The following is a 112061-nucleotide window of genomic DNA, read 5'->3' on the forward strand; positions in this document are numbered from 1 at the left end:
GAGCATCTGCTCCACCTCCTGGCTCAGCTCGAGCGTGGAGAGCTGGAGCAGCCTGATCGACTGCTGCAGCTGCGGCGTGAGCGCCAGATGCTGCGAAACGCGAAGGGACAGCCCTTGCTTCATGATGGAAACCGCCCCCGCGCCTTACATGCGGAAGTGCTCGCCCAAGTACACCCTGCGTACCTCGGCGTTGTCGACGATCTCCGAAGGCGTGCCTTGTGCCAGCACGTGCCCGTCGCTGATGATGAATGCGTGGTCGCAGATGCCCAGCGTCTCGCGCACGTTGTGATCGGTGATGAGCACGCCGATGCCGCGCTCCTTCAGGAAGCTGATGATCCGCTGGATCTCGATCACCGCGATCGGGTCGATGCCGGCGAAGGGCTCGTCCAGCAGGATGAAGCGCGGCTGCGTGGCCAGCGCGCGCGCGATCTCGACGCGGCGGCGCTCGCCGCCCGACAGCGCCAGCGCGGGCGAATCGCGCAGGTGGTCTACGCGCAGGTCGGCCAGCAGGTCGCTCAGGCGCTCCTCGATGTGCTCCTTCGACAGCGGCACCATCTTGCCCTTCGCGTCGGGCTCGCTCTGCAGCTCGAGCACGGCGCGCACGTTTTCCTCGACCGTGAGCTTGCGGAAGATGGAAGCTTCCTGCGGCAGGTAGCTCAGGCCCATGCGGGCGCGGCGGTGGATGGGCATGTGGGCGATCGGCTCGCCGTCGATGGTGATGTCGCCGGCATCGGCGCGCACCAGCCCCACGATCATGTAGAACGAGGTGGTCTTGCCGGCGCCGTTCGGCCCGAGCAGCCCGACGACTTCGCCCTTCTGCACGTCGAGCGAGACGTCCTTCACCACCGTGCGGCTGCCGTAGCTCTTCTTCAGGCCGCGCGCGACCAGGCGGCTGCCCGTTGCGCCGTTGGCGTCCTGCGTTCCTGCGGATTCGATCACTTGCGCGTGTCTCCCTGGTCACTTCCGAGCGTGGTGCTCGGGCGCAGGCCCTTGCCGGGTGCCGGGGTGACTGCCGGCGGCGGTGCCTTGGCACCACCGGCCGGGGCCGAGGCGCCCGCGGCCGGCGCGGTGGCGGCCTTCGGGGTGAGGATGGTCCTGACGCGTCCGCCCGGTGCCGAGGCGTTCACGGCGGTGTTCGGTGGCACGGTCGAGCCGTTGACGGTGTAGGTATCGTTGCTCTGGTCGTAGACGATCAGCGCGCCCTGGCTCTCGTCGTTCGGCGTGGCGCCCAGCAGGCGGCGCATGACGGCGTTGCGGATGAACTTGACGTTGTCGGCGCGGCTGTCGTACTCGATGACTTCCGACTCGCCCTCGATCCACTCGTCGGGCGCGTTGCGCTTCTGCTTGTAGTAGGCCCGCTTGCCCGGCGCCGCCGTGACCACGCCGTACTGGTAGCCCTCGGCGTCCTGGCGCACATCGAGGCGGGCGCCACGGATGATGATCGTGCCCTTTGTCACCAAAACGTTGCCGGTGAACACGCTGGTCTGCTTCAGGTCGTCGTAGCGCATCGAGTCGGATTCGATGTTCATCGGCTTGGAGCGGTCGGCGGTCTCCGCCACGGCTCCCGATGCGAGGCCTGCCAGCAACAGCGCGCCGGCGGCCAGGCGGCCGATGCGACGCAGGAAGGGGGTTGTGGGGTAAGAGTGCAATGTCATAGAGGCACGAAACTTGCTCGGCATTGTATGCGGCTGAGTGCTCCAGCCCCGCACGCACAGATGAAAAAGCCCGCCTAGGCGGGCTTGACTTTCTTTCTGGTTTTCTCCCAGAAACACGCGCAACCGCGCGGTACGGCTCGGCTTTTGGCGCTCAGCCCTTCTTTGCTTCACCGATGAGATAGTTCACGACCTGAAGCACCTTGGTCATGTTGCCGGCGGTTTCACCGTCGACATACCAGCGGCCGGCCACGGCCATCGCGGGCACGCCGGCCACCTTGTAGGCATCGGTCAGCTGCGAAGCGCGCTTGGCCTTGCTGGCCACGCCGAACGAGGTGAAGGTTTCCTTGAACTTGGTGGCGTCCAGGCCGTTGGCGGTGGCCCAGGCAATGATGTTGGCGTCGCCGTTCACGTTCTGGCGCTGGGCGTGGATCGCGTTGAACACCTTGGGCTGGAACTCGTCGACCTTGCCCATGGCTTCGAGCGCGTAGTAGAGGCGCTGCTTGGCCTCGACGTCGTTGCCCACGAAGGGAACGGGAATGCGGCGGAAGGAAACCTCCTTCGGGATGGTCTTGAGCCAGGCTTCCAGCGTCGGCTCGAAGTCGTTGCAGTGCGGGCAGTTGTACGAGAAGAACTCGACCACCTCGACCTTGCCCGCGGGGGCGTCGACCGGCACGCGCTTGTCGAGCACCAGGTACTCGGAACCGGCCTTGGGCGCACGCGCCTGGGCGTGGGCCGTGCTGACACCCAGGGACATCAGCCCGAGCGAAGTGGCGGCCAGCGAAAAGTCACGACGTTTCATTTGAAAGGGTTCTCCAGTTGGTACGGCAGACTGAGCCGGCGCGCGGCGGGGAGTTCCACTCCCCTGCTCGACGGCGCGCCCGAAGCTACGAAAGGCGATATGAAAGGCGACGAATGGTGGCGGCAAACGCCGCCCGGCGGGGCTTGAGGGCTATTCCGGCTGTTGTGTGCGGCGCTCAGCGCTGAACGCGGACCAGCGCGGAATCCATGCCGCCGCCGTCCAGACGTTCCTTCAGGCGGTCGGCGTCGTCCTTCTTGCTGAACGGACCGGCGCGCACGCGGTACACGGTACGGCCCGCCTGCTCGCGCTCGGTGACCTTGGCCTCGACGCCCATCAGCGACAGCTTGGCGCGCTGCGCCTCGGCGTCCTCGGTGGTGCGGAAGGCGCCGGCCTGCACGAAATACATGAAGGGATCGGGGCCCGAACTGCTGCCAGCATTGCTGTTGCTGCTGCTCGGCGCGGCCGACGCGGTGGTAGTGCTGCCAGAGCCGGAGACCTGGCCCGAACGCGCGCGGGCCAGATCGCCCAGCGGATCGTTCGATTGTTGCGGCAGGGCGTTGGCCTCGGCCGGCACCGGCGCGGTGCGCTGCGGCTTGGGCGCCACCACCACGGGCACCGGCGGCGCGGCGTTGGGCGAAGCGGTGGCCGGAGCGGCGGCGGTGTTGCCGGTGGCGGGCTCGCCGGTGATGGGGTTGACCGGGCCGGTCGCAGCCGCCGGCGTCGCCGGCTTGGGAGCGCCCGCCTTGCCGGCGAGCGGCGCGTTCGGGTCCCAGTCGCGGTTCTTGCGGGCCTCGGCCTCGTCCTGCTCGGCGCCGCCGCGCTGCGTCTTGGTCACGAACGGGATCGGCACCTTGGTCACGTAGACCGCGATGCCCAGCGCGACGCCCAGGCCGAGCACCAGCCCGATGATCAGGCCGATGACGATGTTGCCGCGTTGACTTCTTGTCTTCTTCATGGTGAGGGAGTTCACATCTTGCTCGGCGCACTGACGCCGAGAATCGCGAGGCCATTGTGCAGCACCTGCGCGGTGGCGGCGACCAGCGCCAGGCGGGCCAGCTTCACCTTCTCGTCGTCGACCAAGATGCGCTCGGCGTCGTAGTAGCTGTGGTAGCTGGCGGCCAGTTCGCGCAGGTAGAAGGTGACGTCGTGCGGGGCGAAATCCTTCGAGGCGGCCGTCAGCATGGCCGGGTACTTGGCCAGCAGCAGCATCAGCGCCTGGGCGGCCGGGCTTTCCAGCGGCGACAGGTCGACGTCCTTCAGCAAGGCGGCGTCGCCGCCCCAGCCAGCCAGCACCGAACAGATGCGTGCATGGGCGTACTGCACGTAGTAGACCGGGTTGTCGTTGTTCTTCGTCACCGCGAGGTCGACGTCGAAGGTGTACTCGGTGTCGGGCTTGCGGCTCAGCAGGAAGAAGCGCACAGCGTCGGTACTGGTCCACTCGATCAGGTCGCGCAGCGTGACGTAGCTGCCGGCGCGCTTGCTGATCTTGACCTCCTCGCCGCCCTTCATCACGCGCACCATGGTGTGCAGCACGTAGTCGGGGTAGCCCTCGGGAATGCCTTCGCCCGCCGCCTGCAGGCCGGCGCGCACGCGCGCGATGGTGCCGTGGTGGTCGGTGCCCTGGATGTTGATGACCTTGTGGAAGCCGCGCTCCCACTTGGCGATGTGGTAAGCGACGTCGGGCACGAAATAGGTGTACGTGCCGTCCTGCTTCTTCATCACGCGGTCCTTGTCGTCGCCGTAGTCCGTCGACTTCAGCCACAGCGCGCCGTCCTGCTCGTAGGTCTTGCCCGCGGCCACGAGCTTGCGCACCGCCGCCTCGACGCGGCCGCTGGTGTAGAGGCTGGACTCCAGGTAGTACTGGTCGAAGCGAACGCGGAAGGCCTGCAGGTCCAGGTCCTGCTCGCGGCGCAGGTAGGCCACGGCGAATTCGCGGATGGCGTCGATGTCCTCGATGTCGCCGCTGGCGGTGACTTCGCGGTCTTCCGACTTGACGGTCTTCTTCGCCTTGAAGTCGGCCGCGATGTCGGCGATGTAGTCGCCGTTGTATGCAGGCGCCTTCTCGCCGCTGGGCCATTCGGCGTCGCCGGGCTTGAAGCCGCGCGCGCGCAGCTGCGTGCTGTTGGCCAGCGTCTGGATCTGCACGCCAGCGTCGTTGTAGTAGTACTCGCGCCACACGCTCTCGCCCTGCGAGGCGCGCAGGTTGCAGATGGCGTCGCCGAGCGCCGCCTGGCGGCCGTGGCCGACGTGCAGCGGGCCGGTCGGGTTGGCCGAGACGAACTCGACCAGCACCTTCTCGCCGGTGGCCGGCTGCTGGCCGAAAGTATTCCCGGCCGACAGCACCTCGCGCACGATCTGCTGCTTGGCGGCCGTCTTCAGGCGGATGTTGAGGAAGCCGGGCCCGGCGATCTCGATGGCGTCGACCCACTGGGCGAACGCAGGGGTGGCGAGCAGCGCCGCGCTCAGTTCCTCGCCCAGTTCGCGAGGCTTGCGCCCCAGCGGCTTGGCGAGCTGCATCGCTGCCGTGCAGGCGAAATCGCCGTGCGCGGCCATCTTGGGCGACTCGAACGCGGCCTTGGAGCCGGCGCCGGGCGAGAGGGATTCGAGCGTGTTCGCGAGCGCCGCGAGCAGCTCCTGTTTGACCAATAGCATCCGGAAATTTTACCGGGGGCAAACCCGGGCGCAGTTGACGATCGTCATCCGATCGTTGACCTGGCCCGTTACGATGGTCGGCCCCGAGGCGGGGAACCTGTCACAAATCAACCTAGCGAGGACATATCACCATGAAGAAGCTCCTTTCCCTGGTCGCACTGGGCGCCTGCCTTTCCTTCGGCGCAGCACAGGCTCAAGACAAGGCTCCCGCTCCGGCCGCGGCACCCGCGGCTGCCGCCCCCGCAGCAGCCCCCGCCGCCGGCGCAAACTGCGAAGCCAAGGCCGTGGACAAGAACGGCAAGGCCCTCGCCGGTGCCGCCAAGGCCAGCTCCATCAAGAAGTGCGAGAAGGAAGCCAAGGCGGCCGCAGGTCCCGCATGCGCGGCCAAGGCCGTGGACAAGAACGGCAAGGCCCTCGCCGGTGCCGCCAAGAACAGCTTCATCAAGAAGTGCACCGCTGACGCGGCCAAGGCCTGAAACGGCACCGCGCTGAGCTCACAACTGTGAAGAAGGCCCGCATCCGCGGGCCTTTTCCTTTTACTTCAGCGCACCCAGCAGATTGTTGAAATCGTCGGTCCAGGGCCTCTGCCCCGGCTCCGTGGCGATCGGGGCCGCGCCCGCGCGTATGGGCTCGCGCGCCAGCGCCTGGGGGTCGCGCGAGACCAGCACCCAGTCGGTGCGATGCAGCCAGTCGGACTGCTCCGCCAGGTCGTGCACCAGCACCGCGTGCAGGCCGCGCGCGGCGGCCACCCTGGCGATCACGGGCGCCAGCGCCAGGAAGCGGTTGGTGACGTGGAAGGCGATCACGCCATCGGGCCGCATGTGGCGCAGGTAGACGTCCATCGCCTCCACGGTGAGCAGGTGCACCGGCACCGAATCCCCCGAGAAGGCATCGACCGCGAGCACGTCGAAGCCCTGCGCCGGTTCGCGCTCCAGCGCCAGCCGGGCGTCGCCCGAAACGCGCTCGATGCGCGCGGCGCTGTCGCGCAGGAAGCTGAATTCCTTGTCCGCCAGCGCGAACACCAGCGGATTGATCTCGTAGAAGCGGTAGACGTCGCCGCTGCGCCCGTAGACCGCGAGCGTGCCGGCGCCCAGCCCGATCAGGCCCACGCGGCGCGGACCGGCCGGCGCCGCGGCGATGGCGCGGCCGATGCCCGAGGTCTGGCCGTAGTAGGTGGTGAGCTCGCGCCGGCGTGCGGGGTCGGTGAACTGCGAGCCGTGCTTGACCGATCCGTGCGCCAGCTGGCGCGTGCTGTCCGAGGGCGGATCGCGCTTCATGTCGTACACCTGCAGCGCCCCGTAGAAATTGCGCTGCAGGCTGCGCGCGCCCAGGTTGTCGCTGGCGATCTGCCGCAGCAGGAAGAAAGTGCAGCCGGCGGCCAGCACCACGCAGCCCACCCGCAGCCATGCCCGCCGGCGCAGCACGGCCGCCGCCGCCAGCGCGGTCAGCATCAGGCCGAGCCCCAGCTCGTAGTACGCCGCCAGAACATGCGGCGCGACCAGCCCCACCATCACCCCGCCCAGCGCGCCGCCGAGTGAGAGCATCAGGTAGAAACGCGTGAGATAACGCGGCCCCGGCCGCAGCCGGGCGGTCTCGCTGTGCAGGAACATGCACAGCACGAAGAGCCCCGACACGTACAGCGGCAGCGCGATCCGCACGTTGGCGCCGATGGAGTGCTGCAGCCCGAAGGCGCACAACAGCAGCATGGCGGCCCCCAGCGGCAGGAACACGCCGCGCCGGTACCAGCGGTCGCTCTCGAAGCACAGCACGAAGGTCAGCAGGTACAGCGACAGCGGCAGCACCCACAGGAAGGGCACGGCCGCGACGTTCTGCGTGATGTGGTTGGTCACCGCCAGCAGCAGCCACGACGCCAGCGCCGGCAGCGCGAGCCACAGGAAGCAGTCGAGCGCGCGCGGCGGCCTTTCTTCCGCTGGCGCCGCGGCGGACTCCGGCGCGGCCTGCTGCCGGACGTCTTGCGGCCAGCGCCGCGCCATGTACAGCGTGGTGCCCGCGCACAGCAGCGCGAACGCGCCGTACCCCCACGACCATCCGTGCGCCTGCTGCAGCAGCGTGCTGCGCGGCTCGATCAGCACCGGGTAGCTCAGCAGCGACAGCAGCGAGGCCAGGTTCGACAGCGAGAAATACCGGTACACCTGCGCGCCCCACGGCGTGCGCGCCACCCACGACTGCACCAGCGGCCCGGTGGTCGAGAGCAGGAAGTAAGGCAGGCCGATGGTGCAGGCCAGCAGCCCGAGGATGCGCCAGGCCGGGTCCTCGGTGCCCACCGGCTTCCAGTGGGCGCTCACCACGATCGGCAGGAAGGCCAGGCTCGCGAGCAGCAGCCCGACATGCAGCACGGCCTGCGCGCGCATGCGCAGGTGGCGCGCGACCCAGTCGGAATACGCGTAGCCCGCGAGCAGCACGACCTGGAAGAACACCATGCAGATCGACCACACCGCGGCCGAGCCGCCGAACCACGGAAGGATCTGCTTCGCGATCAGCGGCTGGACCAGGAACAGCAGGAACGCGCTGCTGAAGATGGTTCCGGCAAACAGGAGCTGGATGCCGGCGCGCCCCATGCCACGCCTACTTGCCGAAGCCGCGTGCGAGGAACACCGCCACCAGCGGGATCAGCGCGATCAGGTGCGCCTGGATCATCACCAGCTTGCGGGTCTTGAGGATCTCGGCCTCGGCCGGCAGCTTGCCGGTGGCGCGCAGCGTCTTGCGCCAGCGGAAGTAGGTCAGCGTCGGGAAGATCGACACCACCCCCACGATGATGAACAGCCCCAGCTTCACGTGCAGCAGCGGGTTGGTCCAGTACCAGGCCGTGCCCTTCACGCCCCACCAGGTGCGCGCGATGCCGGTGGCGAGCACCGCGATGGCGGCGATGCCGTAGACCATGTCGACCTTGGCCAGCCGCTCGACCACCGCCGCGTTGAGCCACTGCACGCGGCACAGCGCGGCCTCGCTGGAAATGAAGACGACCATCGTGAGGATGGCGAGCAGGTGAAGGTACGCAAGGATGGCTTCTAGCGTCATCGGTGGAGCTTTCAGGATGGCTCGCCCCCAGGCTGCGCGCACTTCGTGTCGCTTCGCCAACCCCCTGCCGGGGGCAACACCTGAGGCCCGGCAAAGCCGGTTCCTCGGTGTTCGCGAAAGACCTCAGCGCTGTCGGCGTGGTGAGCGTATCAACGGAATTTCAAATGCAAACACATTGTGACGCCACCGGTGCGCCTCAGGCCCTCCCGCCCCAGAAATCCGGGTTGCCGTATTGCTCCTTGAGGAAATCAAGCCACAGTCGCACCCGCAGCGGCATGTGCTTGGCGCCGGCGAACACCGCGTAGATGCCGTTGGGCGGCGCGGCGAACTCCTCGAGCAGCGGCACCAGCAGGCCGGCGTCGATCTCGGCCTCGACCTCCCAGGTGCTGCGCCACGCGATGCCGTGGCCGGCGAGGCACCAGTCGTGCAGCACCTGGCCGTCGGAACAGTCGAGCGGGCCGCTCGGGCGCAGGTGGATCAGCTCCTGGTTGCCTTCTTCGTTGACGACGCGGAAGGCCCAGCCGCGCGTCTGCGAGGCGTCGCTCGACAGCGTGAGGCAGGCAAAGCGCGAGAGCTCGCTTGGGTGCCTGGGCTTGCCGTGGCGGCGCACGAACTCGGGCGTGGCGACGCAGCGGCGGCGGTTGTCGGCCAGCCGCACGCTCACCAGCGACGAATCGGGCAGGTCGCCCACGCGCACCGCGCAGTCGAAGCTCTCGCCGGTGACGTCGACCACGCGGTCGCTGAGGTTCAGCGAAATGGTCACTTCCGGGTGCAGCGCATGGAAGCGCGGCACCAGCGGCGCGACGTGGCGGCGGCCGAAGCCGGCCGGCGCCGTCACGCGCAGATGGCCGCTGGCCTTGAGGCCGCCGGCGCTCACGCTGGCCTCGGCGTTCGCGAACTCGGCCAGCAGGCGCTGGCAGTCTTCGAGGAAGGCGCTGCCTTCGTGGGTGAGGGTGATGCGCCGCGTGGTGCGCACCAGCAGCTTGACGCCCAGGCGCTCCTCCAGCGCGTCGAGCCGGCGCCCCATGATCGCGGGCGCCACGCCCTCGGCCTTGGCCGCGGCAGTCAGGCTGCCGCGGGTCGCGACCGAGACGAAGGATTCGAGTTGCTTCAGGCGGTCCATGGGGCGGGAACTATATCGCCCGCCAACCTGGGAGCGCCTGCCCTACTCGGGCCGCACGCCCGCGTCGCGCACCGCCGCGCCCCAGCGTGCGTGCTCGGCCTTGATGTACTGCGCCGCCTGCTCCGGCGTACCGCCCACGGGCGTGCTGCCTTCGGCCAGCAGCTGCGAGATGGTCGCGGGCTTGGCCAGCGCCTTGTCGACGGCGGCACTGAGCTTCTTCACGATCTCGGGGCTGGTGCCTGCCGGCGCGACCAGCGCCTTCCAGTCCACCGCCTCGAAGCCCTTGTAGCTCTCTGCCACGGTGGGCACGTCGGGCATCACCGGCAGGCGCTTGGCCGACGTGACGGCCAGCGCGCGCAGGCGGCCGCCCTTCACCATCGAGAGCGCGCCCTGCGGCGTGGCGAACATGTAGTCGGTCTGGCCGCCGAGCAGGTCGGTGATGGCCGGCGCGGCGCCCTTGTACGGCACGTTGAGCACCTTGAAGCCCGCGCGCTTGGCGAGCACCTCGCCGGCCATGTGGCCCAGCGTGCCGGTGCCCGCGAGCGCCTGGCGGATCTCGCCCGGCTTGGCCTTGGCGGCGGCGACCAGGTCGGCCAGCGACTTGAACGGTGCGTCGGCGCGCACAACCAGCACCACGGGTTGCGAGGCCACCACCGACACCGGCGCCAGGTCCTTCAATGCGTCGTAGGGCATCTTCGGGAAGAGCGTCGGGTTTATCGCGAGGTTCGCCGTCTGGCCCAGGCCGATGGTGTAGCCGTCGGGCTTGGCCTTGGCCACCACGTCCATGCCGATGTTGCCGTTGCCGCCAGCGCGGTTGTCGACGATGAAGGTCCACTTGGTGTCGTCGGCCAGCTTCTGCGCGACCAGCCGCGCCACGATGTCGGTGGCGCCCCCGGGCGTGTAGGGAACGATGAGCCGCACCGGCTTGTCGGGCCAGGCCGTATCGGCGAGGGCGGGGGCGGCGTTCAGCCATGCGGCGGCCGCGGCGCACGCCAGCAAGGCGCGCCGTGCATTGGAAAACATGAGTTCAGTCTCCGAGGGTGATGTGTTGTGTTTCGAGCGCGGCGATTTCCTCGTCGCTGTAGCCCACTTCTTTCAGCAGCTCGCGGCCGTGCTCGCCCGTGCGCGGCGGCTGCAGGCGGATGCCCGGGCGTTCGCCGTCGAGCGTGAACGGCATGAGCGGCACCTTCGCCATGCTGCCGTCGTTCATGCGCACCGGCGCGAGGCCGCCGGTGGCGTTGAGGTGCGGATCGTCGAACAGCGCCTGCGGCTTCGTGATGGGCGCGAAGGGCAGCTCGTTCTTCTCGAACACCGCGGCGAGCTCCGCGGCGCTGTGGTTCGCCAGGTGCGAGCGCAGGATGGGCATCATCCATTCGCGCGCCAGCACACGGTCGTTGTTGGTCTTCAGGCGCGGGTCGGCCAGCATCTCGTCGAGGCCGAAGGCCTTGCAGAAGATGGCCCACTGCTTGTCGCTCACGGCCGCCAGGAAGATCTGCTCGCCGTCCTTCACGGTGAACACGTCGTACACCGCCCAGGCCGAGATGCGGCTGGGCATCGGGTCGGCCGCCTTGCCGGTGGCGGCGAACTGCATCATGTGCTGCGCGACCAGGAACACGTTGTTCTCGAACAGCGCCGACTGCACCTCGCAGCCCTTGCCGGTCATGTCGCGCTGGCGCAGCGCGGCCATCGCGCCGATGGCGCCGAACATGCCGCCCATGATGTCGTTCACGCTGGTGCCCGCGCGCAGCGGGTCGCCCGAGCGGCCGGTCATGTAGGCGAGGCCGCCCATCATCTGCACCACCTCGTCGAGCGCGGTGCGGTGGTCGTAGGGGCCGGGCAGGAAGCCCTTGTGGCTCACGTAGATGAGGCGCGGGTTGAGCTTGGCCAACGTGTCGTAGTCGAGCCCCAGCTTCTTCATGGTGCCGGGCTTGAAGTTCTCGCTCACGATGTCGGCGGTGGCGATCAGCCGCAGCGCGGCCTCCACGCCCTCGGGCTTCTTGAGGTCGAGCGCGATGCTTTTCTTGTTGCGGTTGAAGGTCGGGAAGAAGCCCGAGCCCGAGCCCAGCAGGCGCCGCGTGCTGTCGCCCTCGATGGGCTCGACCTTGATGACCTCGGCGCCGAGGTCGGCCAGCAGCAGGCCACAGGTCGGGCCCATGACCATGTGGGTGAACTCGACGACGCGCACGCCCGCGTAGGGCAACGGATTCGACGGGGAATTGGCTTCAGACATGAGCGACGGGTTCCTGGACAAAGCCTTTCGGCAGACCGGCCTCGGGCGTCATGCCGTACACCGGTTCGCCGGGCAGGCCGGCCATGAGCGGCGCGCGCGCCGCGATGAGTTTCTGGATGTCGATGCCGGTGCGCACACCCATGGCCTCGAACATGAAGACCAGGTCTTCGGTGACTGCGTTGCCCGAGGCGCCCGGCGCATAGGGGCAGCCGCCCAGGCCGCCCAGTGACGCGTCGAAGGTGCGCACGCCCTCGTCCCACGCGGCGAGGCAGTTGGCCAGGCCGAGGCCGCGCGTGTTGTGCATGTGGGCCGCGCCGGCGTGCCTGCCGATCTCCGCGCGCAGGCGCCTGAAGAGGCGGCGCACCTGCGCGGGGTTGGCATAGCCCACGGTGTCGGACAGGCCCGATTCGTCGGCGCCGGCTTCGATGCACTGCGCGGCGAGGCGGATCACGTCGTCCTCGGGCACCAGACCCTGCAGCGTGCAGCCGAAGGCGGTGGAGATGCCGGCCTCCAGCTTCGCCTGTGGCGCGATCTCGCGGCGCAGGTCGGAGATGGCGCGCACCTCCTCGACCATCTCGGTGGGCGTCTTGCGCACGTTGGCCAGCGAATGCGCCACGCTGGCCGACACCGGCATGGTGAGCTTGTGCGCGCCGGCTTCGAGCGCGGCCTGCGCGCCCTTGCGGTTGGGCACCAGGGCCATCACCACGAGGCCCGGCAGCGTGACGGCGTGGCGCACCACCTCGGCGGCATCGGCCATCTGCGGCAGCAGCTTCGCGGGCACGAAGGAAGCGACCTCGATCTCGCGCACGCCAGCGGCGTAGAGCGCGTCGATCCAGCGCAGCTTGTCGGCGGTGGGCATGGTGGCCTTGACCGACTGCAGGCCGTCGCGCGGGCCGACCTCGCTGATGAGGACGTCGGGGGTTGTCATCGGATTCTGTCTCCTTGCGCTTGACTGTTCTGTCTTACAGAACTAAATTCCGTTAAACAGAATTAGACCGTCGATCCACCCCGACTGTCAAGCCGCGCCATTCCCTGCCCCTCCCCAGCCATGCCCCGAAAAGCCCAGACCGAATCCGTCTCCGATCTCAACGCCGCCCCCGGCGGCGCCGCCGCGGTCGACCGCGCGCTGAGCCTGCTCTCGGCTTTCCAGCCGGGCGACGAGGCGCTGTCGCTCGCGCAGTTCGCCGAGCGCACGCAGCTCTACAAGAGCACAGTGCTGCGGCTGCTGGCCTCGCTGGAACACGCGCGGCTGATCCGCCGGCAGGACGACGGCCGCTATGCGCTGGGCATGGAGATCGCGCGGCTGCACGGCCTCTACGCGGCCTCGCAGTCGCTCGACCGGATCGTGCTGCCGGTGCTGCGCGCGCTGGTCGCAACCACCGGCGAGAGCGCGGCGTACCACGTGCGGCAGCCCCAGGGCGACAGCTGGGTGCGGCTGTGCCAGTTCCGCATCGATTCGCCGCACGTGGTGCGCGACCACGTGCGCGCCGGCGACCTGCTGCCCAACGACCGCGGCGCGGGCGCGCGCGTGCTGATCGCCTTCGGCCCCGAAGCCGAACTGCCGAGCGGCGCGAAGGAACGCAAGCTCTACGACACCATCCGTGCGCAGGGCTGGTGCGCGCTGGTGGGCGACCGCACTGCCGAGCTGGCCGGCATCTCGGCGCCGGTGCTCCACGCCGACGGCAGCCTCGCGGCCGCGGTCACGCTGACGATGCCCACGCACCGCTATGACGAGCGCTACATCGAGCCGGTGCGCGCGGCGGCCAGGGAACTGAGCGGACAGGTCTGAGCCGGCGAGCCCGCTCGAGGCCCTTGGCGCTGGCCGCCAATTACCTTCATTTCTGTCACGGATAAATCCCGATTCAGTCTCTTACTCGCCAGCAAAGTATCGAATAAAGTTCGTCCCAGGATTGCATTTTTCTCAAGGAGAAACCCACATGACCGCCCGCACCACCGCCCACGGACTCCAGGTCGCGACCGAGCTGCATCGCTTCATCGAGGACAAGGTCCTTCCCGCCAGCGGCGTGGCCAGCGACGTCTTCTGGAAGGGCTTCGACGCCATCGTCAGCGACCTCGCGCCGAAGAACATCGCCCTGCTGGCCGAGCGCGACCGCCTGCAGAGCGAGCTCGACGCCTGGCACAGGAAGAACCCCGGCCCCATCGCCGACATGCCGGCGTACCGCGCCTTCCTCGAGAAGATCGGCTACCTGCTGCCCCAGCCCAAGGGCGTGAAGGCCACGACCGCCAACGTCGACTCCGAACTCGCGCTGCAGGCCGGTCCGCAGCTGGTGGTGCCCATCCTCAACGCGCGCTATGCGCTCAACGCCGCCAACGCGCGCTGGGGCTCGCTGTACGACGCGCTCTACGGCACCGACGCGATTCCCGAAACCGGCGGCGCCGAGAAGGGCAAGGGCTACAACCCGGTGCGCGGCGCCAAGGTCATCGAGTTCGCGCGCAACGTGCTCGACCAGGCCGCGCCGCTGATCAACGGCTCGCACAAGAACGCCACCGGCTACAGCGTGAAGGACGGCAAGCTCGTCGTCGCGCTGCAAAGCAGCAGCACCGGCCTGGCCGATGCATCGCAATTCGTCGGCTTCCAGGGCGACGCCGCCTCGCCGTCGTCGGTGCTGCTCAAGCACAACGGCATCCACCTGGACATCCGCATCGACCGCTCCACGCCCATCGGCAAGAGCGACGCCGCCGGCGTGAGCGACCTGGTGCTCGAAGCCGCGCTCTCCACCATCCTCGACCTGGAAGACTCGGTGGCCGTGGTCGACGCCGCCGACAAGGTGGTGGCGTACTCGAACTGGCTGGGCATCGTCGAAGGCACGCTCACGGAAGAAGTCACCAAGGGCGACAAGACCTTCACGCGCGGCCTGAACGCCGACCGCGAGTACACCGGCGCCGACGGCAAGCCCGTGAAGCTGCACGGCCGCTCGCTCATGTTCCTGCGCAACGTGGGCCACCTGATGACCAACCCGGCCGTGCTGTACGCAGATGGCAAGGAAATCCCCGAGGGCATCCTCGATGCCGTGGTGACCACCACCATCGCCACCATCGACCTCAAGCGCAAGGGCAACTCGCGCACCGGCAGCATCTACATCGTCAAGCCGAAGATGCACGGCCCGGCCGAAGTGGCCTTCGCCAGCGAACTTTTCGGCCGCGTCGAGCAGCTGCTGGGCCTGCCCGCCAACACCGTGAAGCTGGGCATCATGGACGAGGAGCGCCGCACCAGCGTCAACCTCAAGGCCTGCATCGCCGAGGCCGCCGCGCGCGTGGCCTTCATCAACACCGGCTTCCTCGACCGCACCGGCGACGAGATGCACACCGCCATGCAGGGTGGCCCGATGATCCGCAAGGGCGACATGAAGTCCAGCGCGTGGATCGGCGCCTACGAGAAGAACAACGTGCTCGTCGGCCTGTCCAGCGGCCTGCGCGGCAAGGCGCAGATCGGCAAGGGCATGTGGGCCATGCCCGACCTGATGGCCGCCATGCTCGAGCAGAAGATCGGCCACCCCAAGGCCGGCGCCAACACCGCCTGGGTGCCCTCGCCCACCGCCGCCACGCTGCACGCGCTGCACTACCACCAGGTCAGCGTGACCGCGGTGCAGCAGGAACTGGAGAAGATCGACGCCGACGCCGAGCGCGACAACATCCTCAACGCCCTGCTGCAGGTGCCGATCGCGGCGGAGGCCAAGTGGACCGCCGAAGAGCGCCAGCAGGAAATCGACAACAACGTGCAGGGCATCCTCGGCTACGTGGTGCGCTGGATCGACCAGGGCGTGGGCTGCTCGAAGGTGCCCGACATCCACAACGTCGGCCTGATGGAAGACCGCGCCACCCTGCGCATCTCCAGCCAGCACATCGCCAACTGGCTGCTGCACGGCGTGGTCACCAAGGCCCAGGTCGACGAGACCTTCCAGCGCATGGCCAAGGTGGTCGACGAGCAGAACGCAGGCGACCCGCTCTACAAGCCGATGGCCGGCAACTTCACCACCTCGGCGGCCTACAAGGCGGCGCAGGACCTGGTGTTCAAGGGCATCGAGCAGCCGAGTGGGTATACGGAGCCGCTGCTGCATGCGTGGCGCCTGAAGGTGAAGGGCGAGGCCTGATCGCCTTGCCCGGCCCGGCATTGCGCCGGGCCTGACGCACGCAACGAACGGCGCCCGAGGGCGCCGTTCTGCATGCTGGGCGGCCTGCCGTTAGCATCGACGGGCTCCCCTTCGCCTCCCGCCCCTCTTTCCCGATGAACACGAACGCGGCATCGCCGCCTCCGCCGCGCTGGACTTCCTCCGCGGCCGCCATGCTCGTGGCCCTGGCCACCGCCTTCGCCCTGAGCCAGGCCTTCCGCACCGTCGGCGCCATGATGGCCACGCCGCTCGGCAGCCACTTCGGGCTCACGCCGCAGCAGCTGGGCACCTGGGCGGGCACCTTCCATTTCATGTTCGGGATCATGCAGCTCGCGATGGGCGTATCGATCGACATCTTCGGCGTGCGGCGCACGGTGCTGGCGGCCTTTCCTCTGGCGATCGCGGGTGCGGTGCTGTGCGCGATGGCGCCGGACTTCCACGCGCTGCTGCTGGGGCAGGCGCTGATCGGCGTGGGCTGCGCGCCGGCCTTCCTGGCCTGCACGGTGTTCATCGCGCGGCACTTCGATGCCTCGCGCTTCACCGCGATGTCGGGGCTGGTGATGAGCCTGGCCGGCATGGGCATCCTGTTCACGGGCACGCCGCTGGCGCTGCTGATCGAGGCTTCGTCGTGGCGCGCGGGCTATGCGGTGCTGGGGGCGTTCGCTGTGCTGTCTTGGCTGATCATCTTCTGGCGCGTGCGCGAGCCTGCAGGTGCCGCCGATATCGCGCTGCCGGAACGGGCGGAGCGCCAGACGCTGCGCAAGGCCGTGCGCGAACTGCTGCCGCTGTTCGCGATGCCGCACACGCTGGGCCTGCTGTGCTTCGCCTGCGTGTCGTATGCCGCCTTCATCACGCTGCGCGGCCTGTGGCTCGGCCCGGTGCTGCACGAGCGGCACGGCCTCTCGCTGGTGGCCAGCGGCAACGTCGCGCTGGTGATGACTGTCGCCGGCATGATCAGCCCCACGCTCTTCGGCCGCATGGACCCGGGCGGCGCGCGGCGCACGCGCTGGATGATGGGCTGCGCGCTCGCGGGCTCGCTGATGTTCGGCGCGATGGCACTGACGCATTCGCGCGCGATCGACATCGGCCTGCCGATCGTCTACGGCCTTCTCTCGGGCTACAGCGTGCTGCAGTACGCGTACACCAAGAACGCCTACCCGGCAGCCATGACGGGGCGCGCGATGGCGCTGATGAACATGGCGATGTTCCTCGGCGTCTCGCTGATGCAGTGGACCACCGGCGTGGCCGCGTCGTGGGCCGTGGCGAACGGCGTCGAGCCATTCCGCGCGGTGTTCTTCACGGTGGCCGGCATGCTGGCTGCGGGCAACTTGGCGTTCTTCCTGCTGCCGCGCGCGGCAGCACGGCCGGCGGCGCAGCTCAGCGCTTGATCGCAAGCATCAGCACGCCGCCCGCGATCATCGCCACGCCCGCCCATTCGCGGCCCGAGGGCCGCTCGCCGAGGAATATCACGGCGAAGAGCACGACCAGCACCACGCTGAGCTTGTCGACCGGCGCGACGCGCGAGGCATCGCCCACCTTGAGCGCGCGGAAGTAGCAGACCCACGACGCGCCCGTCGCGAGCCCCGAGAGCACGAGAAAGAGCCAGGTGCGCGGCGACAGCTGCAGCGGGTTCGTCCACTTGCCGGTGGCGTTCACGAAGACCAGCAGCACCGCGAAGATGACCACGGTGCGCACCAGCGTCGCCATGTCCGAATCGACACCGGCCAGGCCCAGCTTGGCGAGGATGGCCGTCAGCGCGGCGAAGACGGCCGAGAGGGCGGCCCAGAGAAACCAGTTGGAGGCGGTGAGATTCATCGTGCTTTCTTTCATCGGGGATGGCGCGGCGCCTGCATCATGCGCGATGCGACTTTGCCTCTACCTGACGAACGGCTTAAGGCGTTCTCGCCCAGGCGCGCGCGGATCTCCTTGCGGCTGAGCTGGCGCTTTGTTGCGGCATAGACGTCGTCGCGCCCGTACATGGCCCGGTTGCTCGACTCGCCGAACTCCGGCCGTCCCCATGCACACGTGGTCCTGACGAAGCAGCGCCGCAGCACGTCAAAACGCTTGTCCCAGACACCCGGGGCCCTCATGGGCGGCGTGGTGGCCAGGGTGATCTCGAACCAGTCGCCGTTCACGCGGTGCCATTGCGTGAGTTCGTCGATCACGACGAACGACAGCTCTGCCTTCGTGCCGCCGCGCTCACGCCGTCGAGCCTGTGAAAACCGGCGGTTGGGCAAAAGGATGCCGGTGGCGGGGTGCACGAAAAGCTCCACCCGCGAAGCCTCCTCCAGCGGCACGCGCTCACCGCGGCCCCACCATCCTGCACGCACCAGCACTTGCCCGTCGTGCATCACCGCATCGCGTTCGACGAAGTCTTCGATGTGCTCGAAGATATGCGCCTGCACGACGCTGCGTCGATCGATGGTGCTGCAAAGCTCCGAGTACACCTTGTCCCAAGGCCGGTGCACCTGCTTGTGCAGCCAGCGCTTGAGCGGCGCGAGGTTCTCGTTGAGCCCCTTGGGGTATTCGTAGCCCTGCTTCATGCCCAGTCGCGAGCCGCGCTCCTTGCTGTTGCGCCACTTGCGTCCATCGCCCTGCACGCCGCCACCGCGGCGCGGCCGTTCGACGATGACCTTGTCCATGTCTTCACGCATGGTCAGTCCTCCTGCACGATGTTGCGCGCTGCCTTCTGCAGCGCCACCTTCTGCGCGCGCCGCTCGGCGCTGTGGGTGCGCAGGTGGCGGCCCGCCTTCTGGCTTGCTTCGCGGCGCACCAGCGCTGCCACGACGGGGTTGCGGGGTGCCGCGTTCGACACCGAGAAATAGAACCGGCCCAGACGCTTGTCGTCGTCGCGGGCCCTTCGTTGAGCACTCATGTGCACACACTCCGAAAAACAAAAAGGCCCCGGCGAATGGCTGCGCGGGGCCTTTGTCGATCGGCCTCGGCGGATGCGTGGATGCACGTCCGGCCGGGGCGGTCGGTGTGCGGGTCAGGTGTTCAGGTAACGGTTCATTGGAGGGGTGTGTCGCCAGGGAGGTCGATCGTCGCCGGGCGCGCGGGGAGCAAAAACTGTTGCTGAAAAACGAAGCGCGGATTCTGTAGCTCGCGCGTTCGATGCGCAAGCGTCGCGCATCGCCTGTGTGGCGCAAAGCCTACGTGGAGGGCCGATGAATCCAATCGCGCGCAGGCGACGTATCAGGTTCAAGCGCATTGCGCCTCCGAGCTGTTGGCGGTTTCCACAGAGAGCCTCGAGAACCATCCATCACCTTTCCAGGAGACTTCAATGAAGAAACTCGTGATCGCAGCCAGCGTCTCTGTCCTCCTCGCAGCCTGCGCGGGCGGCATGGGCATGAGCGGCAACGGCAACGGGGCATCGAACCCGATGGTCGGCGGCGCGCCGATGTACCCGACGAAGGACATCGTCGACAACGCGGTGAACTCGAAGGACCACACCACGCTTGTCGCCGCCGTGAAGGCCGCGGACCTCGTCGGCACGCTGAAGAGCCCCGGCCCGTTCACCGTGTTCGCGCCGACCAACGCCGCCTTCGCGGCACTTCCCGCCGGCACCGTCGACACACTGCTCAAGCCCGAGAACAAGCCCACGCTGACCAAGGTGCTGACCTATCACGTGGTGCCCGGCAAGCTCGATAGCGCGGCGCTCATGAGCGCCATCAACGCAGGCGGCGGCAAGGCCACGCTGAAGACCGCAAGCGGCGGCACGCTCACCGCGACGATGAGCGGCGGCAACGTGCTGGTGACCGACGCCAAGGGCGGCACAGCGACGGTGACGATCGCCAACGTCTACCAGTCCAACGGCGTGATCCACGTCGTGAACAAGGTACTGCTGCCGGGTTGATCGGCATCGCTGTGCGTCAGCTGCGCTGCGCGGCCTCGGCCTCGTCGCGCAGCCACTGCGCGAACTCCTGCGCGTCGCGGTTGCCTGCGGCGCGCCTGGACATCTCGATGAAGTAGCCGCGATGCGAGGCAGCGCCCTCGCCCAGCGGCGCCACGAGCCGGCCATCGCGCACCAGCTCGCTCAGCAGGGGCAGCCGGCCGATCACCACGCCCTGCCCCGCCACCGCGGCCGAGACCGCATCGGCGTACTGCGTGAAGCGCAGCGTGCTCTTCATGCGCAGGTCTTCCAGCCCCATGACCTTGAGCCAGGGTTCCCAATCGGCAGTGGGCGCCTCGCTGTGGTCGGGGTACTCGACGGTGAGCAGCGTGAGCTTGGAGAAATCGGAAAGTTCGCGCAGCGACGCAGCCACCTGCGGCGAGCACAGCGGGATCACCGACTCCTCGAACAGCGCCGGCCCCACGCCACGCCCGACGGGCACGAAGCGCACCGCCAGGTCGATGCGGCTGCTTTCCAGGTCGAGCACGTCGAGCGTGGCCGACACGCGCACGTCGACCTGCGGATGGCTGCCGGTGAAGCGCGCCAGCTTCGGTATGAGCCAGATCGACGCGAAGCCCGGCGTGGTGGTGATCGCCACCTGCCGGGGCGCGGAACTCGCGCGCACCCGCGCCGTAGCGTCGCGCAGGCGCTCCAGGCTGTCGGTGACGGCGCGCTGCAGCACGCCGCCGGCCTCGGTGAGCGACAGCGCGCGGTGGCGCCGCTCGAACAGCAGCACGCCCAGGCTGGCTTCCAACTGCTGGATCTGCCGGCTCACGGCCGACTGCGTGAGGTGAAGCTCCGAGGCCGCCAGCGTGAAGCTCAGCCGGCGCGCAGCCGCCTCGAAGCTGCGCAGCAGTTCGAGCGGGGGAAGCTCGACGCCGGTGGCATTGGCGGCTTTCGCATTCTCTGTACGCATGCAACGAGTTCCGAATGACCGTGTGTAAGAAGGGCTCCGGTTCACTATATTCATTCGCATAGTGAATGCAATGGAGCTTGCCATGAGCACCTCTTCTTCCTCTTCGATCACCTCCTCTTCTTCTCCCGCCGTGACCTTCTCGTCCAGCACTTCCCGCTTCCACGTGAGCCTGCCCAAGCGCTCGGTCTTCGCCGTGCCCGACGGCGCGGGCGTGGGCATCGAATGCCGCAGCGGCTCGGTGTGGGTCACGATCGACAGCGACACGCGCGACATCGTGCTGGAGCCCGGCGAGCGCTTCGAGAGCACCGACCACCGGCGCGTGCTGGTGTCGGCGCTGGAGTCGTCGTGCATCACCGTGTCCGACGCGCAGCCGGCCGCGATGCCGCTGCGTTCGCGGGATGCCAGCGCATGGTCGCCATGGCGACTTCGCTCCCACGGGTTGTCCCCGGCTTGACCGGTCTCCATGCGCGTCGAACCATCGATGCCATGAGTTCCGACACCGCTGCACAACCCTTCATCCTCCAGGAGCAGGCCGACGGCATTGCGACGCTGACGCTGAACCTGCCCGCCAAGTTGAACCCCATCGCGCGCGACCTGCAGATCGAGTTGCGCGACGCACTGGAGCGCATGCGCGACGACCGCTCGGTGCGCGCCGTGATCCTCACCGGCGCCGGCAAGGCCTTCTGCGTGGGCGCCGACCTGAGCGCGATGGCGCCGCCCGAAGAGGGCAAGTCGCTCGGCACGCAGACCGCCGAGTGGATGCAGAGCCTGAGCAACCCGCTGATCGAGACGCTGCGCACGCTGCCGGTGCCGGTGGTCGCGGCGGTGAACGGCCCGGCCGCCGGTGCGGGCGTGGGCCTGGCGCTCGCGGCCGACGTGACCATCGCGGCGCGCAGCGCCTATTTCTACCTGCCCTTCCTGCCGAAGCTCGGCATCGTTCCGGACCTGGGCTGCACCTGGGCCATTCCGCGCCGCGCGGGCCGTGCGCGCGCCATGGGCATGGCGCTGCTCGACGAGCGCGTGGGCGCCGGACGTGCGGTGCAGTGGGGCCTGATCTGGGCCTGCGTGGACGACGAGCAACTGCTCGAAGAGGCCAAGGGCATCGCCCAACGCCTGGCCCGCCTGCCCGCGCACGCGGTGCTGGAAGCGCGAGAAGCCTTCGAAGCCTCCGAGCACCACACGCTGAAGGAACAGTTGCACTACGAGAGCGAGCGCCAGCGCGAGCTGATCGACAAGCCCAGCTTCCGCGAGGGCGTGAGCGCCTTCCTGCAGAAGCGCGCGCCGGTGTTCGAGAGCCGCTGACATCCGGACACCGGCGTCCACTGGCGCCGCCCGGGGGGCTGCAGGACAATGCCGCGCATGTCCATCTCCAACGCCTTCTACGCCCAGTCGGGCGGCGTCACCTCGGTCATCAACGCCTCGGCCTGCGGCGTGATCGAGACGGCGCGCCGCCACCCCGACCGCATCGGCAAGCTGTACGCCGGGCGCAACGGCATCATCGGCGCGCTGGCCGAGGAGCTGATCGACACCGGCGCCGAATCGGCCGAAGCCATCGCGGCGCTGCGAACCACGCCATCGGGCGCCTTCGGTTCGTGCCGCTACAAGCTCAAGTCCCTGGAGAAGAACCGGCGCGAGTACGAGCGGCTGATCGAGGTGTTCAAGGCGCACGGCATCGGCTATTTCTTCTACAACGGCGGCGGCGATTCGGCCGACACCTGCTTCAAGGTGAGCCAGCTCTCGCAATCGATGGGCTATGCGCTGCAGGCCATCCACGTGCCCAAGACCATCGACAACGACCTGCCGCTGACCGACTGCTGCCCCGGCTTCGGCTCGGTCGCGAAGTACGTGGCGGTGTCGACCATCGAGGCTTCATTCGACGTGCGCTCGATGGCCGCCACCTCAACCAAGGTGTTCGTGCTCGAGGTGATGGGCCGGCATGCGGGGTGGATCGCGGCGGCCGGCGGGCTCGCGGCGGACCAGGGCATTCCGGTGGTGGTGCTGTTCCCCGAGATCGAGTTCGACAAGGCACGCTTCCTCGCGCGCGTGGACGAGCTGGTGAAGCAGCACGGCTACTGCTCGGTGGTGGTGTCCGAGGGCTGCCACCACCCCGACGGAACATTCCTTGCCGAACAGGGCACGCGCGACGCCTTCGGCCATGCGCAGCTCGGCGGCGCGGCGCCGGTGGTGGCGCAGATGGTCAAGGACGCGCTGGGCCACAAGTTCCACTGGGCCGTGGCCGACTACCTGCAGCGTGCCGCGCGGCACATCGCATCGGCCACGGACGTGCGGCAGGCCTACGAGTTGGGGCAGCGTGCGGTCGAGCTCGCGCTGGAAGGCCGCAACGCGGTGATGCCGACCATCGAACGCATCTCCGACGCGCCCTACGCCTACCGCCTGGGCAGCGCGCCGCTCGAATCGGTCGCCAACGTCGAAAAGCCGATGCCGCGCGACTTCATCTCCGACGATGGCTACGGCATCACCGAGAAGTGCCGCCGCTACCTGCTGCCGCTGATCGAGGGCGAGGACTACCCCGCCTACAGCGGCGGGCTGCCGGTGTACGCGACGCTGCGTAACGACGTCGTCGCGAAGAAGCTGCCGGCCTTCGAGATTTCATGATGTCCACCACTGCAGAGGCTCCGGCCGGCCTGATCGACGCCACGCGCTGCCCGCTGTGCGGCGAGGCGAACCGCTGCGCGATGGAAATCGAGCGCGAGACGGGCCAGGCGCAGCCGCCCTGCTGGTGCATGCAGGTCGACTTCAGCAAGGCGCCTCTCACCAACCTGCCGGAAGAAATGCGCGGGCTCGCGTGCGTCTGCATGCGCTGCGCGACAGGCCGGCAGGCCGATCCGGCTGCCAGGCCGTCTTCTCAGGACGACGCCTGAGGCTCGGGCTGGGCGGGACTCCCGCTGCCCGCTTCCGGCGCTGGTTCCGGCTCGATGTCGCCGGCCACCACCATCGAGGGCGCATCGCCCGGCCGCTGCTGCGTGACCACGCGGTGGATGAACTGCAGCTTGCCCACCGCCGCGCGCGGCAGCACGAAGGGGTAGTAGTCGGGCTGCCCCATGCTGCGCGACAGCTCGTTGAGCACGTTGGTGAGCAGCACCCAGCCGTTGATGAAGTCGAGGAACCTGCCGGCGTCGGGGTCGTCGGGCTGCCACAGGTCGGCAGGCGTGAAGAGGTCGCTCGCGAGCTCGACGTTGGTCGCGTCGACGCCGAAGCTCATCGCGGTGTCGGCCGTGTCGGCCATGTGCAGGTAGTGAGCCCAGGTCTCGGCCCAGTCCTCCCATGGGTGGGTGCTGGCGTAGCTGCTCACGAAGCGGTCGGCCCAGTCGGGCGGCGGGCCCTGCTCGTAGTGCGTCTGCAGCGCGGCGGCGTAGTCGGCGCGCTCGTCGCCGAAGAGGGCGCGGAAGTCGTCGATCCACTGCGTGGGCTGTACCAGCAGGTCCCAGTAGTAGTGGCCGATCTCGTGGCGGAAGTGGCCCAGCAGGGTGCGGTAGGGCTCGCGCATCTCGGCGCGGATGCGCTCGCGCACGGCGTCCTCGGCCTCCTCGGCGTTGAGGGTGATCACGCCGTGCTGGTGGCCGGTCATCACGTGCGGGCCGCCCGGCGTGTTGCTGAGGAAGTCGAAGGCCAGCCCGTGCTCGGGATCGGCGTGGCGGCTCACCACCGGCAGGCCCAGCGCGAGCAGTTGCGAGAGCAGCCGGCGCTTGGCGGTCTCGAGCTTGCGCCAGAGTTCGCCGTTGCCTTCCACCGAGAGATCGGGAATGGTGCGCGTGACGCTGCAGGCCAGGCAGTAGCCGGGCGCGAGGCCATGCGTGTCGGGCGGCGGCTGCTCGCCTTCACGCGCGGCGGGCACCATCCAGTTGCAGCCGGCCGGCGTCATGAAGTTCACGCAGCGGCTGTAGGTCTTGCCGTGCGGATCGCCGAACACGGTGAAGGTGTCGGGCTGCACGCCCGCGCCTTCCGCGGGCGCGAGCGGCATCACGCCGAGCCGCTCGATCACGTAGCCCAGCGGCGTGTGGCATGCCAGGCATTCGCTGTTGCGCAGGAACACGGGGCGCTCGCACTGGCAGCGGTAGGCGCGGCTGACGGTGGGCGCGGCCAACTCGGCGGCGAGGGTGGGCGCGCCTTCCCCTTGCGCTTCGCCGGAGGCAACCGGCTGGGCGTTGGCTTGATCGTCGGATGGAGCATTCATGCGGCAGTTGTCTTGATTGATCTTCCTGACGCGGAAGGGACAGCGGGTGCATTTTGCGGTCGCCCCTTTCATTTGCCGCCGCGCAAAGCCCGATATGCTTGTAGGACGACGGACCCGAGACATTCCGCCGCCCCATGACCTCCCCACCGCCCCAAGAAGCCGCGAGCACGCCGGCCCCGCCCTCCATCGGCACGATGCGCCAGCGCTACGGCGAACGCTACCGCTGGTACCTGCTGCTGTCGGTGATGGTGGGGACGATGGCGTCGATCATGTCCTCGACCATCGTGAACGTGGCCATCCCCGGCATGAGCCACCACTTCTCGCTCGGACAGGAGCGCGCGCAATGGGTGAGCTCGGGCTTCATGGTGGCGATGACGGTGTCGATGCTCACCACGCCGTGGCTGCTGTCGCGCTACGGCTACCGCCGCACCTACGTGGGCACGATGCTCCTGCTGCTGATCGGCGGCATCGTGGGCGGTGTGGCCAACGACTTCTCGCTGGTGCTGTTCGCGCGCGTGGCCGAGGGGCTGGCCGCGGGCGTGGTTCAGCCCATTCCGGCCATCATCATCCTGCGCGCCTTCGAGCCGCACGAGCAGGGGCGCGCCAGCGGCATCTTCGGCATGGGCGTGGTGCTGGCGCCGGCCATCGGGCCGAGCATCGGCGGCGTGCTGGTTGACCTGTTCGGCTGGCGCTCGATCTTCTTCATGGTGGTGCCGTTCTGCCTCGCGTCGCTGTGGCTGGCCTACAAGTTCGTGCCCAAGACCGCGCCCGGCGGCGTGGCGGCTGCGCGCGGCGACGGGCTGGACGCACGCGGACTGGCGCTGGGCACGGTCGGCACGCTGTGCCTGCTCAACGGCCTGGTGGCGCTGCGCGGCGATTCACCGCTGCAGGCGGCGCTGCTGCTGGCGGGCGCGCTGGCCTCGTTCGGCGTCTTCGTGTGGTGGCAGCGGCGCCTCGCGGCCTCGGGCGGCACGCCGCTGATGAACCTGGCGCTCTTCCGCTACCGGCAGTTCGCGATGGGCAGCGTGGTCGCATTCATCTACGGCACGGCGCTCTTCGGCTCGACCTACCTGCTGCCGGTGTACATGCAGGTGGGGCTGCATCTCTCCGCTTCCCACGTGGGCACCATCCTGCTGCCGGCGGGCATCGTGCTGGCGCTCACCATCGCGGGCGTGGGCCGGCTGGCCGACAAGCATCCGACCTGGGTGCTGGTGACCATCGGCCTCGCGCTGCTGGCAGCCTCGTTCGCGCTGATGATGGTGCTGCGGCTGGACAGCGCGCTGTGGCTGCTGGTGGCCTTCGCGATCATCGGGCGCATCGGGCTGGGCTTCATCCTGCCCTCGCTCAACCTCGGCTCGATGCGGCCGCTGGCCAAGCCGCTGATCCCGCAGGGCGCGAGCGCCATCAACTTCGTGCGCATGCTCGGCGGCGCGGCCGGCGTGAGCCTGTGCGCCATCGTGCTGGAGTGGCGGCTCGCGGCGCACGGCGATTCGCTGGCCAACCCGATGACCAGCCCGGCGCGGCTCGCCGCCTTCGACGAGGTGTTCGCGATGCTCGCCGGCCTTTGCGCGCTGGCCATCTGCGCGGCGTGGCAGTTGCGCCGTCCGCCACAGTCAGGGTAAGCACCGAGTAATACGAAAGGACCCATCGTCTCTAATTGTGAGAATTTGTTAAATCAGTTGGGATGGGTCTTACATGCAACGCAGAAGTTTTATCGCATCGACGGCCGTGGCCGCCGCCGGGCTCGCTCGGCTCTCCTGCGCGCAAGCCGCCGAAACGGGGGTGAGCGACAGCGAAGTCGTGCTCGGCAGTTCGGCTGTCCTGAGCGGTCCGCTCGGATCGCAGATCAAGGTCGTGCACAACGGTGCCGCGCTGGCGTTCGATGCCGTCAACGAACAGGGCGGCGTGAACGGGCGCAAGATCAAGATGGTGGCGCTGGACGACGAGCTGAAGCCCGAGAAGGCGCTGGAGAACTACACCAAGCTGCTGAACGACCATCGCGTGTTCGCCTTCTTCGGCTGCGTGGGCTCGGGCACCACGGCCGCCGCGGCGAAGCTGCTGCAGCAGAGCGGCGCGCCCAGCGTGGGCGGCTACGGGGTGGGCGACAGCGCGCGCGAACGCGTCGCGGGCTCGGCCTACTTCGTGCGCGCCAGCAACGCCCGTGAAGCGCAGGCCCTGGTCGAGCACCTGGCGACCATCGGCGTGAACAAGATCGCGATCGTCCACCTCGACAACCCCGGCGGCGCCGAGGCGGTCAAGCTGATCGAGGCGGCCATGGTCCCGCACAAGCTGGTGCCGACTGCCAAGGTGGTCGCCAAGGGCGACGGCTCCGACGCCGCCGCCGCCGGCAAGGCGCTGGCCGACAGCCAATCGCAGGCCATCCTGATGTACCTGGCCGGCACCGTGGCCGGCGAGGTGATCAAGGCCACCTACGCCGCCGGCAGCAAGCCGATGTTCTACGGCATGTCGATCGTGCCGGGCGAAGTCACGGCCAAGGTGGTGGCCCTGCAGGCAGGCGGCCTCGCGATCTCGCAAGTCATGCCCTATCCCTGGGGCGAAGTGGAGACCGTGACGCGCGACTATCGCCGGCTGGCGGAGCGGGCACAGGTGCCGGTGGGTTACGGCAGCTTCGAGGGCTACCTGAACGGGCTGGTGATGATCGAGGCGCTCAAGCGCACCGGCCGCGACCTGACGCGCGCGCGCCTGCATGCGACGCTGCGCGCGCTCAAGTTCCGCCTGGCCGGCATGGACATCGATTTCTCGACCGGCAACACCACCGGCTCGCGCTTCATCGAAATGGTGCGCGTCACGCCCGAGGGCCGCTTCGTGCGCTGAGCGGCGAGCGGATCCGCCGCACGGCCGGCCGGCACTCGCGTCTAATAGCGCCATGTGCCAATTGCTAGGAATGAACTGCAACACGCCGACCGACGTGACCTTCAGCTTCACGGGGTTCGCGCAGCGCGGCGGCCGCACCGACCACCATGCCGACGGCTGGGGCATCGCATTCTTCGAGGATCGCGGGCTGCGGCACTTCGTCGACCACCAGCCGGCCTGCGAATCGCCGGTGGCAGATTTGATCCGGCGCTACCCCATCCAGAGCCGCAACGTCATCGCGCACATCCGCAAGGCGACGCAGGGCGAGGTCAACCTGCAGAACTGCCACCCCTTCGTGCGCGAGCTGTGGGGGCGCTACTGGGTGTTCGCCCACAACGGCGACCTGAAGGAGTTCCGCCCGCGCCTGCACGGCAACTTCCACCCTGTGGGCAACACCGACAGCGAGCACGCCTTCTGCTGGATCATGCAGGAGCTGGCCAAGTCGCACGCGGGCGTGCCGAGCATCGAGGAGCTCACGCTCACGCTGCGCGAGTTGGCCCCGCAGCTGGCGAGCCACGGCACCTTCAACTTCATGCTGTCCAACGGGCAGGCGCTGTGGGCACACGCCTCGACCAACCTCTGGTACGTGGAGCGCCGCCATCCCTTCGTGACGGCGCAGTTGTCGGACGAAGACCTGGAGATCGACTTCGCACAACACACCACGCCCAACGACCGCGTGGCCGTGGTCGTGACCTCGCCGCTGACCACCAACGAGACATGGACACAGTTCGCGCCGGGCGAGCTGCAGGTGTTCGTGGACGGGCAGCGCGTCGGAAACTGAGGCGAGTCAGTCTTTCGACTGACACTTTTTCGCAACATTGCAAGAAAGTATCGACGGGTGGGCGCATACGAGTAAACAATAACGGTTCTCATTTGCAAATTGAACCGTTCATGCCCGCTTCCTTCTTCCATCTCCGGCCGACCGTGGTCGCAACGCTGCTTGCGCTGAATGCCGCGGTAGCTCTGGCCCAGACCACCGCAACGCAGCCGGCGGCTGCGGTGGTTTCGAGCGGCGGCACGCTGTCCACCGTGACCGTCGAAGCCAGCGCCGACGCCTCGGCCGAGGGCCTGACCAAACCCTACGCCGGCGGACAGGTGTCGCGCGGCGGCCGGGTCGGCATCCTGGGCAACCAGGACATGATGAGCACGCCGTTTTCCAGCACCAACTACACCAACGAGCTGATCCAGGACCAGCAGGCCAAGAGCGTGGCCGACGTGCTGCTCAACGATCCGTCGGTGCGCCAGGCTCGCGGCTTCGGCAACTTCCAGGAGCTGTACGTGGTGCGCGGCTTCCCCGTGTACTCCGACGACGTCGCCTACAACGGCCTGTACGGCATGCTGCCGCGCCAGTACATCGCTTCGGAATTCTTCGAGCGCGTGGAAGTCTTCCGCGGCGCCAACACCTTCCTGAACGGCGCAGCGCCCGGCGGCAGCGGCATCGGCGGTGCGATCAACCTGCTGCCCAAGCGCGCGCCCAACGAGCCGCTCACCCGCGTCGGCTTCGGCGTGCAGACCGGCGGCCAGGGCTACGTCAACCTCGACCTGGCGCGCCGCTTCGGCCCCGGCGACAGCCTGGGCGTGCGCGTGAACGCGGTGCGCCGCGAAGGCGGCACCGGCGTGAAGAACGAGAGCCAGCAGCTCAGCGCCTTCAACGTCGGCCTCGACTGGCACAACCGCAACGTGCGCCTGTCGGCCGACTTCGGCTATCAAGACTACGACCTGAAAGACGGACGCCCGAGCCTGACGCCCTCGTCGACGCTGCCGATCCCGCGCGCGCCCGACGCCCGCACCAACTTCGCCCAGCCCTGGACCTATTCGAAGGAAAAGGACAAGTTCGCCACCTTCCGCGGCGAGGTCGACATCACCGACAACATCACGGCCTGGGCCGCCGGCGGCGTGCGCCGCAGCGACGAGGACAACGTGCTGTCGAACCCCACGCTCGCCGACGCCTTCGGCAACACCAGCAACACCCGCTTCAGCAACACCCGCAAGGACCGCATCGGCACCGCCGAGATCGGCGTGCGCGGCAACTTCGCGACCGGCCCGGTGAAGCACGCCGTGGTGGTGTCGGCGGCCAAGTACAGCAACGACCGCGACAACGCCTACACGATCTCGCGCGGCACCATCCGCAACAACATCTACGCGCCGTACGCGTCGCCGTACCCCGTCGCCAATTCCTTCACCGGCAACACGCTGGAAGACCCGCGCCTGACCGACAAGATAGACACGTCGAGCGTGGCCATTGCCGACACCATGGCGTTCATGGACGACCGCCTGCTCGTCACGCTCGGCGCGCGCCGCCAGACCATCGAGCAGACCAGCTACGCCTACACCACGCTCAAGCAGTCGAGCACCTACGACAAGAGCAAGACCACGCCGGTAGCCGGCGTCGTGTTCAAGATCACGCCGACCGTCTCGGCCTACGCCAACTACATCGAAGGCCTCGTCAAGGGCAACGTGGCACCGGGTACGGTCAACGGCCTGCCCGTCACCAATGCGGGCGAGATCTTCGCGCCCTATCAGGCCAAGCAGAAGGAGATCGGCGTCAAGTACGACGGCGGCACGCTGGGCGCGAGCGCGGCGTTCTTCACCACCGACCAGCCCACCTACTATTACGCGGGCCAGACCTACGGCCTCTACGGCAAGCAGCGCAACCAAGGGCTGGAGTTGTCGGTGTTCGGCCAGCCCGCCAAGGGCCTGCGCCTGCTCGGCGGCCTGACGCTGCTCGACGCCAAGCAGAAGAACACGCAAGGCGGCGCCACCGATGGCCTCACCGCCATCGGCGTGGCGAAGCAGCAGGCCAACCTCGGCGCCGAATGGGACGTGCCCGGCGTGCGCAACCTGTCGCTGAACGCCCGCTTGCTCTACACCTCGAAGCAGTACGCCAACGCCGCCAACACGCAGTCGGTGCCGTCGTGGACGCGCTTCGACGTGGGCGCGCGCTACCTGGTCGACCTGGGCAACGGCCGCCTGCTCACGCTGCGCGCGCGCATCGACAACCTCTTCAACAAGTCGTACTGGGCCTCGGTGGGCGGCACGCAGGGCAGCAACTACCTGGTGCTGGGTGCGCCGCGCACCTTCGCGGTGAGCGGCACGATCGACTTCTGATTGACCGCCGCGGCGCGCTCAGCGGCCCTGCTCGCGCAGGTTCGCCTCGAGCGCGTCGATGAACATCGCCGGCACGTCGAAGCCGGTCTGCTCGGTGATCTCCTGGAAGCAGGTCGGGCTGGTCACGTTGATCTCGGTGACCGAGTCGCCGATCACGTCGAGCCCGATCAGCAGCAGCCCGCGCGGCGCCAGCGCGCGGCCCACGGTCTCGGCGATCTCGCGGTTGCGCGGCGTGAGCGGCTGGGCCACGCCCTTGCCGCCGGCCGCCAGGTTGCCGCGCACCTCTGTGCCCTGCGGAATGCGCGCCAGCACGAAGGGCGCCGGCTCGCCCGCGATGATGAGGATGCGCTTGTCGCCCTGCGAGATCTCGGGCACGAAGCGCTGCACCATGATGGTTTCGGCGCCGTCCTTGTTGAGCGTCTCGACGATGGAGCCGAGGTTCAGCGCGTCCTGCTTCACGCGAAAGATGCCCATGCCGCCCATGCCGTCGAGCGGCTTGAGGATGATGTCGCCGTGCTCGGCGTGGAAGTCGCGCACGGCTTGCGCGCTGCGCGTCACCAGCGTGGGCGTGGTGAACTGCGGAAACTCCATGATCGCGAGCTTCTCGGGGTGGTCGCGCAGCGCGCGCGGCTTGTTGATCACCTGGGCGCCCTCGCGTTCGGCCTGCTCCAGCAGGTGCGTGGCGTAGATGTACTCGGCGTCGAAGGGCGGGTCCTTGCGCATGAGCACGGCGTCGAAATCTTTCAGCGCCTTGGCCTCGGAGATGTCGACGCGGTACCAGTCCCTCGCGTCGCCGGTCAGCGTGATCTGCTGCACCGTGGCCGTGACCACGCCGCCCGACTTCCATTGGATGTCCTGCGGCAGGCAGGCCGCGATCCGGTAGCCGCGGCGCTGCGCCTCGCGCATCATCGAGAAGGTCGTGTCCTTGTAGATCTTGAAGTGATCGAGGGGATCGGCGACGAAGAGGATGTTTTTCATCAGGCGTTCTTTCTTGCGTTGCCGGGGCGCGGCGGCCATTGGCATGGGTGTCGGGGCGCGATGTTGCCGGAAGCGGCGATGTCCTTGCCGGCGGGGGCTTTTTTCTCTTCGGCCCACCGCGTCCGGCCTTGTCGCGCAGCGCGCATCCGGGCGATTGTGCCGGGCGCCCAAGGGCGCAGGATGGTCAACAATCTTCGCCCGATAAAGTCAACCATCCGGCACGGGAATTGCGTGTCTCCACCTCCGACAACTCTCGGAGAACCTCGTGGACACATCCATTTCGCAGGGCGGCCCTGCGCTCGATCCCGCCGCCGTGGTCGACGAATTCCTTCGTCTGGTGATGATCCCGGACCCGCAGTCGGCCTCGCGCTTCACCGCGCCCGACATCCGCATCCGCTTCACCGGCAACCGCCCGATGCACGCGCCAGCCGACACCTCGGCCTTCAACGCCCGGCGCTACGCCTGGGTCAAGAAGAAGATCGAGCGCACTGAAACGGTGGCCGGCGGCACGCCCGAGGAAACGGTGGTCTACAGCCTCGGCACGCTCTACGGTGCGTGGCCCGATGGCACAGCCTTCGAAGACAACCGGTACGTCGACCGCTACGTGGTGCGCCACGGCCTGATCGTGCAGATGGACGTCTGGAACGACAGCGCCGAATGGCTGCTGGTGCGCGCCGGGCTCGCCGTGCTGTGATGAGGCCGGCGGCATGACGACGCGCTGGCCCGACCGGCTCCCCACGCACGACCGCTTCGACTACCGGCCCATCACGCGGCGGCCCGACTACGCGTGGCCGAACGGCGCGCGGCTGGCGGTGTACATCGGCTTCAACGTCGAGCACTTCGCCTTCGGCGACGGACTGGGCGCATGCATCGGCCCGGCCTCGCCTCAGCCGGACGTGCTCAACCACGGCTGGCGCGAATATGGCAACCGCGTGGGTGCTTGGCGTTGTCTCGAACTGTTCGATTCGCTCGCGCTGCCGACCGGGGCGCTCGTCAACACCGCGCTGTATGACCACTGCCCGGAGCTGGTCCAGGCCCTGGTGGCGCGCGGCGACGAGCTCATCGGCCACGGCCACAGCAACGCCGAACGCCAGGGCGTGCTCGACGAGGAACACGAGCGCGCGCTGCTGCTGCGCTGCCGCGAACGCATGCTGCGTGAAAGCGGGCAAGCGCCCGCGGGTTGGCTCTCGCCGTGGATTTCCGAAAGCGCCCTCACGCCCGACCTGCTGGCCGAGACCGGCTACGGCTACACGCTCAACTGGTGCCACGACGACCAACCACTGCGCATGCGCACGCGCGGCGGCGGCTCGCTGTGGTCGGTGCCGTACCCGCAGGAGCTCAACGACATCCCGATGATCGTCGGCCGCCTAATGGACGCGAAGGACTTCAGCGCGATGGTGATCGACAACTTCGAGGAAATGCTCGATCAGTCGCGCGCGCAGCCGCTGGTGATGGGGCTGGCGCTGCATCCGTACATCGTGGGGCAGCCCTACCGGCTGAGGCACCTGCGCAGCGCGCTGGAGCGGCTGGCGCAGGCGCGCGACCGGGGCGATGTCTGGTTCACCACGCCCGGTGCGATCGCCGCGCACGTGGCCGGGCTCGAGAAGGAGCGGCCGGGAGAATTCGACTGAGCCGCGCCCGCCCTCGGATCAGATCTCGATCTTCGACCCCAGCTCCACCACCGCGTTGTTCGGCAGCCCCAGGAAGGCCGCCGCACCGCTCGCGTTGTGGTGCATCTGCGCGAACAGCTTCTCGCGCCACGGCGCCATGCCGCTGCCCAAGGTGGGAATCACCACGTCGCGCGACAGAAAGTAGCTCGTCGTCATCTGCTCCAGCTGGCAGCCGCGCATGCGCGCGTTCTCCAGCGCGCGCGGCAGGTCGATGTCGTTCTTGAAGCCGTAGTGGACGATGATCTGCCAGCAGTGGTGGCCCAGCGCCTCGATCTCGATGCGCTTGTCCATCGGGATCCACGGCACCTCGTGGTTGCGCACGGTGACGAACATGTTCTGCTCGTGCAGCACCTTGTTGTGCTTCAGGTTGTGCAGCAGCGCGTTGGGCACCACGCCCGGCTCGGCCGTGAGAAACACCGCCGTGCCGTCGACGCGCGCGGGCGGGCTCACGAACACGGAATCGAGGAAGGACTTCAGGTCGATGGCGTCGGCGTGCTGCGCCTCGCCCATCAGGCGGCGGCCTTCCTTCCAGGTGATCATCAGCGTGAAGACGAAGCCGCCGATCAAGAGCGGGAACCAGCCGCCCTCGAAGAGCTTGAGCAGGTTCGACGCGAAGAACAGGAAGTCGACCACGAAGAAGACCGCGGTGGAGGCGATGCACAGCGCCAGGGGAAGCTTCCACGCATAGCGGATCACGAAGAAAGTGAGCACCGTGGTGATCAGCATGTCGGTGGTCACGGCGATGCCGTAGGCCGCGGCCAGGCTGCTCGACGAGCGGAACATGACCACCGCCAGCACGATGGCCACGAACAGGCCCCAGTTGACCAGCGGAATGTAGATCTGGCCCGCCGTGCGCACGCTGGTGTGTTCGATGTTCAGGCGCGGCAGGTAGCCCAGCTGGATCACCTGGCGCGTCACGCTGAAGGCGCCGGTGATGAGGGCCTGCGACGCGATCACCGTGGCTGCGGTAGCAAGCAGCACCAGCGGAATGAGCGCCCACTCGGGCGCCATCATGAAGAACGGGTTCTTCACCGCCTCGGGGTTCTCCAGCAGCAGCGCGCCCTGGCCGAAGTAGTTGAGCGTGAGGGCGGGCATCACCACCGAGAACCACGCGATGCGGATCGGGCTCTTGCCGAAGTGGCCGAGGTCGGCGTACAGCGCCTCGGCGCCGGTCACGCACAGCACGGTCGCGCCCAGCAGGATGAAGCTGGTGCCGGGGTTGTCCCACATGAACTTCAGCGCGTAGAACGGGTTCAGCGCCTTCAGGATCTCGGGGTGGTGCAGGATCTGCGACACGCCGAGCACCGCGATCGCGATGAACCAGGTCAGCGTCACCGGCCCGAAGAACTTGCCGATGCCGGCGGTGCCGCGCTTCTGCACCACGAACAGGCAGAACAGCACGACCAGCGTGAGCGGAATGACGTAGTGCGTGAAGTGCGGCGACACCACCTCCAGGCCCTCGACCGCCGAGAGCACCGAGATGGCCGGGGTGATGACCCCGTCGCCATAGAAGAGCGAGGTGCCGAAGATGCCGACCACCAGCAGCAGGTGGCGCAGCCTGGGCTTGTCGGCCACCGCTCGGGAGGCCAGCGCCAGCATGGCGACCAGGCCGCCCTCGCCTTCGTTGTCGGCCCGCAGCACGAGCACGACGTACTTGATGGAGACGATGACGGTGAGCGTCCAGAAGAACATCGACAGGATGCCGTAGACGTTCTCGACGGTGAAAGGCACGTGGCCGTGGCCGAACACTTCCTTGACGGCGTACAGCACGCTGGTGCCGATGTCGCCATAGACGACGCCGATGGCGCCGACGATCAGGCCGGCTGAGAGATTTTTGGGGGCTGACACGAAGTCGATGGGAAAAGGGCAGGCTGCTGGAATCGACGCGTCAGGCACGCCGGGCGCGAACGGCGAACTTTAGTTCACCCGGATCGCCCTCCCGCCCTTTTGTTTCCGTTGCTGTGGGGCCGCTATTTTGCCGCCGCCTGCGCCCGGTGCAAGCCGAGGCAGGGAGCCCCCGGCCAATCACTCGTAGATTTCGGCGTCCGGATCGGTCGCTTCCATCTCGTAGCTGGCGGCCACCATGGCCAGCCGGCCGACCACGCCGTACATGTAGAAGCGGTTGGGCGCGCTGGCGCCAGGCTTGGCGCCCGGCTGTGGCAAGTGCGCACTTTCAGAGAAGGCCAGCGGCACGAAGCTCGCGCCCGGCAGCTTCAGGTTCTCGTCGGCGGCGCGCTCGGCGTGCACCCGGTAGAAGCCGCCGACCACGTAGCGGTCCATCATGTAGACCACCGGTTCGGCCACGCCGTTGTGCACGCGCTCGTTGGTGAGCACGCCTTCCTGGACGATCAGCTCCGTCGGCTCGCGCAGGTCGCGGCCGGCGGCGTTCCTCGCGGATGCCGCCGGAACGCTGGCGCTGGCACCGCCGCGCGGCTTGCCGATCAGCGACTCCACGTCCTTGGCGTCGCGAACCGTCACCACGCCGGGGCTGCCGCTTCCGCTGTGGCCGCCCTTGACGACCACGAAGGGCTTCTCGTTGATGCCGTATTCCTTGTACTTGCGGCGCACCTTGGTCAGCACCGCATCCACATGGCTGGTGAGCACGTCGATGCCGCGGCCCTCGGCCACGTCGACGCCCTCGGCGCGCGCATAGATCGGGTTGATGAGCCACGGGTCGATGCCCAGCAGCTTGCCGAAGCGCTTGGACAGCTCCTCGTAGCTGTGCAGGTGATTGCTCTTGCGGCGCACCGACCAGCCCGCATGCAGCGGTGGCAACAGGTACTGCTCGTGTAAATCTTCGAGGATGCCGGGAGTTCCCGCAGAAAGCTCGTTGTTAAGGAGAATTGTGCACGGATCGAAGTTCTTGAGCCCCAGACGCCGCTTGGTGCGCACCACCGGCTCCAGCGTTACGGTCTCGCCATTGGGCAGTTCGATCTTCTTGGGCGACTTGATCGCCGGATCGATCGACCCGATGCGTACGTTGAGCCCCGCCATGTGGAAGATGCGCACGAGTTGCGCGACGTTGGCGAGATAAAAGGTGTTCTTGGAGTGGTTTTCCGGAATGACGAGCAGGTTGCGCGCCTCCGGACAGATCTTCTCGATGGCCGCCTGCGCGGCCTGCACTGCCAGCGGCAGCATTTCCTTGGTGAGGTTGTTCCAGCCGCCCGGAAAGAGGTTGGTGTCGACCGGCGCCAGCTTGAAGCCCGCGTTGCGGATGTCGACGGCGCTGTAGAAAGGCGGCGTGTGCTCCATCCACTCGAGCCGGAACCAGCGCTCGATGGCAGGCATCGAGTCGAGCACCCGCTGCTCCAGTTCGTTGATCGGGCCGGTCAGGGCGGTGACGAGATGCGGAACCATGCAGCGGCCTTGTTGGTTTTGTGCTTAAAGGTGGAGTGGAATTGTAGGATTTGGGGTTGGTCGCCCCAATGACAAGACCGCGCGCGGACGCATCGGATCGACCGCTCCCGTGCGGAACATCAGGTCCGGACTTCGCCTTGCCCCAGCACCACGTACTTGAGCGAGGTCAGTCCCTCGATGCCCACCGGGCCGCGCGCATGGAACTTGTCGGTGCTGATGCCGATTTCGGCACCCAGCCCGAACTCGAAGCCGTCCGCGAAGCGTGTGCTCGCATTGACCATCACGCTGGCCGAATCGACCTCGCGCAGGAAGCGCTGTGCATGCACGTGGTCGCGCGTGACGATGGCGTCGGTGTGGTGGCTCGAGTAGCGGTTGATGTGCGCGATGGCCTCGTCCACGCCGGCCACCACCCTGATGCTGATGACCGCGGCGAGGTACTCCTCGTACCAGTCGGACTCCACCGCGTCGACGATCTTCGCCGGCGGGTTCACCGCGCCCAGCGCCTCGCTCTCGCGCAGGATGGCAACGGCCGCCGGGTCGCAGCGCATTTCCACGCCCTTGGCCGCGAAGATGGCGGCGATCTCGGGCAGGAAGTCCTCGGCCACCGCGGCCGACACCAGCAGGCCTTCGGCGGCGTTGCAGGGGCTGTACTTCTGGGTCTTGGCGTTGTCGACGATGCGCAGCGCCATCTCGAACTCGGCCGTGTCGTCCACGTAGACGTGGCAGTTGCCGTCCAGGTGCTTGATGACCGGCACCTTGGCGTCGCGGCTGATGCGCTCGATCAGGCCCTTGCCGCCGCGCGGGATGATCACGTCGACGAATTCCGGCATGGCGATCAACTGGCCGACGGCCTCGCGGTCGGTGGTCTGCACCAGCTGCACCGCCTCGACCGGCAGCCCGGCCTCTCCGAGCGCCTCGGACACCAGGACCGCCAGCGCCTTGTTCGAGTCGATGGCCTCCGAGCCGCCGCGCAGGATGGCGGCGTTGCCGCTCTTGATCGCCAGGCTCGCGGCCTCGATGGTCACGTTGGGCCGGCTCTCGTAGATCATGCCGAACACGCCGATCGGCACGCGCATCTGCCCCACGCGGATGCCGCTGGGCTGCTGCTTCATGCCGATGATCTCGCCGATGACATCGGCCATGCCGGCGAGTTGCTCGCAGCCCTGGGCGACGGTCTCGATGACCTTGGGCGTGAGCTTCAGGCGATCGACCATCGGGGCAGGCAGGCCGGCGGCGGTGGCGCGCTCCAGGTCCTTCTGGTTGGCGACCGCGAGCGCCGGGCCGGCTTCGCGCAGGCGGCGGGCCAGCGCCTTCAGGGCCTTGTTCTTGCTGGCCGCATCGGCACGGGCCATGAGGAATGCGGCGGTCTTGGCTTGCAGACCCAGGGTCTGCATGTGTTCGCTTACGTTGAACGCGTTCATCGGGCTATTTTCCCACGCCGACCCGCCGCCCGGCTGGCGCAGGCCTTTTGGCGGCTGGAGCCGCCAGCCCGCTTCGCCGGGCAGCCTTCAGGCGCGCCGAGGGGCGCCGCCCGCGCTGCCGCAGGCGCGGCACAGCATCAGCGCCAGCCGCTGCAGCGCCTGCCAGCCGCTGGCGGGCCAGTCGGGCTGCTTCAGCCCCTTCACGATACCGTCCACCACGTGCGCGGCTCGCAGCAGGCGCGCCAGCATGCGGTCGTCCAGGCGCGGCAGCACGCGCTCGAAGGCGCGCTCGCGCGGGCCCCAGATGCGGTTCTCGCGCAGCGCCATCGGCAGCGGGCGCCCCGAGGCCATGGCGTCCTTCACGCGCTTGAGGGCGCGGATGTCCTCGGCGATCGCGTAGTGCACCAGCACTTCGGCCTCGCCCTCGGCCTGCAGGCCGTCGAGCATGCGCGCCACGCGCTGCGGATTGCCCGCCAGCACGGCCTCGGAGAGCTTGAAGACGTCGTAGCGCGCCACGTTGTTGACCGCGCCTTCCACCTGCTCCCAACTCAGCTCGCCGGCCGGATGCAGCAGCGCGAGCTTCTGGATCTCCTGGTGCGCTGCCAGCAGGTTGCCTTCCACGCGATCGGCGAAGAACTGCAGCGTGCGCTGGCCTTCGTCGCCGGGCATCACGCGCTGCCCCTGCTGGCCCAGCCGCTGCGCGATCCACTGCGGCAGCGCGTTGCGCTCGATGGGGTCGACCTGGATACTCGCGCCGTTGTTCTCCAGCGCCGAGAACCAGGCCCCGGTGCGCGTGGCCTTGTCCAGCCGCGGCAGCATCACCAGCGTGAGCGTGCTGTCGTTGCCGGGCGCCGCCTCGGCCAGCTGCTGCAGGGCTGCGCTGCCGTCCTTGCCGGGCTTGCCAGAGGGAATGCGGATCTCGACTATCTGCTTGTCGGCGAACAGCGAGAGCGAGCCGCCGGCCGCGAGCACCGCGCTCCAGTCGAAGTGCGCGCCGGCCACCGTGTAAGAGCTGCGCTCGGTGTAGCCCTGCGCGCGCGCTGCCGTGCGGATGGCGTCGGCCGCCTCCTGCGCGAGCAGCGGCTCGTCGCCGTGGATCGTGTAGAGCGGCTTCAGGCCCTTCTGCAGATGGGCCGCGAGCTGTGCGCTGGCAAGTTGCATGGAAACGAAGGACCCGCCTCAGATTTCCTTGAGCGCCGCAAGCCGGCGCATCAACTGCTGTGCGATGTCCGACTGCATGTCGCGGAACAGCAGGTCGGCCTCGCCTTCCTTGGCCAGCGCGTTGGTCTCGTTGAAGCTCAGGTCGCGCGTCTGCGAGACGTCGGTGGGCGGCAGCAGGTCCTTGCCGCCCGGGGTGCGCAGCTTGAAGCGCACCTTCAGCTGAAGCTGCAGCTCGCGCACGAGGCCCGCCGAATTGGTAGAGATCACGATGCGATTGCGGTCCTCGCCCAGGATCTCGAGCACGACGTCGGCCTTGGATGCGTCCTCGGCCGACATCACCGTCACGGAGCCCGTGGCCCGCAGCTCGCGCCGGATCTGGTTGATCATGGCCGAGTTGCCCGACACCGACAGCGACTTGAACGCGAAGACAGGTGCCTCGCGCAGCTTGAAGCCGCAGCCGGCCAGGCCCAGCGAGGCGCCGGCCGCCAGCCCGAGGAGGAGGCCGCGGCGCGGCAGCGAGACATTGCGAGTGTTCATGCTTGCTTGGTTGATTGAGCCGTTCGTCCGGCGTTTCAGATGACCACGTTGACCAGGCGGCCCGGAACCACGATCACGCGCTTGGCGGACGCCCCCTCGGCGAAGGCCACGAAGTCGTCGCAGGCCAGCGCGAGCTTCTCGATCTCGTCCTTCGAGGCGCCTGCCGGCACGCTGAGCTTGCCGCGCAGCTTGCCGTTGACCTGCAGCATGAGCTCGATCTCGTCCTGCACCAGCGCGCCCACGTCGACCACGGGCCAGGGCGCGTCGAGCAGGCCGCCCAGGTCCTTGTCGTAGCCGAGCTCGCTCCACAGCTGCTGGGCGATGTGCGGCGTGGCCGGATAGAGGCAGCGCAGCAGGATGCCGAAGCCCTCGCGCAGTGCCGCGGCGTCGCCCGCGCTGCCGTCGGGCTTGAAGCCTTCCAGCGCGTTGAGCAGCTTCATCGCGCCCGACACCACCGTGTTGTATTGCATGCGCTGGTAGTCGTAGTCGACCTGGCGCAGCACGGTGTGGACCTCGCGGCGCAGCGCCTGGGCGTTCTTGCCGAAGGCCTGGCCGGCGAGTGCGACGGGCGCCACGTCGGCCTGCGCCACGCCGAAGTTCCACACGCGGCGCAGGAAGCGGAAGCTGCCCTCGACGGCCGCGTCGTTCCACTCGAGCGTGGCCTCGGGCGGCGCGGTGAACATGGTGTACAGGCGCGCGGTGTCGGCACCGTATTTCTCGATGAGGTCCTGCGGGTCGACGCCGTTGCGCTCGCTCTTGCCCATCTTGCCGACGCCGCCGTATTCCACCTTCGTGCCGTCGGCCGCGGTGCCGCCGACGATGCGGCCCTGGGCGTCGAGCACGGGTGTGACTTCGGAGGGCGGGAAGTAGTCCTTGCCGCCCTTCGCGTTGCGCGCGTAGAAGATGTGGTTGAGCACCATGCCCTGCGTCAGCAGCTTGCTGAAGGGCTCGTCGGCCTTCAGCAGGCCGAGGTCGCGCATCACCTTGGTCCAGAAGCGCGCGTACAGCAGGTGCAGGATGGCGTGCTCGATGCCGCCGATGTACTGGTCCATCGGCATCCAGTAGTCGGCGCCCTCGGCCACCATCGCCGCGTCGTTCTTCGGGTCGCAGTAGCGCATGAAGTACCACGACGAGTCGACGAAGGTGTCCATCGTGTCGGTCTCGCGCCGCGCGGGCTTGCCGCACACGGGGCAGACCACGCCGGCGTGGAAGCCCTCGTGCTTGTGCAGCGGGTTGCCCGAGCCGTCGGGCACGCAGTCGGTCGGCAGCACCACCGGCAGGTCCTTCTCCGGGACGGGCACCGCGCCGTGCTCTTCGCAGTGGATGATCGGGATCGGCGTGCCCCAGTAGCGCTGGCGGCTCACGCCCCAGTCGCGCAGGCGCCAGGTGGTCTGCATCTCGCCCAGGCCCTTCTGGCCCAGCGCATGCGCCACGGCTGCAACGGCCTCCTTGTAGGTCATGCCGCTGAAGTTGTCGGAGTTGATGGTCACGCCGCGCTGCTTGTCGGCGTACCAGTCCTGCCACTTGTGATAGTCGAAGTGCGGCTCGTCGTCGACCAGCACCACCTGGATGATCTCGATGCCGTACTTGTTGGCGAAGGCGAAGTCGCGCTCGTCGTGCGCGGGCACACCCATCACGGCGCCATCGCCGTAGCTGATCAGCACATAGTTGCCGACCCATACCGGCACCTGCTCGTCGGTGATCGGGTGCATCACCGTGAGGCCGGTGGGCACGCCCTTCTTCTCCTGCGTGGCCAGCTCGGCCTCGGTGGTGCCGCCGCTCTTGCATTCCTCGATGAAGGCCGCGACCTTGGGGTCGAGCGTGGCGGCATGCGCGGCCAGCGGGTGCTCGGGCGCGACAGCGCAGAAGGTCACGCCCATGATGGTGTCGGCACGCGTGGTGAACACGTACATGCGGCCGTCCTGGATCAGCTTGCCGTCGGCGCCCTTGATGTCGTGCGTGAAGGCGAAGCGCACGCCCTCGCTCTTGCCGATCCAGTTCTCCTGCATCAGCTTGACGCGCTCGGGCCAGCCCGGCAGCTTGTGCTGGGTGTGCTCGAGCAGTTCCTCGGCGTAGTCGCTGATCTTCAGGTAGTAGCCCGGGATCTCGCGGCGCTCGACCGTGGCGCCGGTGCGCCAGCCCTTGCCGTCGATCACCTGCTCGTTGGCCAGCACGGTCTGGTCGACCGGGTCCCAGTTGACCACCTGGGTCTTGCGGTAGGCGATGCCCTTTTCGAGCATCTTCAGGAACAGCCACTGGTTCCACTTGTAGTAGCTCGGGTCGCAGGTGGCGATCTCGCGGCTCCAGTCGATGGCCAGGCCCATGGCCTGGAGCTGGCCCTTCATGTAGGCGATGTTCTCGTAGGTCCACTTGGCCGGCGGCACGCCGTTCTTCAGCGCCGCGTTCTCGGCCGGCAGGCCGAAGGCGTCCCAGCCCATGGGCATCAGCACGTTGTAGCCGCTCATGCGCAGGTAGCGCGTGAGCATGTCGTTGATCGTGTAGTTGCGCACGTGGCCCATGTGCAGCTTGCCGCTGGGGTACGGCAGCATCGAGCAGGCGTAGTACTTCTTGCGGCTCGCGTCCTCGGTGACGCGGTAGGCATCGGCGGCGCTCCATTGCGCCTGGGCAGCGGACTCGACGTCGCTGGGTTTGTAGCTGGGATTCATGGCGGTTCGGCAAGAGCCCGGCTCGGAAGCGGCCGGGAACGCGGGATTATCGCGCCGGACTAGACTCGCCCCCAGGCTGCGCGCACTTCGTGTCGCTTCGCCAACCCCCTTCCGGGGGCAACACCTGCGGCCCGGCGAAGCCGGTTCCGCGGCGTTTCGCGAAGAATGCATGCCTGCCCGTTACCTGACGCGGACGAAAAACACACCATGAAACTGCGCCTCAAACACCTCGCCCTGGCCCTCGCGGCCGCCGCCAGCCTTGCCGCCGCTCTCACCACCCCCGCCTGGGCCCAGCAGAACGACAAACCCCTGCGCATCGTCGTGCCCTTCGCCACCGGCGGCGCGCAGGACGTCATCGCCCGCTACCTGGGCGCCAAGCTCACCGACAAGCTCGGCCAGCCGGTCATCATCGACAACAAGGCCGGCGCCGGCGGCATCGTGGCCGCCGATGCGGTGGCCAAGGCGACCGACGGGGCCACGGTGCTGCTGGCCACCGGCGGCGCGGTAACCATCGCGCCGCACCTGCAGGCCAGGCTCCCCTACGACCCGGTCCACGAGCTGGTGCCGGTCGCCCTGGTGGCCGACACGCCCATGACGCTCTCGGTGCGCGCCGAAAGCCCCTACAAGACGGTGGCAGACGTGCTGCGCGACGCCAAGGCCAGGCCGGGCCAGGTTACCTACGCGTCGACCGGCAACGGCACCGTCTCGCACCTGACCGGTGCGCTGCTGGCCCAGGCCAGCGGCGTGAACCTGCTGCACGTGCCCTACCGCGGCGCCGCGCCGGCCCTCACCGACCTGCTCGGCGGCCAGGTGGCGACCATCGTGACCAGCGTGGCCTCGATCGAGCCCATGGTCGCCAGCGGCAAGGCCCGCGTGCTGGGTACCTTCTCGCGCGCGGCGCTGCCGAGCATGGGCTCCGCCCCGACCATCGGCGAGGCGACGGGCCTGCCGGGCATGGAAGTGCCGGTCTGGGTCGGCGTGATGGCGCCCGCGCGCATGCCGGCGGCGAGCGTCGAGAAGCTTTCCGCGGCGCTGGTCGAGGTGTGCAACCTGCCGGAGACGAAGCAGCGCTTCGCCCAACTGGGCGCGGTCAACACCTGCGGCGGGCCTGCAGCGCTCGGCAAGGTCGTGACCGAGGACAGCCAGCGTTGGGCCAAGGTGATCAAACAGGGCGGAATCAAGGTTGACTGAGGCCGCTGCAGGCAAGAAGTACCGCGTCGGCATCGCCGGCGCCGGAGCGATCGCGCTGGCCAACGCAGCTTGGCTGCGGCGGGCAGGCCATGGCGTCACGATCTGGTCGCCGGGCGGCCGGGGCGCGGATGCCCTGCGCACGCAGCCGCTGGAAGCCGGCGGCATCGAGTCTTTCTCGGTGAACGTCGAGGTCGCAGACGACGCAGCCGGGCTCTGCGCCGCCTCCGACGTGCTGCTGATCGCCCTGCCGGTCAACGGCCACAGGCGCGTGATGGACGCGCTGCTGCCCTTCATGCGCGACGGCCAGGCGGTCATCGTCAGCTCGATGGCCTCGCTGTCCTCGCTCTACCTGCACGAAGCCGCGGTACGCGCGGGTTTGCAGCGGCTCACCGTCGCCAGCTTCGGCACCACGGTGCTGACAGCGCGCCGCGAGTCCGGCACGCAGGTGCGCGTGATGACGCGGCGCAAGGCGGTCGGCGTCTCCGCCCTGCCCGCCGGCCGGGTCGACGAAGCCGTCGCGCTGTGCACGGAGCTCTTCGGCGAAGGCTTCTCCGCGCAGGGCAGCGCGCTCGCCAGTGCCCTGGGCAACGTCAACCCGCAGTCGCACGGGCCGCTCGCGGTGTTCAACTGGACGCGCATCGAGCGCGCCGAGAACTGGCCGCAGTACCACTGCATGACGCCTGGCGTATCGCGCGCGATCGAGGCACTCGACGCCGAGCGCCGCGCCGTGGCGGCCGCCTTCGGCATCGAGCTCGGCCCCATCGAGGCGCATTTCGCGCGCTCCTTCGGTACCACCGCCGAGAAGCTCGCCGACATTGCCGCCGAACTGCACGCCAAGCGCGGCGGCCCGCCCGGCCCCACGCAGACGGACACGCGCTACCTGAGCGAGGACATGCCCTACGGCCTGGCCTTCGTCGAGGCGCTGGGCGCCATCGCGGGCGTGCCGACACCCGCGACCCGCACCATCGTGGACGCGGCATCGCTGGTCAACGGCATCGACTACCGCCGCGAGAACGACCTGGTCGGGCCACTGGGCCTGGCCGGCGAAACCGTCGCCAGCCTGCTCTCCCGCCTATGAAGCGTTGGAGGTGTCGGCTTCGGGGAACACCGGTTCCCCGAGGTTGAGCATCAGCCGGTTGGCCCAGGCGAAGATGGCGACCGAGTGGATCAGGTCGAGGATTTCCAGCTCGCCCAGCCCCACGTCCTTGAGCTTGCGAACATCGTCGGCCGTGACCTTGTCGGGCTCGGCGCCCAGACGGATCGAGAAATCGACGATCGCCTTCTCGCGTTCCGTGGTGCCGGCGCCCGCGGGCTCCTCGAACACCTGCGAGATCACGTCGTTGCGCCTGGCCAGCTGCTCGAAGCGCTGCGCGTGCACCGAGGCGCAATACACGCAGCCGTTGACGCGCGACTCCACCGTGGCACCCAGCTCGCGCTCGGCGCGCGGCATGCCGCCCGGCGCGAACATGATCGCGTTGAAGGCGATGGAGCGCTGCAGCAGTATCTCGGGCTGGTGCGCCAGCACCAGGAAGTAGGGCGAGGTGCGCGCCTGCGGGCTCATCTCGTCCAGCGCCGCCAGCTGCTCGGGCGTGGCGGTGTCGACGTTCACCGTGTCCAGCCACGGCTTCCACTTGAGCACTTCGTTGGTGAAGCCCTTGATGCGGATCGGGGCGCTCATGCTGCGGCCTCCAGCGCGGCCAGCGCCTTCAGCCCCGCGGCGACGCGGATCTGGTACGAGAGGAAGGCGATCAGCTGGCTCATCGCCACGATGGCGGGCGTCGACAGGCCGCTGGCGGCCAGCGACTGCACGGCGGCCTTGTCGCCCTCGATGGGGCGCTCGATCAGCTTGCCGGTGAAGGCCAGCACGGCCTGCAGGCGGGCGTCGGCGACGGGCTTGCCGGCATCCACCGCCGCGACCACGGCGGCGTCGGCTCCTTCGGCCACGAGCCGGTCGCGGTAGTGCACCGCCAGGCTGTCGGCCTTCGACACGCAGCAGGCATGCAGCGCCACCAGCAGCCGCTCGGTCACCGAGATGCCCTCGACGGAAGGGGAAAACATCGCGTCGTAGCTGCCCTGCGTCGCGGCGAGCACCTTTTCGCGCTGGCGGCGCAGCGTCCAGTTGGGTTGGTCCGGCGTCAGGGGGACGACGGCGTCGATCACATCGGAAGTGCTTGTCATGGTTCGGTCTCTTCTCAATTTCTTTCCTTGGGCGGCAGCGCAGGGGTCCATTCGTCGCCGAAAAGCTCCGGCTCGGCGAACTCCTGCAGGTAGGCCCAGTGCTGGTCGAAATCCTCGCGGTAGAACAGGCTGGCGATGCCACTGGCCAGCCGCTTGGCGCCGTCGCTGATGGCAGGGATGTCGCCCGACACCGTGCCGTGCGACAGCGCCGCCGGGTAGCAGAAGCAGTGGATGCGCCCGAGCCCCGGGCATTCGCCGGGCGTGCGCGCCTTGAATTCGAAGGACGGGCCGAGGTCGGGGGAGTCGGACAGTTCCTGGTCTTCGTCGCCCGGGGCGGGCGTGAAACGGTCCTTCCAGGTTCGCACGTGGGGCGCGATGGCGGCGAACTCGGGGCGGTTCGGCCAGTCGACCTTGAAGCCGGTCGAGACGATCAGGAAGTCGAACTCGAAATCGCCCTTGGGCGTCGACACCACCATCGCGTCGCCCTTCGATTCGACCGACAACACCGGGCAGCCGAAGTTGAAGAAGGCATTGGAATGGCGCGACACCCGCAGCGTGCTGCCGTGCGGCGGCGGCACGTTCAGCACGTTGATGTAGTGGCGGATGCGCCACTTGAGCTCGTCGGGCAGATCGTAGTGCCCCTGCGTGAGGCCCGGCACGCCCGCGCCCTTGCCCTTGTTGACGCGCGGCAGGTCGGGGCGGCGGATCAGCAGCTCGACGCTGTGGGCGCCGGCCTCCAGCGCGGTGGCGGCGCTGTCCATGGCCGAGGAGCCCGCGCCGATCACGCCCACGCGCAGGCCCTTGAGCTTGCCGTAGTCCATCTCGTCGGAGGAATGCGCCCACTTCGAGCGCGGCAGGGCGTCCACGAAGGCCGGCACGGCCGGGCCGCCGAGGCCATCGCGCCCGGTGGCCAGCACCAGGCGACGGGCCAGCACGCTGCTGACTTCGCCTTCGCTCGAGCGCAGGTCGAGGCGCACGCCGGTCGCGTCGGGCAGGGGATGGATCGCCGTGACCGTCATGCCGTTGCGCACGTCCACGTTCATCACGCGGCGGTACCAGACGAGGTAGTCCATCCACTGCAGGCGCGGGATCTTGTCCATCGCCGCCCAGGCCTCCAGCCCGAACTGGGCCTCGAACCAGGCGCGGAAGGTGAGCGCGGGCAGGCCCAGTGCGGGACCGGTGAGTTCCTTGGGCGAGCGCAGCGTCTCCATGCGGGCGGTGGTGGCCCACGGGCCTTCGCTGCCGGCGGGCGAACGATCGAACACCACGGCGCGGATGCCCAGCTGCGCCAGCGCCACCGAGGCGGCCAGCCCGGCCTGCCCGCCGCCGATGATGGCCACGTCGATCATGGCCTCGCCATTGGCGGCCTGCCGCGGCGGCATCCAGTTGCGGGCGGGCCAGCCGAGGTAGGAAAGGTCCTGGGCGAGCCGGGCCTCGAGCGCGGCCAGGGAGGAAGAAGGGGAAGCGGGATCTGGAATCGTCATTTTCAAAACCGGGAACGGCGCTCAGTGTAGAAAGCTTCACGCCCCCCATGCCGTGCTCCGACGCCCGCATGACCGTATCACTGGCCCGGATTTCGCATGCCACAATGATTTTCAGACCACAGGGACCGGCATGGCCAGCAGCAAAACCGACGGCAGCGACAGCGAATGGTGGCGCGGCGCGGTGATCTACCAGATCTACCCGCGCAGCTTCATGGACAGCAACGGCGACGGCATCGGCGACCTGCCGGGCATCACGTCCCGGCTGGAGCACGTGGCCGGCCTCGGCGTCGACGCCGTCTGGGTCTCGCCCTTCTTCCGCTCTCCGATGAAGGACTTCGGCTACGACGTGTCCGACTACCGCGCGGTCGATCCGCTCTTCGGCACGCTGGCCGACTTCGACGCCATGCTGGCGCGGATGCACGCGCTGGGCCTGAAGCTCATCATCGACCAGGTGCTCTCGCACACTTCCGACCAGCACGCCTGGTTCTCCGAAAGCCGCAGCTCCCGCGACAACCCCAAGGCCGACTGGTACGTGTGGGCCGACCCGAAGCCCGACGGCACGCCGCCGACCAACTGGCTCTCGGTGTTCGGCGGCCCGGCCTGGCAGTGGGACTCGCGCCGCCGCCAGTACTACCTGCACAGCTTCCTGGCCGAACAGCCCGACCTGAACTTCCACTGCGCCGAAGTGCAGCAGGCGCTGCTGGGCGAGGTGCGCTTCTGGTGCGAGCGGGGGGTGGACGGCTTCCGCTTCGACGCCTGCAACCACCAGTTCCACGACGCGCTGCTGCGCGACAACCCGCCGGCCTCGCTGGCCTCCATCGGCGAGGTCAGTACGGTGCGCGCCGACAACCCGTACGCGATGCAGCAGCACCTGTACGACAAGAGCCAGCACGAGAACCTGGCGTTCCTCGAAGGGCTGCGCCGGCTGCTCGACGAGTACGGCGCGGTGGCGCTGGGCGAGGTCGGCGACGAGAACGCGCCGCCGGTCATGGCCCAGTACACCGAACTCGGCAAGCGCCTGCACCTGGCCTACAGCTTCAGCCTCCTGACGGCCGACCACAGCCCCGCGCACCTGCGCCACCAGGTCGAGGCGCTCGACAGCGCGCTGGCGCCCACCGGCGGCTGGGGCTGCTGGGCAGTGTCGAACCACGACGTGCCGCGCGTCGCCACCCGCTGGAGCGGCGGCGGCGCGCCCGACACGCGCCGCGACCGGCTCTGGCTCGCACTGCTGCTCTCGCTGCGCGGCAGCGCCAGCATCTACCAGGGCGAGGAACTGGGCCTGACCGAGGCCGAGGTGCCTTTCGAGCTGCTGCAGGACCCGTACGGCCGCGCCTTCTGGCCCGAGTTCAAGGGCCGCGACGGCTGCCGCACGCCGATGCCCTGGACCGGCGAGGCGCCCAACGGCGGCTTCACCACTGGCACCCCCTGGCTGCCGGTATACGGCCCGCACCTGCCGCTGGCCATCGAACGCCAGGCCGCCGACGCCGATTCGATGCTCGCCTTCAGCCGCACCCTGTTGAGCTGGCGGCGCACCCAGCCGCTGCTGCGCACCGCCGGCATCCGCTTCTTCGACACGCAGGAGCCGCGGCTGCTGCACTTCGAGCGGTACGGCGACGGCGCTTCGCCGCTGCAGGCGATCTTCAACTTCAGCGGCGAGCCCGTGTCGATGCCGCTGCCGGACGGACTGACACCTCTTGTCGGACAGCCGCTGGCGGCGACCTCCGTCATCCACACCTCCGACGGAAAGCGCATGCTGCAACTGGCGCCGTACGGCGTCTTCTTCGGCGCGTCCGCCGGGGAAGGATGAAGCCGAGCCCGATCACCATGCCCTTGAAGCCGCTGCCAGAGTCCGAAATCCACGCGCTGATGCGCGCGGAGCATGGCGATGCCTTCGCCGTGCTCGGCCCGCACGAGACGCCCGAAGGCCTGGTCGTGCGCGCGCTGCTGCCCGGCGCCCAGCATGTGGCGGTGGTGCATTCGCGCACCGGCTGGCCGCTGTCGATACTCACGCGCCACCCGGAGTCCGACCTGTTCAGCGGCCTCGTTCCGGCCGCCGAGGCCCGCATGGGCTATTCCTTCCAGGTCGACTGGGATACGCACACCTCGCGGCTCGAAGACCCCTACCGCTTTCCGTTCGTGCTCGGCGAGACCGACGTGTGGCTGCTGGCCGAGGGCACGCACCTGCGGCCGTGGGAGCGGCTGGGCGCGCACCTGCGCGAGATGGACGGCGTGAAGGGCGTGGCCTTCGCGGTCTGGGCGCCGAACGCGAAGCGCGTGTCGGTCGTCGGCAGCTTCAACAACTGGGACGGCCGGCGCCACATGATGCGGCTGCGCCGCGAGTGCGGCGTGTGGGAGATCTTCGCGCCGCACGTGTCCGTGGGCGACAGCTACGAGTTCGAGATCCTGTCGGCGCAAGGCGAGGTGCTGCGCAAGGCCGACCCATTCGCCTTCTCCGCGCAGCTGCGCCCCGACACCGCCTGCGTGGTGCAGCCCCTGCCCGCGCCGGTGAAGATGCCCGAAGGCCGCGCCGCCGCCAACGGCCGCGACGCGCCCATCAGCATCTACGAAGTGCACCTAGGCTCGTGGCGCCGCAAGAACGGCCACGAGTGGCTGGACTACCGCGAGCTGGCCGACACGCTGGTGCCGTACGCGCGCGACATGGGCTTCACGCACATCGAGCTGCTGCCCGTGAGCGAGCACCCCTTCGACGGCTCGTGGGGCTACCAGCCCATCGGCCTCTATGCGCCAACCTCCCGCTTCGGCACGCCGGGCGACTTCCGCCATTTCGTCGAAGCCGCGCATGCGGCCGGGCTGGGCGTGATCCTCGACTGGGTGCCCGCGCACTTCCCGACCGATTCGCACGGCCTGGGCCGCTTCGACGGCACCGCGCTGTACGAATACGCCGACCCGCGCGAAGGCTTCCACAACGACTGGCAGACGCTGATCTTCAACTACGCGCGCACGGAAGTCCGCAACTACCTCGTCGGCAACGCGCTGTACTGGCTGGAGCGCTACGGCGTCGACGGCCTGCGCGTCGACGCTGTGGCTTCGATGCTCTACCGCGACTACAGCCGCAAGTCGGGCGAGTGGATTCCCAACGCACTCGGCGGCCGAGAGAACCTGGAAGCCATCGAATTCCTGCGCCGTATGAACCGCGTGGTCGGCGTCGAGCGAGCCGGTGCGGTGACCATCGCCGAGGAGTCGACCAGCTTTCCCGGCGTGACCCGCCCGCCCGAAGATGGCGGCCTGGGCTTCCACTACAAATGGAACATGGGCTGGATGAACGACACGCTGGCGTATGCCGGCACCGACCCGGTCTACCGCAAGCACCATCACCGGCAGATCACTTTCGGCCTGATGTACGCGCACAGCGAGAACTTCGTGCTGCCGCTGTCGCACGACGAAGTTGTGCACGGCAAGGGGTCGATGATCGGGCGCATGCCCGGCGACGAATGGCAGAAGTTCGCGGGGCTGCGCAACCTGTATGGGTACCTCTGGGCTTATCCGGGGAAGAAGCTGCTCTTCATGGGTGGGGAGTTTGCGCAGTACGCGGAGTGGAATGCGGATCGCAGCCTGGACTGGCATCTGCTGGAGCATGCGTCGCACCAGGGGGTGCGGAGGCTGGTGCGGGATCTGAACAATGTTTATCGGCACTTTCCGGCGCTGCATGAGCTCGACCATGAGGCTCGAGGGTTCGAGTGGGTCGTGCATGACGACTCGGATCAGTCGGTATTTGCGTTCGTGCGGCGGGCTCGCGATGGGGCGTTTGTTGTCGTGGTTTGCAACTTCACGCCTGTGCCTCGGATGGGGTATCGGTTGGGGGTGCCTTCTGCCGGTTCCTACCGGGAGGTCATCAATACGGATGGGGTTGTGTATGGGGGGAGCGGTGTGGGGAACGGGGTTGTTGAAAGCTCTCCTGTTGCCTGGCATGGGAGGGCGGATTCGGTTTTGATCGATTTGCCTCCGTTGGGTACCTTGATGTGGGTGCTGGTTTGACTTCTTGGGTAGGTTGCTTTCCGGGGCCGGGTCTCGGCCCGGCAGCCGACCTACTTTTCTTTGCTTCGCCAAAGAAACGTAGGCAAAAGAACGGCGACCCTACTGTCTGCGTCCCTTCGCTTCGCTACGGGCAACCTGCGGTGCTCGACTCCGGAGGGGGTCCGCAGAACTCGCTCCACTACGTTGCGCTCAAACAGCTGCGGCCCTTATCCCTCCTACGTCTGCGCTCCTCGGCGCAGCCAGAAGGGAGCGATCCGCGCCATCGCTTCGCTCGGCTTTGGGAACAGCCTGGACTGGCCTTCGCTTTGCTCGGCCGAGGATGTGGGTCACGAACTTGTTCACATGCTCCCGTCCTCAGCAACGCGCACCTGATATCGCACACAGGTCCAACGACCTCACAGCCCCAACATCCCACCGTCTCATTCCAAGCACTGCAGGCGCGAAGCGCTTGCAGTGCCTTGGTGGCCGAGCGCAGCGATGGCCCGCCCGTTCCCCCTCCCCTCTGGCTGCGCCGAGGAGCGCAGCGTTTCGCGGATCAGGGCTCGCAGCTGTCTGAGCGAAGCGAGTTCTGCGAGACCCCGCGAAACGCGAGCACCGCAGGTTGCCCCGTAGCGCAGCGAAGGGGTCGCAGACAGTGGGGTCGCCTTTCTTTTGCCTACTTTTCTTTGGCGAAGCAAAGAAAAGTAGGTCGCCCGCCGGGGCGAGTCCCGGCCTCGGGAAGCAAACTCCCAGAGGAGCCAACAGCATGCTGAGCCCAGGCAAGCCCTTCCCCTTGGGTGCAACCCCTTCCCAACAAGGCATCAACTTCGCCCTCGCAGCCCCTTCAGCAGAAGCCGTAGACCTGTGCATCTTCGACACCACAGGCAACAACGAACAACAACGCCTGAGCCTGAAAGAACAAACAGACGGCATCTGGCACGGCCACCTCTCCAGCGGCAAGCCAGGCCTCGTCTACGCCTACCGAGTCCACGGCCCCTGGAATCCGAAAACAGGCCACCGCTTCAACCCATCGAAGCTCCTCCTCGACCCCTACGCCCGCGAAATCACAGGCACCTACGACGGCAGAGACCTCTTCCTCGGCCACGACCCCGCGAACCCGGAAAAAAGAGACCCTCGAGACAACGCAGCAGTCGCCCTCAAGGCACGGGTAGCAACCCCTCTGGCCCCGGCAGCAACAGCAGGCCACGCCCGCATCGCACCAGGCGACCGCGTCCTCTACGAACTCCACGTCAAGGGCCAGACCAAGCTCAACCCCGCGGTCCCCGCACCGCTGCGCGGCACCTACGCCGGCCTCGCCGAGCCCGCCGTGCTCGACCACCTCCAGCGCCTGGGCGTCACCACCCTGAGCCTCATGCCCGTGCAGCACCGCGCCGACGAGCCCCGCCTGCTGCGCATGGGCCTGAGCAACTACTGGGGCTACAACACCATCGGCTGGTTCGCTCCGGAGGCCCGCTACTGGAGCGGCCGCCCCGGCACCACGCCCGCCAGCGAGTTCCGTGCGATGGCCGACGCGATCCACGCGCGCGGCATGGAGCTGGTGATCGACGTGGTCTACAACCACAGCGCCGAGAGCGACGAACTCGGCCCGACGCTGTCGATGCGCGGCATCGACAACGCGCTCTACTACCACCTGCGCACCGACGACCGCTCGCTCTACGAGAACTGGGCCGGCACCGGCAACTGCCTGAACCTCGGCGAGCCGCGCGTGCTGCAGCTGGTGATGGACAGCCTGCGCTTCTGGGCCTGCGAGATGGGTGTCGACGGGTTCCGCTTCGATCTGGCGCCGGTGCTGGGGCGCGCCGACGCGCAGCGCGGCTTCGACCCACGCGCGCCCTTCTTCGCCGCGATCGCGCAGGACCCGGTGCTCTCGCGCACGCTGCTCATCGCCGAGCCCTGGGACATCGGCCCCGGCGGCTACCGTCTCGGCGAGTTCCCGCCCGGCTGGCTCGAATGGAACGACCGCTATCGCGACACGCAGCGCGGCTTCTGGCTGCGGCAGGCGCATCGCGACGACCGCTCGAACCTCGGCGATTTCGCCCATCGCTTCGCGGCCTCCAGCACCGAGTTCGCGCACCGGGGCCGGGCGCCGACGGCGAGCGTCAACTTCATCACCGCGCACGACGGCTTCACGCTGCGCGACCTGGTGAGCTACGACGAGCGCCACAACCTCGCCAACGGCGAGAACAACCGCGATGGCCACGGCCACAACCTCAGCAACAACTGCGGCGCGGAAGGGCCGAGCGACGACCCTGCCGTGCTGGCCCTGCGCACCCGGCTGCAGCGCGCGCTGCTCGCCACGCTGATGCTGTCCCAGGGCACGCCGATGCTGCTGGCCGGCGACGAGCTCGGCCATAGCCAGCAGGGCAACAACAACGCCTACTGCCAGGACAACGACACCACCTGGCTTGCATGGATCGGCACCTCCGCCCCCGGCAGCGAGGCGGCGCGCCTGGGCGCCTTCATCGCGCGCCTCGCCGCGCTGCGCCGCGAGGCCCCTGCCCTGCGCAGCACGCGCTGGTGGCCGGCCGAACCGGCGCCCGACGACTCGTCGTCCCCCGGCATCCGCTGGCTGCGCCCCGACGGCGAGCCGATGACGCCCGCCGACTGGAACGACACGGGCACGGCCCTTGCAATCCACTTCGGGCATGGGACAACGGCAAAGGAAGGCGACGGGAGCAGTTCGTGGCTGGTGATGGTGAACGCGGGAGCGCAGGCCGTGTCGTTCACGCTGCCGCCGGGCGCGTGGCTCCTCTGCCTGAGCACCGATCCGGAGGCCGACACGGGCGACGGCCCCCGGGCGCTGGAGGGCTCGGCACAAGTGCCGTTTTCGAGCATCGGGATTGCAAGAACGTAGAAGCCAGCCGCCCGGCGCGGTGCTAGTCTCGATGCAGAAACTCTGACGGCGTATTCCAGCCAGGCGAACGACCAACAAGACGGAGACTCAGGATGGACAACCCCACACCGCAAGCGCAGCTGCCGCAGCACGAGCTGCAGGCCCATCAACTGGTACGCCGCACCATCGCCCTGGTGCTGGCCGGCGGACGCGGCTCCCGCCTCAAGCAGCTGACCGACCGGCGCGCCAAGCCGGCCGTGTACTTCGGCGGCAAGTTCCGCATCATCGATTTCGCGCTGTCGAACTGCCTGAACTCCGGCATCCGGCGCATGGCGGTGGTCACGCAGTACAAGTCGCACTCGCTCATGCGCCACCTGCAGCGCGGCTGGAGCTTCCTGCGCGCGGAACTCAACGAGATGGTCGACGTGCTGCCCGCCCAGCAGCGCATGGGCGACGAGCACTGGTACCGCGGCACCGCCGACGCGGTGTTCCAGAACCTGGACATCATCCAGACCCGTTCGACCAAGCACGACTACGTGGTGGTGCTGGCCGGCGACCACATCTACAAGATGGACTACTCGCTGATGGTGAAGGACCATGCCGAGCACGGCCTGGGCTGCACGGTCGGCTGCATCGAGGTGCCGCGCATGGAGGCCACGGCCTTCGGCGTGATGGCAGTGGACGACGGCCGCCAGATCACCGACTTCCTCGAGAAGCCCGCCGACCCGCCCGCCATGCCCGGCAAGCCCGACACGGCGCTGGCGAGCATGGGCATCTACGTGTTCGACTCCGAGTACCTCTACCAGCTGCTCGAGGAAGACAACGCCAACCCGGATTCGAGCCACGACTTCGGCAAGGACATCATTCCCCGCGCCGTGGCCCAGGGCCGTGCGCTGGCCCACCCGTTCGGCATGTCGTGCGTCACGCGGGCCTCGCGCGGGCCGGAGGCCAAGACCTACTGGCGCGACGTGGGCACGATTGATGCATTCTGGGCAGCCAACCTCGACCTGGCCTCCATTACCCCGGAACTCGACATCTATGACACGGACTGGCCCATCTGGACCTACCAGCGGCAACTGCCTCCGGCCAAGTTCGTGCTCGACCGCAACGGCCACCACGGCATGACGGTCAACACCATCGTCTCGGGCGGCTGCATCGTCTCGGGCTCCAAGGTCAGCAGCTCGGTGCTGTTCTCGGGCGTGCGCGTGCATTCCTTCTGCGAGATCAACGAGGCCGTGCTGCTGCCCGACGTGGAGGTCGGCCGCGGCGCGCGGCTGAACCGCGTGGTGATCGACCGCGCCTGCGTCATCCCCGAGGACATGGTGATCGGCGAAGATGCCGAGGCGGACGCCGCGCGCTTCGAGCGCACCGAGAACGGCGTCGTGCTCGTCACCCGCGAGATGCTGAAACGGCTGACCCCGGCCTGATCCATCCCACGATGCGAATCCTCCAGGTCAGCGCAGAACTCTTTCCCCTCCTCAAGACCGGCGGACTGGCGGACATCGCCGGCGCACTTCCCCTGGCGCTCATGGCGGCCGGGCAGGACGCGCGCGTGCTGCTGCCGGGTTTTCCGGCCATCGTGGCCGGCGTGCGCGACCTCGCGCCCGTGGCCGGCTTCGACGCACCATGGGGCGAGCGCTTCGGGTTGCGGCTGGGACACATCGACATCGAGGGTGCGCCGGGCATCCCGGCCTACGTGATCGACGCGCCGGCGCTGTACGACCGGCCCGGCAACCCCTACGAAGACAGCTCGCGCCAGCCCTACGGCGACAACCACCGCCGCTTCGCCTTGCTTGGCTGGGCCGCGGCGCGGCTGGCGCAGGGGCTGGACCCGGCATGGCAGCCAGAGGTGGTGCACGCGCACGACTGGCATGCCGCGCTCGCGCCTGCCTACCTGCATTTCGCGCGGCAGTCCGGCGCCCCGCACGTGGGCAGCGTCTTCACCGTGCACAACCTGGCCTACCAGGGCATCTTCGCGCCCTGGCACTTCACGGAGCTGGGCCTGCCGGGCGCCGCGTTCCAGATGAACGGCCTCGAGTACCACGGACAGGTCTCGTTCATGAAGGGCGGCCTGTGCTTCGCCGACCGGCTCACCACCGTCAGCCCCACTTACGCGCTGGAAATTCAGACGCCCGAGCAGGGCTGCGGGCTCGACGGCCTCTTGCGCCAGCGCAGCGCGGTGCTGAGCGGCATCCTCAACGCGGTCGACGACCAGGTCTGGAACCCGGCCGGCGACAGTGCGCTGGTGCAGGGCTATCACACGCCCGAAGGCCGCCACATGGCGGGCAAGGCGCGCTGCAAGTCGGTGCTGCAGCACCAGCTGGGGCTGGCCGAACGGCCGGATGCGCCGCTCTTCATCGTCGTGAGCCGCCTCACCGAGCAGAAGGGCCTGCACCTGGTGCTCGGCGGGCTCGACGCGCTGCTCGCCCAGGGCGGCCAGCTCGCGCTGCTGGGCAGCGGCGAGGCCTGGCTGGAGGAAGCCTTCCGCCAGCGCGCGGCGGCCGCGCCGCAGTCGGTGGCCGTGACCATCGGCTACAACGAGACGCTGGCCCACCAGCTCTTCGGCGCCGGCGACGTGACGCTGGTGCCCTCGCTCTTCGAGCCCTGCGGCCTCACACAGATGTACGGCCTCAAGTACGGCAGCCTGCCGCTGGTGCGCCGCGTCGGCGGGCTGGCCGACACGGTGGTCGACAGCTCGCTGGAAGACCTGGCCAGCGGCGAGGCCACCGGCTTCGTGTTCGACCGCTTCGAGGCCGCCGACTACGAACGCGCACTGCGCCGCGCCTTCGCGCTCTACGAGCGCGCGCCCGACTGGCGCCGCGTGCGCGGCAACGCCATGCGCCGGCCGGCCGACTGGGCTACCGCGGCCGAGCAGTACATCGACGTGTACCGGCAAAGCCTGAAATAGACAACCCTCTTCCGGGAGTGCCCCATGACGATCAAGGACTTCGCATACGACCACCCCGACCGCGACGTCGCGGCCTTCAAGCGCGCCGTGGCCAACAAGCTGATCTACGCGGTCGGCAAGGACCCCGTCGCCGCCAGCCAGGACGACTGGCTCAACGCCACCTCGCAGGCCGTGCGCGACCAGCTGGTCGAACGCTGGATGATGACCACGCGCGCCAACTACGCGCAGGACCTGAAGCGCGTTTATTACCTGTCGATGGAGTTCCTGATCGGGCGCACCTTCACCAATGCGCTGCTGGCGGTGGACCTGTACGACACGGTGCGCGAGGCGCTGGCCGACTTCGGCGTGGACATGGCGGCGCTGTCCGAGCGCGAGCCCGACGCGGCGCTGGGCAACGGCGGCCTGGGCCGGCTGGCGGCCTGCTTTCTCGACTCGATGGCCACGCTGGGCGTGCCGGGCATGGGCTACGGCATCCGCTACGAGTACGGCATGTTCCGCCAGCGCATCGTCGACGGCCAGCAGGTGGAAACGCCCGACTACTGGCTCACGCGCGGCAACCCATGGGAGTTCCAGCGGCCCGAGGTGAACTACCGCGTGCGCTTCGGCGGACACGTGCAGAAGCGCGAGGGAGCCGGCGTGCCCAGCGGCGCGGCCGACTGGGTCGACACGCACGACGTGCTGGCGGTGGCCTACGACACCATCATCCCGGGCTACGGCACGCAGGCCACCAACACGCTGCGGCTGTGGTCGGCGCGCGCCACCGAGGAGATCGACCTCTCGGCCTTCAACCGCGGCAACTACATGCAGGCGGTGGAGAGCAAGAACCACTCGGAGAACGTCTCGCGCGTGCTCTACCCCGACGACTCCACGCCCTCCGGCCGCGAGCTGCGGTTGCACCAGGAGTACTTCTTCTGCAGTGCGAGCGTGCAGGACCTGCTGCGCCGCTACCTGCGCAACCACAAGACATTCGACCAGCTCTCGGAGAAGGTCAGCATCCACCTGAACGACACGCACCCGGTGCTGGCGGTGCCCGAGCTCATGCGCCTGCTGCTCGACGAGCACGGGCTCTCGTGGGACGTGGCCTGGGCGCACACGCAGAAGGTGTTCAGCTACACCAACCACACGCTGATGCACGAGGCGCTGGAGACCTGGCCGGTGGAAATGCTCGGACGCATCCTGCCGCGGCACCTGCAGATCATCTACGACATCAACGCGAAGTTCCTCGCCACGGTGACGCAGAAGGTGGGCAACGACGTGGAACTGATGCGCCGCCTCTCGCTGGTCGACGAGACCGGGGAGCGCCGCGTGCGCATGGCCTACGTGGCGGTGCTGGCGAGCCATTCGGTCAACGGCGTGTCGGGGCTGCACTCGGAGCTGATGAAGCAGTCGATCTTCTCGGACTTCGCGAAGATCTTTCCCGAGCGCTTCAACAACAAGACCAACGGCGTTACGCCCCGGCGCTGGCTGGCGCAGGCCAACCCGCCGCTGGCGGCGCTGCTCGACCAGCGCATCGGCAAGGGCTGGCGGCGCGACCTCTCGCAACTGGAGGCGCTCAGGCCCATGGCCGCGCAGCCGGCCTTCGTGCGCGCCTTCCGCCATGCCAAGCGCGAGAACAAGCTGCGGCTGGCCAACTGGGTGGAGCAGCACCTGAAGATCGACATCGACACCGACGCGATGTTCGACGTGCAGGTCAAGCGCATCCACGAATACAAGCGGCAACTGCTCAACGTGCTGCACGTGGTGACGCGCTACCACCGCATCCTCGACGCACAGGCCGCTGGCACGCCGCTGGACATGGTGCCGCGCGTGGTGGTGTTCGCGGGCAAGGCGGCGTCGGCGTACGCGATGGCCAAGCTGGTGATCCGGCTCATCAACGACGTGGCGGCCACCATCAACGCCGACGCGCGCGTGGGCAAGCTGCTGAAGGTGGTGTTCCTGCCGAACTACAGCGTGAGCCTGGCGGAGATCATCATGCCGGCGGCCGACCTGTCGGAGCAGATCTCCACGGCGGGCACGGAAGCCTCGGGCACCGGCAACATGAAGTTCGCGCTCAACGGCGCGCTCACCATCGGCACGCTGGACGGCGCGAACGTCGAAATGCGCGAGAGCGTGGGGCCCGAGAACATCTTCATCTTCGGCAACACCACGCCCGAGGTGGCCGACATCCGTGCCCGGGGCTACCAGCCGCGCGAGATCTACGAAGGCAACGCCGAACTCAAGCGCGTGCTAGACGCGATCCGCGACGGCGCCTTCTCGCCGGGCGAGCCCTCGCGCTACCAGGGCATCTACGACGCATTGGTGAACTGGGGCGACCACTACCTGCTGCTGGCCGACTACGCGAGCTACGTGGCGAAGCAGGCGGAAGTCGACGCGCTGTATCGCGACTCGGACGCGTGGACGCGGATGGCGATCCTCAACGTGGCGGGGATGGGGGTGTTCTCGTCGGATCGCACGATCGCGCAGTATGCGCACGAGATCTGGCACACCAAGCCAGTGGTGCTGGGCTGATCCGGCCCGGCTACAGGGGCTAGCTGCCGGGCTTCTTCGCCGGCTCGGCCTCGGTCACGAAGCCGATGCGGCTCAGCCCGGCCTTGTTCGCGATGCCCATGAGCGCGACCACCTTGCCGTAGGGCACGGTCTGGTCCGCACGCAGCTGCACCTCGGTGTCCTTGCTGTCCGCGGCGGCCTTCTCGAGCTGCTGCGCCAGTTCCTCGTCGGTCACGGCCTTGTCGTTGAGGAAGACCTTGCCCGAGGCGTCGACCGACAGGCTCACGAACTTCGGCGCGTCGTTGGGCTGGCCGGCGTCGGTCTGCGGCAGGTCGAGCTTGATCGAGCTGGCCATCAGCGGCGCGGTGATGATGAAGATCACCAGCAGCACCAGCATCACGTCGACCAGCGGCGTGACGTTGATGTCGGACAGCGGCCGCTGGGCACCCCCGCCCATGGCGCGACCGCCGCCGCCGGTGGCGCTTCCCAGTGATGTGCGACCGAAGGCCATGGCCTCGCCTTGCCGTACGGGGCTAGACCGGCATCGGCCGCGCGGGCGGCGGCGCGGCGGATGCCGGCGGGGCGCCGAAGCTGCCCAGCAGGTCGTGCGCGAAGCCTTCGAGCTCGGCTTCGATGCGGCCGATGACGCGGCCGAAGACGTTGTAGGCCAGCACGGCCGGAATGGCCACCGCCAAGCCGAAGGCCGTCATGATGAGCGCCTCGCCGACCGGGCCCGCCACCTTGTCGATGGTGAAGCCGCCGGTCTGGCCGGCAATGCCGGTCAGCGCGCCGTAGATGCCCCAGACCGTGCCCAGCAGCCCGACGAAGGGCGCGGTGGCGCCAACGGTGGCCAGCAGGATCTGCCCCGCCTGCAGCCGCCGCAGGGCGCCGTGCAGGGCGTCACGCAGCACGCGCGTGAGGCGCTGGTTGCGGTCGACCGTGGCACCCAGCGTCCCGACCGGCTCGCCCGCGGCCACGCTGCGGATGGCCGAGACGGCGGGAGACACGAGCGTCGCCCGGTCGAAGGCCCTGAGCTTCTGCTCGGCATCGGCCAGCGAGGACGACTGCCAGAACGCCGCGATGCTGCGCAGCACGTCGCGCGTGCCGCCGCGCAGCAGCCATGCCTTCCAGAGGATGATGACCCAGCTCGCGATCGACATCGCAAGCAGCAGCGCGGCCACCGAACGGCTGACACCGTCACCGTGGGCCAGCAGTTCGAGCACGCTCATCGGCGGTCCTTCTTCGTCGCTCGGTCAGCGAAGGCCGAGCACGTCGTACATGTCGAACAGGCCCGCGCGCTGCCCGGCCAGGAAGCGCACCGCGCGCAGGCTGCCCTGGGCGTAGGTGACGCGGCTGGACGACTTGTGGGTGATCTCGATGCGCTCGCCAGTGCCGGCGAACAGCACGGTGTGGTCGCCCACGATGTCGCCGCCGCGGATGGCCGAGAAGCCGATGGTGGACGGGTCGCGCTCGCCGGTGATGCCTTCGCGGGCGTAGACGGCGCAGTCCTTGAGGTCGCGGCCCAGCGCGTCGGCGATGACCTCGCCCATCTTGAGCGCGGTGCCCGAGGGTGCATCGACCTTGTGGCGGTGGTGCGCCTCGATGATCTCGATGTCATATCCCGTCGCCATGGCCTTGGCCGCCATTTCGAGCAGCTTGAAGGTGACGTTGACGCCCACGCTCATGTTGGGCGCCATCATGATCGCGATGTCCTTGGCGATCTCGGCGATCTCGGCCTTCTGCGCGTCGCTGAAGCCGGTGGTGCCGATCACGGCCTGCACGCCCAGCTCGCGGCAGACCGCGAGGTGCGCGAGCGTGCCCTCGGGCCGGGTGAAGTCGATGAGCACCTGCGCGTCCTTCAGGCCTGCGCGCAGGTCGGACACGATGGACACGCCGCTGTCGAAACCCAGGAAGGCGCCGGCATCGGAGCCCAGGGCCGGGCTGCCGACGATGTCGAGGGCGCCGGCCAGGCGCAGGTCGGGCGCATTGCGCACGGCCTCGATCAGCATGTGGCCCATGCGGCCCGAAGCCCCGGCGATGGCGACGCGGCGCGGCGCGGAGGCGGAATTGGCGGAGGAAGTGGAGGTGGAGGTGGATTCGGTCACGCGGATTCAGTCAGTCTTCGAGGTTTTCGAAACGGCCCGAGGCGGTCAGGAACGGCCGGGAACATGGATCGACACGAAAAGGACGGCCGCCTGGCCTCTCGGCTCGGCGGCCTCCCCGTTGCCGCCGATGCTCCAGCGAGCGCTCAGTGCGCGGCTTCGAGCGGGGGGTAGGCGGCCGGCAGCGGCGGCAGGGAGGCCGACGGCGAGGCCTTGTCGGCATCGGCCTTTTTGTCGCCGTCCTTGGGCGCGTATTTCTTGAGCTCGTCTTCCGAGGCCTCGAGCGTGGGCACCTTGCCGGATTTCTTGCGGGTGTCGAGCGTGGCGACGAATTCTTCCTCGCTGGGCATCTCGTCGCCCTCGAAGCGGTCGAGCAGCTCGCCGTTGAAGAACACCGTGAGGTGGCGTTCCTGCGGGTCGACGCCCTGGCGGCGGATGGTGAAGACGTAGTCCCAGCGGTTGGAATGGAAGACGTCGTTCAGCAGCGAGGTTCCGAGGATTTCACGCACCTGCTGGCGGGACATGCCCGGCTTGAGCGCCGCAACCTGTTCCTTCGACACGAAATTGCCCTGGACCACCTCGACTTTGTAGGGAGTTACGGCGGCCAGCGCACCACGCGTGCGCTCGGTGAAACCGCTGCAGGCACCGAGGGCGAGCGTTGCCGCGACGGCGGCAGCCAGCAGCCAGGGCCGGCGTTGGAAGATGGCAGGCATGGGAGGAAAAGGGGGTAGCGATATGATCGGCCATTGTAGCGGCTGGCCTTTTCGGGGCCTTTCGCCGCGGCCCCGCCAGGGGCGCAGGAACCAACATGGCCAACATCGACGAACTCAAGAACACCGGCCTCAAGGCCACCCTGCCGCGCCTGAAGATCCTGGAGATCTTCCAGACCGGCGCCCAGCGGCACATGACGGCGGAAGACGTGTTCCGCGTGCTGCTCAACGAGCACTCCGACATCGGTCTGGCCACGGTCTACCGGGTGCTCACCCAGTTCGAGCAGGCCGGCATCCTGGAACGCAGCCACTTCGAAAGCGGCAAGGCCGTCTACGAGCTGAACGAAGGCACCCACCACGACCACCTGATCTGCACCTCCTGCGGCAAGGTCGAGGAGTTCTACGACGCCGAGATCGAGCGCCGCCAGCAGATGATCGCCAAGGACAAGGGCTGGATCCTGCAGGACCACGCCATGTCGCTCTACGGCTTGTGCGGAGACTGCGCGAAGAAGCGCTGATCCCGGCAATCTCCTTCCACCCGCGCGGCTTCGGCCTTTCTTCGGCCGCTACCGCTCAATCCCCGTCGCGCGAGCTTTCCATCGCCTTGTGGTGCCGCGCCACGAAATCGGCGTACGTGTCGATGCCGCGCAGCTGCAGGATCGAATTGCGCACCGCGGCCTCCACCAGCACGGCGATGTTGCGCCCAGCCACCACCTGGATGATGACCTTGCGCACTGGAATGCCCAGCACGTCCTGCGTGAGCGGCGCCGAGGGCATGCGTTCGTAGTCGCGCTCGAAGCTGTCGCGCCGCACCAGGTGCACGATCAGCTTGAGCCGCATCTTCCGGCGCACCGCCGTCTCGCCGAAGATGGCGCGGATGTCCAGCAGGCCGATGCCGCGCACTTCGAGCAGGTTCAGCAGCAGGTCGGGGCAGCGGCCCTCGATGGTGTTCTGGTTGATGCGGTAGAGGTCGACCGCGTCGTCGGCCACCAGGCCGTTTCCGCGCGAGATCAGTTCCAGCCCCAGTTCGCTCTTGCCCAGACCCGACTCGCCCGTGATCATCACGCCCATGCCCAGGATGTCCATGAACACGCCATGCATCGAGGTGCGCTCGGCGAAGTGCTTGGACAGGTAGGCGCGCAGCAGGTCGATCACGAAGGCCGATGACTCGCGCGTGGCGAAGAGCGGCAGCTGGGCGCGCTCGCAGATCGACAGCAGCTCGTCGGGCGCGGCCTGGCCGTCGGCCAGCACCAGCATCGGCGGCTCCAGCGTGACGATGCGGGCGATGCGCCGGGCGCAGTCTTCCTCGCTGCCGCGCGTCAGGTAGGCGACCTCGCGGGCGCCGAGGATCTGCACCCGGTACGGGTGGATGTAGTTGAGGTAGCCGACGAGGTCCGCCGCCGACTGCGCGCGGCTGATGACCTCCGCATCGAACTGGCGCTCCGACGCCCCCAGCCCCGCCAGCCATTCCCAGCGGAGCGAGCCACGGAACTCCTCGAACATGGCATCGGCGCTGATGACGGTCGGCTTCATGCGTTCAGGAGACGGCGCCCGGGCGCCGGCTTTGCGTTGGAATGAGGGATGAGGGAAGAAGAAGCCGCGCAGCTTATCAGCAGCCGCGCGCGCCAACGCATGCGCTCAGGCGACTTGCGTCGATTGCCAGCCGGCGATCAGGTCGTGCAGGGCCGTGGCGTCCGTGCTGGACTTGATCTGTTCGCGCAGGCTTGCGTCGCTCAGCAGTTCGGCGATTTCGGAGAGGATTTCGAGGTGCTTCTGCGTGGCCGCTTCGGGAACCAGCAGGAAGATCAGCAGTGCGACGGGTTGCTCGTCGGGGGCGTCGAAGCCGATCGGGTTGGCCAGCTGGAACACAGCAGCCATCGGCGACTTGAGGCCCTTGATGCGGCCGTGCGGAATGGCGACGCCATGGCCCAGCCCGGTGGAGCCGAGGCGCTCGCGCGCGAAGAGGCTGTCGGTGATGAGGGCACGGCCCAGACCGTGAAGGCTTTCGAACAGCAGGCCGGCTTCTTCGAAAGCACGCTTCTTGCTGGTAGCGTCAACGCTCACAAGCACTTGAGCGGGCGGCAGGATGGACGCGAGTCGATTCATGGTGGGTGCAGAGCGGGGGCGATTATGCACCCGCTTGGTAAAAACCCCCAGTCCCCCTATTTACTTTCTGTCTACATGTTGCCCAGAGGCCTCTCGCTCTCCTCTGGGCGACTGCCAAAAGCCCGACCGTGACAGTCGGAAAACAAAAAGCCGCCCGAAGGCGGCCTTGATATGCGAGCCCCCGGGGGCTCCTTACATCACGCGCTTGGGCGCCGCGTGATGGTGGTCCTGCAGGCGGTCCTTGTGGCGCACCACCTGGCGGTCGAGCTTGTCGACCAGCTCATCGACCGCAGCGTAGAGATCAGCGTGGCTCGACTCCGCGAACATGTCATTGCCCTTGACGTGGATGTTGCATTCCGCCCTTTGGCGGCGTTCCTTTTCCTTCTGCTTTTCCACCGTGAGGATCACCTTCACATCGACCACCTGGTCGAAATGTCGGATGACCCGGTCCAGCTTGCTCGTGACGTAGGTGCGCAAGGCAGGTGTGACGTCGAGGTGATGACCGCTGATCGTCAAATTCATGAATGACCTCCTGGAATTGACGGTTGGGGGAAATGACCGCGCCGCGGGATGCGGTTTGGCCGGCGAAACGAAACGGGAGTTCTCTCTGGGGGTCTTGAGAAAGAAAAGAGGGAGGTGGGAAGAGGTGAGAAAGAGGGGAAGGTCGATTCACTATGCCCAAGCTGTCACGGTATTGCAATACCTGAGTTGCCCGGGGTTTTGCAGCTTCGTGAGCAGCTTTTCACACGCTAGCGAATCGATAGCTGCGGGCACGCGCAGGGCTGGCGATACCGCGATTTGGAAACAAGTGTTTCAGTACCGGCCCGCCGGTGACCATGTCGGCACAAGGGCCTGTCCATGCCGTCTCCGGCTCAGCGCCAGGCGGCCCGCATCCTGTTGCGCAGATCGATCACCGAGCTGGGCGGCGGCACCGCCGGCGGACGCTCCGGCGGGGGCGGCCAGGTCTGCTGCTCGAAGCCTTCCAGGTCGGCATCGGCGATGAAGCGTGTGCGGTTGGCATACAGGTGCCGGTCGCCGCGCGCCGCCTGCTGCGTGACATGGAAGCGCTGCGGCACCAGCAGGTGCAGGTGGTCGCGCGCCCGTGTCATCGCCACATAGAGCAGGCGCCGCTCCTCCTCCAGTTCTTGCGCGCTCTGCGCGACATCGGCCGGCAGGCAGCCGTCGACCACATTGAGCACGTGAACCGAATTCCATTCCTGCCCCTTGGCCGAATGTATGGTCGAGAGGATCAGGTAGTCCTCGTCCAGCAGCGGCGGCCCCGGTCGGTCGCTGGTGGCTTCGGGCGGATCGAGCGTGAGTTCGGTAAGGAAGCGTTCGCGCGAGGCGTACCCGGCCGCGAGCCGCGCGAGCTGCTCCACGTCGGCGCGCCGCACGCCGGAGGTGTCTTCGTACAGGCGCTCCAGATGCGGCAGATACCAGTCCATCGCCAGCTCGACGTCGGCCGGCCACTTCAGCGCGGGCTCGCGCAGCGCCTCGTAGGCCTTCGCGAAGTCGGCCCATTGCGCGCGCGCGGCGGAGGGCGGCACGAACTCGCGCACCGCCTGGGCCGGGTCGGCCGCCTGCTCCATCGCATCGAGCAGGCGCGCGCTCGTGGCCGGCCCGATACCGGGGATGAGCTGCGTCACGCGAAAGCCCGCCATGCGCCCGCGTGGGTTCTGCGCGAAGCGCAGCACCGCGAGCAAGTCCTTCACATGCGAGGCCTCCAGAAACTTGAGCCCGCCGAACTTCACGAACGGGATGTTGCGCCGCGCCAGCTCGAGTTCGAGCGCGGCGCTGTGCGACGAGGTGCGGAACAGCACCGCCTGCGACTTCAGCGCCAGCCCGCCCTCGCGATGCGCCAGCACCTTGTCGGCCACCCAGCGCGCCTGCCCCGCCTCGTCGGGCACCAGCACGAGCAGCGGCTTGCCGGCCGACGGCTTGTCGGTCCACAGCGTCTTGGCGTGCCGCTCGGCGGCCTGCGCGATGACGCGGTTCGACACGTCGAGGATCGGCTGCGTCGAGCGATAGTTGCGCTCCAGCGTGACCACGCGCGCAGGCTGCGTGAACTGCGAGGGAAAGTCGAGGATGTTGCGTACCGTCGCGCCGCGGAAGGAATAGATCGACTGCGCGTCGTCCCCCACCACCGTCACGCCGCGCCCGTCGGGCTTGAGCGCCAGCAGGATCGACGCCTGCAGCAGGTTGGTGTCCTGGTACTCGTCGACCAGCACATGGTCGAAACGCGCGCCGATGTGCGCGGCCAGCGCGGGCTCGGCCGCCATCTCGGCCCAGTAGAGCAGCAGGTCGTCGTAGTCGAGCACGTTCTGCCGCTGCTTGGCCTCGACGTACGCGCCGAACAGCTTCTTCAGCTCGGCCTCCCATTCGTCGCACCAGGGAAAGGCTTCCTTGAGCACGTCGGCCAGCGGCGCGCGGGTGTTCACGCAGCGCGAGTAGATCGACAGGCAGGTGCCCTTTCGCGGGAAGCGGTTGACAGTGGAAGAAAGCCCGAGCTCGTGGCGCACCAGCCCCATCAGGTCTTCGGCGTCGCCGCGGTCGTGGATGGTGAAGTTCTCGTCGAGCCCGATCTGCGGCGCGTACTCGCGCAACAGCCGCGCGCCGATGCCGTGGAAGGTGCCGGCCCACGGCAGCGCGGGCGGCGCCTCCGACTTCAGCCCCAGCACCTGCGCCAGCACGCGGCCGGCGCGGCGCTCCATTTCCTGCGCGGCGCGGCGCGAGAAGGTCAGCAGCAGCAGGCGCTGCGGATCGACGCCGCCGGCGATGAGGCTGGCCACCCGATGCGCCAGCGTACTGGTCTTGCCCGAGCCGGCACCGGCGATGACGAGCAGCGGCCGCTCGTCGGGCGCCGCGATGGCCGCGCCCACGCCGTGCTCCACCGCCGAGCGCTGCGCCTCGTTGAGCGAGGCCAGTGCCTGCGCCAGGCGTTCGGCCTGGGTCTTCGGCGTGGAGGAAAAAACGGGAAGCGCAGTGCTCTGCATGGACCGTGACTTTACTGTATGCCCGTCCAGTCCGGCCACCTCGCCGACATGTGGCCGGTGACATAATCGCGCCACGCTGCAACCGGAGATTTTTCCAATGGAAACCGCCCCGTCTCGGCAGCTTTCAACTCCCTTTCGCTGACGCTTTTTTCGCGCTTCCTGCGCATGTCGGGCCGGGGAATTGAAAGCGCCCCTCCCCTCGCCCACCGTCCAGTCAGTCATTCCCGGGAGTGAGCCCCATGCTCAACATCTTCACGCTCGCCAACGGCCGCCTAGTCCAGGAAGAAATCGAGGCCCTCGAAGAGCTCTCCAGATTCCAGCCGATCTGGGTCGACCTCGAGTCGCCCACGCTCGAAGAGAAGCGCTGGATCAAGCAGTACTACGGCCTGTCCATCCCCGAAGACGCGATGGACGAGGACATCGAGGAATCGGCGCGCTTCTACGAGGAAGACAACGGCGAGCTGCACATCCGCTCCGACTTCCTGATCGACGACGACGAAGCTCCGCGCGCCGTGCGCGTCGCCTTCATCCTCAACCAGCACAACACCGACCTGCGCAGCCGCGGCGTGCTGTTCTCGATCCACGACGAGGACGTGCCCGTGTTCCGCCTGCTGCGCATGCGCGCGCGGCGCGCGCCGGGGCTGATCGAGGACGCCAAGGAAGTGATGCTCAAGCTCTTCGACGCCGACGCCGAATACTCGGCCGACTCGCTGGAGAACATCTACGACGAGCTCGAGGCCGCGAGCAAGAAGGTGCTGTCGGGCAACGTCAGCGACGAGCTGGCCGGCGAGGTGCTCGGCGCCATCGCGCGGCAGGAAGACCTGAACGGGCGCATCCGCCGCAACGTGATGGACACACGCCGCGCCGTCAGCTTCATGATGCGCAGCAAGATGCTCAACGCCGAGCAGTTCGAGGAGGCCCGCCAGATCCTGCGCGACATCGAGTCGCTGGACAACCACACGGCCTTCCTCTTCGACAAGATCAACTTCCTGATGGATGCGACCGTCGGTTTCATCAACATCAACCAGAACAAGACCATCAAGATCTTCTCGGTGGCCAGCGTGGCGCTGCTGCCGCCGACGCTGATCGCCAGCATCTACGGCATGAACTTCAAGTTCATGCCCGAGCTCGACTGGGCCATGGGCTACCCCTACGCCATCGTGCTCATGGCGGCCAGCGCGCTGGTGCCGATGTGGTACTTCCGCCGGCGCGGCTGGCTCAAGTAGCAGAGCCTTCCGGGGCGGCCCCGGTGCTAGAGTGGCTCCGGCCCCAAGCGCCGACCGGAGAGCCATCTTGCGCAGACTTCGCTTTCTCACCAACCGCCACCGCGCGCCGTCGACCAACACCGCGCTGGGCCTCCTGCTGGCCTTCAATGCCGGTGCCATCAACGCGGGCGGCTTTCTCGTGCTGCACATGTACACCTCGCACATGACCGGCTTCGCCTCGCAGCTGGCCGACGGCATGGTGCTGGGCAACGTCAAGCTGCTCTTGAACGCACTGGGCGCGATCCTGGCCTTCCTGACCGGCGCAGCCGTGTGCGCGGTGCTCGTCAACTGGGCCCGCCAGCACCGCATGCACGGCGTGTACGCACTGCCGCTGATGCTGGAGGCGGCGCTGATGTTTCCCTTCGGGCTCATGGGCGCCATCACGCTGACCTGGGCCACGCCGTTCGCGGTACCGCTCACCGTGCTGCTGCTGTCCTTCATCATGGGCCTGCAGAACGCGGTGGCCTCCAAGACCTCGGGCGGCAGCATCCGCACCACCCACATGACCGGCAACATCACCGACATGGGCATCGAAATCGGCAAGATGCTCTACTGGAACCGCCGCTCGAAATCGGCGCCGGCGCACGCCCTGCCCGTACGCCACGACCGCAGCCGCATGCGCCGCGCCGGCGGGCTGGTCGGCATGTTCGTGCTCGGCGGCGCGGCGGGCGCGCTGGGCTTCAAGTACGTGGGCTTCGTCTGCGTGGTGCCGCTGGCGGCGCTGCTGCTGGCGCTGTCGATCCCGCCGCTGCTGCGCGACATCCCGCGCCGCCGCACGCCCTCGCTCGGCTGAATTCAGCTGATCTCGGCCGGCAGCGAAGCCAGCCACGCATCGACCAGCGCGAGGCTGTAGCGGCTCGCCACCGCGGCGACGAAGCGCGAGAAGTCGCCGTGCGCGGCATCGTCGGCCCGGTCGGAAATCGTGCGCATCGCCGCAAAAGGCACGCCGTAGTCGTGACACACCTGCGCCACCGGGGCGCCTTCCATCTCGACCGCGAGTGCGTCGGGCAAGGCGCGCTGCAGCGCCTCGCTCTCGGCGGTGGTCGAGACGAACCTGTCGCCGCTCACCAGCAGGCCGCGATGCACCTTCGGCGAATGAAGGCCGAATTCGGCGACGGCCTCCTGCCCCACCAGCGCCACTGGGTCGCGCAGCGTCTCCCGCGCAACCGCAGCCAGCGCATCGCCGATGGCTGCATCGGCCGCGAAGCGCGACAGCCCCATCAGCGGCACTTCGTATTTTGGAAAGATCGGCGAGGCATCGAGGTCGTGCTGCAGCAACTGCGTCGCGACCACCACGTCGCCGACGTTCACGCCCGGCGCCAGCCCGCCCGCGACGCCAGTGAACACTATGGCCCGCACGCCGAAGCGCTCCAGCAGCACCGTGGCCGTGATCGCCGCCGCGACCTTGCCGATGCGCGACAGCACCGCGACCACCGGCCGGCCATGCAGATGGCCCACCCAGAAGTCGCGGCCCGCGACGCGCACGCGCTGCTCGTCGGGCATCAGCGCGAGGAGCGCGCCCAGTTCCTCGTGCATCGCAGCGACGATGGCAACAGGCGGACGCGACAGGGAACTCACTGTATTTCTCTTTCCAGGAACACCGCGGAACCGGCTTTGCCGGGCCGCAGGTGTTGCCCCCTGCAAGGGGGTTGGCGAAGCGACACGAAGTGCGCGGAGCCTGGGGGTTTACTCGTTCACTTGATGTCCACACCGTAGAAGGTGTGGCGGCCGAACGGGCTCAGCTTGAAGTCGACGACTTCCTTGCGCACCGGCTTCAGCTGCACCGCGTGCGCGATGGTGAACCACGGCGCCTGCTCCTTGAAGATCAGCTGCGCCTTCTTGTAGAGCGCGTCGCGGTCGGCCTGCTTGGTCGCGCTCTTGGCCTTCACCACCAGGTCTTCGTACGGCTGGTAGCAGAACTTCGAGATGTTGCTGCCGCTGGCCGACTTCGCCGAGGCGCAGCCCAGCAGCGTGTAGAGGAAGTTGTCCGGGTCACCGTTGTCGCCGGTCCAGCCCAGCATGCCCATCTGGTGCTCGCCGGCCTGCAGGCGCTTGCGGTACTCGCCCCACTCGAAGCTCTTGATCTCGGCCTTGACGTTGATCTTGGCGAGGTCGGCCTGCATCAGCTCGGCGATGCGCTTGGCGTTCGGGTTGTACGGGCGCTGCACCGGCATGGCCCACAGGTCGGTGGAGAAGCCGTCGGGGAAGCCGGCCTGCGCCAGCAGCTTCTTCGCGGCTTCGGGGTCGTACGGATCGTCCTTCACCGCGTCGTTGTAGGACCACATGGTCGGCGGGATCGGGTTCTTCGCGGCCACGCCGGTCGACAGATACACGCCGTCGATGATGGCCTTCTTGTTGATCGCCATGTTGATGGCCTTGCGCACGCGCACGTCGTCGAAAGGCTTCTTCGTCGTGTTGTACGAGAGGTATCCCACGTTCAGGCCCGGCTGCTCCAGCAGCTGCACGTTCGGGTCCTTGCGGATCGCGTCGAGGTCGGCCGGGTTCGGGTAGGGCATGACGTGGCACTCGCCCTTCTGCAGCTTGGCCCAGCGCACCGACGCGTCAGGCGTGATCGCGAACACGAGGTCGTCGATCTTGGCCTTGCCGCCCCAGTATTGCGGGAAGGCCTTGAAGCGGATGATCGCGTCCTTCTGGTACTGCACGAGGTAGAAGGGGCCGGTGCCGATCGGGTCCTGGTCGACCTTCTCGGGCGTGCCGGCCTTGAGCATCGCGATGGCGTATTCCTTCGACTGGATGCCCGCGTACTGCATCGCCAGGTTCGCGAGGAACGGTGCCTCGGCCTGGTTGAGCGTGATCTTCACGGTGTAGTCGTCGATGCGGTCCACAGACTTCAGCAGCTTGGGCATGCCCATGTCGTTGAAGTAGGAGTGGTTCTGGCTCGTGACCTTGAAGAAGGGGTCGCTCTCCTTCCACTGGCGCTCGATCATGAAGATGAAGTCGTCGGCGTTGAAGTCGCGCGTGGGCTTGAAGCTCTTGCTCGTGGTGTGCCACTTCACGCCCTTGCGCAGGTGGAAGGTGTAGACGGTACCGTCGGGGGAGATCTCCCATTTCTCGGCAAGGCCGGGCACGACCTTGGTGCCGCCGCGCTCGAACTCGACGATCGTGTTGTAGACCTGCGTGGTCACGTCGAAAGAGGTGCCGGTGGTGTTCATGCCCGGATAGAAATTCTCCGGGCTGCCTTCCGAGCAATACACCAGCGTCTTGGCGGACACCGCGCCGCAGGCCAGGGTAAGGGCTGCGAGCGCTGCAGGTGCCAGGAGCGCCAGGCTTCGTGAGCGGCGCGAAACGGTGGGCTGGGTCTTCATTTGGACTCCTTGATACACGGTTGAAAGAACGGCGAGAACGGGAACGGAAACAGGAACCGAAGGAACGCTAGGGATTCGTCGCCATCGCGATGGAGGCGGCGGAGGGAACATCGGCGCGCACGAGCGGCGCGCCTTCCAGGAACTTCTCGGAGAAGTGACAGGCCACCTGCCGCTCGTCGAGCATGCGCAGCAGCGGCCGCTCTTCGCGGCAGCGCTGCTCCACATGCGGGCAGCGCGTGCTGAACACGCAGCCAGAAGGCGGATTCAGCGGCGACGGCAGCTCGCCCTTGAGCACGATGCGCTGGCTGCTGAGCCCCGGCGTGGAAGCCAGCAGCGCCTGCGTGTACGGATGCAGCGGCCGCGAGAAGATGCGCGACTTCGGCCCCTGCTCCACCGCATGGCCGAGGTACATCACCAGCACTTCGTGCGCGATGTGCCGCACCACGCCGAGGTCGTGCGAGATGAAGAGATACGCCAGGCCCAGCTCGGCCTGCAGGTCGGCCAGAAGGTTCAGCACCTGCGCCTGGATCGACACGTCGAGCGCCGACACCGGCTCGTCGGCCACCAGCAGGCGCGGGCTCAGCATCAGCGCACGCGCGATCGCAATGCGCTGGCGCTGGCCGCCCGAGAACATGTGCGGATAGCGGTTGGCGTACTCGGGCCGCAGGCCCACGCGCGCGAGCATGTCGCGCGCTTTTGCAGCGCGCTCCTGCTTGCCGAGGGTGGTGTTGATGGCCAGCGGGTCTTCGAGCACCGTCGCGATCTTCTTGCGCGGATTGAGCGAGCCGTAGGGGTTCTGGAACACCAGCTGCACGGCCTGGCGCAGCTCGCGCCTGCGCTCGGGCGGCGGGCTCACCGCGTCGGCGCCGACCAGCGTGAGCTGGCCCGCCGTCGGCTTCTCGATCAGCGCGACCATGCGCGCCAGCGTCGACTTGCCGCAGCCCGATTCGCCGACCACGGCCAGCGTGCGGCCGCGCTCGATCCGGAAGGAGATGTCGCCCACGGCGCGCAAGTGCGAAGGCGCGCGGAACAGCCCGCGGCGGATGTCGTAGGTGCGCTGGAGGTTCTTGGCCTCGACCACCACTTCAGTCGATGCCTCGCTCATGCCTCGACCTCCACGACCCGCTGCTTCGGCGGATCGCTCGCGATGGCCTCTCCGCGCCCCGGATCGCCGAGCGGAAAGTGGCAGCGCACCTCGGCGCCGTGCGACTCGCGCAGCGCCGGCCGCACCTGGCAGGCGCGCTCGGTGACGTAGCCGCAGCGCGGCGCGAACAGGCAGCCGGCGGGCCGGTCGTGCACGCCGGGCACCACGCCGCTGATGGTGGCGAGGCGCCCCTCGGGCGCGGCGCGTTCGGGCAGTGCCGCGAGCAGCGCCTCGGTGTAGGGGTGCTGCGGCTGTGCGAAGAGGCGGTCGACGCGCTGGTGCTCCATCACCTGGCCCGCGTACATCACGGCGATGCGCTGCGCCATCTCGCTGACCACGCCCATGTTGTGCGTGATGAGCACCAGCGCCATGCCGCGCTCCTTCTGCAGGTCGCGCAGCAGGTCGAGGATCTGCGCCTGGATGGTCACGTCGAGCGCGGTGGTCGGCTCGTCGGCGATCAGCAGGCGCGGATTGCAGGCGATGGCCATCGCGATCATCACGCGCTGGTTCATGCCGCCCGAGAGCTGGTGCGGAAAGCTCCCCAGGCGCGAGGACGCGGCCGGAATGCCCACCTGCTCCAGCAGCTCGGTCGCGCGCTTCTTCGCTTCGCGCTTGTCGAGCTTCAGGTGCAGCCGCAGCGTTTCCATCAGCTGGAAGCCGATGGTGAAGCAAGGGTTGAGGCTGGTGGTCGGCTCCTGGAAGATCATCGCGACTTCCTTGCCGACCAGCGCACGGCGCGCCTTGTCGGAAATGCCGAGCAGGTCCTTGCCCGCGAAGCGCATGTGCTCCGCACGCACCCGGCCTGGAAAGCCGACGAGGCCCATCAGCGCCATCATGGTGACGCTCTTGCCGGAGCCCGATTCGCCGACGATGCCGAGCACCTCGCCCTCTTCGAGGCTGAGGCTCACGCCGTCTACCGCATGCAGCACGCCGCCTTGAGTCGGAAACTCGACGTGCAGGTCCTCTATTTCAAGCAAAGGCATATCAGTGACTCCGGCCCGAACGGCCTGTTCCAGGAACACCGCGGAACCGGCTTTGCCGGGCCGCTGGTGTTGCCCCCTGCAAGGGGGTAGGAGGCCACACGAAGTGGGCAAGCCTGGGGGTGTGCTTCATGCTAGCGTTTCAGCTTGGGGTCGAGCGCATCGCGCAGCCCGTCGCCCAGGAGATTGAATGCGAGCACGGCCGCCAGGATCGCCATTCCCGGGAAGGTGACGACCCACCACGCACGCAGCACGAACTCGCGCGCGTCGGCCAGCATGGTTCCCCACTCGGGCGACGGCGGCTGCGCCCCGAGGCCCAGGAAGCCGAGCGCCGCCGCGTCGAGGATGGCAGTGGAAATGCCGAGCGAAGCCTGCACGATCAGCGGCGCGGCGCAGTTGGGCAGCACCTCGCGGAACATCAGCCGCAGCGTGCCGGCGCCGCTCACGCGCGCGGCGGTCACGTAGTCGCGCGAGACCTCGGCGATGACGGCGGCACGCGTGATGCGCACGTAGTGCGGCAGCACCACGATGGCCACCGCGAGCATCGCATTGACGAGCCCCGGCCCGAGGATCGCGACGATCACGATGGCCAGCAGCAGGCTGGGCAGCGTGAGCACGATGTCCATCAGCCGCATGATCGCGATCTCGAGCACGCCGCGGAAGAAGCCCGCGATGAGCCCGAGCACCACGCCCGCGACCACCGACAGCGCCACCACCGCGACGCCGATCGAAAGCGACAGCCGCGCGCCGTACATGAGCCGCGAAAGAATGTCGCGGCCGATGGCGTCGGTGCCCAGCAGGTAGCTCATGGAGCCGCCCTTCTGCCACGCCGGTGGCTGCAGGAAGACGGCGCTGTTGGTCTCGTTCGGTGCGTGCGGCGCGATCCACGGCGCGAACAGCGCGACCAGCAGCAGCACGACGATGGTGGCGAGCCCGATGACCGCGCCGCGGTTGGCCGAGAAGGCCGTCCAGAATTCGCGCCAGGGGCCGGGGGGTGCGGTGCTCTTGCCCGCACCGTCGGAAACGGTGATCTGCGTGGTTGTCGCCATGGGGAAGCTCAGCGCCTGATGCGTGGGTTGATGACGCCGTACGCCACGTCTACGAGAAGGTTGACCAGCATCACGATGCCGCCGAGCAGCAGCATGCCGCCCTGCAGCACCGGGTAGTCACGCCGGCCGATGGCCTCGATGAGCCACTTGCCGACGCCGGGCCAGGAGAAGATGGTCTCGGTGAGGATCGCGCCCGTGAACAGCACGCCCACCTGCAGCCCGATGACCGTCACCACCGGAATGAGCGCGTTGCGCAGCGCATGCAGCCCCACCACGCGAAAGCGCGAAAGCCCCTTGGCGCGCGCGGTGCGGATGTAGTCCTCGCCCAGTACCTCGAGCATGGCCGAGCGCGTCATGCGCGCGATGACCGCGAGCGGCACAGTGCCGAGCACCACGGCCGGCAGCACGAGGTGGTGCAGCGCCGACCAGAAGGCGTCGGTCTCGCCGGCGCGCAGCGCGTCGACGAGCAGGAAGCCGGTCTCGGGCTCGACGTAGTACTGCACCGCGATGCGGCCCGATACGGGCGTCCACCCGAGCTGCACCGAGAAGAACAGGATCAGCAGCAGCCCCCACCAGAAGATCGGCATCGAGTAGCCGGTGAGCGAGGTGGCCATCACGCCGTGGTCGAAGATGGAGTTGCGCCGCACCGCCGCGAGGATGCCCGCCGGCAGCCCGAGCAGCAGCGCGAAAAGAATGGCGCACACCGCGAGCTCGACCGTGGCCGGGAAGAGCGAGAGGAACTCGCTCATCACGGTGTCCTGTGTGATGAGCGACTTGCCGAGATCGCCGTGCAGCACGCGGGCGATGTAGATGCCGTACTGCACGATCACCGGCTTGTCGAAGCCGTAGGCGGTGCGCAGTTCGGCATGGCGCGCGGGGTCGATCCCGCGCTCGCCGGCCATGGTTTCAATGGGGTCGCCCGGCACGAGCCGGATGAGAAAGAAGGCGAGCAGTGTCATGCCGAAGAAGGTCGGCACCAACAGACTCAAACGGGTAAAGACAAACCTGAGCATCGACCCGCGAATATGCAAGATCGATGCCTCGGCCCCACCCGGGCCGAACCCTTACTCCAGCGCGTGCTCGCGCACTTACTTCTTGGTGTCGCGCAGCTCGCGGCGAAGGATCTTGCCGACCGGCGTCTTCGGCATGTCGGTACGAAACTCTACGATGCGCGGCTGCTTGTAACCCGTAAGGTTTGCTCTGCAGTATTCGCGCACCTGCGCCTCCGTGAGCGAAGGGTCTTTCTTGACGATCACGAGCTTCACGGCCTCGCCCGTCTTGTCGTCGGGCACGCCGACCGCGGCGCACTCGAGCACGCCCGGAATGAGTGCGACCACATCCTCGACCTCGTTCGGGTACACGTTGAAACCCGACACCAGGATCATGTCCTTCTTGCGGTCGACCACCTTGAAGTAGCCGCGCTCGTCGACCACGCCGATGTCGCCGCTCTTGAAGTAGCCGTCGGCCGTCATGACCTTCGCGGTCTCGTCGGGGCGCTGCCAATAGCCGGCCATCACCTGCGGGCCCTTGATGGCGATCTCGCCGCGCTCGCCGACGGGCACCTCGTTGCCGTCGTCGTCGAGCAGCCTGAGCCAGGTGCTCGGCAGCGGCAGGCCGATGGTGCCGGTGTAGGCCGTGCTGTTGGTCGGGTTGCAGGTGGCCGAGGGCGAGGTCTCGGAAAGGCCGTAGCCCTCGCAGATCGGGCAGCCCGTCTTCTCGAGCCAGAGCTTCGCCACCGCGGCCTGCACCGCCATGCCGCCGCCCACCGACACCTTCAGGTTCTTCCAGTTGACGGTGTTGAAGTCGGGGTGGTTCGCCAGCCCGTTGAAGAGCGTGTTGACGGCCGGGAAGCTGTGGATCGTGTGCTTCGACAGCTCCTTCAGCACGCCGGGAATGTCGCGCGGATTCGGGATCAGGATCAGCTTGCCGCCCGTGCGCATGCTCAGCATCATGCCGACCGTGAACGCGAAGATGTGATACAGCGGCAGCGCGCACACGCCCGTGGGCTGCTCGTTGGCCGGCACCTTGTTCATGACCGGCTCGTTCCACGCCTCGGACTGCAGCACGTTGGCGATCACGTTGCGGTGCAGGAGCACCGCGCCCTTCGACACGCCGGTGGTGCCGCCGGTGTACTGCAGCACCGCCACGTCGTCGGGTCCGATGGCCACGGGCTTGAGCGAAGCGCTCGCGCCCTTGTCGAGCGCGTCGTTGAAGCGCACCGCGCCCGGCAGGCTGAAGGTGGGCACCATCTTCTTGACGTTGCGCACCACGTAGTTGACGAGCGCGCCCTTGAGGAAGCCGAGGCGGTCGCCCATGGAAGCCAGCACGATGTGCTTGACCGGCGTGCTCGCGATGCATTGCTGCAGCGTGGTGCCGAAGTTCTCCATGATGACGATGGCCTTCGCGCCCGAATCCTTGAGCTGGTGCTCCAGCTCGCGCGGCGTGTACAGCGGATTGACGTTGACCAGGATGAGGCCGGCGCGCAGGATGCCCGCGACCGCAATGGGGTACTGCGGGCAGTTGGGCATCATCACCGCCACGCGGTCGCCCTTGGCGAGGCCCAGGCTCTGCAGGTAGCCCGCGAACGACTTGCTCTGCCTGTCGGTCTCGCCATAGCTGATGTCCTTGCCCATGAAGCTGTAGGCCGTGCGGTCGGCGTACTTCCTGAAGCTCTCCTCCATGAGCGCGACCAGCGAGGGGTACTGCGAAGCATCGATATCGGCGGGCACGCCCTGCGGATAGCTGCTGAGCCAGGGACGATCGGTCATTGGATTTGTCTCCTCCGGGAGTCGGACTGTTGAAAACGAAAACGGCGCACTTGATGGCGCCGCGAAGAACTCGTCCGCTGCGCGGACGGGGACCTTCGGCCTATTCGATGGCCTTGCCCATATCTTCCACTACTTTTTTAGCATCGCCAAAGACCATCATCGTCTTGTCCATGTAGAAGAGCTCGTTGTCCAGGCCGGCATAACCCGCGGCCATGGAGCGCTTGTTGACGATGACGGTCTTGGCCTTGTAGGCCTCCAGGATCGGCATGCCGTAGATCGGGCTGCCCTTGGTGTGCGCGGCCGGGTTCACCACGTCGTTGGCGCCCAGGATGATCGCCACGTCGGCCTGGCCGAACTCGCCGTTGATGTCCTCCATCTCGAACACCTGGTCGTAGGGCACCTCGGCCTCGGCCAGCAGCACGTTCATGTGGCCGGGCATGCGGCCTGCCACGGGGTGGATGGCGTACTTCACGGTGATGCCCTTCTCCACGAGCTTCTGCGCGAGCTCCTTCACCGCGTGCTGGGCGCGGGCCACGGCGAGGCCGTAGCCGGGCACGATCACCACCGTCTCGGCGTTGCCGAGCACGAAGGCCGCGTCGTCGGCGCTGCCGCTCTTCACCGGACGCTGCTCCTTCGCGCCGCCCGTGGCCGCGGCCGCGTCGCCGCCGAAGCCGCCCAGGATCACGTTGAAGAACGAGCGGTTCATGGCCTTGCACATGATGTAGCTCAGGATCGCGCCCGAGGAGCCCACCAGCGAACCGGCCACGATCAGCATCGCGTTGTTCAGGCTGAAGCCTATGCCCGCGGCCGCCCAGCCGGAGTAGCTGTTGAGCATCGACACCACCACCGGCATGTCGGCGCCGCCGATGGGGATGATGATGAGCACGCCCATCACGAAGGCCAGCGCCAGCATCGCGAAGAAGGCCGGCCAGCTTTCGGTGAAGACGAACACCAGCCCCAGGCCGATGGTCGCCAGGCCCAGCACGAGATTGAGCATGTGCTGGCCCGAGAACTGCACGGGCGCGCCCTGGAACAGGCGGAACTTGTACTTGCCCGAAAGCTTGCCGAAGGCGATGACCGAGCCGCTGAAGGTGATGGCACCGATGGCCGCTCCCAGGAAGAGCTCCAGCCGGTTGCCGCTCGGGATCGGGTCGCCCTTGAGCGCGATGCCGAAGGCATGCGGCTCGGCCACGGCGGCCACCGCGATGAACACCGCCGCCAGGCCGATCATGCTGTGCATGAAAGCGACCAGTTCGGGCATCTTGGTCATCTCGACCTTGTTGGCCATGTAGGCGCCCAGGCCGCCGCCGACGACCAGCGCGACCAGCACGTAGCCCAGGCCGGCGAGGTTGCCGCTGGCGAGCTTGTAGATCAGCGCCCCGGTGGTCAGCACGGCGATGGCCATGCCGGTCATGCCGAAGATGTTGCCGCGGATGGAGGTGGTGGGATGGCTCAGGCCCTTCAGGGCCTGGATGAAGCAGATGCTGGCGACGAGGTACAGCAGCGTGACGAGGTTCATGCTCACTTGGCAGCTCCCTCTTCAGCCTTCGGTGCGGCCTTCTTGTCCTTCTTCTTGAACATTTCCAGCATGCGCCTCGTGACGAGGAAGCCGCCGAAGACGTTCACCGCGGCCAGGGCCACGGCCAGCACGCCCATGGTCTTGCCCAGGGGCGTGTCGGTGAGCGCGGCCGCCAGCATGGCGCCCACGATCACGATGGCCGAGATGGCGTTGGTCACCGCCATCAGCGGCGTATGCAGCGCGGGCGTGACGGTCCACACGACGTGGTAGCCCACGTAGATGGCCAGCACGAAGATGATCAGGTTGATGACTGTGTGAGAGACGATGTCCATGTTCTTCTCCTCGACGGGCGTTGCTTGTTGCGTTACTTCTTCGTGACCTGGCCGTCGTGGGTCACGCGGCAGGCGGCGACGATGTCGTCCTCGAGGTCGATCTTCAGCGCGCCCTCCTTGGTGACGATGAGCTTGAGGAAGTCGAGCACGTTGCGCGCATACAGCGCCGAGGCGTCGGCCGCCACCAGCGCGGCTAGGTTCGTTTCCCCGACGATGGTCACGCCGTGCTTCACGACGGTCTTGTCGGCCTCCGACAGCGGGCAGTTGCCGCCCACCCCATCCGGGCCTTTACCGGCCGCGATGTCGACGATGACGGAGCCCGGCTTCATGGACTTGACCATGTCCTCGGTGATGAGGGTCGGCGCGGCGCGCCCCGGAATGAGCGCGGTGCTGATGACCACGTCGGCCAGCGCCACGCGCTTGGCGACCTCGGCCTGCTGTCGGCTGAGCCAGCTCGCGGGCATCGGCCGCGCGTAGCCGCCGACGCCTTCGGCCGCGTCTTTCTCTTCCTGGGTCTCGTAGGGCACGTCGATGAACTTGCCGCCCAGCGACTCGATCTGCTCCTTGACGCTGGGGCGCACGTCGGACGCCTCGATGACGGCGCCCAGGCGCTTGGCGGTGGCGATGGCCTGCAGGCCCGCCACGCCCACGCCGAGGATGACGACGCGCGCGGCCTTCACCGTGCCGGCTGCCGTCATGAGCATGGGGAAGAAGCGCTGGTACTTGTCGGCCGCGATCATCACGGCCTTGTAGCCGGCGATGTTGGCCTGCGAGGAGAGCACGTCCATGCTCTGGGCACGGGTGGTGCGGGGGGCGGCCTCGAGCGCGAAGCCGGTGACGCCGGCGGCGGCCAGGCGCTGCAGGCCGGCCGCGTCGAAGGGGTTGAGCATGCCGATCACGACGGCGCCGGGCTTCAGCAGCGCGGTCTCGGCCTCGGTGGGCGTGCGCACCTTCAGGACCATGTCGGCGGAGAAGGCGCCTGCCTGGTCGGTGATCTCCGCGCCTGCGGCCTGGTAGGCCGCATCGGTGGCGCTGGCGGCCACGCCCGCTCCCGACTGCACCCTTACGGTATGCCCGGAGGCCACCAGTTTCTTCACCGTCTCAGGTGTAACAGCCACGCGGGTTTCGCCTGCCAGTATCTCGGCGGGCACGCCTATCAGCATAGAGATCTCCTCAGAGCAAGGGGCACAGGGGGAATGTGCCGGCAGCTTACAGCAAGATTACAGCCGATCACTGTCGCCGGAGCGCTCTGTCGTTTTCATCCCAAAGCGTTGAGGAGCTTATGGATACTATAACTTCAGCTATTCAATTGATAGCGAATTCGGGTATTCGATAGAGACGGCCAGCAAGGAAATGAATGCCTTTGATCTACATTCCAGGCGGTCTGCTCCGGCGACGGCATTGACGGCAACCGAAAGAGGTTCGCCGACCGAAATCCCCATTTGTATCCAACTGCATTCAACTTCGTTAACAAGCCCTCAGAAATCGGCGAATTGCGTGCATTAGTTGCAATTCCAAAAACTTTACCTTAGTCGCAGATAGATACACTTCCCCTCATCAATCGCCAGTTCACGGAAGCTGACGAAGGGAGGAAAAAGGGGCTCGAATGCGAATCGCGGTACTCGACGACGGTGTTGATCAGATCAAGCAGATCAATCGAACCATGACTGCACTCGAACACGAGTGCCACCCGTATACGGAAGGCAGGGCGCTGCTGCAGGCCATGCGCCGCCAGACCTTCGACCTGCTGATACTCGGCTGGAATCTTCCCGACATGAAGGGCTCGGAGGTGGTGGCGACCATCCGCCGGGATCTCAACAGCCGCCTTCCCATTCTTTTCGTCTCCGACAAGCCCGGCGAGGCCGACATGGTCGAGGGCCTCAATGCCGGCGCCGACGACTTCATGGCCAAGCCCGCCCGCGCCGGCGAGCTCGAAGCCCGCGTCAATGCGCTGCTGCGCCGCTCCTACCCGGCCCAGCACGAAAACGAGCTGATCTTCGGCCCCTACCACTTCTATCCACCTTCGCGCGTGCTCAAGGTGCGTGGCGTACAGGTCGAACTGAAGAATCGGGAATACGAGCTCGCACTCTTCCTGTTCCAGAACCTCGGCCGCCTGCTTTCGCGCGAGCATCTGCACGAGGCCGTCTGGGGTCTGGGCATCGAGGCGTTGTCGCGCTCGCTCGACACCCACATCTCCCGCCTGCGGACCAAGCTCGACCTGCGCCCGGCCAACGGCTTCCTGCTGCTGGCCATCTACGGGCTGGGCTACCGGCTCGAAACCATCGAGGCCGACGCGCTGCCTGGAGTGGTCGGCGCGCGCTGAGCCCGGAATTCCGGGCGAGCTACAGTAGTCTCTCCAACGGCCTGCGCCCTGCGCGCGCCGCACCAAGGAACGAGACGAATGAATCCGATGATCCGGCTGCTGCTCGCCACCGCATTGCTCTGGAGCTGGCTGGGGCCCGCCACCGCGGAAGAGGTCGAAGCAAGCGACATGGTGCGCGGCGGCCTGATGGCGATCCAGATGATCGACCAGGGCCGCGCCGCCGAACTCTGGGACGGCGCCACGCCGGCGACCCGCAATCGCGTGACGCGCGCCGACTTCACCAGCCAGGTCAGCCGAAGCCGGGCGCCCATCGGCGTGCCCCAGATGCGCACCTGGGTCGCGGTCAACCGACAGGTCGTCGCCGACGCTGATGCCGGCATTGCTGGCCAGTACATCAGCATCGAATATGAAACCCGCTTCACGGGCAAACCTGACGGGACCGTCCGGGAACTCGTCAGTTTCCACCTGGACCAGGACCGCGTCTGGCGTTTCAGCGGCTATGTATTGAAATAAAAGGCCAAACGATGCCAACTCCACGCTGGAAGCCCAATGTCACCGTCGCCGCGGTGATCGAGCGCGACGGGCGCTTCCTGCTGGTCGAGGAGCAGACTCCCGACGGCCTGCGCCTCAACACGCCGGCAGGCCATCTCGACCCCGGCGAATCACCCGCCGAAGGCTGCGCCCGCGAGACCCTGGAAGAAACTGCCCATCATTTCATGCCAACTGCGCTCATCGGCATCTACATGGCACGTTCCCGTCCGCTCGCGGAGGGCGGCGAAGACATCACCTATATGCGCTTTGCTTTCATGGGCACGCTTGGCGGGTTCGAGGAAGGCCGCCCGCTCGACAAAGGCATCGTTCGCACCGTCTGGATGACGGCCGACGAGATCCGCGCGAGCGTCGCGCGGCACCGCAGCCCGCTGCTGCTGCAGTGCGTGGAAGACCATCTGGCCGGCAAGCGATACCCGCTCGACGTGGTCCACGTCGACGAATCGGTGCGATCAGTGCCCTGAGTTGAAAAGCTTCGTCAGACGATGACGCCGCCGCCAAGGCAGCGTTCACCGTCATAGAGCACGGCCGACTGCCCCGGCGTCACCGCCCACTGCGCGTCGCCGAAGCGCAGTCCGAAGGCGGCCGGATTCACGCCGCCCTCCACCGCCTCCATCTCGCAAGCCGCATCGGCCTGCCGATAGCGCGCCTTGGAACCGTAAGCACCCGGCACCGGCGCCTCGCCGGAAATCCAGCTCGCGTCGTCCGCCTTCAGCTCCGACGACAGCAGCCAGGGATGGTCGTGCCCCTGCACCACCCACAGCGTGTTCTTCTCGACGTCCTTGCGCGCCACGAACCATGGCGAATGGTCGCCCGAGCCGCGCTGCGCGCCCTTTTCCTTCACGCCGCCGATGCCCAGCCCCTGCCGCTGCCCCAGCGTGTAGAAGCTCAGCCCCTGGTGCTCGCCCAGCTTGCGGCCGCGGTCGTCCTTGATGGGACCCGGTTCCTTGGAGATGTAGCGGTTCAGGAATTCGCGGAACGGCCGCTCGCCGATGAAGCAGATGCCGGTCGAGTCCTTCTTCTTCGCGTTGGGCAGGCCGATTTCCTCGGCGATGCGGCGCACCTCGGTCTTGTGCAGCTCGCCGACCGGGAACATCGTCTTCGACAGCTGCGCCTGGTTCAGGCGGTGGAGGAAGTAGCTCTGGTCCTTCGCCGGATCGAGCCCCTTGAGCAGCTCGTGCCTGCCGGTGGCCTCGTTCAGCCGCACGCGGGCGTAGTGGCCGGTGGCGATCTTCTCGGCGCCCAGGCGCATGGCGTGGTCGAGGAAGGCCTTGAACTTGATCTCGGCGTTGCACAGCACGTCGGGGTTGGGCGTGCGGCCGGCCTTGTACTCGCGCAGGAACTCGGCGAACACGCGGTCCTTGTAGTCGGCCGCGAAGTTGACGTGCTCGATCTCGATGCCCAGCACGTCGGCCACGCTGGCGGCGTCCACGAAGTCGATGTTCGACGAGCAGTACTCGCTGTCGTCGTCGTCTTCCCAGTTCTTCATGAAGATGCCGACCACCTCGTGCCCCTGCTGCTTGAGCAGGTGCGCCGTCACCGCGGAGTCCACTCCGCCGCTCAGTCCCACAACGATCCGATGCTTTGCCATAAGCCCCCTATTGTCCCAGCCCCGCGCAAGGGGCTTCCGGCGTGTGGGAAATCGGGAAAACCCGTGTCGCCGGTTTGTCAGCCCGAAGGCCATCGACGGGAGGGCCGGCGCTAAAGTGATTCCGGACGAAGGCGGCAGCAAGACCCGCCACGCCATTCACGAGACAACCGCAAGCGGAGACAAGACGCATGGCCACACCTTCCACCGCCGCCAATGCCGGCGATACCCTCCCCTGGACACGCGCCTACCCCGAAGGCATGCGCTGGGACGCCGAACTGCCCGTGAAGCCGGTGCAGCAGATGCTCGACGAAGCCGTGGAGCGCTGGCCCGAGCGGTCTGCTGTCGAATTCATGGGCCAGGCCATCACTTATCGCGAGCTTGGCGCCGCCGTCGAACGCGCCGCCAAGGGCCTGCAGGACCTGGGCGTGAAGCCCGGCGTGCACGTCGGCCTCTACCTGCCGAACACGCCGCACTACCCGATCGCCTTCTTCGCGGTGCTCAAGGCCGGCGGCACAGTGGTCAATTACTCGCCGCTGGACGCCGAGCGCGTGCTTGCCCACAAGATCGAGGACAGCCGCACCGACATCCTCGTCACGCTCGACCTCGTCAACCTGTACCCGCAGATGGCGCGCCTGCTCGACAGCTCGCGCCTGAAGACGCTGGTGATCGGCAGCATCGGCGACTACGGCGCCATGGGCGACAAGGTGCAGGCCCAGCTGCAGGGGGCCGGCCAGATCGCCCCCGTGCCCGTGGACGACCGGCACGTGCCCTTCACCGACCTTCTGAAGAGCGAAGGCACGCACAAGACCTATCCACTGGGCGACCTCGCCGAAGAGATCGTGGTGCTGCAATACACCGGTGGCACCACCGGCCTGCCCAAGGGCGCGATGCTCACGCACGCCAACCTCACTTCCGCCTCGGCGCAGTACTACGAGTCGACCCGGGGCGAGCCGCCGATCCTGGAGGAAGGCACCGAGCGCTTCCTGGTGGTGCTGCCGCTCTTCCACATCTTCGCGCTCAGCGCCGCGATGCTGCTCGGCGTGCGCCTCGGCGCGGCGCTGGTGCTGCACACGCGCTTCGACGTCGACGCGGTGATGAACGAGCTCGCCGCCAGCCGCATCAGCGTGTTCCCCGGCGTGCCGACGATGTACACCGCCATCCTCTCGCACCCCAAGGCGAAGGAAATGGACCTGCGCTCGCTCAAGTTCTGCGGCTCGGGCGGCGCGCCGCTGCCGGTGGAAGTGGAGCAGCGCTTCTTCGAACTCACAGGCTGCCATCTCAACGAAGGCTGGGGCATGACCGAGACCTCGCCCGTAGGCACCTTCACGCCCGCGCGCGGCCTGCGCAAGGCGGGCTCGTGCGGCATGCCGCTGCCGCGGGTGCGCATCAAGCTGGTGAGCCTGGACGATCCGGCGAAGGACATCACCGCCTTCGGCGAAGCGGGCGAGCTCTGCATCAAGGGCCCGAACGTGATGAAGGGCTACTGGAACAACCCCAAGGCCACGGCCGATTCGATGACGGCCGACGGCTACTTCCGCAGCGGCGACGTCGCGAAGATGGATTCCGACGGCTACCTCTACATCGTCGACCGCACCAAGGACATGCTGCTGTGCGGCGGCTACAACGTCTATCCGCGCGTGCTGGAGGAGGCGGTGTACGAGCATCCCTCGGTGGCCGAGGTCTGCGTGATCGGCATCCCCGACGAGTACCGCGGCCAGTCGCCCAAGGCCTTCGTGAAGCTCAAGGAAGGCGCGCCCGAGCTGACGCTCGACGCACTGAAAGCCTTCCTGAAGGACCGCCTCGGCAAGCACGAGATGATCGGCGCGCTGGAGATCCGTGCCGAGCTGCCCAAGACGCCGGTGGGCAAGCTCTCGAAGAAGGACCTCGTCGACGAGGAAGCCCGCAAGCGGGCGGTGTGAGCCAGGCTAGGACTACTTCTTCTGCTGGCCGAAAGCCTCGGCGAGCAGTTCGTAGGAGCGCAGCCGGGCGACGTGGTCGAACACCTGAGAGGTGATCATGAGCTCGTCCGCGCCGGTGCGCGCGACGAAGGCTTCCACGCCCTTCTTCACCGTCTCGACCGAACCCACTGCCGAGCACGACAGCACCGAGTCGAGCAGCGCGTTCTCCGCCGGCCCGACCTTCTGGCGGTAGCCCTCCACCGGCGGCGGCAGGCGCCCCGGGCGGCCGCTGCGCAGGTTCACGAAGGCCTGCTGCCACGAGGTGGCGCGGAACTCGGCCTCTTCGTCGGTGTCGGCCGCGAACACGTTGAAGCCCAGCATCACGTACGGCTTCTGCAGCTGCGCCGAGGGCCTGAAGGTCTCGCGATAGATCTGGATGGCCTGCATGATCTGCTGCGGCGCGAAGTGCGAGGCAAACGCGTAGGGCAGCCCCAGATGGGCTGCGAGCTGCGCGCCGAAGGTGCTGGAGCCCAGGATCCACACCGGCACCTCCAGCCCCGCGCCGGGCACGGCGCGCACCGGCTGCTGCGGATTCTTCGACATGAAGTCCATCAGCTCGATCACGTCCTGCGGGAACTGGTCGGCGTCCGACTCCAGGTTGCGCCGCAGGGCCCGCGCGGTGCGCTGGTCGGAACCGGGCGCGCGCCCCAGGCCGAGGTCGACACGCCCCGGGTAGAGCGACTCCAGCGTGCCGAACTGCTCGGCGATCACCAGCGGCGAATGGTTCGGCAGCATCACGCCGCCGGCGCCGATGCGGATGGTGGAAGTGCCCGCCCCCACATAGGCCAGCAGCACGGCGGTGGCCGCGCTCGCGATGCCCGGCATGCCGTGGTGCTCGGCCAGCCAGTAGCGCGTGTAGCCCAGTTTCTCGCCATGCTGCGCCAGCGAGAGCGAGTTGCGGAACGACTGCGCGGCGTCGCTGCCCTCGGTGATCGGGGAAAGGTCGAGGATGGAGAACGGAATCATGGGCGCGATCATGGCGCGAACCGCCCAATTCCGTCGCCCCAGGGGCTATTCGGTTTGGTATAGCGTGGTCACGCTCGCGAAGTCGCGGCCGTTCTGCTCCACGCTCGCCTGGAAGGGCACGCTCTCGCCCGGCGCGATGGCCGGCAGGTTGTCCACCAGCTTGAAGCCCGTGAGCTGCCCGTTGCGGTCGCGCAGGCTCACCCACAGCCGCACCTTGCCGACGATGCCCGTGCCAGGGTTCTTCACGCTGCCGCTGACCACCACGTACTTGTACGAAAAGCGCTGGCTGAAGTTGAGCAGCACGCTGCCGATTTCGGCCTTGGTGCCCGTCACCTTCACCTCCAGCGGCTTGCGCGGGCCGGGCAGCGCCGCGCGGCGCATCGGCTTCCATTCGATGCGTGTGTCGGTGATGCGCTCCATGTCCTGCGGCTCCAGGTAGATGGGAAAGCGCTCGCCGGGATACAGGTAGGCCAGCCCCGAGATCGTGGTCGTGCCGTGCGCCTTGCTGCCGCTGAAGCGCGAGATCACGCCGCCCGGCGCGAGCACCACGGCATCGGTGCTGCGGTTGACCAGTTCGCCCAGGAAGAGCCGCTGCTGGATGTTGTTGCGCCCGTCCACCAGCGGCAGCAACTCGAGCAGCTTGTCGTCGAAGCGCTCGCTGTCCTCGGCCAGCAGGTCGTCGGTGCCCAGGCGCAACTCGGGGTTGAAGCTTTCCGGGCCGCCCGCGGTGCGGATCACACGATCGGCGTTGAGCACCGGCGTGCGCCCGCCCGAGGCCTCGACGGTGCTGTAGCCGATGCGGTAGTCCCACGCCGCGATGGCCGCCGCGCGGCCGAAGCGCGCGATGCTCACGTCCACCGAGGTGCGTGCGCCGGGCTGGATCTCGTTGGCCTGCCCATAGCCGTGGCCGAAGCCGATCACCTGCCCCGCGTCGTCGTACAGCGTGGCCAGCACCTCGAAGCCGCCGAGCACGGTGGCGTCCTTGCGGTCGTTGACGATGCGGCCCACCAGCCGGACGCGGTCGCCCTGCTGCACCAGCCGCACGCGCGAGAACGCCATGCGCGGCCCCTTCACCGCGCTGTAGGGCTCGGCCAGCTTCTGCACGCGCAGCTCCTGGCGCGTCACGTTCTTGCCGCTGGGCATGTCGATCAGCGCGGGGGCGCTCTCGCCGGGTTCCAGCACGGCCACGGGCAGCATCTCGCTGCGCTCGTCGAGCTTGCTCTCGCCGTCGAAGTACGCGGCGCGGATGCCCGCGCGCGACAGCGGCTTGCCGGTTTCGTTGCGCGCCACCACCAGCAGCTTGGGGCTGGCAGAGCTGCCGCTGCCCACGAGCACCTGGCGCGGCTCGTCGAGCTTGAGTCCGTCGACGGGAATGGTGCGGTCGACCGCAGCCACCACACGCTGCGAGCCCGATGCAGCGCGCGTGTCGGCATTGCGGCTGCCGAGGAACACGCCCACCAGGCTGAAGAGCAGCACCGCGCCCACCGCAATGCCCACACCGATGCCGACCTTGCGCATCATGAGCGCCTGCCTGCGCGCCTCCTCGGCCGCGAGCCGGCGGCCGGCCTCGTTCTTCACCTGGTTGAGCACGCGCTCCAGCCGGTCGGAGACGTTGTCTTCCACCAGCGTGACGGAGCCGCAGTGCTCGCAGGTGTATTCGTTGAGGCCCGTGCGCTTGAGCACGCTGCTGCCGCACTCGCCGCACTTGAGCGTCTGGAGATCGATGGTCATGTCTGAAATGCTGCTCCCGTTTTTCTTTTGCCGCGGTCCTCGCGGCTCTCTACCAGTCGAAGAGGTCCGCGAGATCGTCGGCCCGGCCTGCGCCGACCAGCGGCGCGAGCCGCTCGATCAGGCGCGCGCGGTGCACCGGGTTGACCGAGAAGTCGTCCATGAAGATGTCGTCGCCCGCCTCGTCCCACACCTGGCCGATGGTGCCGAGGCACGCGGCCATCTCGAAGATGTCTGCGAAGAGCGGCCCGTCGTCTTCCCACGCGCCCGCGCCATGCCGGGCGAACTGTATCGCGCCGCTGCGCAGGTCGAAGATGAAGGGATCGGCGCCCTGGTCGGCCACCACCAGCCAGTGGTCGGGCCATGAAGCGAGGCGTTCGCCGGTGATGCCATGCCAGCGGTAGCCGGCCTGCTGCGACCACAGGCGCGCCAGCGGAGGAATGCTGAACGGATTGCCCGCGGTGGATACGGTGAGGCCCGCGTGGCCCACGCGCTCGTTGACCCAGTTGCCCAGCGGGCCGACCTGCTCGTAGAAGGCCGCGATGGCTTCTGGCAGCGGGATCTCGCCGTGCCAGTGGTCGGCGGCGAGCTGCGGCGCCAGCGCGCCGTGCGGAGCCAGCGCCGCGCGAGCCTGCTCTGTCGATGCCACCTGTGTTCCTCTTCGTTCAGGAAGCGCAGGCCGCACGCAGCGCGGTGCGAAGCGCCTCCACGTCGCCGGGCGCGATCTCGCGCACGCCGCTCGGAGCGCCAAGGCCGCAGGCCGTCGATGCGACGACCGGAACGCCCGCCGCCACGGCCCGCAGCAGCGCGCGCGGTGCGTGCTCCACATGCGCGGGCAGCACCACCACATCGGCGCCGGCCAGCCAGTCGCCCTGCCAGTTCATGTGCTCGACGTGGCCGATGCCCTGCCAGAGCCGCGCATCGTCCGAGGCCGAGCCCAGCACACGCAGGCGGCACGGCCAGCCTTGCAGCGCCGCGGCGAGTTCGCGCGCGCCCTTGCGTGCCAGCGCGCTCGCGGCGAAGACGACGAGCGGAAGGTCTGGATTCGTGCGGGCAACGGCCTTGGCCCGAGGCAGCGCCCATTCCAGCTTCCGCAGCACCGCCAGCGGAGCCAGCGCCGCCAATTGCCGTGCAACTTCGGCATGCGGCGTGACGGTGACCGAAGCGCGGGCCAGCGCCATCGACTCCGCACGCACCAGCGAAGGATCGGCACGGAAGTCGCGCAAGGTGGCGTCGTCGGGCCAGCGGCGGGAGGCCTCGTCCAGCCGCTGCTCGATCTCCGCCATCGGCAGCGCGCTGGCCAGCACGACGACGTTGCGGCCATCGAGCGCCCCGAGGCGCTGCAGGTGCGGCAGCAGCGACTGCTCGACCACCAGCTGCGTGTGCTCCGGCTTCAGCCGAGCCGCGAAGGCCTGCGCGAGCCAGCGCTGGCCGTCGATCAGGCTGGCCTGCCGCCGCCCCGCCTGCCGCGCCCACAGCCGCAGCCACAGCGCACGGCGCAGGCTCGTGGCCCACAGTGCTTGTGAAGCCGCGGCCGCCGGCTCGCGATGCCAGCCCGTCGCGCTGCGGCGCCAGAAGGCGAGCCGCATCGGCACCGGCTGCATGCGCTGCGCGCGTGGATGCTCTTCGCGCAGGTAGCGCGCGAACTCCGGCGTCCATGCGTCGAGCAGCGCGACGGTGAGCCCCTGCGGCCCCACATCGACCTGCGGACGATGGCGGAAGCAGGCGGTCTGGTCGCAGCTGAGGCAGCCGCGCGCCACCGGCAATGCGGCTGCGGTTTCTTCGTTCGCGCGGCGCATGGTGACGGGCACAAATGGCGCAGAAGATGCACCACGGCTGCGGATGCGCAGCACCAGTTCCGCCCCGGTCAGCTCCACTTCGAGCCGCCATGCATGCCTGGCGCGCACCTTGAGATCGATGTAGTTCCAGAACACGGTCGCGTCGACGGCATCCGAGCCCGGCTCGCCGGCCTGCTCGATGCGCGCCGTGTGCCCGTGCCGCTCCACCAGCTCGAAGCCCGCGCGCGACGCCACGGTGGCAAGCGCATTCGACAGCTGGCACAGCCCGCCAGCCAGCGTCGGCACCACGCAGCCGCCGCGCAGCTCGCGGCCCTGCACGAAGCCGCGCCATGCGCCCGGCCTGCCCAGCTGGCGCCAGAAGCTCAGCACCTCACCGGCCGGGACCTCGACGGCATCGAAGGCGCCGCGCGCCACGCGCAGGTTCTGCACCTTGCCGGCCACGAGGGGGAATTCGTCCGCGCGGCCGTCGGTCCACAGGGGCGTGCGGTATTGGGCGAGCACGGGCGCGTCGGCCAGTGCGTGGCTTGTGCCGGCGGTCCACCGGCGGGCCGATGGCCGCAGCGTCTCGCGCAGCGCGTGGGCCGTGGCCAGCAGCCGCGAGCGCAGCCAGAAGTCGATCGCGTCGATGCGGCGCGGCGGCTGCCAGGCCTGCACGCTCACGCGGAGGGGCCTCGCTTGCGCCACTGGCCGAGGTCGGCTTCGATGCGCTCCTCGATGCTGCCGCTCCACTGCACGCCGAAACCGGCCGCGCGCAGCAGCTCGACGATGCGGCGGCCGACGGCCATGGTGTTGGCTTCGCGCTGCTCGATCTCGGGAATCATCCCGCCGCTGAAGGCCAGGTGGAGGCGGCCGGTTCGCACCGCGCGTTCGAGATCCTGTGCGTGATAGAAGCAGCAGCCGCGGATGCCGGATTCCATGCGGCCCGCGGCACGCCATTGCTCGCGCACGTCGTCGTGGCCGTCGGCGAGCGTGTTGCCCGCGCGGTGCAGCGCGATGATCTTCTCGCTGCGCAGTTGCTCGAACACGGCTTCGAGCCGGTCGTATTCGGTCTGTTCGGGCCAGCCGGCCTCGGCGGCGCGCTTGGCGGCGCATGCGCTCGCGGCCTCGGCCTTGACCCAGGCGCGGTCCTCGTAGGTGATCTCGTCGGGATCGAGGTACTCGTCGGTGATCATCCACTCGACATCGGCATCGGGATGGAAGCCGCTCCACACCAGGTCGTGGATGCGTCCGCGCGTGTCTTCTGGGTCGAGAGTAAGTGCCATGCGTGTTGTGCTGCCGCCTCGGCGGCAACGGGTCATGCTTTCTTTTTTCCTGGCGGAAGCGTGCTGGTATTTTCACCCGGGCGCACCACCATGGCGCAGTAATGCGAAAGCATGATGTCCTGGGCCACCCTTTCGCACCGCACCATCATGAAGGATGCCTCAGGGCAAGGCAATGCGCCTTTAGGCGAAGGCAGCCCGGCCGGATGGCCTGCGCTGCGCGACTGGCTATGCTCGTCGGCTCTTCATGCCCCAGCCCTCCTTTCCAGCCCCGCCGTTCGACGCACAGTCGCCCACCGCGTGGACCTCCGCCATGCCGCAGGCCACGGAGCGCGCGTCGAAGCCGGCCGCCGACTGGCTCGCGTGGCTGGTCGCGCTGGCGGTGCTGGTCTTCATGGCGGTGTTCGGCCTGCAGGCGATGCGCTGGTCGCTGGCAGGCGGCTGGCATTGGCTCTGGATGCTGGTGGGGCTGCCGTTCTTCGGCGTCTTCTCTGTGCTGGCCGTGACGGCCGTCGCCGCGAGGCTGCGCGAGCGCCGCCGGGTGCGGGTGGCGCTGGAGAACATGTCGCTGGAGCGCGGGGAAGGCTTGCGCGTCGGCGAGCCGCTGGAGCTGCGCCTGCGCGCAACGGTACCCGCTGCGCAGGAAGGCGAGCGCACGGTGGCGCCGCAGCGCATCGCCATGCGACTGATGCTGCACCGCACGCTCGATGCTGCCGGCGAATGCTGCTGCGAGGCCATCGCCTCGCGCGAGGAGACACGTGACGGCCGGCTGCTCTACGAGTGCGAACTGCGCGCAGACCCCGGGCTCGACGCCCCGCAGTGGTCGGTCGAACTGCGCGACGCGGCTGACGACACCGGCGCGCCCATCCTCACCGCCGCACTGCGGCGGCTGCCCGCGCGCTGATCCTGAACACAGACGAAAAAAGGCCGGGCCATGCATTCCGCATGGCCCGGCCTTCTGTCTGTCTTCAGCTCTGCAGCGGATTACAGCGGCAGTGCGTCGCCGTGAGCGGCAGCGCGGGCTGCGGCGCGAACCGCGGCGCGGTCCACCGAGCTGGCCACGATCGGGGCCACGCCGGACGAAGCGCCTTCGGCGTACGGGTCACCGCTGCGGGCGGCAGCCACGGCTTCGGCGCGAACGGCGGAACGGCTGGCCGTCGAGACGATCGCCTGGGCCGGGCCGGCGTTGGCACCGGTGGCGTACGGGTTGGCGCTGTGCGCGGCAACCACGGCCTGGCTGGCGACGTCGGCGCGGCTGGCGGCCGAGGTCAGCTGGTGCACGCCTTCATAGGTTTCGGCGTGGGCAACGCCGGCGGCGGCCAGCAGGGCGAGGGAAACGGCGGAGAGGAGCTTCGAGTTGGTCATTTGGATGGGTCCTTCAATTGGTTCGGTTCTGGTTCTTGGTCTGGATCAGCTGAAGGGCTGGTCCATGGGAAGAATTGTGCGCCGTTATCTAAGTAAAAACCCTTAGACAATGGAACCGCGGTGTTCACGCCACGGAAACAATCAACCGCCAGGAACGCAGATCATCGCCTGTCGTAGAGTCCCCGCATGAGCGACCCGGCCCCCGCCCTTTCACCGATTTCGTCCCCCTGGGGCAGCCCCGGGACCGTGTTCGACCGGCTCGCGGGCGAATGGAGCCTGCGGCGCAACATCGAGGGCCAGGCCACCATGAGCGGCGTCGCCTCCTTCACGCCGCTCCAAACGGCCGACATGCTGAAGTACCGCGAGGAAGGCCGCATCCGCCTGGCCGACGGCAAGGAGTTCGACGGGCACCGCGAATACGTCTTCGAGCGTGCGCCGAACGGCTTCGTCGTGCACTTCGCCGAAACGCCGCCGCGCCTCTTCCACGCCATCGCCATCGTGCGCGACGGCGACACGCTCGCCGGTTCGGCCACGCACCTGTGCACGCCCGACACCTACGACAGCAGCTACCGCTTCCTGTCCGACGGCTCATTCACGATCCGCCACGTGGTGCGGGGCCCGCGCAAGGGCTACCTCTCGGACACGGTCTTCAGCCGCCTGGGCTGAACGAGGCCATTCAGTCGCGGTCCAGCCGCCAGCCCGGCATGCCGCGCATCACCGTCTGCACGAGCATCGCGCAGATGCCGCACTTGATGAGGTCGCCCGGAATGAACACCAGCATGGCCAGCGCAGCCTGCGACAGCGACATGTGCGCGATCAACGAGAGCCCGACGATGCCGAAGGCGTAGACCACGCCGATCCCGCCGACCAGCGCCGAGAGAAACGCCGCCGCCAGCAGCGGAAGGCCCGTCGCGCCGCCGATGCGGCGCACGGCCAGGCGCATCAGCAGGCCGCAGGCGAAGGCGCCGAACATCCAGCCGAACAGGAAGCCGCCGGCCGGCGCCACGAACACGCTCAAGCCGCCACGGCCGCCGGGCAAGAGCGGCAGCCCCAGCGCCACCGCCAGCAGGAACAACGCGATGGCCAGGAAGCCCCGGCGAGGCCCGAGCAGGCAACCGGCGAGCATCACACCCAGCGACTGCAGCGTGATCGGCACGCCGAAAGGCAGGTCGATCTTGGGGATCAGGCCGAACACCGCCATCAGCGCCGCGAAGAGCGCGATGTACGCCAGCGAACGGGAGGAAGCGAGGGAGCCTGAAGTGGTGGTCATGGCGATGGCAATCGAGAAGAAGAAAAAAACGAAAAAAGAGGCTCAGCGTCCGAGCCGCGCGGCCAGCGCATCGGCCACGCGCTCCGCCGTCTGCAGCGTGCGGATGGTCAGCGGCGCCAGCAGCCGCAGCCCGCCGCCATGGCCCGAGCGCGCGCGGTAGGCGTCGTCCAGGCGCTGCCACTGCACATAGAAATTTTCGGCGAAGCGCAGCATCAGGCCAAGGCCGAGCGCGATGCGCTCCGTGGGCACGCCCAGGCGCTGCAGCGGATGGAGCACGGCTTCGAGCACCGCCAGCAGGTCCTCGAAGCGCGTGGTGAGCGTGAGCATGAGCGCGAGCGTGGCCGCGCTGGCCAGCCGCAGCGCACTCGCCACGCCGAGCAGCGTGGTGCCCATTGCCCAGTGGAAGCCGACGATCAGCCCGCCCGCGATGGCCACGCCGAGCAGCATGCGTATGCGCCGCCACGCCGGCCGGCCGAGCGACGCGAACCCCAGCAGCACCACCGCGCAGGCCACCGCCAGATAGACAGGCCGCTCGACCAGCACCAGCAGAGTGCCGCACACCGACAGCACCGCGAGCTTCACCCACGCCGCAATCGCATGCAGCCACGTCGGCTGTTCCGAATAGAGGCTACGCATGGCGCCCCCGCTCGGCCGCCGCGCGCTCGCGCACGTCTTCGGCATAGGCTTCGCAGATCTCCCGGCCCCGCCCGTCGGCGCGCACCCTGCCCTGTTCGAGCCACAGCACGCGCTCGAAGTCGTACACATGCTCCAGCAGGTGCGTGGACACGAGGATCTGGTGATCGCTCTCCTGCAGCTGCGCGGCCAGCCGCGCCTGGCTCAGCAGGTCGAGGCTGGCGAAGGGCTCGTCGAGCAGCAGCGTGGCCGGCTCGCTGATCTGCAGGGCCAGCAGGCACACCTGCTGGCGCTGGCCCTGGCTCAGTTCGCTCACCGCGCGCCCGGCCCAGGCTTCGAGCCCGCGCCGCGCAAGGAAGTCGCGCGCCTGCTGCCGCGCCGCCTGCCGCGTCTCGCCGCGCGCCGTGAGGCTGAAGGCCAGTTCCTCGGCCACGGTCGGGAAGATGATCTGGTCGTCGGGGTTCTGGAACATCAGCCCCACGTGCTTCGCGAGCTGGCCGCGGTCGGCCTGCGTGTCGCAGCCATGCACCACCACGCGCCCCTGCTCGGGCTGGTCGAGCCCGCTGATGAGGCGGAACAGGCTGCTCTTGCCCGCGCCGTTGTCGCCGACGAGGCCGATGCGCATCTCCTGCAGGTCGAGCGTCAGCCCCCCGAACACGCGGTGGCTGCCGCGCACCAGCGTCACCGCATCGAGGCGGATGCTGTGCGAAGAGACGGTTTCTGACGGGCTGGGCTGCGGCAAGGGGCGCCCACTGTACCCGAACCCGCCTGGCCGGCACGAGGTTCGGGCGAGGCTCAGGCCGTGGCGGGAAAGAGCGCGTTGAGCTCGCCCACCGACAGCATCCCCTCGCCCATCTTGCCGAAGCGGCCCTGCCCGAAGGCCTCGGCAGCGATGCGGTTCACCAGCCCCAGCGCCGACTGCAGCGGCCCGCAGCCCAGGCTGATGCGCCGCGCGCCGGCCTTCGCGAAGGCATCGGCCGACGGCGCCCCCGCATAGCCCGCGTACACGTTGAGCGGCAGTGCCAGCGCGCCGGCCAGCCGCGCGATCTCGTCGGGGTCGGACATGCCCGGCACGAAGATGCCGTCCGCGCCCGCCGCCGCGTAGAGCTTCGCGCGGCGCAGCGCCTCCTCGAAGCGTGCCACCGGGTCGTCCCATGGCACGAAGTACACGTCGGTGCGCGCGTTGATGAAGAAGCGCGCATCCAGCCCGCGGATGGCCGCGATGCGCTCGCGCAGCACCTCGGGCGATGCCAGCTCGCGCGTGCCGGGCCGGGTGCCGTCCTCGATGTTGATGCCGGCCGCGCCCATGCCGATCAGTTCGGCCACAACTTCGCGCACCGCCTGCGCGCTGTCGCCGAAGCCGCTCTCGATGTCCACGCTCACCGGCACACCCGCCACGCGGCAGATGCGCGCGCAGGCCGCGAGCAGTTCATCGACCGGCATGCGCTCGCCGTCGGCATAGCCCAGCGACCAGGCCATGCCCGCGCTGGTGGTGCCGATGGCGCCGGCCCCGGCGCGCTCGACGATGCGGGCGCTCGCGGCGTCCCATGCGTTGACCAGCACCAGCGGCGCGGGGCCGGCGTGCAGTCGGTGGAATGTTTCTGTCTTTTGCTGCGCGTCGCTGGCTCGCATGGTCATCCGTTCGGCAAGTTGAGGAATGACCGCAGCTTAGGAACGGCGCGGCGCGCCGGCTTGGAAAAAACTGCTATTTCATTTCACGCCGTAGCCGCGCGCCGCCCGCAGCGCGATCAGGCTCACCACTACGCCGAAGCCCACGTAGAACGCCGGCGCGATCTTGCTGCCGGTGGCGGTGATGAGCCAGGCGCTGATGAAGGGCGCGAAGCCGCCGAAGATCGCCACGCCGAAGCTGTAGCTCACCGACAGCCCCGTGCCGCGCGTGGCCGCCGGGAAGAGCTCCGACATCGCCGCCGAGATCGGCCCCCAGTAGGCCGAGGCCACCACGCCCATCGCCGTGAGCGCCAGCATCAGCGCCGGCACCGAAGGATGGTTCACCAGCAGGTAGAAGAGCGGCACGATCATCACCAGCATGACCAGCGCCGCGGCGCGCATCACGGGAATGCGCCCGACGCGGTCCGACATGCTTCCGAACAGCGGCACCAGCACGAACTGCAGCACGCCGAACCAGAAGGTGCCCGCGAAGGCCATCGAAGGCGGCAGGCCCAGTTGCCGTACCGCGAAGGTGGGCATGAAGAGCCCCGTGTAGGCCACGATGGTCGCGAGGATGATGAGGCCCATCGCCGCCAGCGTGCGACCGCGCTGGTCGACCAGCGTGGCGCGCACCGGCGCGGCTTCCTGCGCGGCGCGCTTGAACTCCATGCCCTCGTCGAGATGGCGGCGGATGTACAGCCCCGCCGGCCCGATCAGCAGGCCGAAGAAGAACGGGATGCGCCAGCCCCACGACAGCAGCTGCTCGGGCGTGAGCAGCGCGTTGAGCCCCATGCCGAAGCCGGCAGCCAGGAAGGTGGTGATGCCCTGGCTCGCGAACTGCCAGCTCGAGAAGAAGCCACGGCGGCGCGGGTCCTGCTCCGCCAGCAGCGCGGTGGCGCTGCCGAACTCGCCGCCCGCCGCGAAGCCCTGCAGCAGCCGCGCGAGGATCACCAGGCCCGGCGCCCACAGCCCGATCTGCGCGAAGGTGGGCGCCACCGCTATCAGCAGCGTGCCGCACAGCATCAGCGCCATCGACAGCGTCAGCGCGTTCTTGCGCCCCCTGGCGTCGGCGTACGCGCCCAGCACCAGCGAGCCGACGGGCCGCATCACGAAAGTCACGCCGAAGGTGCCCAGCGTGATGAGCAGCGACACGGTGTCGTTCTCGGCCGGGAAGAAGAGCTTGGAGATGGTGACGGCCAGAAAGCCGTAGATCACGATCTCGAACCACTCCAGCGCATTGCCGATGGAGATGGCGGTGATGACCCTCAGTGTGCTCTGCCGGGAGGCCGGCCCGGCGGGTTCCGAGAGGTCGGCGGTGCGTGGGGCGATGGTGCTCATGATGCTGCGTGCTCCAGGGATGGTTGAACTGCAAGGTCCGCGCCTGTCGAGGGCCGGACGCCGAAGTGGTGCAGCACGTTGCGCAGCAGCCCTTCGAACGAGGGGTCGGCGCCGAGCACCCAGCTCGCGCCGACGGCGCCTGCGTTGAACACGCGGCCGCCTTGCGGGCGCTCCCAATAGATCATCTCGGCCGAGAGCCCGCCAAGCGAATCGGTCGGCTGCGAGTAGTAGTCGAGGTAGGCATCGAGGCGCCCGGGGTGCTGCCTGCGCCCCTCGGCAATGACCTGGATGCCGCGCTGCGGCTCGGGCAGCCTTTCACCGGCGGGCAGCCTGCGCGTCATGCGGTTCAGCGTCGCGACGCTCAGGTCCCATTCGTGGCCGATGGCGCGCGGCAAGCCACCGCCCGGCGCGTGGCCGAAAGTGGCGCCTTCAGTCAGCCCCAGCGGATGCGGCTGGGTGAACAGGAAGTGCTCCGGCCGCGTCGCGTGGTACACGCCGAAGTCGTCGCCGTCGGCAAAGGCCCAGCCCGCCGATTCCAGCCCGATGAGCTCGGCGCACGAGCGCCCCGCCTGCCTGAACTGGCCGCCGCGCGCCCAGTCCTGCGAGTGGTACTGCTCGCCGTAGGGGCCGGCGGGCGGGCGCAACTCGACCGACTCCGCGCCGTCCTCGTCGCCGGGGCCGCGCACCTTGCGCTGCTCCATCACCGTGCATTCCTCGTCGTAGCTCACGCGCAGGTACATGGTGTTGCCCGACAGCACGATGGCGGTACCGCCGTTCGACAGGTAGTCGTCGAGCCCGTCGCACGCCGGCAGCGACCAGTATTCGCTGTGGCCGTTGATGAAGACCGTCTTGTAGGCCTTCAGCAGGCCCGGATCGCGGTGCAGGTCGAGGTCGCTCGCCACGTCGTAGTCGTAGCCGCAGCGATCGAGCCACACGTGCAGGCGGCGCTCCAGCCGGGTCCACTGGCTGAAGCCGGCATCGGCCGGGTCGTACAGCGCATTGGGGCTGGCGTTGGGCCAGGGCATGCGCAGGCCCACCTGGTAGGTGGGCTGGCCGCCGCGGTGGTAGGTGTAGCTGCAGAAGGCCGGCGCCTCGGGGTGGCTGTTCTCCAGGCCCGCCGAGCGGCGCGGCCACACCGGGTCGCTCGCGACGTTCTTCGCGAAGGGCGTGGCCGCGTAGGCCAGCCAGCTGTTGGTGGCGCACAGCACCAGCACCGGCGCGGGAGCACGATTCGCGGCGCGGCGCACGATGAAGGCGATGTCGTATTCGGCGGGCCGGCCCTCGAGCGTGAAGCTCACGCGGCCCACGTACACGCCGGACTTCGCATCCGGCGGAATGCGGAAGGCATGGCTCTCGGGCCAGCGGCAGTCGTAGAGATCGTCGCTCGCCAACCGCAGGCCGTGGCCGCGCGTGGGGTCGGTGAGCGGGTCGTAGCCCTCGTCGGAAAACTCGTTCACGCGACTCGGCTCGAAAGCCGGGCCGACGATCATCCAGGTGCCGTGGTTGACGATGCGGCCGGTGCGCTGGTGGCCGCTGGCATCGGCCACCACCTCGCCGCGCTCCTCGCGCAAGGGCCAGCAGGCGAGCACGGCGCGGCCGCGCGGCGTGTGCAGGCCGCGGTCGGCGAAGCGCGCGCGCACCTCGTCCGGCCGCAGCGCCTGCGAGTAGATCGCGGGCATGGCGATGTCGCCTTCGAGGAACGCATCCGCCAGGCCGTCGATGCCGCTGCTGCCCAGGCGCAGCGGCGCACGACCCGGCTGCATCGGGCCGTCGAAGCGGCCGCGCGCGACCGCCTCGCCGTCGAGCCACAGCACCGTCTCGCTGCCGTCCCACGTCGCGACGATGTGGTGCCAGCGCCTCGGCTGCAGCGTGCCGCCCGAGAGCTGACCCTCGGTCCGGAACGCCGCGCCATCGCCCAGATAGAACACCGCGCGTCCGTCCTCGTCGACGAAGAGCCCGTAGCCGCAGGCGCCCGGCAGGTCGAACTGCCCGATCACGCTCTGGCGCGTGCCCACGCTCCACACCTGCACCCAGCACTCGAGCGCGAGCGAGCGCAGCGGCTGGTCGAGGCCGCGCTCGATGCGCACATAGGAGCCGGGGTGGATCGGATGCGCGCGCGGCGCGGAAGGCTCGAAGCTGTGCAGCACCGTGTCGGCGGTGCGGCCCTCTGTGTCGGGGCCCAGCCGGCATACCGAGAGCGTGTAGGGCACGTCGCTGCTGATGTGGAAGCGCACCACCTCGCCGGCGGCCACGCTCTTGCGGTCGGTGTAGCCGTGCACGCCGGGCACCCGCAGGCTGCGGTGGGGCGGAAGGGCTTTCTGCTGCTGCATCGTCATGCCGCGGTGGCCAGGCCCTTGGCCGCGATCTCGTCGGCCAGTCCGCGCAGCGAGCGTTCGAGCAGTTCCGCGAGTTCGTCGATCTCGGCGGGCGTGATGGTCAGCGGCGGCGTGATCATCTGGAAGTCGCCGAAGGCGCCCAGGTTGGCGCGCCGGTTGTACAGCGCGATGCCGTGCTTCAGACCGTGCTCGGTGAGCCGCGCCGGCGCGTTGAAGCTTGCCGGCAGCTGCCGCTTGGTAGTCTTGTCGGCCACGATCTCGATGGCGGTGAAGAGCCCCTTGCCGCGCACGTCGCCCACGATGGGCGAGCGCTCCGCCACCTCGCGCAGTCGCGCCATCAGCAGCTCGCCCATGTCGCGTGCACGGCTCACGAGGTCTTGCTCGATCACCTCGCCGAGCACCGCGTTCGCCACCGCGCACGACAGCGGGTTGGTGAAGTAGGTGTGGCCGTGCACGAAGCCGCCGCTGCCCGCCACCGCATCGACGATGCGCTCGGGCGCCAGCAGCGCGCCCAACGGCGTGTAGCCCGCGGCCAGCCCCTTGGCCAGCGTGACGAGGTCGGGCCGCGCGCCGGCCCAGTGGTGCGCCGCGAGAAAGGCGCCGGTGCGGCCCGCGCCGCTCATGATCTCGTCGTAGATCAGCAGCACGCCGTGCCGGTCGCAGATGGAACGCACGCGCTCGAAGTACGCGGCGGGCGCCACCGCCGCGCCGGTCGAGAGCCCGCCGATGGGCTCCATGATGAAGGCCAGCACCGTGTCGGCGCCCTCGCGCACGATGGTGGTCTCCAGCTCGTCGGCGCAGGCCAGCGCATGGCTCTCGGCGGTATGGCCCGCGGGCACGCGGTAGGACAGCGGCGCGCTCACCTTCGGCATCTCGCGCACCATCGGCCCGTAGATCGACTGCGTGTGCGCATCGCCCGTCACCGCCAGCGCGCCCAGCGTGGAGCCGTGGTAGCTCGGATTGCGCGAGATGACCTTGGCGCGCTTGGGCTGGCCCGTGACCACCGCGTACTGCCGCGCCAGCTTGATCGCCGACTCGTTGGCCTCGGAACCGCCCGAGACGAAGAAGGCGCGGTCGAAGCCCTCGCCCGCCAGCGCGCAGACGCGGTCGGCCAGTTCGATGCTCTGCTCGCTCTCGAAGAAGCGCGGATAGGCGAAGGTGACGCGCGCCGCCTGCTCCTGCATGGCGGCCAGCACGCGCGGATTGCCGTGGCCGATGTTGGCGACCACCGCGCCGGCCGTTGCATCCAGAAAGCGGTGCCCGCCCTCGTCCCACAGGTAGACGCCCTCGCCGCGCGCGATGCGCGGCGGCCGGGGGGAGCCCTTGGCGGCATAGAAGCCGAGCACGGAACCGCCCTTGGGCGTGTCGCCCACGGTACGGGGGGTTTTGTCTTCGGTCGAGGCACTCATCGGTAGGTAATCCATTCGTTCGCAGCCCCGGACGATAGGCATGACAGGCCTTTGCGGGTAGACGTATGGCCCGATGAAGTGCTATACGTCTGGCGCATGAAGAACGCCCACGACCGGCTCGACCTGCTCCAGACCTTCATCCGCATCGGCGAGAGCGGATCGCTCAGCAAGGCGGCGCGATTGCTCGACACCACGCAGCCCACGGTGAGCCGCCGCCTGCTGGAGCTGGAGCGGCTGCTGGGCTGCAAGCTGGCGATCCGCAACACGGCCAATTTCTCGCTCACCGACGAAGGCCGCTCGCTGCTGGCCGAGGCGCACGACCTGACCGACCGCTGGTCGGGCCTGTCGCAGCGGCTGCGCGGCGGCCAGAGCCGGCCCGAGGGCACGCTGCGCGTGATCGGCCCCTCCGGCTACGGCACGGGCTTCCTCACCGACGCGGTGACCGACCTGCGCGCCGCGCATCCGCAGCTGCGCGTGGAGCTCACGCTGACCGACCGCGTGGTCGACCTGGCGGCCTCGGGCGCCGAATGCTGGGTGTGCGTGGGCGAGGTGCGCGACCCGGGCCTCGTCTGCCGCACCGTGGGCCGCATGGAGCGGGTGCTGATCGCCACGCCCGAGCTGCTCGAGCGCACAGGCCCCGTCACGCTGGCACGGCTGCCGCAGGTGCCGTGCGTGGGCCTGATCCCGTACGTGACGGGCAACGTGCGGCTCATCGACCGCAGGGGCCGCTCACGCATCGTGGCGCTCGATACGCCCATCCGCACCGACAGCCTGCTCGCGAGCTACCGCGCGATTCTCAACAGCGCCGGCATCGGCGCGGCGGCGCCATGGATGTGCCACGAGGACATGCAGGCCGGCCGCCTGAAGCGCGTGCTGCCCAACTGGTGGCTGGAGCCCATCGGCGTGCACGTCGCGCTGCCGCCGGGGCTGTACCGGCCGGCGCGGGTCACGGCCTTCGTCGAGGCGCTGCGGCGGCGCATGCATGCGCTGCCGGGGTTCCGGCCAGCTGACTAGGGCCTGCTATCGCATTAGCGCGACGACCGGATAGCGCCGCCACCCCGCCTCCGCATGCCGCCGCCCGTGCGTGAAGATGAAGCCCAGCACCGCCTTCGGGTCGGACAGCAGAGCGGGGTGCTCCGCTTTCCATTGCTCGAAGCGCTGCCTGAGCCCGGCTTCTTCCTCCAGCATGCGCAGCGCCGTGTCCTCGAAGACGTAGGCCGAGAAGTTCTCCTTCTTCTCCAGAACGCTGTTGAAGAAGCCCCAGCGGAAGAAGCTGTCGTGCGCGAGCGGCTCCAGCGTCTCGACCGCGTAGCGGGCACGCGGCTGGTCCAGCGAAACGAGGACGTCGCCCGCGCGCGCCTGGAAGGGCTCGGTGCCTTCGGTCAGCACCACCTCGTCGTGGAACATGTGGCCTTCGTAGGCACCGGGGCGCGAGGTCACGTCGCGGATGCGGTAGACGCGCGCCGCGTCGAAGAGCCGGTCTTCCTCGAGCCGCTGCAACTCGACGCCGTTCCACGCCAGCCGCTCGATCGCCTCGCGCCATGCCTGGGGCACGAGATAGGCCTTCGACGCGGCGGCCGTCGCTTCCTCGACGCAGCGGTCGAAATGCACGATGTCCTTCTCCCACGGCCGGCTGCGGTCGTAGGCCAGGCGCTCGTAGCTGCCCAGCAGGCTGGGCGTGCGGACCGCGCTGTAGCCCTTGAAGCGCAGGCTCGCGGGCCGGCTGCGGTCGTTGCGCCAGGTCAGGGGCCAGCGCGCCTGCCGTGCGGCTTTCGCTTTTGCCTCGCGGCGCAGCTCCTGGATGCGCGCCGCGTTCGCGATGCTGAAGTCGAGCACCGTCTCCACCAGCGCCCGCATCGACGCCACGCGGTCGGCGAAGGGCTTGAGCATGTGGGTCTCCGGCATGAAGCCGATGGTGTGGTGCAGCGCGGCATAGCCGGTGGAAAAGCGCGGCGTGTCGAGGAAGTCCTCGATGCCGTCGTCGGGCGTCTCGGCCAGCAGGTTCATGTACGGACAGGTAGGCCAGCCGCGCCGCGCCATGCCGGCGTAGACGGCGGGCAGCATGTTCTCGCGCAGGAAGGCGCCGAGCCCGCCGCCGAGCTTGTCGGGCTGGGTCGGGATCAGCGTCATGGTGTAGCTGTAGTCCGCGCCGTTGGAGGTGTGGGTGTCGACCATCACGTCCGGGTCCCAGGCGGTGAAGAAGCGGTTGAACACCTGCGCCGCAAGGCTGTCGCACTTGATGAAGTCGCGGTTCAAGTCCAGGTGCCGGCCGTTGCCGCGGAAGCCGAAGGACTCGGGCCCGAGCTGGTTGACGCGCGAAGTGTTCTGCCGGTCGATGCAGCCGTCCACGTTGTAGACCGGGATGAAGAGGAACACCGTGTCGCCCAGTGCCGCCAGCCTGTCGGGCTGCGTGCAGAAGTCGCGCACCAGCGCCATGCAGGTGTCGATGCCCTCGGGCTCGCCAGGGTGGATGCCGTTGTTGTTGAAGAACACCGGGCGGCCCTGCCGCTTGAGCGTTTCGCGGTCGAACACGCCGTCGACGGTGACCACGCCCGCATGGATCGGGGCGCCGGTGTCCGAGGTGCCTATCTCGCCCCAGCGCAGCACGCCGGGGAAATCACTGGCCAGCCGCTCGTAGAAGGCGATGCATTCGGCCCAGGTGGTGGTCTGGTTGCCGTTGCCTGCTTCGAACGGCGTGACGTACGAGGTGTCCTGTGGAGCGGTCATGGGAAGAAGGCTACAGTAGTCGCCCCTCCCGGTCATCGAGCCCTTCTTTCTTCAAAAGAGCCAGACAAGGCCGCAAGCAATACATATTCATTCAAGGAAACGACATGGGCGCCCAGTGGAAAGCCAAGCACAAGGACATCGCCGCCAACGCCAAGGGCCGGCTGTTCGGCAAGCTCGTCAAGGAAATCGTGGTGGCCGCGCGCAACGGCGCCGATCCTGCCTCCAACTCGCGCCTGCGGCTGGCGGTGGAGCAGGCCCGCAAGGCCTCGATGCCCAAGGAAACGCTCGACCGCGCCATCAAGAAAGGCGCGGGCCTGACGGGTGAATCGGTCAACTACGAGCACGTGATCTACGAAGGCTTCGCGCCGCACCGCGTGGCGGTGATGGTCGAATGCCTCACCGACAACGTGAACCGCACAGCGCCCGAGATGCGCGTGCTCTTCCGCAAGGGCCAGCTCGGCACCTCGGGCTCGGTGTCCTGGGACTTCGACCACGTCGGCATGATCGAGGCCGAGCCCGCCCGCCCCGACGCCGACCCCGAAGTGGCCGCCATCGAAGCCGGCGCGCAGGACTTCGAACCGGCCGGCGAGGACCACCCCGCCGTCTTCCTCACCGACCCCACCGACCTCGACCTCGTGAGCCGCGCCCTGCCCGCGCAAGGCTTCACCGTGCTGTCGGCCAAGCTGGGCTACAAGCCGAAGAACCCCGTCGATCCGGCGAGCCTGAGCGCCGAGGCGCTGGAGGAAGTCGAAACCTTCCTCGCTGCCATCGACGCGAACGACGACGTGCAGAACGTGTACGTGGGGCTGGCGGGCTGAGCCCCATGCCGCGCATGCTTTCCGGCAGGTGCCTGTGCGGCGCCGTCCACTACGCGGTGGCGGACGAGTTCACCTATTCGCTCAACTGCCACTGCGCCGATTGCCGCCGCGCGACCGGCTCGGCCTTCAAGCCCTTCGCGGGCATCGAGCGAAGCAAGTTCGCGATCACGCAGGGCGAAGACGGCATCACGGTCTACGGCAAGCCGGACGCGGGCGACCTGCACTGCGCGAAATGCGGCTCGCTGCTGTGCTCGGTGGTGCGCGACGGGCAGTACGTGCACGTCACGCTGGGCACGCTGGTCGACGCGCCCTCCATCCGCCCGGGCGCGCACATCTTCGTGGGCTCCAAGGCGCCGTGGTTCACCATCACCGACGACCTGCCGCAGCACCAGGGCCACGCCGGCGAAAGCTGAGCGCGGCGAGAGGATGCCGGCCGGGCTTCAGCCGGCGGTTCCCGGCTGGCGGGCGCGAAATTCTCCCGGCGTCATTCCCTCGATCCGCCGGAAGTGCCGGTTGAAGTTCGAGACGTTGTTGAAGCCCACCTCGTAGCAGATGCTGCTCACGTGCTGGCGCGTCGTTGCCAGCAGCCGGCAGGCCCTGGCCACGCGCAGGCCGATCACGAAGTCGGTGAAGGTCTGACCGGTGGTGCGGCGGAAGCTGCGCGAGAAGGCGTTCTCGCGCATGCCCACGATCGCGCCAACATCGGCAAGCGAGAGGTCTTCGGCGTAGTTGTCGCGGATGTGGTCGATCGCCTTGCACATGCGCAGCGCGCGGGCGTCCTCGCCCAGGCCTTCGCCGGCCAGCGCGACGCCGGAGAGCACGCGGTAGTCGCGCCACTGCGCGAGTTCGTTCAGCAGCGCGGCGAATTCGGCAAAGCGCGCGAGGCCGCTCGACGCCTCCACGCGGCGCAGACGCGCGATGGTGCCCGCTTCCAGGCCGACGAACCGCACGCCCAGCCGCGCCCGGGCCAGCAGCGGCCCTGCGTCGGCGAGTTCCGGGAAGAGCGCCATGCCGCGCTTGAGCGGCTCGTCGCCGAAGCGCAGCACCAATCCATCCGTGGAGCCGCTGCCCGGCAGCGCGCGATGCTCGAACGCGAGGCTGCGCGGCAGCCGGGGCCCGAGCAGCACGACGGTGCCGGGTGCGAAGCTGTGGACCTCTTCGTCCCCGCCGCTGCCGATGCGCAGGCGTGCCGGCGCGGCGCCGATCAGGTGCAGCTCGTGGTCGTGCATGCAGCGCGTTGCGCTCGCGTGGGCCGCGGGCCCGGAGGCCGGCTCGCACCGGACCGTGGCGCAGATGTCGCCCGTTTCGCCAGCGCGAACCGGCGCGGGGGACACCGCCTTGCGCCATGCGGCCGCCTCGATGCCGCGCGCGCCATGCCGCCGTGCCGGCGACAGGGGTCGCGCGGCTTTCGCGTGCGGATGCGGATGCGCGTGTGGAACGGAAGCGGGTGTCATCGTGTTCAGCAAGACCGGTTTTCCTTCAGCAAATCTCCGGGGGACAACGACGACCGGCAGGCCGTCAGCTTCGCCGCTGCGACGGTGGCACCGCCGTCTGCTGCTGGAACGCGGCGAGCAGCCGGTATTCCTCGCCGAGCTTGCGCGGCAGCGAGTGGTACACCGGCAGCAGCTGCCGGTAGAGCGCGGCGTTCTTGGCGTTGGGCGTGTGGCGATGGGTGGCGCCGACCATGCCCGCGACCGCGTCGAGCGAATCGACATGGCCCAGCGCGTAGAGCCCGAGCACCGCGGCGCCGAGGCAGGAGCTCTCGAAGCTCTCGGGCACGACCACCTCGCGGTCGAACACGTCGGCCATCATCTGGCGCCACATGCCCGAGCGCGCGAAGCCGCCGGTGGCCTTGATGCGTGCACTGCGCCCGGCGATGGATTCGACCGCCGGCAGGATGCTGTGCAGGTTGAAGATCACGCCCTCGAGCACCGCGCGGATCATGTGCTCCTTGCGGTGGTGGATGCCCAGCCCGAAGAAGGAGCCGCGCAGGTCGGCGTTCCAGTAGGGCGCTCGCTCGCCGGTGAGGAAGGGGTGGAACACCAGTCCTTCGGAGCCAGCCGATACGCGCTCGGCGATGCGCGTGAGCACCTCGTAGGTGTCGATGCCCAGGCGCTTGGCGGTCTCGGCCTCGGCCGACGCGAACTCGTCGCGCACCCAGCGCAGGATGATGCCGCCGTTGTTCACCGGCCCGCCCACCACCCAGCGCCGCTCGGCGAGCGCATAGCAGAAGGTGCGGCCCTCGGGGTCGGTCATCGGGTGGTCGACCACGGTTCGCATCGCGCCGCTGGTGCCGATGGTCACTGCCACCTCGCCGGGAGCCATCGCGTTCACACCGAGGTTGGAGAGCACGCCGTCGTTGGCGCCGATGACGAAGGGCGTGTCGCGGGCCAACCCCAGCTGCTTCGCCACGTCGCTCGCGAGGCCCTCGACGTGCCAGGTGGTCGGCACCGGGCGCGAAAGCTGTTCGGCGCGCACGCCGGCGAGCGCGAGCGCGGCCTCGTCCCACTCGAGCCGTTCGATGTCGAAGAGGCCGGTGGCGGAAGCGATCGAATGGTCGACCTGCCACTGGCCGAAGAGCCGGAAGAACACGTACTCCTTGATGCCGACGAAGCGCGCGGCGCGCGAGAAGAGCTCGGCGCGCTCGTGGCGCAGCCACACCAGCTTGGCCAGCGGCGACATCGGATGGATCGGCGTGCCCGTACGGCGATAGATCGCGAGGCCGTCCCACTCGTCGCGGATGCGCGTGGCCCAGGTCGAGGCGCGGTGGTCGGCCCAGGTGATGCTGTTCGTGAGCGGCACGCCCGCGTCGTCGACCAGGATCAGGCTGTGCATCGCCGCGCTGAAGGACACGGCGAGCACGTCGGCGGGCGCAGCCTTGGCCTGCTTCACGCAGCTGGCGATGGCCGAGAGCACGGCCTGGAAGATCTGCTGCGGGTCCTGCTCGGCGGCGCCAGCCTCGGGCTGCAGCAGCGGGTATTCGGTCGCGTCGTGCGCCAGCACGCGCCCGGCGGGCGTGAAGGCCACGGCCTTCGTGCTGGTGGTTCCGATGTCGACGCCGATGACGATGCGACCCATGCTTTTCTCCTCAGACGACCATGTTCAGCAGCATGATGAAGACGATGGCCACGACCGAGATCAGCGTTTCCATCACGGTCCAGGTCTTGAAGGTCTCGGCCACGCTCATGTTGAAGTATTGCTTCACCAGCCAGAAGCCCGCGTCGTTGACGTGCGAAAGAATCAGCGAGCCCGCGCCGGTGGCCAGCACCAGCAGTTCGCGGTTCACGCCCGGCACCATGGTCGCCAGCGGCGCGACGATGCCCGCGCCGGTGATGGTGGCTACCGTGGCCGAGCCGGTGGCGATGCGGATCAGCCCCGCCACCAGCCAGGCCAGCAGGATCGGCGAGACCTGCGCATGCAGCGCCATCTGCCCGATCGCGTTGCCCACGCCGCTGGCCACCAGCATCTGCTTGAAGCCGCCGCCCGCGCCGATGATCAGCACGATGGCCGCGGTGGGCGCGAGGCTGTCGTCGACGAACTTCATGATCTGCCTGGCCGTGAAGCCGCGCGCGGTGCCGAAGGTGTAGAGCGACAGCAGCAGCGCCGCCAGCAGCGCGGTGATCGGGTGGCCGATGAAGTCCATCCACTGGCGCACGATGTTCTTCTCGTCCAGCGCCACGTCGGCGAAGGTCTTCAGCAGCATCAGCGCCACCGGCAGCAGCACGGTGACGAGCGTGATGCCGAAGCCGGGCAGCTCGCGCGCCTCGGGCTCGCGCGCCAGCTGTTCCATCAGCTCGGGCGAGGCCTCGCCCGGCACGTACTTCGAGATGAACTTGCCGAAGACCGGGCCCGCGATCATCGCGGTGGGCAGGCCGACGATCAGGCCGTAGAAGATGGTCTTGCCGATGTCGGCGTTGAACACGCCGATGGCCAGCAGCGGCCCCGGATGCGGCGGCACCAGGCCGTGCACCACCGAAAGCCCCGCCAGCAGCGGGATGCCGATGCGGATGAGCGACACGCCGGTGCGCCGCGCCACGATGAACACCAGCGGGATCAGCAGCACGAAGCCGATCTCGAAGAACAGCGGGATGCCGACCAGGAAGGCCGCGAACATCATTGCCCAGTGCACGCGCTCGCGGCCGAAGGCGTCGATCAGCGTGCGCGCGATGCGGTCGGCGCCGCCCGACTCGGCCATCATCTTGCCGAGCATGGTGCCCAGGCCGAGCACGATGCCCACGAAGCCCAGCACGCCGCCGAAGCCGTCCTGGAAGGACTTCATCACCTTGTCCACCGGCATGCCCGAGGTCAGGCCCAGGAAGCCCGCGGCCAGCGTCAGCGCGATGAAGGGGTGCACGCGCCAGCGCGTGATCAGAAGGATCAGCCCGAGGATCGCCACCAGGGCGTCGACGAGCAGGAAGATCTCTTGGCTCATTCCGAACATGGGTTGTCTCCTGGATCCGGGCCTTTGCGAAAACAAGGCAAGGCGGCGGCCCGGTGGGCTGGACAGCTTCGGGACAGCGCTATCCTGCACGATTCAAAAAAAGCCCGCTCTGGTGGGCGCTCGGGTTTTTCCGAATCGGCCAGGGGCTGGGATAGCGCTATCCTAGGACAGCGCTATCCAAATCCGGATTGGTATTAACCCTGAGACACGCCCGACCATGGCCGACACCCCCGACCGCCCGCGCTCCCGCTCTTCCAGCCACGTCACCCTCGACGACGTGGCGCGCGCCTGCGGGGTGAGCCCGATCACCGTGTCGCGGGCGCTGCGCGGCGCGCGCAACGTGGCGCCCGAGCTGCAGGCCCGCGTGCAGGCGGCGGTCGACCAGCTCGGCTACGTGCCCAATGTGGCGGCGCGCGCGCTGGCCTCGGCGCGCAGCTCCCACGTGGCGGTGCTGATCCCGTCGCTGACCAACCAGCTCTTCGTGGAGCTGCTCGAGGCGGTGCAGGACGCGCTGTCGCCGCACGGTTTCCAGTCGCTCATCGGCGTGACGCACTACGACCCGAGGCAGGAAGAGGCGCTGCTGCGCAGCTACCTCTCGCAGCGCCCGGCCGGCGTGCTGCTGACGGGCTTCGACCGGAGCGACGCGGCCGTGCAGATGCTGGAGCGCAGCAACGCGCCCTGCGTGTACCTGATGGAAACCTCGGCCGACGCGGGCGTGCACAGCGTGGGCTTCTCGCAGCGCGACGCGGGCCGCGCCATCGTGCAGCACCTGCTGCAACGCGGCCGCCGGCGCATCGCCTATGCCGCCGGCCAGCTCGATCCGCGCGTGATGATGCGCCTGGAGGGCTATCGCGAGGCGCTGCGCGCGGCGGGCTGCCACGACCCCGCGCTCGAACTGCTGGTGCCGGGGCCGACTTCCATGGCGCTGGGCGGCCGCCAGTTCGAGGACCTGCTCGCGCGGCACCCCGACGTGGACGCCATCTTCTATTGCAACGACGACCTCGCCCAGGGCGCGCTGCTGGCCGCGCTGCGCAACGGCGTCGAGGTGCCGCGGCGCGTGGCGATCGCCGGCTTCAACGATCTGGGCGGCAGCGACCAGATGCTGCCGCCGCTGACCACCGTGCGCACGCCGCGCCGCGAGATCGGCGAACGCGCGGCCGCGATGCTGCTGGCGCTGATGCGCGGGGAGACCGTGGCCGAGCGAACGGTGGACCTGGGCTTCGAGCTGATGGCCCGGCAAAGCAGCTGAGGCCAGGCAACCGAAGGCGCGCGGCCTACGGCGCCAGCGCCGCCACCTCCGCGCTGCCCAGCGCACCGCCGTAGATGCGGAAGTCGTCGATGCGGCCCTTCAGGAAGGCATCGCTCGAATACTGCGAGCGGCCCAGCCAGTTCTGCGTGGTAGCGCCGAGGTCGGCGAGCGCGAGGCTCATCTGCGCGTTGGAGCCGGCTTCGACGCCGTCCACGTACAGGGTGCCCAGCGTGTCCGACACGGTCACCGCCACATGCACCCACCGGCCGGTGGGCATCGCCGCCGAGCCGTCGATCACCTGTTCGTTGTAGCCGTGCTCGGTGGTGATGGAGAAGCGCGGCACGCCGCTGCCGTTGCGCACCGTCGGCATCATGCAGCGGCGCGCCCAGGAATGCCGGTGCCAGCCGGTTCGCCGGACGCGTGGCGGGTTCAGGCGTCCTCCATGCGCGCATCCATATGCACGAGCTCGATGATGGCTTGCATGAGCGTGGCCGCGCTGACCGGTTTGAACAGCACCGGCACCCCCCACTCGCGCACGCGCTGCAGGCGCTCGGGCGCGGTCTCGCCGGTGATGAGCAGCATCGGCGCATCGAGCCTGAAGCGCTCGCGCAGCCGCAGTCCCACCTGCAGGCCCTCGGCACCGTCGCCCAGGCGGTAGTCGCACATCAGCAATGCGACCGGATTCAGGTCCGCGTCGGGCTGCGCAAGGACTTCCACTGCCTCGGCCTCGTCGGCCACCGCCACGACGTCGATGCCGTAGGCGCGCATGAGCTCGGTCATCGCCTCGCGGATGTCCTCCTCGTCGTCGATCAGCAGTGCGCGCCCGCCGAGTTCCGGCACCTGGAAGAAGTGGCGAACCG

Annotated in this window: 101 protein-coding genes (2 of these 101 only partly in view); 36 read left to right on the plus strand and 65 right to left on the minus strand. The window is 68.4% G+C overall.

Annotated features, from left to right (window positions below; translation table 11 throughout):
* From rpoN to argS, 6 genes are all read right to left on the minus strand, one after another.
* Positions 1–123, minus strand: the 5' end (the start) of a protein-coding gene (gene rpoN / locus EJP67_RS13315; RefSeq protein WP_126022198.1) for an RNA polymerase factor sigma-54. The gene continues 1479 nt to the left of window position 1, outside the view; only the first 123 of its 1602 coding nucleotides appear in the window; it begins with the start codon at positions 121–123; its stop codon lies off the left edge, out of view.
* A gap of 21 nt (positions 124–144) precedes the next feature.
* Positions 145–939, minus strand: a complete 795-nt coding sequence (lptB, locus tag EJP67_RS13320; protein ID WP_126022199.1) for an LPS export ABC transporter ATP-binding protein — start codon at positions 937–939, stop codon at positions 145–147.
* On the minus strand, positions 936–1655 hold the full coding sequence (lptA, locus tag EJP67_RS13325) for a lipopolysaccharide transport periplasmic protein LptA (protein WP_126022200.1): 720 nt from the start codon (positions 1653–1655) through the stop codon (positions 936–938). The genes lptB and lptA overlap by 4 nt, the downstream gene beginning before the upstream one ends.
* Positions 1656–1806: 151 nt before the next feature.
* Positions 1807–2454 carry a thiol:disulfide interchange protein DsbA/DsbL gene (locus EJP67_RS13330; RefSeq protein ID WP_126022201.1) on the minus strand — a complete coding sequence of 216 codons (648 nt, stop codon included), beginning with the start codon at positions 2452–2454 and terminating at the stop codon, positions 1807–1809.
* 175 nt (positions 2455–2629) lie between these two features.
* Complete coding sequence (locus tag EJP67_RS13335; RefSeq protein ID WP_126022202.1) at positions 2630–3409, minus strand: SPOR domain-containing protein; 780 nt, start codon at positions 3407–3409, stop codon at positions 2630–2632.
* Positions 3410–3420: 11 nt separating this feature from the next.
* Entirely contained in the window at positions 3421–5106 is a 1686-nt protein-coding gene (argS, locus tag EJP67_RS13340; RefSeq protein WP_126022203.1) for an arginine--tRNA ligase, read from the minus strand.
* 131 nt (positions 5107–5237) lie between these two features.
* Between argS and EJP67_RS13345 the strand changes: the two genes are divergently transcribed.
* The gene (locus tag EJP67_RS13345; protein WP_126022204.1) at positions 5238–5582 is read left to right on the plus strand and encodes a hypothetical protein; all 345 of its coding nucleotides are present in this window, start codon (positions 5238–5240) and stop codon (positions 5580–5582) included.
* A gap of 60 nt (positions 5583–5642) precedes the next feature.
* Here EJP67_RS13345 and EJP67_RS13350 read toward each other — a convergent pair whose 3' ends face one another.
* The 6 genes from EJP67_RS13350 to EJP67_RS13375 form a co-directional block, all read right to left on the minus strand.
* On the minus strand, positions 5643–7685 hold the full coding sequence (locus EJP67_RS13350; protein ID WP_126022205.1) for a spermidine synthase: 2043 nt from the start codon (positions 7683–7685) through the stop codon (positions 5643–5645).
* Between the two features lie 7 nt (positions 7686–7692).
* Positions 7693–8145 carry a DUF2214 family protein gene (locus EJP67_RS13355; RefSeq protein WP_093203932.1) on the minus strand — a complete coding sequence of 151 codons (453 nt, stop codon included), beginning with the start codon at positions 8143–8145 and terminating at the stop codon, positions 7693–7695.
* A 196-nt stretch (positions 8146–8341) separates the two neighbouring features.
* The gene (locus tag EJP67_RS13360) at positions 8342–9268 is read right to left on the minus strand and encodes a LysR family transcriptional regulator (protein ID WP_126022206.1); all 927 of its coding nucleotides are present in this window, start codon (positions 9266–9268) and stop codon (positions 8342–8344) included.
* Positions 9269–9310: 42 nt separating this feature from the next.
* Positions 9311–10291, minus strand: a complete 981-nt coding sequence (locus tag EJP67_RS13365) for a Bug family tripartite tricarboxylate transporter substrate binding protein (RefSeq protein ID WP_126022207.1) — start codon at positions 10289–10291, stop codon at positions 9311–9313.
* Positions 10292–10295: 4 nt separating this feature from the next.
* Positions 10296–11498 (minus strand): CaiB/BaiF CoA transferase family protein, encoded by a 1203-nt coding sequence (locus EJP67_RS13370; RefSeq protein WP_126022208.1) that lies wholly within the window; start codon positions 11496–11498, stop codon positions 10296–10298.
* Positions 11491–12426: a hydroxymethylglutaryl-CoA lyase gene (locus tag EJP67_RS13375; RefSeq protein ID WP_126022209.1), complete on the minus strand. Its 936-nt coding sequence runs from the start codon at positions 12424–12426 to the stop codon at positions 11491–11493. The genes EJP67_RS13370 and EJP67_RS13375 overlap by 8 nt, the downstream gene beginning before the upstream one ends.
* 120 nt (positions 12427–12546) lie before the next feature.
* Here EJP67_RS13375 and EJP67_RS13380 point away from each other — a divergent pair, with 120 nt between their 5' ends.
* The 3 genes from EJP67_RS13380 (at position 12547) to EJP67_RS13390 (ending at position 17016) form a co-directional block, all read left to right on the plus strand.
* Positions 12547–13287 carry an IclR family transcriptional regulator gene (locus tag EJP67_RS13380; RefSeq protein WP_126022210.1) on the plus strand — a complete coding sequence of 247 codons (741 nt, stop codon included), beginning with the start codon at positions 12547–12549 and terminating at the stop codon, positions 13285–13287.
* 148 nt (positions 13288–13435) lie between these two features.
* On the plus strand, positions 13436–15610 hold the full coding sequence (locus tag EJP67_RS13385) for a malate synthase G (RefSeq protein WP_126022211.1): 2175 nt from the start codon (positions 13436–13438) through the stop codon (positions 15608–15610).
* A gap of 134 nt (positions 15611–15744) precedes the next feature.
* On the plus strand, positions 15745–17016 hold the full coding sequence (locus EJP67_RS13390) for an MFS transporter (RefSeq protein WP_126022212.1): 1272 nt from the start codon (positions 15745–15747) through the stop codon (positions 17014–17016).
* Here the strand turns inward: EJP67_RS13390 and EJP67_RS13395 are convergent.
* From EJP67_RS13395 to EJP67_RS13405, 3 genes are read right to left on the minus strand one after another with little or no spacing between them, the layout of a single operon-like run.
* Entirely contained in the window at positions 17006–17443 is a 438-nt protein-coding gene (locus EJP67_RS13395) for an EamA family transporter (protein ID WP_126022213.1), read from the minus strand. The two genes, EJP67_RS13390 and EJP67_RS13395, sit on opposite strands and share 11 nt — an antisense overlap.
* 11 nt (positions 17444–17454) lie before the next feature.
* Complete coding sequence (locus EJP67_RS13400) at positions 17455–18282, minus strand: hypothetical protein (RefSeq protein WP_240650645.1); 828 nt, start codon at positions 18280–18282, stop codon at positions 17455–17457.
* A gap of 2 nt (positions 18283–18284) precedes the next feature.
* Positions 18285–18503, minus strand: a complete 219-nt coding sequence (locus EJP67_RS13405) for a hypothetical protein (protein ID WP_126022214.1) — start codon at positions 18501–18503, stop codon at positions 18285–18287.
* A 408-nt stretch (positions 18504–18911) separates the two neighbouring features.
* Between EJP67_RS13405 and EJP67_RS13410 the strand changes: the two genes are divergently transcribed.
* A complete protein-coding gene (locus tag EJP67_RS13410; RefSeq protein WP_126022215.1) occupies positions 18912–19484 on the plus strand; it encodes a fasciclin domain-containing protein in 573 nt (190 codons plus the stop codon).
* 16 nt (positions 19485–19500) lie between these two features.
* On the opposite strand, the gene EJP67_RS13415 is transcribed toward EJP67_RS13410, so the two are convergent.
* Complete coding sequence (locus EJP67_RS13415; RefSeq protein ID WP_126022216.1) at positions 19501–20436, minus strand: LysR substrate-binding domain-containing protein; 936 nt, start codon at positions 20434–20436, stop codon at positions 19501–19503.
* An 82-nt stretch (positions 20437–20518) separates the two neighbouring features.
* On the opposite strand from EJP67_RS13415, the gene EJP67_RS13420 reads away from it, so the two are divergent.
* The 4 genes from EJP67_RS13420 to EJP67_RS13435 are packed head-to-tail and all read left to right on the plus strand — an operon-like array spanning position 20519 to position 23318.
* The gene (locus EJP67_RS13420; RefSeq protein WP_240650646.1) at positions 20519–20890 is read left to right on the plus strand and encodes a DUF2917 domain-containing protein; all 372 of its coding nucleotides are present in this window, start codon (positions 20519–20521) and stop codon (positions 20888–20890) included.
* A 32-nt stretch (positions 20891–20922) separates the two neighbouring features.
* A complete protein-coding gene (locus EJP67_RS13425; RefSeq protein ID WP_126022217.1) occupies positions 20923–21738 on the plus strand; it encodes an enoyl-CoA hydratase-related protein in 816 nt (271 codons plus the stop codon).
* 57 nt (positions 21739–21795) lie between these two features.
* Positions 21796–23052: a 6-phosphofructokinase gene (locus EJP67_RS13430; protein ID WP_126022218.1), complete on the plus strand. Its 1257-nt coding sequence runs from the start codon at positions 21796–21798 to the stop codon at positions 23050–23052.
* Entirely contained in the window at positions 23049–23318 is a 270-nt protein-coding gene (locus tag EJP67_RS13435) for a cysteine-rich CWC family protein (protein WP_126022219.1), read from the plus strand. The genes EJP67_RS13430 and EJP67_RS13435 overlap by 4 nt, the downstream gene beginning before the upstream one ends.
* On the opposite strand, the gene EJP67_RS13440 is transcribed toward EJP67_RS13435, so the two are convergent.
* Complete coding sequence (locus EJP67_RS13440) at positions 23303–24631, minus strand: zinc-binding metallopeptidase family protein (protein ID WP_240650647.1); 1329 nt, start codon at positions 24629–24631, stop codon at positions 23303–23305. The genes EJP67_RS13435 and EJP67_RS13440 overlap by 16 nt on opposite strands.
* Before the next feature lie 134 nt (positions 24632–24765).
* On the opposite strand from EJP67_RS13440, the gene EJP67_RS13445 reads away from it, so the two are divergent.
* From EJP67_RS13445 to EJP67_RS13460, 4 genes are all read left to right on the plus strand, one after another.
* Complete coding sequence (locus EJP67_RS13445; protein WP_126022220.1) at positions 24766–26253, plus strand: DHA2 family efflux MFS transporter permease subunit; 1488 nt, start codon at positions 24766–24768, stop codon at positions 26251–26253.
* A 73-nt stretch (positions 26254–26326) separates the two neighbouring features.
* Positions 26327–27466: an ABC transporter substrate-binding protein gene (locus tag EJP67_RS13450; RefSeq protein ID WP_126022221.1), complete on the plus strand. Its 1140-nt coding sequence runs from the start codon at positions 26327–26329 to the stop codon at positions 27464–27466.
* Between the two features lie 52 nt (positions 27467–27518).
* Positions 27519–28286 (plus strand): class II glutamine amidotransferase, encoded by a 768-nt coding sequence (locus EJP67_RS13455; protein WP_126022222.1) that lies wholly within the window; start codon positions 27519–27521, stop codon positions 28284–28286.
* A 110-nt stretch (positions 28287–28396) separates the two neighbouring features.
* Positions 28397–30613 carry a TonB-dependent receptor gene (locus tag EJP67_RS13460; protein ID WP_126022223.1) on the plus strand — a complete coding sequence of 739 codons (2217 nt, stop codon included), beginning with the start codon at positions 28397–28399 and terminating at the stop codon, positions 30611–30613.
* Positions 30614–30631: 18 nt separating this feature from the next.
* Here the strand turns inward: EJP67_RS13460 and gshB are convergent, their stop codons facing one another.
* Positions 30632–31591 (minus strand): glutathione synthase, encoded by a 960-nt coding sequence (gshB, locus tag EJP67_RS13465; protein WP_126022224.1) that lies wholly within the window; start codon positions 31589–31591, stop codon positions 30632–30634.
* 265 nt (positions 31592–31856) lie between these two features.
* Here gshB and EJP67_RS13470 point away from each other — a divergent pair, with 265 nt between their 5' ends.
* Entirely contained in the window at positions 31857–32285 is a 429-nt protein-coding gene (locus EJP67_RS13470) for a nuclear transport factor 2 family protein (RefSeq protein ID WP_126022225.1), read from the plus strand.
* 13 nt (positions 32286–32298) lie between these two features.
* Positions 32299–33222: a polysaccharide deacetylase family protein gene (locus EJP67_RS13475; RefSeq protein WP_126022226.1), complete on the plus strand. Its 924-nt coding sequence runs from the start codon at positions 32299–32301 to the stop codon at positions 33220–33222.
* Between the two features lie 18 nt (positions 33223–33240).
* On the opposite strand, the gene EJP67_RS13480 is transcribed toward EJP67_RS13475, so the two are convergent.
* The 6 genes from EJP67_RS13480 to leuS all read right to left on the minus strand — a co-directional run bounded on the left by EJP67_RS13480 (position 33241) and on the right by leuS (position 42403).
* Positions 33241–35109, minus strand: a complete 1869-nt coding sequence (locus tag EJP67_RS13480; protein WP_126022227.1) for a potassium transporter Kup — start codon at positions 35107–35109, stop codon at positions 33241–33243.
* Positions 35110–35286: 177 nt separating this feature from the next.
* Entirely contained in the window at positions 35287–36618 is a 1332-nt protein-coding gene (gene gshA, locus EJP67_RS13485) for a glutamate--cysteine ligase (protein ID WP_126022228.1), read from the minus strand.
* Positions 36619–36737: 119 nt separating this feature from the next.
* Positions 36738–38039 carry a glutamate-5-semialdehyde dehydrogenase gene (locus EJP67_RS13490; RefSeq protein WP_126022229.1) on the minus strand — a complete coding sequence of 434 codons (1302 nt, stop codon included), beginning with the start codon at positions 38037–38039 and terminating at the stop codon, positions 36738–36740.
* A gap of 87 nt (positions 38040–38126) precedes the next feature.
* On the minus strand, positions 38127–39200 hold the full coding sequence (gene holA, locus EJP67_RS13495) for a DNA polymerase III subunit delta (RefSeq protein ID WP_126022230.1): 1074 nt from the start codon (positions 39198–39200) through the stop codon (positions 38127–38129).
* Positions 39201–39218: 18 nt separating this feature from the next.
* Complete coding sequence (locus EJP67_RS13500; RefSeq protein WP_126022231.1) at positions 39219–39737, minus strand: LPS-assembly lipoprotein LptE; 519 nt, start codon at positions 39735–39737, stop codon at positions 39219–39221.
* Positions 39738–39772: 35 nt separating this feature from the next.
* Positions 39773–42403, minus strand: a complete 2631-nt coding sequence (gene leuS, locus EJP67_RS13505) for a leucine--tRNA ligase (protein ID WP_126022232.1) — start codon at positions 42401–42403, stop codon at positions 39773–39775.
* 207 nt (positions 42404–42610) lie between these two features.
* Here leuS and EJP67_RS13510 point away from each other — a divergent pair, with 207 nt between their 5' ends.
* Together EJP67_RS13510 and EJP67_RS13515 are read left to right on the plus strand one after the other, a co-directional pair.
* Positions 42611–43594 carry a Bug family tripartite tricarboxylate transporter substrate binding protein gene (locus tag EJP67_RS13510; protein ID WP_126022233.1) on the plus strand — a complete coding sequence of 328 codons (984 nt, stop codon included), beginning with the start codon at positions 42611–42613 and terminating at the stop codon, positions 43592–43594.
* Positions 43587–44672: an NAD/NADP octopine/nopaline dehydrogenase family protein gene (locus tag EJP67_RS13515; protein WP_126022234.1), complete on the plus strand. Its 1086-nt coding sequence runs from the start codon at positions 43587–43589 to the stop codon at positions 44670–44672. Before EJP67_RS13510 ends, EJP67_RS13515 begins: the two co-directional genes overlap by 8 nt.
* Here the strand turns inward: EJP67_RS13515 and EJP67_RS13520 are convergent.
* From EJP67_RS13520 to EJP67_RS13530, 3 genes are read right to left on the minus strand one after another with little or no spacing between them, the layout of a single operon-like run.
* Positions 44667–45272, minus strand: coding sequence for a peroxidase-related enzyme (locus EJP67_RS13520; RefSeq protein ID WP_126022235.1), 606 nt, complete (start codon positions 45270–45272; stop codon positions 44667–44669). The genes EJP67_RS13515 and EJP67_RS13520 overlap by 6 nt on opposite strands.
* A complete protein-coding gene (locus tag EJP67_RS13525) occupies positions 45269–45772 on the minus strand; it encodes a CMD domain-containing protein (RefSeq protein WP_126022236.1) in 504 nt (167 codons plus the stop codon). Before EJP67_RS13525 ends, EJP67_RS13520 begins: the two co-directional genes overlap by 4 nt.
* Before the next feature lie 14 nt (positions 45773–45786).
* Entirely contained in the window at positions 45787–47256 is a 1470-nt protein-coding gene (locus EJP67_RS13530) for an NAD(P)-binding domain-containing protein (protein WP_126022237.1), read from the minus strand.
* Positions 47257–47386: 130 nt separating this feature from the next.
* Here EJP67_RS13530 and EJP67_RS13535 point away from each other — a divergent pair, with 130 nt between their 5' ends.
* The 6 genes from EJP67_RS13535 (at position 47387) to EJP67_RS13565 (ending at position 59501) form a co-directional block, all read left to right on the plus strand.
* Positions 47387–49063 carry an alpha-amylase family glycosyl hydrolase gene (locus EJP67_RS13535; protein WP_126022238.1) on the plus strand — a complete coding sequence of 559 codons (1677 nt, stop codon included), beginning with the start codon at positions 47387–47389 and terminating at the stop codon, positions 49061–49063.
* A gap of 17 nt (positions 49064–49080) precedes the next feature.
* On the plus strand, positions 49081–51252 hold the full coding sequence (gene glgB / locus EJP67_RS13540) for a 1,4-alpha-glucan branching protein GlgB (protein ID WP_126022239.1): 2172 nt from the start codon (positions 49081–49083) through the stop codon (positions 51250–51252).
* 745 nt (positions 51253–51997) lie between these two features.
* Complete coding sequence (gene glgX / locus EJP67_RS13550) at positions 51998–54106, plus strand: glycogen debranching protein GlgX (protein ID WP_126022240.1); 2109 nt, start codon at positions 51998–52000, stop codon at positions 54104–54106.
* A 92-nt stretch (positions 54107–54198) separates the two neighbouring features.
* Complete coding sequence (glgC, locus tag EJP67_RS13555) at positions 54199–55512, plus strand: glucose-1-phosphate adenylyltransferase (protein ID WP_126022241.1); 1314 nt, start codon at positions 54199–54201, stop codon at positions 55510–55512.
* Between the two features lie 11 nt (positions 55513–55523).
* Positions 55524–56993: a glycogen synthase GlgA gene (gene glgA / locus EJP67_RS13560; RefSeq protein ID WP_126022242.1), complete on the plus strand. Its 1470-nt coding sequence runs from the start codon at positions 55524–55526 to the stop codon at positions 56991–56993.
* 24 nt (positions 56994–57017) lie between these two features.
* Positions 57018–59501 carry a glycogen/starch/alpha-glucan phosphorylase gene (locus EJP67_RS13565; protein ID WP_126022243.1) on the plus strand — a complete coding sequence of 828 codons (2484 nt, stop codon included), beginning with the start codon at positions 57018–57020 and terminating at the stop codon, positions 59499–59501.
* A gap of 19 nt (positions 59502–59520) precedes the next feature.
* On the opposite strand, the gene EJP67_RS13570 is transcribed toward EJP67_RS13565, so the two are convergent.
* From EJP67_RS13570 to EJP67_RS13585, 4 genes are all read right to left on the minus strand, one after another.
* Positions 59521–59991 (minus strand): ExbD/TolR family protein, encoded by a 471-nt coding sequence (locus tag EJP67_RS13570; protein WP_126022244.1) that lies wholly within the window; start codon positions 59989–59991, stop codon positions 59521–59523.
* A 22-nt stretch (positions 59992–60013) separates the two neighbouring features.
* Positions 60014–60709: a MotA/TolQ/ExbB proton channel family protein gene (locus EJP67_RS13575; RefSeq protein WP_126022245.1), complete on the minus strand. Its 696-nt coding sequence runs from the start codon at positions 60707–60709 to the stop codon at positions 60014–60016.
* 24 nt (positions 60710–60733) lie between these two features.
* Positions 60734–61585: a 4-hydroxy-tetrahydrodipicolinate reductase gene (gene dapB / locus EJP67_RS13580; protein ID WP_126022246.1), complete on the minus strand. Its 852-nt coding sequence runs from the start codon at positions 61583–61585 to the stop codon at positions 60734–60736.
* Positions 61586–61728: 143 nt separating this feature from the next.
* On the minus strand, positions 61729–62295 hold the full coding sequence (locus EJP67_RS13585) for an outer membrane protein assembly factor BamE (protein ID WP_126022247.1): 567 nt from the start codon (positions 62293–62295) through the stop codon (positions 61729–61731).
* A gap of 95 nt (positions 62296–62390) precedes the next feature.
* On the opposite strand from EJP67_RS13585, the gene fur reads away from it, so the two are divergent.
* The gene (gene fur, locus EJP67_RS13590; protein WP_126022248.1) at positions 62391–62810 is read left to right on the plus strand and encodes a ferric iron uptake transcriptional regulator; all 420 of its coding nucleotides are present in this window, start codon (positions 62391–62393) and stop codon (positions 62808–62810) included.
* A gap of 55 nt (positions 62811–62865) precedes the next feature.
* Here fur and hprK read toward each other — a convergent pair whose 3' ends face one another.
* The 4 genes from hprK to EJP67_RS13610 all read right to left on the minus strand — a co-directional run bounded on the left by hprK (position 62866) and on the right by EJP67_RS13610 (position 67391).
* Positions 62866–63825 (minus strand): HPr(Ser) kinase/phosphatase, encoded by a 960-nt coding sequence (hprK, locus tag EJP67_RS13595; protein WP_126022249.1) that lies wholly within the window; start codon positions 63823–63825, stop codon positions 62866–62868.
* 105 nt (positions 63826–63930) lie between these two features.
* On the minus strand, positions 63931–64398 hold the full coding sequence (locus EJP67_RS13600) for a PTS sugar transporter subunit IIA (RefSeq protein WP_019655574.1): 468 nt from the start codon (positions 64396–64398) through the stop codon (positions 63931–63933).
* Positions 64399–64590: 192 nt separating this feature from the next.
* Positions 64591–64920, minus strand: a complete 330-nt coding sequence (gene hpf / locus EJP67_RS13605) for a ribosome hibernation-promoting factor, HPF/YfiA family (protein ID WP_125948955.1) — start codon at positions 64918–64920, stop codon at positions 64591–64593.
* A gap of 350 nt (positions 64921–65270) precedes the next feature.
* Positions 65271–67391 carry an ATP-dependent helicase gene (locus tag EJP67_RS13610; RefSeq protein ID WP_126022250.1) on the minus strand — a complete coding sequence of 707 codons (2121 nt, stop codon included), beginning with the start codon at positions 67389–67391 and terminating at the stop codon, positions 65271–65273.
* Positions 67392–67630: 239 nt separating this feature from the next.
* On the opposite strand from EJP67_RS13610, the gene corA reads away from it, so the two are divergent.
* Both corA and EJP67_RS13620 read left to right on the plus strand, forming a co-directional pair.
* Complete coding sequence (corA, locus tag EJP67_RS13615; protein WP_057593823.1) at positions 67631–68617, plus strand: magnesium/cobalt transporter CorA; 987 nt, start codon at positions 67631–67633, stop codon at positions 68615–68617.
* 67 nt (positions 68618–68684) lie between these two features.
* Positions 68685–69449: a YoaK family protein gene (locus EJP67_RS13620; RefSeq protein ID WP_126022251.1), complete on the plus strand. Its 765-nt coding sequence runs from the start codon at positions 68685–68687 to the stop codon at positions 69447–69449.
* Between the two features lie 2 nt (positions 69450–69451).
* Here EJP67_RS13620 and EJP67_RS13625 read toward each other — a convergent pair whose 3' ends face one another.
* The 10 genes from EJP67_RS13625 to EJP67_RS13675 all read right to left on the minus strand — a co-directional run bounded on the left by EJP67_RS13625 (position 69452) and on the right by EJP67_RS13675 (position 80937).
* On the minus strand, positions 69452–70192 hold the full coding sequence (locus EJP67_RS13625) for a 5'-methylthioadenosine/adenosylhomocysteine nucleosidase (protein ID WP_240650669.1): 741 nt from the start codon (positions 70190–70192) through the stop codon (positions 69452–69454).
* Between the two features lie 158 nt (positions 70193–70350).
* The gene (locus tag EJP67_RS13630; RefSeq protein ID WP_126022253.1) at positions 70351–71982 is read right to left on the minus strand and encodes an ABC transporter substrate-binding protein; all 1632 of its coding nucleotides are present in this window, start codon (positions 71980–71982) and stop codon (positions 70351–70353) included.
* A 67-nt stretch (positions 71983–72049) separates the two neighbouring features.
* Entirely contained in the window at positions 72050–73087 is a 1038-nt protein-coding gene (locus EJP67_RS13635) for a dipeptide ABC transporter ATP-binding protein (protein WP_126022254.1), read from the minus strand.
* Entirely contained in the window at positions 73084–74109 is a 1026-nt protein-coding gene (locus EJP67_RS13640) for an ABC transporter ATP-binding protein (protein WP_126022255.1), read from the minus strand. Before EJP67_RS13640 ends, EJP67_RS13635 begins: the two co-directional genes overlap by 4 nt.
* A gap of 131 nt (positions 74110–74240) precedes the next feature.
* Entirely contained in the window at positions 74241–75155 is a 915-nt protein-coding gene (locus tag EJP67_RS13650; RefSeq protein WP_126022256.1) for an ABC transporter permease subunit, read from the minus strand.
* Positions 75156–75163: 8 nt separating this feature from the next.
* Complete coding sequence (locus tag EJP67_RS13655) at positions 75164–76168, minus strand: ABC transporter permease subunit (RefSeq protein ID WP_126022257.1); 1005 nt, start codon at positions 76166–76168, stop codon at positions 75164–75166.
* Positions 76169–76243: 75 nt separating this feature from the next.
* The gene (locus tag EJP67_RS13660) at positions 76244–77923 is read right to left on the minus strand and encodes a long-chain-fatty-acid--CoA ligase (protein WP_126022258.1); all 1680 of its coding nucleotides are present in this window, start codon (positions 77921–77923) and stop codon (positions 76244–76246) included.
* A gap of 100 nt (positions 77924–78023) precedes the next feature.
* Positions 78024–79448, minus strand: coding sequence for an NAD(P)(+) transhydrogenase (Re/Si-specific) subunit beta (locus EJP67_RS13665; protein ID WP_126022259.1), 1425 nt, complete (start codon positions 79446–79448; stop codon positions 78024–78026).
* Positions 79445–79774 (minus strand): NAD(P) transhydrogenase subunit alpha part 2, encoded by a 330-nt coding sequence (locus EJP67_RS13670; protein WP_126022260.1) that lies wholly within the window; start codon positions 79772–79774, stop codon positions 79445–79447. The genes EJP67_RS13665 and EJP67_RS13670 overlap by 4 nt, the downstream gene beginning before the upstream one ends.
* A gap of 32 nt (positions 79775–79806) precedes the next feature.
* Positions 79807–80937 carry a Re/Si-specific NAD(P)(+) transhydrogenase subunit alpha gene (locus EJP67_RS13675; RefSeq protein ID WP_126022261.1) on the minus strand — a complete coding sequence of 377 codons (1131 nt, stop codon included), beginning with the start codon at positions 80935–80937 and terminating at the stop codon, positions 79807–79809.
* Between the two features lie 443 nt (positions 80938–81380).
* On the opposite strand from EJP67_RS13675, the gene EJP67_RS13680 reads away from it, so the two are divergent.
* The 3 genes from EJP67_RS13680 to EJP67_RS13690 all read left to right on the plus strand — a co-directional run bounded on the left by EJP67_RS13680 (position 81381) and on the right by EJP67_RS13690 (position 83110).
* Positions 81381–82097, plus strand: coding sequence for a response regulator transcription factor (locus EJP67_RS13680; protein WP_126022262.1), 717 nt, complete (start codon positions 81381–81383; stop codon positions 82095–82097).
* A 78-nt stretch (positions 82098–82175) separates the two neighbouring features.
* Positions 82176–82610, plus strand: coding sequence for a DUF4019 domain-containing protein (locus tag EJP67_RS13685; RefSeq protein ID WP_126022263.1), 435 nt, complete (start codon positions 82176–82178; stop codon positions 82608–82610).
* An 11-nt stretch (positions 82611–82621) separates the two neighbouring features.
* On the plus strand, positions 82622–83110 hold the full coding sequence (locus EJP67_RS13690; RefSeq protein ID WP_126022264.1) for an NUDIX hydrolase: 489 nt from the start codon (positions 82622–82624) through the stop codon (positions 83108–83110).
* 14 nt (positions 83111–83124) lie between these two features.
* Here the strand turns inward: EJP67_RS13690 and mnmA are convergent, their stop codons facing one another.
* Positions 83125–84237 carry a tRNA 2-thiouridine(34) synthase MnmA gene (mnmA, locus tag EJP67_RS13695; protein WP_126022265.1) on the minus strand — a complete coding sequence of 371 codons (1113 nt, stop codon included), beginning with the start codon at positions 84235–84237 and terminating at the stop codon, positions 83125–83127.
* Between the two features lie 188 nt (positions 84238–84425).
* Here mnmA and EJP67_RS13700 point away from each other — a divergent pair, with 188 nt between their 5' ends.
* Positions 84426–86156, plus strand: a complete 1731-nt coding sequence (locus EJP67_RS13700; protein WP_126022266.1) for a long-chain-fatty-acid--CoA ligase — start codon at positions 84426–84428, stop codon at positions 86154–86156.
* A gap of 12 nt (positions 86157–86168) precedes the next feature.
* On the opposite strand, the gene EJP67_RS13705 is transcribed toward EJP67_RS13700, so the two are convergent.
* The 5 genes from EJP67_RS13705 to EJP67_RS13725 are packed head-to-tail and all read right to left on the minus strand — an operon-like array spanning position 86169 to position 91950.
* A complete protein-coding gene (locus tag EJP67_RS13705) occupies positions 86169–87161 on the minus strand; it encodes an LLM class flavin-dependent oxidoreductase (protein ID WP_126022267.1) in 993 nt (330 codons plus the stop codon).
* A gap of 45 nt (positions 87162–87206) precedes the next feature.
* The gene (locus tag EJP67_RS13710) at positions 87207–88892 is read right to left on the minus strand and encodes an FxLYD domain-containing protein (protein ID WP_126022268.1); all 1686 of its coding nucleotides are present in this window, start codon (positions 88890–88892) and stop codon (positions 87207–87209) included.
* 49 nt (positions 88893–88941) lie between these two features.
* Positions 88942–89538: a hypothetical protein gene (locus EJP67_RS13715; protein ID WP_126022269.1), complete on the minus strand. Its 597-nt coding sequence runs from the start codon at positions 89536–89538 to the stop codon at positions 88942–88944.
* 16 nt (positions 89539–89554) lie between these two features.
* Positions 89555–91348 carry a VanW family protein gene (locus EJP67_RS13720; RefSeq protein ID WP_240650648.1) on the minus strand — a complete coding sequence of 598 codons (1794 nt, stop codon included), beginning with the start codon at positions 91346–91348 and terminating at the stop codon, positions 89555–89557.
* A complete protein-coding gene (locus tag EJP67_RS13725) occupies positions 91345–91950 on the minus strand; it encodes a DUF6891 domain-containing protein (RefSeq protein WP_126022271.1) in 606 nt (201 codons plus the stop codon). Before EJP67_RS13725 ends, EJP67_RS13720 begins: the two co-directional genes overlap by 4 nt.
* A 244-nt stretch (positions 91951–92194) precedes the next feature.
* On the opposite strand from EJP67_RS13725, the gene EJP67_RS13730 reads away from it, so the two are divergent.
* Positions 92195–92851, plus strand: coding sequence for a hypothetical protein (locus EJP67_RS13730; RefSeq protein ID WP_240650649.1), 657 nt, complete (start codon positions 92195–92197; stop codon positions 92849–92851).
* Between the two features lie 80 nt (positions 92852–92931).
* Here the strand turns inward: EJP67_RS13730 and EJP67_RS13735 are convergent, their stop codons facing one another.
* Complete coding sequence (locus tag EJP67_RS13735) at positions 92932–93312, minus strand: helicase SNF2 (protein WP_126022272.1); 381 nt, start codon at positions 93310–93312, stop codon at positions 92932–92934.
* A gap of 186 nt (positions 93313–93498) precedes the next feature.
* Between EJP67_RS13735 and EJP67_RS13740 the strand changes: the two genes are divergently transcribed.
* Positions 93499–93978, plus strand: coding sequence for a DUF6314 family protein (locus EJP67_RS13740; protein WP_126022273.1), 480 nt, complete (start codon positions 93499–93501; stop codon positions 93976–93978).
* A gap of 10 nt (positions 93979–93988) precedes the next feature.
* On the opposite strand, the gene EJP67_RS13745 is transcribed toward EJP67_RS13740, so the two are convergent.
* From EJP67_RS13745 to EJP67_RS13775, 7 genes are all read right to left on the minus strand, one after another.
* Positions 93989–94582: a biotin transporter BioY gene (locus EJP67_RS13745; RefSeq protein WP_126022274.1), complete on the minus strand. Its 594-nt coding sequence runs from the start codon at positions 94580–94582 to the stop codon at positions 93989–93991.
* 42 nt (positions 94583–94624) lie between these two features.
* A complete protein-coding gene (locus EJP67_RS13750; RefSeq protein ID WP_126022275.1) occupies positions 94625–95218 on the minus strand; it encodes an energy-coupling factor transporter transmembrane component T family protein in 594 nt (197 codons plus the stop codon).
* Positions 95211–95957, minus strand: coding sequence for an energy-coupling factor ABC transporter ATP-binding protein (locus EJP67_RS13755; RefSeq protein WP_126022276.1), 747 nt, complete (start codon positions 95955–95957; stop codon positions 95211–95213). Before EJP67_RS13755 ends, EJP67_RS13750 begins: the two co-directional genes overlap by 8 nt.
* Before the next feature lie 53 nt (positions 95958–96010).
* The gene (locus tag EJP67_RS13760) at positions 96011–96847 is read right to left on the minus strand and encodes an isocitrate lyase/PEP mutase family protein (protein WP_240650650.1); all 837 of its coding nucleotides are present in this window, start codon (positions 96845–96847) and stop codon (positions 96011–96013) included.
* A 78-nt stretch (positions 96848–96925) separates the two neighbouring features.
* On the minus strand, positions 96926–98221 hold the full coding sequence (locus EJP67_RS13765; RefSeq protein WP_126022278.1) for an MFS transporter: 1296 nt from the start codon (positions 98219–98221) through the stop codon (positions 96926–96928).
* Positions 98218–100551, minus strand: coding sequence for a LamG domain-containing protein (locus tag EJP67_RS13770; RefSeq protein WP_240650651.1), 2334 nt, complete (start codon positions 100549–100551; stop codon positions 98218–98220). The genes EJP67_RS13765 and EJP67_RS13770 overlap by 4 nt, the downstream gene beginning before the upstream one ends.
* Before the next feature lie 2 nt (positions 100552–100553).
* Positions 100554–101966, minus strand: coding sequence for an aminotransferase family protein (locus tag EJP67_RS13775; RefSeq protein ID WP_126022280.1), 1413 nt, complete (start codon positions 101964–101966; stop codon positions 100554–100556).
* Positions 101967–102062: 96 nt separating this feature from the next.
* Here EJP67_RS13775 and EJP67_RS13780 point away from each other — a divergent pair, with 96 nt between their 5' ends.
* On the plus strand, positions 102063–102980 hold the full coding sequence (locus tag EJP67_RS13780) for a LysR family transcriptional regulator (protein ID WP_126022281.1): 918 nt from the start codon (positions 102063–102065) through the stop codon (positions 102978–102980).
* A 6-nt stretch (positions 102981–102986) separates the two neighbouring features.
* Here the strand turns inward: EJP67_RS13780 and EJP67_RS13785 are convergent, their stop codons facing one another.
* On the minus strand, positions 102987–104693 hold the full coding sequence (locus EJP67_RS13785; RefSeq protein ID WP_126022282.1) for a M14 family zinc carboxypeptidase: 1707 nt from the start codon (positions 104691–104693) through the stop codon (positions 102987–102989).
* A gap of 104 nt (positions 104694–104797) precedes the next feature.
* Here EJP67_RS13785 and EJP67_RS13790 point away from each other — a divergent pair, with 104 nt between their 5' ends.
* Both EJP67_RS13790 and EJP67_RS13795 read left to right on the plus strand, forming a co-directional pair.
* Positions 104798–105511, plus strand: a complete 714-nt coding sequence (locus EJP67_RS13790) for a YebC/PmpR family DNA-binding transcriptional regulator (RefSeq protein ID WP_126022283.1) — start codon at positions 104798–104800, stop codon at positions 105509–105511.
* A gap of 14 nt (positions 105512–105525) precedes the next feature.
* Complete coding sequence (locus EJP67_RS13795; RefSeq protein WP_420824266.1) at positions 105526–105924, plus strand: GFA family protein; 399 nt, start codon at positions 105526–105528, stop codon at positions 105922–105924.
* 27 nt (positions 105925–105951) lie between these two features.
* On the opposite strand, the gene EJP67_RS13800 is transcribed toward EJP67_RS13795, so the two are convergent.
* The 3 genes from EJP67_RS13800 to EJP67_RS13810 all read right to left on the minus strand — a co-directional run bounded on the left by EJP67_RS13800 (position 105952) and on the right by EJP67_RS13810 (position 109952).
* A complete protein-coding gene (locus EJP67_RS13800; protein ID WP_126022285.1) occupies positions 105952–106965 on the minus strand; it encodes a helix-turn-helix domain-containing protein in 1014 nt (337 codons plus the stop codon).
* Between the two features lie 64 nt (positions 106966–107029).
* Positions 107030–108589: a gluconokinase gene (gene gntK / locus EJP67_RS13805; RefSeq protein ID WP_126022286.1), complete on the minus strand. Its 1560-nt coding sequence runs from the start codon at positions 108587–108589 to the stop codon at positions 107030–107032.
* A 10-nt stretch (positions 108590–108599) separates the two neighbouring features.
* The gene (locus EJP67_RS13810) at positions 108600–109952 is read right to left on the minus strand and encodes a GntP family permease (protein ID WP_126022287.1); all 1353 of its coding nucleotides are present in this window, start codon (positions 109950–109952) and stop codon (positions 108600–108602) included.
* A 217-nt stretch (positions 109953–110169) separates the two neighbouring features.
* Here EJP67_RS13810 and gntR point away from each other — a divergent pair, with 217 nt between their 5' ends.
* Positions 110170–111201: an HTH-type transcriptional regulator GntR gene (gntR, locus tag EJP67_RS13815; protein ID WP_126022288.1), complete on the plus strand. Its 1032-nt coding sequence runs from the start codon at positions 110170–110172 to the stop codon at positions 111199–111201.
* Between the two features lie 25 nt (positions 111202–111226).
* On the opposite strand, the gene EJP67_RS13820 is transcribed toward gntR, so the two are convergent.
* Positions 111227–111574 (minus strand): LamG domain-containing protein, encoded by a 348-nt coding sequence (locus EJP67_RS13820; RefSeq protein ID WP_240650652.1) that lies wholly within the window; start codon positions 111572–111574, stop codon positions 111227–111229.
* Between the two features lie 56 nt (positions 111575–111630).
* Positions 111631–112061, minus strand: partial view of an ATP-binding response regulator gene (locus tag EJP67_RS13825; protein WP_126022289.1) — the 3' portion only. 1396 nt of this gene lie beyond the right edge of the window; only the last 431 of its 1827 coding nucleotides appear in the window; its start codon lies beyond the right edge, outside the window; its stop codon occupies positions 111631–111633.

The organism is Variovorax guangxiensis (genome assembly GCF_003952165.1).
GTDB classification, from domain to species: domain Bacteria; phylum Pseudomonadota; class Gammaproteobacteria; order Burkholderiales; family Burkholderiaceae_C; genus Variovorax; species Variovorax guangxiensis.

Excerpts from the sequence above, each read along its gene's own strand:
- glgX (WP_126022240.1), top strand. The coding sequence starts at position 51,998 with ATGCTGAGCCCAGGCAAGCCCTTCCCCTTGGGTGCAACCCCTTCCCAA.
- mnmA (WP_126022265.1), bottom strand. The coding sequence starts at position 84,237 with ATGGCAAAGCATCGGATCGTTGTGGGACTGAGCGGCGGAGTGGACTCC.
- EJP67_RS13415 (WP_126022216.1), bottom strand. The coding sequence starts at position 20,436 with ATGCGTACAGAGAATGCGAAAGCCGCCAATGCCACCGGCGTCGAGCTT.
- EJP67_RS13435 (WP_126022219.1), top strand. The coding sequence starts at position 23,049 with ATGATGTCCACCACTGCAGAGGCTCCGGCCGGCCTGATCGACGCCACG.
- EJP67_RS13460 (WP_126022223.1), top strand. The coding sequence starts at position 28,397 with ATGCCCGCTTCCTTCTTCCATCTCCGGCCGACCGTGGTCGCAACGCTG.
- hpf (WP_125948955.1), bottom strand. The coding sequence starts at position 64,920 with ATGAATTTGACGATCAGCGGTCATCACCTCGACGTCACACCTGCCTTG.
- EJP67_RS13675 (WP_126022261.1), bottom strand. The coding sequence starts at position 80,937 with ATGCTGATAGGCGTGCCCGCCGAGATACTGGCAGGCGAAACCCGCGTG.
- EJP67_RS13610 (WP_126022250.1), bottom strand. The coding sequence starts at position 67,391 with ATGCAGAGCACTGCGCTTCCCGTTTTTTCCTCCACGCCGAAGACCCAG.
- EJP67_RS13775 (WP_126022280.1), bottom strand. The coding sequence starts at position 101,966 with ATGAGTGCCTCGACCGAAGACAAAACCCCCCGTACCGTGGGCGACACG.
- EJP67_RS13530 (WP_126022237.1), bottom strand. The coding sequence starts at position 47,256 with ATGACGATTCCAGATCCCGCTTCCCCTTCTTCCTCCCTGGCCGCGCTC.
- EJP67_RS13680 (WP_126022262.1), top strand. The coding sequence starts at position 81,381 with ATGCGAATCGCGGTACTCGACGACGGTGTTGATCAGATCAAGCAGATC.
- EJP67_RS13625 (WP_240650669.1), bottom strand. The coding sequence starts at position 70,192 with ATGCACGAGGAACTGGGCGCGCTCCTCGCGCTGATGCCCGACGAGCAG.
- EJP67_RS13685 (WP_126022263.1), top strand. The coding sequence starts at position 82,176 with ATGAATCCGATGATCCGGCTGCTGCTCGCCACCGCATTGCTCTGGAGC.
- EJP67_RS13600 (WP_019655574.1), bottom strand. The coding sequence starts at position 64,398 with ATGAATCGACTCGCGTCCATCCTGCCGCCCGCTCAAGTGCTTGTGAGC.
- EJP67_RS13725 (WP_126022271.1), bottom strand. The coding sequence starts at position 91,950 with ATGGCACTTACTCTCGACCCAGAAGACACGCGCGGACGCATCCACGAC.
- EJP67_RS13535 (WP_126022238.1), top strand. The coding sequence starts at position 47,387 with ATGGCCAGCAGCAAAACCGACGGCAGCGACAGCGAATGGTGGCGCGGC.
- EJP67_RS13440 (WP_240650647.1), bottom strand. The coding sequence starts at position 24,631 with ATGAATGCTCCATCCGACGATCAAGCCAACGCCCAGCCGGTTGCCTCC.
- lptA (WP_126022200.1), bottom strand. The coding sequence starts at position 1,655 with ATGACATTGCACTCTTACCCCACAACCCCCTTCCTGCGTCGCATCGGC.
- EJP67_RS13570 (WP_126022244.1), bottom strand. The coding sequence starts at position 59,991 with ATGGCCTTCGGTCGCACATCACTGGGAAGCGCCACCGGCGGCGGCGGT.
- EJP67_RS13390 (WP_126022212.1), top strand. The coding sequence starts at position 15,745 with ATGAACACGAACGCGGCATCGCCGCCTCCGCCGCGCTGGACTTCCTCC.
- EJP67_RS13640 (WP_126022255.1), bottom strand. The coding sequence starts at position 74,109 with ATGCCTTTGCTTGAAATAGAGGACCTGCACGTCGAGTTTCCGACTCAA.
- glgC (WP_126022241.1), top strand. The coding sequence starts at position 54,199 with ATGGACAACCCCACACCGCAAGCGCAGCTGCCGCAGCACGAGCTGCAG.
- EJP67_RS13585 (WP_126022247.1), bottom strand. The coding sequence starts at position 62,295 with ATGCCTGCCATCTTCCAACGCCGGCCCTGGCTGCTGGCTGCCGCCGTC.
- EJP67_RS13420 (WP_240650646.1), top strand. The coding sequence starts at position 20,519 with ATGAGCACCTCTTCTTCCTCTTCGATCACCTCCTCTTCTTCTCCCGCC.
- EJP67_RS13780 (WP_126022281.1), top strand. The coding sequence starts at position 102,063 with ATGAAGAACGCCCACGACCGGCTCGACCTGCTCCAGACCTTCATCCGC.
- EJP67_RS13405 (WP_126022214.1), bottom strand. The coding sequence starts at position 18,503 with ATGAGTGCTCAACGAAGGGCCCGCGACGACGACAAGCGTCTGGGCCGG.
- EJP67_RS13355 (WP_093203932.1), bottom strand. The coding sequence starts at position 8,145 with ATGACGCTAGAAGCCATCCTTGCGTACCTTCACCTGCTCGCCATCCTC.
- EJP67_RS13500 (WP_126022231.1), bottom strand. The coding sequence starts at position 39,737 with ATGAACACTCGCAATGTCTCGCTGCCGCGCCGCGGCCTCCTCCTCGGG.
- EJP67_RS13710 (WP_126022268.1), bottom strand. The coding sequence starts at position 88,892 with ATGACCATCGATCTCCAGACGCTCAAGTGCGGCGAGTGCGGCAGCAGC.
- corA (WP_057593823.1), top strand. The coding sequence starts at position 67,631 with ATGCTCAACATCTTCACGCTCGCCAACGGCCGCCTAGTCCAGGAAGAA.
- EJP67_RS13750 (WP_126022275.1), bottom strand. The coding sequence starts at position 95,218 with ATGCGTAGCCTCTATTCGGAACAGCCGACGTGGCTGCATGCGATTGCG.
- EJP67_RS13635 (WP_126022254.1), bottom strand. The coding sequence starts at position 73,087 with ATGAGCGAGGCATCGACTGAAGTGGTGGTCGAGGCCAAGAACCTCCAG.
- glgA (WP_126022242.1), top strand. The coding sequence starts at position 55,524 with ATGCGAATCCTCCAGGTCAGCGCAGAACTCTTTCCCCTCCTCAAGACC.
- EJP67_RS13740 (WP_126022273.1), top strand. The coding sequence starts at position 93,499 with ATGAGCGACCCGGCCCCCGCCCTTTCACCGATTTCGTCCCCCTGGGGC.
- EJP67_RS13700 (WP_126022266.1), top strand. The coding sequence starts at position 84,426 with ATGGCCACACCTTCCACCGCCGCCAATGCCGGCGATACCCTCCCCTGG.
- EJP67_RS13455 (WP_126022222.1), top strand. The coding sequence starts at position 27,519 with ATGTGCCAATTGCTAGGAATGAACTGCAACACGCCGACCGACGTGACC.
- gntK (WP_126022286.1), bottom strand. The coding sequence starts at position 108,589 with ATGGGTCGCATCGTCATCGGCGTCGACATCGGAACCACCAGCACGAAG.
- EJP67_RS13330 (WP_126022201.1), bottom strand. The coding sequence starts at position 2,454 with ATGAAACGTCGTGACTTTTCGCTGGCCGCCACTTCGCTCGGGCTGATG.
- EJP67_RS13510 (WP_126022233.1), top strand. The coding sequence starts at position 42,611 with ATGAAACTGCGCCTCAAACACCTCGCCCTGGCCCTCGCGGCCGCCGCC.
- EJP67_RS13770 (WP_240650651.1), bottom strand. The coding sequence starts at position 100,551 with ATGCAGCAGCAGAAAGCCCTTCCGCCCCACCGCAGCCTGCGGGTGCCC.
- EJP67_RS13650 (WP_126022256.1), bottom strand. The coding sequence starts at position 75,155 with ATGGCGACAACCACGCAGATCACCGTTTCCGACGGTGCGGGCAAGAGC.
- EJP67_RS13690 (WP_126022264.1), top strand. The coding sequence starts at position 82,622 with ATGCCAACTCCACGCTGGAAGCCCAATGTCACCGTCGCCGCGGTGATC.
- EJP67_RS13375 (WP_126022209.1), bottom strand. The coding sequence starts at position 12,426 with ATGACAACCCCCGACGTCCTCATCAGCGAGGTCGGCCCGCGCGACGGC.
- EJP67_RS13475 (WP_126022226.1), top strand. The coding sequence starts at position 32,299 with ATGACGACGCGCTGGCCCGACCGGCTCCCCACGCACGACCGCTTCGAC.
- EJP67_RS13745 (WP_126022274.1), bottom strand. The coding sequence starts at position 94,582 with ATGACCACCACTTCAGGCTCCCTCGCTTCCTCCCGTTCGCTGGCGTAC.
- EJP67_RS13735 (WP_126022272.1), bottom strand. The coding sequence starts at position 93,312 with ATGACCAACTCGAAGCTCCTCTCCGCCGTTTCCCTCGCCCTGCTGGCC.
- EJP67_RS13335 (WP_126022202.1), bottom strand. The coding sequence starts at position 3,409 with ATGAAGAAGACAAGAAGTCAACGCGGCAACATCGTCATCGGCCTGATC.
- EJP67_RS13810 (WP_126022287.1), bottom strand. The coding sequence starts at position 109,952 with ATGTTCGGAATGAGCCAAGAGATCTTCCTGCTCGTCGACGCCCTGGTG.
- gshB (WP_126022224.1), bottom strand. The coding sequence starts at position 31,591 with ATGAAAAACATCCTCTTCGTCGCCGATCCCCTCGATCACTTCAAGATC.
- gntR (WP_126022288.1), top strand. The coding sequence starts at position 110,170 with ATGGCCGACACCCCCGACCGCCCGCGCTCCCGCTCTTCCAGCCACGTC.
- EJP67_RS13395 (WP_126022213.1), bottom strand. The coding sequence starts at position 17,443 with ATGAATCTCACCGCCTCCAACTGGTTTCTCTGGGCCGCCCTCTCGGCC.
- EJP67_RS13400 (WP_240650645.1), bottom strand. The coding sequence starts at position 18,282 with ATGCGTGAAGACATGGACAAGGTCATCGTCGAACGGCCGCGCCGCGGT.
- EJP67_RS13350 (WP_126022205.1), bottom strand. The coding sequence starts at position 7,685 with ATGGGGCGCGCCGGCATCCAGCTCCTGTTTGCCGGAACCATCTTCAGC.
- EJP67_RS13785 (WP_126022282.1), bottom strand. The coding sequence starts at position 104,693 with ATGACCGCTCCACAGGACACCTCGTACGTCACGCCGTTCGAAGCAGGC.
- EJP67_RS13430 (WP_126022218.1), top strand. The coding sequence starts at position 21,796 with ATGTCCATCTCCAACGCCTTCTACGCCCAGTCGGGCGGCGTCACCTCG.
- EJP67_RS13730 (WP_240650649.1), top strand. The coding sequence starts at position 92,195 with ATGCCCCAGCCCTCCTTTCCAGCCCCGCCGTTCGACGCACAGTCGCCC.
- EJP67_RS13660 (WP_126022258.1), bottom strand. The coding sequence starts at position 77,923 with ATGACCGATCGTCCCTGGCTCAGCAGCTATCCGCAGGGCGTGCCCGCC.
- EJP67_RS13525 (WP_126022236.1), bottom strand. The coding sequence starts at position 45,772 with ATGACAAGCACTTCCGATGTGATCGACGCCGTCGTCCCCCTGACGCCG.
- EJP67_RS13655 (WP_126022257.1), bottom strand. The coding sequence starts at position 76,168 with ATGCTCAGGTTTGTCTTTACCCGTTTGAGTCTGTTGGTGCCGACCTTC.
- gshA (WP_126022228.1), bottom strand. The coding sequence starts at position 36,618 with ATGGTTCCGCATCTCGTCACCGCCCTGACCGGCCCGATCAACGAACTG.
- EJP67_RS13370 (WP_126022208.1), bottom strand. The coding sequence starts at position 11,498 with ATGTCTGAAGCCAATTCCCCGTCGAATCCGTTGCCCTACGCGGGCGTG.
- EJP67_RS13385 (WP_126022211.1), top strand. The coding sequence starts at position 13,436 with ATGACCGCCCGCACCACCGCCCACGGACTCCAGGTCGCGACCGAGCTG.
- EJP67_RS13445 (WP_126022220.1), top strand. The coding sequence starts at position 24,766 with ATGACCTCCCCACCGCCCCAAGAAGCCGCGAGCACGCCGGCCCCGCCC.
- EJP67_RS13800 (WP_126022285.1), bottom strand. The coding sequence starts at position 106,965 with ATGACACCCGCTTCCGTTCCACACGCGCATCCGCATCCGCACGCGAAA.
- EJP67_RS13670 (WP_126022260.1), bottom strand. The coding sequence starts at position 79,774 with ATGGACATCGTCTCTCACACAGTCATCAACCTGATCATCTTCGTGCTG.
- EJP67_RS13345 (WP_126022204.1), top strand. The coding sequence starts at position 5,238 with ATGAAGAAGCTCCTTTCCCTGGTCGCACTGGGCGCCTGCCTTTCCTTC.
- EJP67_RS13360 (WP_126022206.1), bottom strand. The coding sequence starts at position 9,268 with ATGGACCGCCTGAAGCAACTCGAATCCTTCGTCTCGGTCGCGACCCGC.
- EJP67_RS13705 (WP_126022267.1), bottom strand. The coding sequence starts at position 87,161 with ATGATTCCGTTCTCCATCCTCGACCTTTCCCCGATCACCGAGGGCAGC.
- EJP67_RS13365 (WP_126022207.1), bottom strand. The coding sequence starts at position 10,291 with ATGTTTTCCAATGCACGGCGCGCCTTGCTGGCGTGCGCCGCGGCCGCC.
- EJP67_RS13820 (WP_240650652.1), bottom strand. The coding sequence starts at position 111,574 with ATGATGCCGACGGTGCGCAACGGCAGCGGCGTGCCGCGCTTCTCCATC.
- hprK (WP_126022249.1), bottom strand. The coding sequence starts at position 63,825 with ATGAAGCCGACCGTCATCAGCGCCGATGCCATGTTCGAGGAGTTCCGT.
- argS (WP_126022203.1), bottom strand. The coding sequence starts at position 5,106 with ATGCTATTGGTCAAACAGGAGCTGCTCGCGGCGCTCGCGAACACGCTC.
- fur (WP_126022248.1), top strand. The coding sequence starts at position 62,391 with ATGGCCAACATCGACGAACTCAAGAACACCGGCCTCAAGGCCACCCTG.
- EJP67_RS13520 (WP_126022235.1), bottom strand. The coding sequence starts at position 45,272 with ATGAGCGCCCCGATCCGCATCAAGGGCTTCACCAACGAAGTGCTCAAG.
- EJP67_RS13760 (WP_240650650.1), bottom strand. The coding sequence starts at position 96,847 with ATGCGAGCCAGCGACGCGCAGCAAAAGACAGAAACATTCCACCGACTG.
- EJP67_RS13795 (WP_420824266.1), top strand. The coding sequence starts at position 105,526 with ATGCTTTCCGGCAGGTGCCTGTGCGGCGCCGTCCACTACGCGGTGGCG.
- EJP67_RS13410 (WP_126022215.1), top strand. The coding sequence starts at position 18,912 with ATGAAGAAACTCGTGATCGCAGCCAGCGTCTCTGTCCTCCTCGCAGCC.
- EJP67_RS13765 (WP_126022278.1), bottom strand. The coding sequence starts at position 98,221 with ATGAGCACCATCGCCCCACGCACCGCCGACCTCTCGGAACCCGCCGGG.
- EJP67_RS13490 (WP_126022229.1), bottom strand. The coding sequence starts at position 38,039 with ATGAACGCGTTCAACGTAAGCGAACACATGCAGACCCTGGGTCTGCAA.
- glgB (WP_126022239.1), top strand. The coding sequence starts at position 49,081 with ATGCCCTTGAAGCCGCTGCCAGAGTCCGAAATCCACGCGCTGATGCGC.
- holA (WP_126022230.1), bottom strand. The coding sequence starts at position 39,200 with ATGCAACTTGCCAGCGCACAGCTCGCGGCCCATCTGCAGAAGGGCCTG.
- EJP67_RS13380 (WP_126022210.1), top strand. The coding sequence starts at position 12,547 with ATGCCCCGAAAAGCCCAGACCGAATCCGTCTCCGATCTCAACGCCGCC.
- EJP67_RS13790 (WP_126022283.1), top strand. The coding sequence starts at position 104,798 with ATGGGCGCCCAGTGGAAAGCCAAGCACAAGGACATCGCCGCCAACGCC.
- EJP67_RS13425 (WP_126022217.1), top strand. The coding sequence starts at position 20,923 with ATGAGTTCCGACACCGCTGCACAACCCTTCATCCTCCAGGAGCAGGCC.
- EJP67_RS13630 (WP_126022253.1), bottom strand. The coding sequence starts at position 71,982 with ATGAAGACCCAGCCCACCGTTTCGCGCCGCTCACGAAGCCTGGCGCTC.
- EJP67_RS13450 (WP_126022221.1), top strand. The coding sequence starts at position 26,327 with ATGCAACGCAGAAGTTTTATCGCATCGACGGCCGTGGCCGCCGCCGGG.
- EJP67_RS13565 (WP_126022243.1), top strand. The coding sequence starts at position 57,018 with ATGACGATCAAGGACTTCGCATACGACCACCCCGACCGCGACGTCGCG.
- leuS (WP_126022232.1), bottom strand. The coding sequence starts at position 42,403 with ATGAATCCCAGCTACAAACCCAGCGACGTCGAGTCCGCTGCCCAGGCG.
- EJP67_RS13575 (WP_126022245.1), bottom strand. The coding sequence starts at position 60,709 with ATGAGCGTGCTCGAACTGCTGGCCCACGGTGACGGTGTCAGCCGTTCG.